This is a genomic window from Shewanella sp. Isolate8 (genome assembly GCF_022398495.1).
In the GTDB taxonomy this organism is placed as follows: Bacteria; Pseudomonadota; Gammaproteobacteria; order Enterobacterales; family Shewanellaceae; genus Shewanella; species Shewanella aquimarina.
Genome location: NZ_JAKEVI010000001.1, coordinates 57,672 through 173,014 on the forward strand (window position 1 = coordinate 57,672; position 115,343 = coordinate 173,014).

Consider the following 115,343-nt stretch of genomic DNA (forward strand, 5'->3'; position numbering starts at 1 on the left):
CCGATAACCCGCTTGTGTTGCAGGCTTAATAGCGGCTGATAGTGTAGGCTCAGCTCCTGATGTTTCAGGGCGTCCACCAGGTGTGACTCCAGCAGGCAGCGGCGTTCGATATTGGTCTGGGTCGACTTGTTAAAGAAGCTGTAGGGTGTGCATTCGGCCTTGCTGATGCTCATAGCGGCACCGGCTTTCTGCATCAGCTCCGAGGCCTCGTGGGCATCGGTTGGTGCGACCGCGACCCCAATGCAGCAGGGGATCTTGATGCTGAACTCTGCCAGGGCGAAGGGGATATTGGCGGTCTGTAATATGCTGTCGATCAGCGGGATCTCCAGGGGATTCTTGCCCCTGTGAGCGATGACAAATTCGGCGCCGGCAATGCGGGCAAACAGGGTCTCTTTATCCAGGATGCGTTTGATACGCTGACTAAAGAGTTGCAGTACCTTGTCGCCGACCACATAGCCATAGCTCTCGTTGATCGACTTGAAGTTACGCAGACCAAAATAGATCACATAGGTCGACAAGTCATCGGGTTGACTGAGCTGCTGCGATAGCTGGTTCACAAAGCCCAACCGATTGGCAAGGCCGGTTAATGGGTCGTGATCCTTATGAAATTGCAGCGAGTTTTCAATTGAGGTGCGCTGCTCTATCTCGCTTAATAACTTCTTGTTGAGCCTGGTGAGTTCCTGGGTGCGTTGCTGCACCTTGGTCTCTAAGATCTGGTTGAGATGAAAGAGCTTGGCACTCTGGTACAGACTGGCGAGATTGGCATTGATGGCATTTTGAAACCGCGCAAGCAGATGGCGAAAAGTGCGGCCATAATCTCTCTCTTTGTTGTCCAGCATACACAGGGTGCCGAAGGGCTGACCGTTGGGCCAGGTGAGCGGCAAGCCGCAGTAGGCGATCATCCCTAGTTTGATGTCGGGATTGCGATCCCACTCCTTATCTTTGAGGGCGTTGGGCACCACAAGCTCGGCTTGGCGCTGGATCACCGTCTCGCAGTAGAGACCGTGGCCCAGGCTTTCTGTGTCGTGGCGCTTGTAGGGATTGTCCGGGTGATGGCTGGTGGTGAAGACAGAGATATCTTTCTCCGTCACCCGCATGATCAGGATGGCCGGAGTGTCGACGATTTCCGATAGCAGATCTAAGGTTTGCTGCCAGCCGTTAAACATCTCATCCGGCACTGCAAGCTGGGCAGTGTTGACCTGAGTCTGGCTGAAGAGCGGGTCTTGCTCCAGCAATGAGAGAGCGTCTTGATAGGGGTTCATAGGGGATCCTGAAAAGCGTGTGTGCCATCCATTTAACTAACTATAACCTAAAGATTTCATCCCTGTCTTTCGCTGGTTTGTTGTTTTTTTAATCAGTGGCAGGTTTAGGGCTATTTTTTGCTTTTCTTTTCGGTTTGCTTTAACGCAAAAACTTACTTGGTTGGCGCGATGACATAGGCTGAAAAATAAAAAAAAGGCCCGATGATTGGTTATCTCATCGAGCCTTTTCGTTCTTGCCGTTAGCCGCTTGGGCTTAGAAACTCAGCGTTTGCTGTAACGCTCGGCGCCATTCAGTGCCGTTAGTCGTCATCCAGACTTGGTTGGCGTTGATTTGAAGGTCTGGATCCTGAGGATGGGGCATCAATCCACCTAAAATAATAAGCTGACTGCCGTGAACCATGGCGCGATAACCACGCTTAGCATCGAAGGGGAAGTTATCCATGGCCTTGGTCCAGCTGGAGCCATCTTGCGAATACCAGAGATCGGTCAAGGTTTGGTTAGCGCTATATCCGCCAAAGGCCCATAATTTACCATCAAATTCAACGAGATGATGAATATGTCTCGCGCCTAACCCTGTGGTATCAGTCTCTTTTGTCCAGGTGATGCCATCTGTGGTGGACCAGATGTCACTGAGTTGAGTCGTTCGTGATTGGGTTTCATGACCCGCAACAGCCCAGAGTTTGCCGCCAAAGCTGCTGATTTGGGTTACGGCGCGCGTGGGAAAGTTATTGTTGCCCACATCTGTCCAGTTGATGCCATCTTCCGAGCGATATACGACGCCGTTTTGTGTGTTGATAGCCCATAATTTATTGTCGAATGAATAGACTGAGTATTGACCGTTTTGCGTGCCAACATTTGGTCCGGTAAGTGCCTCTTGGGTCCAGGTTTTACCATCGAGTGATGAGTAGCTACCACTTGCGTGCAAGGCCCAAATCTTGCCTGAAAAAGTAAGTAGTTTGCTGTCCGTCGGAAAGGGAAGCGTCGTGGAATCATCTAATGTCCACCTGAAACCGTCAGTAGAGTGCCAACGAGTATTTACTTTCTCGAAATCTTCGTTGGTGCCAGAAAGCAGTTGTATCTCTCCCTGGTGACTGACTGCCTGAATGTCTGTCATGGCTGGTATCTGATTATTGAGCGGCAGCCAATGCTTTCCGTCTGTTGTTTGCCAGTTGTCGTTGAGTATGATGCCATTCTCACTTCTGCCGCCGATAACGACCAGGGCATCATTATGTACCGCAGTGGTGAAGTATTTACGTACCCTATCTACCATGTAGGATTTTAAGCCGAAGTTTGCGTCTGCAGTTGCTAACGTCCAAGAGGCACCGTCGGTGGAGATCCATACATCATTTGGAAAGGCTGAACGATTTGGATCGAGCTGATCGATATAACCGCCCAGCAAAATTAATTGATTACCGATTTGCCTTACTTCATGGCGTTCTCTGCCCGAGAATCCAGCGTCATTTGATATTTTCGTCCAGTGAATACCGTCGTCTGAGTTCCAGATATCGGCAGTCTTCTGGGTATCGTTTCTGCCACTAAATTGCCAAAGTTTATCTTTAAATTCGACAAAGGCTGCGCTTACTCTCTGGGTTGCTGTCGAGTCTGACGACTCCAGCTTCCAGGTGATGCCATCGGTAGAGGAGTAGATCTCTTTGACATAGTCTCCGGCCTGAAAGTCATAGCCGCCGTATATCCACATCTTGTCATTGAAAGTGGTCATCGAATAGCCGTTGCGCTCGCTAAAGCCAATATCGGCATTCACCTGCGTCCAATTGATGCCATCTGCTGAGCGCCATACATCGTTAAGCTTACTATTACTTCGTGTACCTACGAGCCAGATATGGTCTGCAAATGTATAAACTGCCATGGGGTGGCGTTCGCCGAAAGGAGCTTCATCAACCACTTTTTCCCAGATGTTGCCATCCTTTGAGCGCCAGATACTGGCATCATTACCTGCTTGCTCATAGCCGCCGATGAGCCAGAGATAGCCATCGAAGGAAACAGCCTTGGCCGAAGTGCGGCGAGTGAGGTTATTATTGGCGACATAGCTTGCCTGACCAGCATGTTGGCCGTGGAAGAGGTTAAAGTAGGCATCACTCGTCGTGGTTAAGCTGCTGTCTATTAGCGGCTGTGTGGATAGCTTGTCGACCAGCCCGTTATCGCAGTTGCTGAGATTGTTAAAGTCACAGTCAGCCTGAGTGGTTCTAGCTAGTTGTAGAGGAGTATCTACATCAGTAAACACTTCTGTGCCATCGGCACCTATCAGCAACTTGAGTGTTAGCGATGTAGGAGCGACAGAAGCAAAGAAGCTGCTGCTGGCTTTAAGGTAGTTAGCGGTTTCGGCTATCTCGGCAAAGATCTGCGTCTCGCCCGGCGTATGCGCCGTCACCTGTCCACTTGCATCCACCGAGGCCACGGCAGGATCTTGGCTGCTAAAGGTGACGTTAGCAACCTCGACATTGACGGGATTCAGATAAGTTTGATCGATAAAGAGCGCCACAGTGCCAGTGTTGTCGAAGGCGATAGCCCTCTCGGCCTTGGCGACATTGACTTGGTAGGCGGCGGAGGCTGCCAGGTACTTGGCATCTTCTGCTACCTGGGCTGTTATTGTGCTGGAACCTGAGCTTATTATGGTGACTAAGCCATCACTGGAGACGCTGACAACTTCTGGGTTAGAGCTGGTATAACTAATGGCTCCAGTTCCTAAAAACCCTTGAAGTGAGTTGCTAAAAGCCTCATCACCGAAGGTTTTATCTATGGGGCCGCCCTGACTAAAGCTCAGAGTTTGACCGAGTTTTACAGCAACCTTTTCTGTATCTGATGAGCCGCTTCCACCGCCACAGGCGCTGAGCTGCGTTGCGAGTATAAGCATGCAGCCTATACGCATTAATCCCTTAAGCATAGTGAATATCCCTATTTTTTTGTTTGTTGTTATTGTGGGCGAGGCTTAATCACATCACCCGTATCTTATCTCGTATTAGATTCGCTTTTACTTAACTAAGTCTTTGTACATCAATAATATTTGTTGTTGGTATGTTATTTACTTGTTGCGTCACGGTCAATAATAAAGAGGCAATAAAATAAGACTAAGGAATGAGAATATTCGAGTTTACTCGTCGGAATGCTCATTGGCCTTCATGGTGCGGGGCAGAACTAGATTTATCGCTTCTGGGTTTGTGATTCTCTTTGATGCGCCTGGTTGGAAGCCATTAAAAAGACTATCTTTTGATCATAAGCCGATACATTTTTCCAGGCGCGTTTGGGCCAGGTATTCTCTTTGCCTTGCTCGTCGCGGGCATACTAAGGATATTGTTATGCACAGGACATTGTTATGCAGATGACACTCTCTTTTCTCGGCGCGGCCCAGGAGGTGACGGGCTCCTGTCATCTTCTCGATATCTCGGGTCGTCAGGTGCTGCTCGACTGCGGCATGATCCAGGGAGGCAAGCTCGATGCACTGCGCAATCACGAGCCCTTCCTCTTCGAGCCCAAGGACATTCATGCCGTGGTGCTCAGCCATGCCCATATCGATCATTCGGGGCGGCTCCCTCTGCTGGTTAAGTCGGGCTTCACCGGCCCCATCTATACCCATAAGGCGACGGTTGAGCTGTGTGAGGTGATGCTGCAAGATGCGGCAATGCTGCAGGTGCGCGACGTGGAGCGGCTTAACAAGAAGCGGGTGAAAATGGATCTGCCACCGCTGGAGCCTTTGTTCGACGAGGAAGATGTGGCTCTAGTCATCAAGCAATTTGTCGCGCTAGAGTATGGCCAGTCTATACAGGTGGTGCCCCAGTTGACGGCGCGTCTGTGTGATGCCGGGCATATTCTAGGCTCAGCCGTGGTCGAGTTGTGGCTGGGCGAGGGAGAGGAGCGTAAGAAACTGGTGTTTAGTGGCGATCTGGGGCGGGCGGGCATGCCCATTCTCGATGATCCCACGCTTGTTGATGACGCCGACCTGGTGTTGATGGAGAGTACCTATGGCGATCGGTTGCACCGCAGTTGGGACGATACCCTTGAGGAGCTCAAGGCGATCTTCGCCAAGACCATCAAGGAGAGTCGCGGCAACATTCTGCTACCGGCATTTTCCGTCGGCCGGGCCCAGGAGCTGCTCTATCTGTTTCATCTCTATGCCAAGGAGTGGGCGCTGTCCAACTGGCGTATCTGTCTCGACAGCCCCATGGCGATCAAGGCGACCCAGATCTATGTGGCCAACTATCAGTTGATGGATGAGGATTTTAAGCGTTTCACCCGGCTGTCACCGGGTAAACATCCGCTGCTCTCGAATGTGGATTTTATCGACAGCACGCAGGAGTCGATGGAGCTCAACGAGATCCATCAGGGCTTGATCATCATAGCAGGGAGTGGCATGTGTAATGGTGGCCGGATCCGCAGCCACCTGGAACATAACCTGGCGAATCCTCAGTCGGATGTGATCATCTGTGGCTTTCAGGCCTTAGGCACGCCGGGGCGTTTATTGGTCGATGGTGCCGAGTCACTCACCATACATGGCCGCAACATTCCGGTGGCGGCCAAGATACATACGGTCGGCGGCCTGTCGGCGCACGCGGATCAGGCCGAGCTTATCCATTGGTATCGACACTTTAAACACACGCCGCCGCTGATACTGATCCATGGTGAGCGTGAGGCCCAGGAGCGGCTCAAGGCTGAGTTGGCGCCAGAGGGGAGTCGGTCTCCCCATGTGGTGATAGCCCAGCGGGGTGATACCTTAGATCTTACCGCCTTGCCCGAACTGCTTTGGTTGCCTGGCCAAGAATAGTCCGTTTCAGTTAGCGCCATGGAATATATTTTCTGTTAGCTTAGGTGCGAGAAGTCCACCAATAGTAAACCGCCAAGGAAAGCCTCAATGGATGAACATATCGTCATACTTATCATTGCCTTAGTCGTATTGCTCTATGGTTATATCTCTAAGTGGCTGGCACGTTTCGATATCTCAGGGCCCATGGTGTTTACCAGCTTTGGGCTGTTCTTGTCTCCCTTCGGTCTGGATGTGACTCAGGTGCAGGTCGACGCCGAGTTTGTCACCATCATGGTGGAGATAGCCCTGGTGTTGGTGCTGTTTAGCGACGCCGCCCTATTGGATCTCAGCTTGCTGAAGCAGTCATGGCAGTTACCGGCGCGCCTGCTGTTTGTTGGTTTGCCCATCACGGTCGCCGTGGGGACCCTGGTGGCCGGGCTCTTCTTTCCCGGCCTGCCCTTTCTCTATCTCTTGATGCTAGCGCTGCTGCTGACGCCTACAGATGCGGCCCTTGGCAAGGCAGTGGTCTCAGATCCTAAGGTGCCCAAGACGATACGCTCCACCATCAATGTGGAGAGCGGACTGAATGACGGCATTATTTTTCCTGTGTTAATTACCGTAGTGGCCTTGATCATGAGTGGCTTGGAGCATGCCCAGGATCAACACTGGATGGTTTATGTGATGGAGCAGATCCTGTTTGGCGCCCTGGTGGGAGGTGCCGTCGGTTATTTTGGCACCAAGCTGCAAACCTTCTGCTTTAAGCGTGATGGCATGGTGGAGACCTACCTCAACCTGATCCCCATCGCGTTGGCAATATTGGCCTTCTATCTGGCCGAGGCGTTCTCGGGTAATGGTTTCATCGCCGCCTTCTTCGCCGGTCTCTATGCCGGTAACACCAGCAAGATGGCCAGGGGGCATATTAAAGACTTTGCCGAGAGTGAGGGGGAGCTGCTGGTGTTGATCAGCTTCTTTATCTTCGGTCTGGCATTTGTGCCCATGACCCTGCCCTATGTCACAGTGGAGGTGATGCTCTATGCCCTGCTGAGTCTGACCTTGCTGCGCATGCTGCCAGTGATGATCTCGCTGATCGGCACCAAGTTAGACCTGTCGACCCGCGCCTTTATCGCCTGGTTTGGCCCTCGCGGGATCGCCTCTATTCTCTATGTGTTGATCGTCGCCCATGAGATGGGCAGCATCAAGGGGTTCGAGACCCTCTATGCCGTGGTGACAGTGACAGTGTTGATGAGCATACTGGCCCATGGCCTTTCGGCTCAGCCTCTGGCTAACTGGTATGCTAAACGCCATCGGCAGGGCGAGCCTGAGGCCGATGGTGAGGACAGTAAGGTCTAACTCTGCAGGCTATCGGTTTGGCCGTCGAGCCTCTGCACACTCTTGAGCAACATATAGAGACAGGTGCTCAGCAGGCAGATAGCCAGGTAGAGCATCATACCGTGGCGTTTGTCGCTCAGGGTCAACGCCAGCAGTGGCCCCGCCACAGAACCCAGGCTATAGCAGAGCAACATCACCTCGGTGGCCGAGACTATCTTGGTGCTCGGTAGTCTGTCGCAAGCCAGCGAGATGGCGATAGGGTAGAGCGCGAAACTGGCCGCCCCCAGGATGAAGTAGCTCACCGCTTTGAGCTGCAAGGCGCTGGTCTCGATAGCGCCGACCACACCTACCAGGCCCACCAGGGTACACATGGCCATCAACAGACGTTTATCCATTCTAGGCGAGAGATAGCTGATCAACGGCTGCACCGCCATGCCCCCCAGGATAATCGCCGCCATCAAGAGTCCCGTCTGGGTCGGTTCGTCGACCTGATTGTCGATATAGACAGGCATCAGTCCATAGATGGGGCCAAGCAGTAAGCCAGAGACCAGGCAGCCTATGATGGCCGGGCGACTCAGGCTGGCACTCTCGGCAAAAGAGAGCCTCAGCTGGGCCTGATGGGCCGGCTCACCGGAGCGGATCAGTACAGGTGCCAGTATGGCCATCATGAGAAGGATGATGACAAATAGATAGGGTAAGACCCCCTGGGTGCCCAGCTCGCCGATGGCCAGTTGGCCGAGGGCGCTGCCGCCATAGAGGGCTGCCATGTAGATCCCCAGTCGTCTGGCACGCGCCTTGACGCTGTTTGCCATCAGCAGCCAGGATTCGACCACCACAAAGACGCCCGCGACGGCAAAACCCGCCAACAGGCGCGCCCCAAGCCAGATGCCGGCATGGGGCAATAACAACATGGCCACTATGCTGGCAATGAGCAAGGTTAGAAAGAGGACGAAGGCGCGTCTGTGGCCCATCTTGGTGATAAGTCGCTCTACCCGTAACGCGCCCAGCAGCAGGCCCAGATAGAAGATGCTGGCGAGCCAGGGGGCGAGATCTGGCGAGAGGCCAAAGTTGCCCAATGATAGGGGGATCAGACTCATCAGAAAACCGGAGGCGACGGCAAAGAAAGAGAGGCCTATTACGGGTGCCGTAGGATTGTTCGATTTACAGTTATCGGCGACGTCTAACACCAATAATCTCCAAATTAAGTTGTGTAAATGGCAGCTTGGAGGGATATGCTTGTTGGGCCGTCATTTATTAAGTGTTTAGCGGGAAGCGAAATGTAGTGCGAGTGAGGCACCAAGTAAAGTGAATTTTGATTTTTGATGGTTTTTTGATAGAAAATTTGTGTTTACAGTAGGTTTTTTGCTCTCAGAATCGCTTTTTTGATTAAGGAATGTACGCTTTAACTTCGCGGTGAAATCAGTTTTAGGTTTGGTTTTTGATAGCTATTTTTAAATTTCTAGGGTTGTTTTGGCGGCTTTGTTACTCGTCTTTTGTTGCTTTATTGTTTCTGGTTGGAAATTTATTGGTTAAAGGTGTAAATTTTCAGGTTTGCGGTCAATTTTTTACCGTTTTTATGCCCGTTATAACGTCCCCATGCTCATCCAGGCTAAGTTTAACCAAGGATGAGCATGACAAATTTTAGGGCGAGCCGGTTAATCCTCGGCTAATGTGAGGGCGACTATCTTCAGCGGGTGATTACCGTCGAAGGAGGGGAAGTCTTTATGGCAGTGGATCCATTGGTGACTCGCGACACTTTGTCCCTGTTTCTCGACGCAGCGAATCAAGGCGTCAAGCCAGTCCTGGCGTTCCACCTTGGCGACGTTGTTGCAGCAGACTATGGTGCCGCCCGCCTTAGTGGCCAGCATGGCGGGTTTGAACAGGCTCTGGTAGTCGTTGATCAGATCTACCGTGCCGAAGGGGCTCTTGGCGAAACGCGGCGGGTCGAGAAACACCAGATCGAACTGACGCGGTGCCAGCTTAGGGTAGCTGGGGAGTTTCTGGTTACGGCGTCCACCAACCTTCATCCCGGCCAGTTGGCGCATGGCAGGAAAGGCATCGCTTTGAATAAACTCGCACTTGTCGCTCACCCCATTGAGTTCGGCGTTACGACGGCCTGCGGCCAGGGCAAAGGAGGAGAAGTCGACGTTAGTCACCGAATCGGCGCCGCCAACCGCTGCGGCCGTGCCTATGCCACAGGTGTAGGAAAACAGGTTCAGTACCGACTTGTCTTGGCTATGGGCCTTCACATATTCCCGGCCGACACGCATATCGAGAAACAGCAGGGGATCTTGTCCCTCGTGACGCAACTTGCTGATGAAACGGATGCCATTTTCGCTCATCTCTTGCTCGTCGCGGGCAAAGGCGTCGAGCTCGGGGGCTAGCGGGTTGAGAATACGTGAGTTCTTATTGGATCTATCATTGTAGATGACGGGAAGATCTTGGGTATGTCTTAACTCATCGCCTAGGCTATCCAGTTCTTCCTGGGTCAGACTCTGGTGAAACGATTGGATCAGCCAGGCGTCGCCATAGCGATCTATGGTGAGTCCGTCTATCCCCTCGACCGTGCCGTGAAACACGCGAAAACAGTTGGTGTTGGCGGCTTGTGCCGCGGCGAGTAGCTCGCTTCTTTGGCTGATCGCCTGGCGCAGCAGGTCGGCGTTCGACATGAGCTTATGATCCCTAATCGGTGGTATGCTGAGGTGAGCGCGGATCATAGCAAATATTTACCCCTTGGGGGTGATTAACTCAGATGTTGAGGATGAGGGCCTAGGGATGAAACTCGTGTTGGTGCATGGGATCTTTAATACAGGTCATGTGATGGGATGGATGCGTCGCCAATTTGAGCGCCAGGGCTATGAGTGTCTGACGCCGACCCTGAGTCCCTTAGATGGCCGGCGGGGTATCGCCTTTGCGGCTAAGCAGCTGCAAAGCTATATCGAGTCGGCCCTGGGCGAGGATGAGGCGATCTGCCTCATAGGTTTTAGTATGGGCGGCATAGTGGCCCGTTATTACCTACAGCATCTGGGGGGCGAGAAACGTACCAAGGCGCTGTTTTCCATCTCCTCTCCCCATCACGGCAGCTATCTCGCCTGGCTGCCCTATCCGTCGCGGGCGATGCGTGAGCTGAGGCCAAATAGTCAGTTGCTGTCACAGCTTGCCGGCAGCCAGGAGTCGCTTAACGGGATCGCCCTCTATTCGTTTCGCACACCCATCGACTTTACCATAGTGCCGAGTCGCAGCTCTCACTGGCCTGGCGCCGACAATAGAGTTATCTGGCGACCGCTTCATCTGTCGATGATCTTCAGTCGCCGGGTGGTGGCCGAGATCTTAGCGGGAGTGGTTCAGCTGGCGTCGGTTGGCGAGGCTACGCCACAGGCCGGGCAGGGCCTCCAGCGAGCAGAGGATTAGCCCCAGCCAGATGAGGGCGAAGCTTACCGCCTTGACGCTGTCAAATGCCTCGTTAAACAGGAAGATCGCCAGCAGGAAGTGCATGCTGGGTTCTATGTACTGCAACAGGCCGACCATGGAGAGGCTAGTGTGACGAATCGCCAGGGCGAAGAAGATCAGCGGCAGCAGGGTGACGGGCGCCGAGCCGATGTAGAGCAGCAGAGTGCCGGTCCCGCTCGAGAGCGCCTCACTCTGCCCCGTGGCGCTGAGCCAGAGCAGATAGCCGGCGGCGATGGGGGTCAGTAGGGCCGCCTCTATGGTGACTGAGGTGAGCGAATCGAAGTGGATATATTTCTTACACAGGCCATAGAGGGCGAAGAAGCTGCCCATGAGTAGTGCCAGCCAGGGAAGCTGACCATATGCCATCACCATGTAAGCTATGCCCAATCCGCCAAGCATGACAGCCCATTTCTGGGCGACAGATAGCCTGTCTTTTAGAAAGATCACGCCTAATCCTATGGCAAACAGCGGGTTGATGAAGAAGCCCAGGCTCGCCGCCAACACCTGACCATGGGTGAGTGCCCAGGTGAAGCTGTACCAGGAGACGCACATGATGACAGACGCCAGGGCGCACAAGGCTACCGAGGGGAGGTTGGCCTTGAGTATTGCCAGACTGGGCAGAGGCTTACCGAGTAGCAGAAAGACCAACAGCATGAAGGGCACAGAGCAGAGCAGGCGTATCGCCAGCATCTCGCTGATATCCGCACCGGGCAGAAACTGATAGTAGAGGGGCAGGAGTCCCCACAGTAGGAATGAGACGATCGCCAGGGCGTTGCCTTTGGCGCTAACTTGGGTGTGGCTGGGCATAGGGGCTCTAGGTGTTATCTTGCTTTTGGTTGCATTGGCTTGTGTGTCATGCACGACTTTGCCATCGCTTAACTCGGCTTCCCTTCGAGGTTTTGGGCCTTGGTGAGCGCGTGAAGGCGGTTTATACCAATCGTAATAAACAATTGATCATTCTAGCTTGTTAAAACGCTCGATAACTGTATTAGTATTTTTAATTGTAGAATAACTACTTATCTAAAAATCCTGCTTTGTTCTCAAGCGTTTTTCCTGCGCTATTTCTGATCACATGTTTACTGTGATTGGTATTAGTTAGCTGTGCATGGGGTTACCGGGAAAATCCCGACCGAAAGTGGCGCGGATTTTCCCATTACTGCGGCTACTTGGCTGTGAGATGGATCACTCTTGGCTGGTTTTGGTTTTGGTTTTGGTTTTGGTTTTGGTTTTGGCGCCAGTCTGGCTAGATCTCTTAAGGGGAAACACTTGCATGCGAAGCCTGGGTCTAAGGTACAATCGACGCCAGTAAACACTTTTTGACGAGCCGAGAATGAACAAGATCCATGTACAGATGACCAAAGATGGTTCCCACACCCTGATGAGCAGCCTGTTTGACGACAGTTACCATGCTCACAATGGTGCCATCAGCGAGTCTGAACACGTCTACATTCACTCGGGCCTTGCCGCGCTGGATCCCGCCTTCGAGCGGGTGAACATTCTCGAGCTGGGGTTCGGCTCGGGCATGAATGCCATGCTCACACTCAAGCAGGTGCTAGATGCAGACGGTAAGCCAGATAAACTGACCAGGCCGATCCGCTTCGTGACGGTCGAGGCCTATCCAGTCCCTAGTGATGTGATCGCCCAGCTGAACTATAAGGAGCATCTAGCGCCTGCGCTGCAAGATCTGTTCGATCGCCTGCACAGCGCGCCCTGGGGCGAGGATGTCACCCTGTTTCCCGGCTTCGTGCTGCATAAGATCCATGCCTCCTGGGATAGCCTGGCATTGCCGAGTGAATCGATAAACCTGGTGTTCTACGATGGCTTTGCGCCGAGCAAGCAGCCAGAGTTGTGGACCCAGGATAACTTCGATCGTCTCTATCCTATGATGATGCCGGGGGGCATGTTGGTCAGCTACTGCGCCAACGGCCAATTCAAGCGTAACCTGAAGGCCGCAGGTTTCAGGGTGAAGCCCCACCCGGGGGCCTTAGGGCGACGGGAGATGACCCGTGCATGGAAGCCCAAGCCAGAATAGTCAGGCAAATTCCGTTCTGACTCGCGGACTTTTTTTGTTTGTAACAAGTCATTAACTGAACTTTCTTTTTTGCCGGGAATCGATAGATTAGAACCCACTTGGCTTCACATAGGGAAATGATCTGTGAAAAAACTGGCAACTCGTGCACTCGCGCCTTGGCTCACCGCGAGCCTGACGCTTCTCTGCGCCATGCAGGCCTGGGCCGATAAGGCTGCGCCGCTGGCCTTCGTGTCCCAAACAATCGATACCGGTTTTAAGCTCACCCATCCGCTGGAGAGTCTGAACCTGCTTGGCGATGCCAACAAGGAGCTGCTGGCGATCGGCGTCGATGATCGCCAGACCAAGTGGCTCGCCGTCTATGGCCTAGACACTGATACTGGCCAGTATCGGCTGCTGCATAAGCTGCCGCTGCCTGGCGATCTCTATCGATACGATGTGAGTGCCAAGCCACAGCAGGGCAATTCACAGCAGGCTGATGCGCTGCAGTCGGTCTATTTCATGTCGCGCGCTCAGCTTTCGGTGCTCAGGGTTAAGGAGCAGGGGCTGGTACTAGAGCCCTTGTTTGATGTCGCCCCGCTGGTGCTGAAGCCTCGCATCGAGTTTATCGCCCGCGGTGAGTTTGTGCGGGATCTCAATGGCGATGGCCGTGACGACTTTATCCTGGGTCAGTTTGAGCAGACGCAGCTTTTCCTCAGCCAGGACGACGGCTGGCAGGCTCAGACCCTGGCGATTCAGCCTAAGGTGCTCCTGTATCGCGACGGTGCCCGCTACAGCGAGACCAAGCTCTATTTTGCCGACATGGATCGCGATGGTCGCGACGATATCATCAAGGTTGGCGAGGGAGAGCTGGAGATCTATGCCCAACACAGGGATGGCCGGTTCGAGACCTACCCTAGGTTTCAGCCCGTGAGCCAGGCGATCAGTGGCCTGGACTGGTGGGACAGACGCGATGCTTATGGCGAGGCGCTGGATCAGAGCGACCTGGTCTACCGTAAGGTGGAGGCCCTGCAAGACGTCGACGGTGACGAGATAGTGGATATGGTGGTGCGCTATACCAAGAGTTCGGGCGTGCTCGATAGGGTTAACGACTATGAGATCTATCTGGGAGTGAAGGGCGACAAGGGAGTGAGCTTTGGCAAGCAGCCCCAGAGCGTGATCCGCGGCGATGGTACCCTGACGGGGTTCGAGCTGGTGGATATCGACCTAGATGGTCGCAGCGAGGTGCTGGTGTCTGGCTTCGATATCGGCCTGTCGCAGATCATCGGCGCCCTGGTGTCGGGCAGTATCGATCAGGATGTGCACCTGTTTACCATGGACGATAAGCGGCGTTTCGCTGCCAAGCCAAACATGAACAAGTCGGTGGAGCTGAGTTTCAGCTTGACCTCGGGGCAGAGCGGCGCGCCCGTGGTAAAGCTTGCGGATATCGATGGCGATAGGCGTCAGGACCTGCTGCTCTCCGATGGTGAAGAGGAGCTGGATCTGTTTCTGGGCAATGCCAAGGGGTCGCTCTTTGCTCGCAGGGAGAGCCTGAAGATCGCCCTGCCTAAAGATGGCGAGATGCTGAGTAGCGAAGATCTAAATCTGGACGGTAAGGCAGATCTGCTGATCAAGTATGGCAGGCAGGATAAGCCGGCCTTGCAGAGTCAGTTCTTGGTGATCATGACCCAGTAGTCGCACCCTTGTGTAAATCGCGCAGAGATACACTTTGTCGCAATTTAGCTGCTTGCCATAACTCACATTACTTCAGTGAGTTAGCATCTACTAACCGGCGCAGCTCCTGGAGGGCGGGCTGGCTTAAGGCTTGTTTCATTTTTCATCGCTACCCTGAGCTCGAAGGTGACCTGTGGTCACCCAGAGACTATGTGAAGGGCTTGTGTATGATAGGTTTTGGCAGCGCCAGTAGTTCTGCAGGAGCAGATGTTGCCGTAAACATCATCACCTACCTGGGAGCCGGATGCTTGTTGGTAGTGGTCGTAGGGTTTGCAATAGCCCTGTATCAGGAGTGGCAGGTAGTGCGCCGCTTCGATGCCGAGAAGCAGAGACAGAGATTTTTCGACAGCCTCTCTAATATCACGCCGCGCTCCCGTTAGCGGTCTCTTGATTCTTTAAGGGGTTACCTCACTCCTTATCGCCTGGTTCGCGAGAACTGTTCCTCGAACCTGGCGACTCGAACCTAGTCGCTCGAACTTGGACGCTCTGATATGAGCCGCTCTGACATGACTCGCCCTGACATGTGTTGCTCTGACATGAGTCACATCAGGCGAGTAGGCCTAGTTAAGTTGTCTTAGTTGAGCGATAGCCTGGCCTGCTCCGCGACCAGGGCGACAATCTCACGATTGAGGCTGAGCTGCCGTTGTCGGCTCTGATCTATCGCTTCCCTGGCTAGCGCACTTAGGCTGTCATTGATAGTGCCCGACTGCGAATGACCGCCCAGATGGTGCGGGTAGTACTCATCTTGATGATTTGGCTCGCCGTCGAATTGCGGCTGCCAAAACGCGTCTGTGTCTTTGGTGTGTCTTTGTGTCTCGAGCCTGTACAAGGGAAAGCCTCCTGAGTGCGTGACCGCGTTAGGATAAGCGAAACTTATGCCAATTAGATGACAGACAGAAACTCAGGCCTGGGGCGTGCTATAACCTGGCTTAGCGCCTATGTTGCACCATTAGGGTGCAACATAGGCGCTGGGAAGTGCAACCTGGCGATGCAGCCCGTATCGCAATTGCTGAGGCTAAAACGCCATTGATAACGCTGACACAGGGCCTCGACGATCTCCAGCCCTAGGCCATGGCCCTGGGGGCGGGTGTCGCTGCTGCTCATGCCGCGGCCCTGATCTTTCACCGAGATCCCCTCGTCGTCGACGCTGATGCTGATGTGGCCGCTGTCGCTGGCGTTGATGGCGTTATTGAGCAAGTTGATTAGTAACATGCGCAGCACGGCCTCGCTGGGGGCTATCTGCGGCGTGGCATCTAGGGTGAGGCTTAATTGGATCTGTTTCTGGCTCGCCAGCGGTTCGACCTCGGTAAGGATCTGTTTCAGCTCTTTCTCATGTAGGGGTCTGAGGTCGGGAGAACTCAGCCCCTTCTCCTGTTTCACCAGGCTCAGCAATGCGTCGATGATGTGCTGCATATTGCTGGCGGCCTTGGCGATACGGCTTCGCTGTCGTTGCATAAACTCGGGTTTGCCTTCCTGCTCGAGCAGACGGCTGGCCCCCTGAATAATGGTCAGCGGGGTTCTCAGTTCATGGCTGGCATAGCGAGAGAAGGCCTGTTCGCGGCGGATCAGCTGGGCGATCTGCTGCTGATAGTGATTGAGGCTGGCGGTGAGGGCATGAAACTCCTGGGTGGCGTCCTTGGAAACTTGAAAGCTCTGGTTGCCCTTTGAGCCTTCGAGCTGCTCGCTGATGGCGCGAATTGGCGCGATAAGCCTGCGGGTGAGGATGGTGATGGCAAAGCCAAATAGGGCAAACAACATCAGGGTGACCGCCAGGATCACCAGGCTGATATTGTTCCATTCGTCGCGGCTCAGCTCTACCTGCTCGGCGTCCATCACCAGAATCAGGGGATGGGTTGCCTTGGTGTCGTCATATTGGCTGCGATAGATGAAGATATCTTCCTTAAAGGTGTCGTGTAGCTCATCGAGAAAGCCGATGGGGAGATCGGCAATGGTTTGATATTCCTTGGGTAGGGTGTCCGGGTCATTATAGGCGACGATCGTGGTGCTTAAGACCAGCGGCGACATGGCGCCCTGTTCGAACGCCGTCTGAGCACTGGGGGCGATCTGCTCCAGGGTGCGGCGGTTGAGCTCATCTTCGACCCAGTAGAGAATGATGATACTCAAGATATAGAGTATCGCGGCCACCAGAAGGGCGATACTCCCGAAGTAGAAACTGAGTTTACGAGTCATACTCTTGGCGGTTTTTCGCACCTGTTGGACCTCTATTGATTCACGTCTAACCGAAAGCCTATCTTAGGCACGGTCAGTATGATGGGGGTGTCGAAGGGTTTATCCACCTGGTTTCTCAGCTGGTACATGTGGCTACGCAGGATATCGCTGTTGGGGGGCTCTTCCCCCCACAGGTGCTGCACTATTTCCTCCCGCTTCACCACATTGGGGGCGCGGGAGAGCAGCAGATGCAGGATCTGGTAACCACTGGGAGTCAGCTGCAGTTTCTTGCCATCGCGGTAGGCGGTATGCTCGGCGATGTTGAGGGTGAGCGGCCCACACTGCTGGCAGCCTTGAGCGACCCGTCCCAGCTGGCGTTTGATCAATGCCAGCAGGCGCACATGTAATTCATCGAGATCGAAGGGCTTGGTCAGGTAATCGTCGGCGCCGCTGTGAAAGCCTTGCAGCAGATCCTGTTTGTCGTCCAGTGCCGTCAGCATCAGGATAGGGACACTGGAGCCTTGCTCTCTCAGGGCCTTGGCCACGGCATAGCCGTCCATCTTAGGCAGCATGAGATCCAGTACTATGGCGTCGAAGTGTCCCTCGGTCGCGAGGCGCAGGCCGAGTTCGCCGTTGCTGGCGTAATCCACCTGAGCCCCCTGGGCTTCCAGGTAGTCTCCCAGGACGCCGGCGACATCGGCATTATCTTCTATGATGAGTATTTGAGTATTTTGCATGGCTTTTCTCTCGCCGGGTGACTCTACCTATCCTAGCGTGAAAAAGATGTCGTTAACATTGAAATTCAAGCGCATCCTATTGGGCTTTGGGATGCACTCGAGAATCAATTCAGCAGGAACAGGGTGGCGAGGCCGAGGAAGGCGAACAGGCCAATCACATCTGTGACTGTAGTCAGCACCATGCCGCCAGCCAGCGCGGGATCGACATTAAACTTCTTCAGCAGCAGGGGAATGCAGGCGCCAGCCAGACCGGCCACCGTCATGTTGATCAGCATGGCACCGCCGATTAGTCCGCCCAGGGCGATATCGCCCTTCCATAACCAGACGGCCGCAAACACCAGCAAGGACCAGAGCAGGCCGTTGAGAAAGCCGATAGCCAGCTCCTTGCCGATCAGCCAGCGGGAGTTACTCTGACCTATCTGTCCCAGGGCGATACCGCGTATCACCAAGGCCAGGGTCTGGTTGCCCGCCACGCCGCCCATGCTGGGAACTATGGTCATCAAGATGGCGATGGTGGCAAATTGCTCCAGGGTGTTCTCGAACATGTTGCTGACCGAGGCGGCCAGCAGCGCGGCAAACAGGTTGATGGTCAGCCAGAGGGAGCGCCTCAGGGTACTCTTGACCACTGGGCCGAAGGTGTCGGTATCGTCATCCATACCCGCCATCCCCATCATGGAATGTTCGGCGTCCTCACGGATCACGTCGACGATATCGTCGATGGTGATACGGCCCAGCAGACGATTGGTCTCCTCTTCGACCACGGGCGCCGAGACCCAGTCATGGCGTTCGAACAGCTGGGCGACTTCGCCGTCGTCCATGGCCACGGGGATCCCCTCGAGATCGTCGTTCATGATCTCTCTCACCGAGGCGTTAGGGTCGCAGGTGAGCAGGTCGGTAATGCGTACGCCGCCCAGTAGGCTGTCGCGCTTGTCCACCACATACAGGGTATCTGTGGCGTCGGGTAGCTCGCCGCGGATCCTCAGGTAACGCAGAATCACATCTATGGTGACATCGGGCCGCACTGTCACGGTATCTGTGTTCATGATACTGCCGGCGGTATCTTCCGGATAGGAGAGTGCCTGCTCCACCCTGGCCCTGTCTTGCGCCGTCATCGACTGCAACACCTGATTGAAGACGCTGTCGGGCAGGCTACGCAGTATGTAGGCCAGATCGTCGGTGTCCATGCCTTCGGCCGCCTTGGCGACCCGCTCGGGACTCATCTGGGTGATCAGGGTATCTTTGAGCTCTTCACCCAGCTCGTCGAGGATCTCCCCCGTGTGCTGCTGGTCGATCAACTGCCAGAGCACCTGACGGGTGCGCGGCGGCGAAGATTCCAGGATGAAGGCGATATCTGAGGCGGCCATGTCGTGCAGCATGCTGCGCACATGGACAAACATGCCACTGCCTAAGGCTTGAGTCAGCTGATTAAGGCGTTGATCTGTGGTCTCACTATCTAACACTTCGATCGGCATAGCTCCTCCTTTGGCAGTTGGTTGAACGGCATGGGTGGTAGGCTTGTAAGTCTATGATAAGTATAGGACGGAATTAAGCTGGTACCGCAAAGCGAGCCGATTATACGGCCTCATCGAATTTGGCGTCAATAAGGGCGCTGATGGCATCTAGGGCCGCCTGGGCATCTTTGCCTTCGCTGGTGATGGTGATGGTTTTGCCCATGCCGGTCTCGAGCATCAGGAGGCCGAGTACGCTGGCGGCGGAAGCCTGTTTATCGCCTTGAATTAGGGTGACCTCGGCGTCGAACTTGGCGGCGAGTACCGCCAGCTTGGTCGCCGCCCTGGCGTGTAGCCCCAGTTTGTTACAGATGGTCAGCTGGCGAGCCAACTTAGTCATGCTTTAGCTCTCTGTGGCGGGCCTGAACCTTATGCTGGCCCTTGTTAAACAGCTTGGCGAGCTGGTCGGTCACATAGACAGACCTGTGCTGACCGCCGGTGCAGCCGATGGCGATGGTGAGGTAGCTGCGGTTGTTGCGCTCGAGATGAGGCAACCAGGTTTCCAGCAGGTTTTCGATCTGCCAGATGAACTTGTTGACCAGTGGCTGCTGGCTGAGAAACTGCTGCACGGGTTCGTCCAGGCCGGTTAATGGCCTCAGCTCTGGCTCCCAGTGGGGGTTGGGCAGGAAGCGTACGTCGAACATGAAGTCGGCTTCGCTTGGCATACCATATTTAAAGCCGAAAGATTCGAAGTTGATCACCAACTCTTTATCCACAGTACCAAGCAGGATCTCGCGAACCTTGTCGCTTAGCTCATAGATGTTGAGGTTGGAGGTATCTATGTAGTGATCCACCAGTTTAGCGATGGGATCCAGTAACTTACCTTCGAGCTGTATCGCCTCCTTGAGGGAGACCTTAGAGCGTGACAGCGGGTGTAGTCTGCGGGTCTCGCTATAGCGCTTGAGCAGTACGCTATCGCTGGAGTTCAGGAAGAAACTTAAGATTTCGGTATCTTTGGGAAGCTTGGCCAGCTGCTTTTCCAGCTGGATCTCTTCGCTGGGCATATTGCGCACGTCGACACTGATGGCCACGAGATCGTTGCGTCCTTTGAGCTGCTCCAGCAGGGATTCCATCATCTGTAGCGGCAGATTGTCGACACAGTAATAGCCCAGATCTTCTAAGACCCTAAGCGCGACGGATTTTCCCGATCCTGAGCGTCCTGATACCAAAACCAATTTCATTGGGTGATCACCTGATAGAGTTCGGATTCATCTTGGGTCTTTCTTAGCTGCTTAATGATCGCCTTATCATTGAGCTTCTCGGCCATGGCGGCCAGGGTGCTAAGATGTTGCTCGCATTGATCTGCGGGCACTAATAATGCAAAAAGAATATCGACGGGCTGATTGTCAATGGCATCGAATGCGATTGGTTCAGCACATTTCACCAGTACGGCCACGGGTTGATCTATGTTGGTCAGCCGCCCGTGAGGAATCGCGATACCATTGCCTATACCTGTGCTGCCCATTTTCTCTCGAGCCAGAAGGCTTTCAAAAATTTCTTGAGAGGAGAGGGTAGGGTACTGGACAGCGGCTAAGTCGCTGATAAGCTCCAGTACCTTTTTCTTACTGCCCGGAGTGGCGCAGGTGGTGCACTCCGGCCGCAGGATGGTACTCAGTTCCATCGTTAATGTTTAGTAAGCTTCTCTTTGTGTTTAATGACCTGACGATCGAGTTTGTCAATCAGGGAGTCTATCGCGGCATACATGTCCGCATGTTCGGATGTTGCGAACACTTCTCCGCCGCGGAGATGTAACTTTGCCTCAACCTTCTGTTGCAACTTTTCGACATTTAATACAACGTGCACATTATTGATCTGATCGAAATGACGTTCAAGCTTTGTGAATTTCTCTTCGATGTAGCTTCGTAGAGATTGGGTGATCTCGATATGGTGCCCAGTCAGGTTTATTTGCATAAAGATAGTCCTCCAGTTTCCAGGTTTGTTTTATAAGCTCTTGCGCTGATTCGACGGCGGTATCAGCATCGCTTCACGATACTTGGCAATGGTGCGTCTAGCTACCTTGATACCCTGTTCGGCCAAGAGTTGAGCCATCTTACTGTCGCTCAATGGCTTTTTCTGGTTTTCCGCAGCAACCAGCTTCTTGATGAAGGCGCGTATTGCTGTTGAAGAGCACTCTCCGCCATCGTCGGTACCGACGTGACTGGAGAAGAAGTATTTGAGTTCGAAGATCCCTCTCGGGGTATGCATATATTTTTGTGTGGTCACACGTGAGATGGTGGACTCGTGCATCTCCACCGCCTCGGCAATGTCGTTCAGTACCATGGGCTTCATCGCCTCTTCGCCAAATTCGAAGAAGCCTTGTTGGAAGTCGACGATACAGTTGGTCACCTTGAGAAGGGTCTCGTTGCGGCTCTCCAGGCTCTTGAGGAACCATTTGGCTTCCTGCAGGTGACCGCGAATAAACTGGCCATCCGCCTGGCTCTTGGTGCTGCGCGCCATGGCGGCATACTGCTGATTGACGTTGATCTTGGGCATGCTGTCGGGATTGAGCTCGACCACCCAGCGTCCCTTCTTCTTGGTGACGGTCACATCCGGGATTACATATTCGTCGCGGCTGGCGGTGATGGCGAGGCCGGGACGAGGGTTGAGAGTCTGGATCAGGGCGATGGCATCCCTTAGGTCATCTTCTTTGAGCTTGGTCTTGCGCATCAACAGACGGAAGTCGCGGCCGGCGATGAGATCCAGATGTTCCTTGATCAGCATGCGGGCGTTGGCGATGTGCGGCGTGTCGTCGCTGTATTGGGCGAGCTGAATCGTCAGGCATTCGCTGAGATCCCTTGCCGCCACGCCTATGGGATCGAAGTGTTGTACCCGCTTGAGTACCGCCTCGACCTCGTCGAGTTCGATCTCAGGATCGCCCATGGCTTCGAGAATATCTTCACAGGTCTGGGTCAGGTAACCACGCTCGTCGATGGCATCTATGATGGCGGTGGCGATGGCCAGGTCGTTATCGGAAAAGGGGGTCAGGTTCTTCTGCCACTCAAGGTGTTCGTAAAGACCTTCGCTGGTTTCTCCCTGAAAAGGCATGTCGTCGTCACGCATGGCGCCCGAGCTGGAGTTGGGCGAGGCGGTATAGACCTCGTCCCAGGTGGTATCGACCGGCAGCTCGTCTGGCATGGAGTCCTGGGTCAGGGCGTCAGAGGTCTCGACACCTGAATTATCCTGGCTCGAATCCAGCTCTATCTTGTCGTCGTACTTGGTGTCGAAGTTGTCGCTGACGGCATCGTCTTGCAGCTCGACGTTGGCGCTCTCCTGCTCTTCGTCCAACTCCAGTAGCGGGTTAGATTCTAATGCCTGCTGGATCTCCTGCTGCAACTCTAATGACGATAACTGCAACAGACGAATGGCCTGTTGTAGCTGGGGCGTCATGGTGAGATGCTGACCCATTTTGAGCTGAAGTGACGCTTTCATCGTACTGCTATTCCCTTGTTTCTAATTATAAAATGAGAAAGCTCTGGCTATATGTGCCGGACAAATATATCGAATAGTCGCTAAGGCCACAATCTAAGATAGGTTTTTCTGTGTGGCCCCGTTATAAGATTAACTATAGCTTGAATTGTTCACCTAAGTACACTGCTCGTACTTGCTGGTTGTCTAAGATTTCGGCGGGTGTGCCCTCGGCGATCAGATTACCATGGCTGACGATGTAGGCTTTCTCACAGACATCTAGTGTTTCGCGCACATTATGGTCGGTGATCAACACCCCCAGGCCACGATTCTTGAGCTGTTCGATGATCTTCTTGATGTCGATGACCGAGATGGGATCGACCCCGGCGAAAGGCTCGTCGAGAAGAATAAACTTAGGGTTGGCGGCCAGCGCCCTGGCGATCTCTACCCGGCGACGTTCACCACCAGAGAGTGCCATGCCGTGGCTGTCACGGATGTGGGTGATATGGAACTCTTCCAGCAGGTGTTCCAGCTCCTCTTCACGGCCGTCGTTGTTCAGGTCGCTGCGGGTCTGCAGTACGGCCATGATGTTGTCGCGTACCGAGAGCTTACGAAAGATGCTGGCTTCCTGAGGCAGATAACCTATGCCCTTGCGGGCGCGCAGATGCATGGGATCCAGCGTCAGGTCGTCATCGTCGATAAAGATGCGGCCCTTGTCGCTCTGCACCAATCCGACGACCATATAGAAGGTGGTGGTCTTGCCGGCGCCGTTTGGCCCCAGCAGGCCGACGATCTGCCCGGTCTTGACCGTGAGGCTCACGTCTTGGACAACGGCACGACTCTTATAGCTCTTGGCGAGGTTCTCCGCCTTCAAGGTTAGGTGTGTCATTGTTTTTCCTGTTTGGGCTGTTCGGGTTTCTGTTCTGGCTGGATCTGCTCCTGATAGTTCTCAGGCTGAATGATGGTGATCACTCTGTCTTTGCCGCTGCTCTCGGCGATCAGCTGTTGCTGCTCTATGTTGTAGCGGATCTGCGAACCTGTGACCTGGCTGCCTTCCTGTTCCAGGGTGGCGTCGCCGATCAGTGTTAGGGTGCGGCTGGAAAGCTCGTAGCGTATCTCCTTGGCACTGGCAGAAGCTAGGCGGCCATCTTCCATCACCTGAGAGTAGGTGGCTGGGTTGCCGGTGGCGATGAGGATCTTGCCGCTATTCTTCTCTTTGCTGAAGGCGCGCAGCTCACTGGCCAAAATCTTGATTGAGCCTTGTGTGACTTCTACCGGACCGTGGAAGATGATCTGGTTGTTCTTGATGTCGGCTTCCTGGCTGGCGGCAGAGATCTTAACCTCTTGCAGCAGGTCGTTTTCCTTGGCGTGGGCGCCAATACTGACCAGGGACAGCAGGCCCGCAAGAATAAGGCTATTTAGTTTCATATGTTCCTTCTACCTGACTCGTCAGTCGTATATTTTGTGCGTTGAGATCGGCATATAAGCCTTCCCCGGTAATGAGGAAATCTTGCCCTGTGACCCGAATGCTTCTGTCGGATGTCATAATCATAGTATTGAGATCCAGCTCCAGATAGGTGGTCTCTATGGTCTGAATCGGTTCTTCTGGGCTAATGGCATCAATGATAACATTATTTTCCAGGGTGACCCGTCCGCTATTTTTGTCTAGCGTGCCCTTGGTGGACCTCAGGCGCCACTGGGCATCGCCGTTGTCGGGATAGACCAGATAGATGGGCTGGGTAAAGTAGGTCAGGTTGCGCTCGGCATAGTGTTCCATGTGGCTGGCCGATACCCGGCTGTTGATGCCACCCTCATCATTGTATTGCACGCTCTTGAGATCCCGGACTATATAGTCGGGACGATCGACGTTTTTGAGGGCCAGATCTTCGTTGCCCTTTTTCGACTGTACCTGCCAATAGAGCAGCAGTGCGGTGCCGAAGAAGGCGATGATCGCCAGGGTGACTCTGTTCATATGCTCATTCCGTGGGCCGAGGCAAACTTATCCTGACTCAGCAGAATAAGATCCGTCAGTTCACGCAGGGCGCCATGACCGCCCTTGATATGGGTGACCATGTCGGCGTGTTGGCGCACATAGGGGTGACCGTCGGCCACGCAGACAGACAGGCCAACCTTCTCCATCACAGGCAGGTCCACCATGTCATCACCTATGTAGGCAACTTCCTCTGGCGTGACCTTGTAGAGGCTTAGCAGCTCCTGGTAGGGCTCTAGCTTGTTGTCGACACCCTGGTAGATGTGGGTGATGCCCAGTGCCGTCATGCGATCTTCTACTATCTGTGATTTGCGCCCCGTGATGATGGCCACGGGAATGTCGCTGGTCAGCAGAGAGCGGACGCCATAGCCGTCGCGGGTATGGAAGGTCTTGAGTTCATCGCCCGAGTTACTCATATAGACCAGGCCGTCGGAGAAGACGCCATCGACGTCGCAGATCAACAGCTTGATCTGTTTCGCCTTCAGCCAGACTTCGTCGCTGATGGGGCCGTAGAAACCTTGATGTGCCATGTTAGATCACCCCCGCCTTAACCATGTCCAGCATGTTGAGTGCGCCAATCGGTCTTTGTTGATCGTCGGTGACGATCAGGCCGTTGATCTCTTTCTCGTCCATCACCTTGAGCGCCTGGGCGGCTAAGATACCGTCGCTGACGGTGACGCAGCCATGGGTCATCACCTCTGAGATCGAGGTTTTGCGCAGGTTGATCTCAGCGTCGATCACCCGGCGCAGATCGCCATCGGTGAAGATGCCGACCAGCAGCCCCTGGTTATTGACCACAGCAGTCATGCCCAGCCCCTTCTTGGAGATCTCATACAGGGCCTCAGTGATACAGATATCTTCGCTAACCAATGGCAGCTCATCGCCCTTGTGCATCACATCGCTCACCTTGAGCAACAGCTTGCGGCCCAGGCTACCGCCTGGATGGGAGAGGGCGAAATCATCTTTGGTAAAGCCACGAGCCTGAAGCAGGGCCACCGCCAGGGCATCGCCCATAACCAGGGTGGCCGTGGTGCTGGATGTCGGCGCCAGCCCCAGCGGACAAGCTTCTTCCGGCACCTCGATACACAGGTGGACTATGGCGTGTTTGGCCATGTTGGATTCGGGTTTCCCCGTCACCGCGATGACCGGTAGTCCCATGCGCTTGATCACCGGCATCAGGGTTAAAATTTCGCTGGCCTCACCCGAGTTGGAGATGGCGAGCACGATATCGTTCTCGCTCAGTACGCCCAGGTCTCCGTGGCTGGCCTCGCCGGGGTGGACGAAGAAGGCGGGGGTACCAGTGCTGGCCAGGGTGGCTGAGATCTTGTTACCTATGTGGCCGGATTTGCCCATGCCCATCACAATTACCTTGCCGGTGCAGGCGAGGATCAGCTGGCAGGCCTTGGCAAATTCACTTGAGTCGACATATTGATACAGGTTGTCCAGCGCGTTGCGCTCGATATCGATAACCTTGCGTCCCCAATGACGTAATTGATCTGCATCTACCATCTTGTTCTCTCTATTTTGTCGGCCTAAACGTTATTAGGATAGGAAAAGCGTGACTTGGTACGCGATAAAAGTCGCTAATAACACGCCGCCATGCCAAGGGCGAAGTTGGCGGGCTTTGCCGGTTAATAAAATCAGTATGGCCAGGGCAACGCTGGTTGCCATCACCATGTAAAAGTCGCGACTGCTGGCGGCGGCATCTACCGCGCCTGGGGCGATAAGGGCGGGCAGCGCCAATACCGCGAGAATATTAAACAGGTTCGAGCCGACCACGTTACCTATGGCCAGATCGTCTTCCTTCTTCAGCACGCCTGCCACACAGGCCGCCAGCTCTGGCAGGCTGGTGCCGACGGCAATGATGGTCAGGCCTATGACTAAGTCTGACATATGGAAGGCCTTGGCGATACCCACGGCGCCTTGCACCATCCAGTCGGCAGACAGGGGCAGCAGCACTAGGCCGATGACGAGCCAGAGGATCGCCTTGGGCGTGGGGACATCTTTAGGCACCTCGCTCTCTGCCTCATCGATGAGTGGATCCTTTTCCTTATTGGCGATCGCATGCCAGATCAGGTATCCCATGAGGGCGAAGAAGAGTACCAACAGCACCAGCCCTTCGATGCGGGTCAGCTGACCATCATAGAGAAAGTATCCTGCCAGCGCCGTGGCGCCAAGCATCATAGGGATTTCCCGCTTGAGTGTCTGTGAGCTTACCGAGATTGCGCCTAACAGCGCGGTGATCCCTAAGATCAGTGTGATGTTGGCGACGTTGGAGCCCAGCACATTACCTATGGCCGTGTCTGTCATTCCCTCGAGGGAGGCGGTGGCTGCCACAAACATTTCCGGGGCCGAGCTGCCCATAGCGACGATAGTGAGGCCAATCAACATAGGCGGCAGGCCGAGATTACGGGCGAATGCCGCGGCGCCGAAGACAAATTTGTCGGCACTCCAAACCAGTGCACCCAAACCAGCAATCAGTAAGAAAATATTAAATAGCATTGAAAATCTTTTTATTTAAGAGTCTGCCGCGCATTTTCGCTGGATTTGAACAAAATTGAAAGTATTGCGCAAAGATAGTGTCGATTCAGTTGTGCACAATCCGTCAATTTCGTACAATTTGCCTCTTTTCCTGCCGCCTAACCATGGAACGCACTAGGTCCCGTTATGAGTCATCAATCGTTAAGTCATGACAACCAAGCAGAGGGTGAGACTAAGCCGATGGAACAAGCGCCGATGGAACAAGCGAAGCCATTGGTCGAGATCAGTCATCTGGGCTTCAGTCGTGGCACCCATGTTATCTATGATGATGTCAGCCTCACCATCCCCAGGGGGAAGGTGACCGCCATCATGGGACCCAGCGGCATAGGCAAGACCACACTGCTCAAGCTCATCGGTGGCCAGCTGCGCCCAGACAAAGGGGTCATCAAGGTCGATGGCATAGATGTGCATCAATGCAATCGGGGCGAGCTGTTTGCCCTGCGTAAGCGCATGAGCATGCTGTTTCAGAGCGGCGCCCTGTTTACCGACATGAATGTGTTCGACAACGTGGCCTTTGCCCTTAGGGAACACTCCGAGCTGCCCGAGGCGATCATTCGCCGCATCGTGTTGATGAAGCTCGAGGCGGTCGGTCTTCGCGGCGCGGCTCAGATGATGCCGAGCGAACTCTCTGGCGGCATGCAGAGACGTGCGGCCCTGGCCCGCGCCATCGCCTTGGAGCCCGAGTTGGTACTCTACGATGAGCCATTCGCCGGTCAGGACCCTATCTCCATGGGCGTCCTGGTTAAACTGATCCGCGAGCTGAGCGACGCGCTGAGCCTCACCTCTGTGGTGGTGTCTCACGACGTACAGGAGGTGCTGGGGATCGCCGACTACGTCTATGTGCTGGCCGATAAGAAAGTGATCGCCCACGGCACGCCTAGCGAATTAAGGGCCGCAGACAATCCGAAATTGAAACAGTTTATCGGCGGCGAGCCCGACGGGCCCGTGCCGTTTCATTTTCCCGCCCAGGATTACCAGAAGGAGATGTTAGGTGAGCGTGATTGATCAAATCGCCCGCTTAGGTCGTGGTGCGATCGACAGTGTCACCGGCCTGGGACGCGCCGGACTCATGTTGTGGGGCGCCATCGCCAAGGTGCCCAGGGTACGTAAGGGCACGCCGCTACTGATTAAGCAGCTGTATGTGATCGGCGTGCAGTCCATGGTGATCATCCTGGTCTCTGGCCTCTTTATCGGCATGGTGCTGGCGTTGCAGGGCTATAATATTTTGGTGGGTTTTGGTACCGAAGACAGCCTGGGGCCCATGGTGGCGCTCAGTCTGCTGCGTGAACTTGGCCCCGTGGTGACCGCGCTGCTGTTTGCAGGACGCGCAGGCTCGGCGCTCACCGCAGAGATAGGCCTGATGAAGAGTACCGAACAGCTCTCCAGCCTGGAGATGATGGCTATCGATCCTCTGCGTCAGGTGATCGCGCCGCGCTTCTGGGCCGGGGTGATCAGCCTGCCGCTGTTGGCGCTGATGTTTACCGCCGTGGGCATCTATGGCGGTCATCTGGTGGGGGTTGAGTGGAAGGGGATCGACAGCGGCAGCTTCTGGTCGATACTGCAGGCCTCGGTAGAGTGGCGTCAGGACATAGTGAACTGTTTGATCAAGAGCCTGGTGTTCGCCGTAGTGGTCACCTGGATAGCCCTGTATCGTGGCTATCATGTGATCCCCAATCCCGAGGGGATTAGCAGGGCGACCACACAGACCGTGGTGCAGTCCAGCCTGGCTGTGTTGGCGCTGGACTTCCTGTTGACGGCCATGATGTTTGGCCGCTGATGAATTTTTGTTTATGGATAAACCTATATACCTGCCTTCGTGGTATGTATAGAACTGAGTGGTAATTGGGTATGTTGACTCGCAAAATTGAACTTTTAGTTGGTTTGTTTATTCTGTCGGGCCTGATGGCCTTCCTGGTCTTGGTGTTCAATGTCGCCAACGTCGAGGTGAAGCCTGGGCAGAGCCACTACACCTTGTATGCCAAGTTTACCAATGTGGGTGGCCTCAAGGTGCGCTCGCCGGTCAAAGTGGGTGGCGTGGTGGTCGGTCGGGTGACCAAGATAGGCCTGGATCCCGATGAACTGGTGGCCGTGGTCGAGTTGGCGATGGACAAAGAGTACGATCAATTCCCCGAGACCAGTAGCCTGTCTATCTTGACCTCTGGCCTCTTGGGTGAGCAGTTCCTAGGCCTGACCCCGGGTTTCGTGATGGACGATATCGGCATGTTGAAAGATGGCGATCGTATCGACGATACCCATTCGGCCTTAGTGCTCGAAGATCTTATTGGCCAGTTCTTATACAGTATGAAGTCTAAAGAAAATTAATAGGGACGAATATGAAACAGTTGTTGCAAGTGCTCTTCTCTTCCTTGGTGTTGCTAGTTAGCAATCTGGTAAGCGCCGAGGAGATCTCGGTCAATACTAAAGACCCCTACGCCATGGTGGAATCGGTCGCCAACAAGACTTTCGCCCGATTTCATCAGGATATTGCCACAATTCAGGCCAATCCTGACCATCTTAAGGTGATAGTCTCTGACGAGCTGATGCCTTATATCGATTACAAGTATGCCTCTTACAAGGTGATGGGGCCTTACCTACGCCAGAGTACGCCGGATCAGCGTGAGCGTTTCGCCGAGGCGTTTAGGGCCTATCTGATTGCCACCTATGCTCAGGCCTTTACCGAGTATACGGATCAGCAGGTAGAGTTTGCGCCGGCCAAGCGTTTCGACGATGAGAAGATGGTGGATGTTAATGTGCAGATCATCGAGCAGGGACGTCCGCCTATCAAGCTGATCTTCAGGGTTCGCCGCCTCAAAGACGACACCTGGAAGGCGTTCGACTTGGTGGCCGAAGGGGTCAGCCTGCTCTCCTCAAAGAGCGCCGAGATCACTAACCTCATCCGCCAGAATGGCATAGATGCGGTGATCAAGGAGCTAGAGACGCACACGGCAGATCGTATCAGCTTGGCGAGTAAGGAGACTAAGCTATAATGCTGGCCTTTGAGCAGGACGCTGGCCAGTGCAAGGTGAGCGGCCAGCTGTCACAGGCGGCCGTGGTGCAGCTCTGGCCTAAACTGGAGACACTGCTGAGCGGGCCATGTGAGCGATTGGATCTCTCTGGGGTCGCCTATAGCGATAGCGCAGGTGTCGCCCTCTTGTTGCATCTGGTGGCAGAGCAGCAGGCGAAGGGAAAATCACTGGCGCTTTGCAACCCACCATTGCAACTGCAAAAGCTAATAGATTTATATGATTTACAAGACTTCTTCACCGAAGAAGCCAAATAAAAGGGTTATCCGTTTATGGAATGTAATGAGATTGAACAGCTGCTTACTCAAGCGCTGGCACTAGATGAAGTACACGTGAGCCAGGATGGGACACACTATAAGATTGTCGCCGTCGGCGAGTGTTTCGACGGTGTAAGCCGCGTCAAGCAGCAGCAGATGATCTATGCCCCCTTGATGGAACATGTGACCAGTGGGGCGCTACATGCCATCACTATCAATGCCTTTACCCCGACGCAGTGGAAGCGTGAAAAAATCTTCAACATGCCAGGTTAGAGACTCACAGTGGATAAATTAACAATTCAGGCCAGTGGTGCATTGGCCGGTGACGTGGTGATTTCAGGCGCCAAGAATGCCGCCCTGCCGATTCTGATGGCCGGTGTGCTCGCCGAGACCGACTTTGTGGTCAGCAATGTGCCGAACCTGCGCGATGTCAACACCAGCTGTGAGCTGTTGCGCTGCCTCGGTGCCGACGTGAGCCGTGGCGATGACGGCAAGATCACCATCTCGACGACTCACCTAAAGGAGTTTTGCGCGCCCTATGAACTGGTGAAGACCATGCGTGCCTCTATCCTGATCCTGGGCCCCTTGCTGGCCCGTTATGGCACCGCCGACGTATCCCTGCCTGGTGGCTGCGCCATCGGCGCCCGTCCGGTTAACCTGCACCTGCATGGCTTGGAGCAGATGGGGGCCAAGATTGAAGTGAAAGAGGGATATATCAAGGCACGTGTCGATGGTCGACTCAAGGGTGCCCATATCTTCATGGATATGATTAGCGTCGGTGCCACAGAGAACCTGCTGATGGCGGCGGCCCTGGCCGATGGCGAGACCGTCATCGAGAACGCGGCCCGCGAACCTGAGGTGATCGATCTGGCCAACTGCCTCAACGCCATGGGCGCTAAGATCAGCGGTGCAGGTAGTGATACCATTCGTATTCAGGGTGTCGAGTCGCTAAGTGGCTGTGAATATCGCGTGATGCCAGACCGTATCGAGACAGGTAGCTTCCTGGTGGCCGCTGCGGTAACCCGAGGCAAGATACGCTGTGTCGATGCCGATCCTAAGACCCTGGAGGCCGTACTCGCCAAGCTCGAAGACGCCGGCGCCAGCATCACAACCGGTGAAAATTGGATCGAACTGGATATGCAGGGCAAACGCCCTAAGGCGGTCAACATCAAGACCATGCCTTACCCGGGGTTCCCTACGGACATGCAGGCGCAGTTCTGTGTGCTAAACGTCCTGGCGGAAGGTACGGCGACCATTACCGAGACCATCTTCGAGAACCGTTTCATGCATGTGCCTGAGCTTATCCGTATGGGCGCCAACATGGAGCTGGAAGGCAATACCTGTATCATCAAGGGTTGTGAGCGGCTCAACGGCGCTCAGGTGATGGCGACGGATCTGCGTGCCTCGGCGAGCCTGGTGATTGCCGGTCTAGTGGCCGATGGTGTGACTACGGTGGATCGCATCTACCACCTCGACAGAGGCTATGAGCATATCGAAGAGAAGTTTAAGGGCCTAGGCGGCGAAGTCGTGCGGGTCAGCTAACCTTTTCTTTATCATGAAAAAGCCACCTTAGGGTGGCTTTTTTGTGGCCGAGATAAATTTGCATCGATATTGTCGAGACTGTCACGGCGGCCTATGTTGAGCCAGTGTTAATGTCTTCCTATGCTGACTTTTATCGTGTTTAACATCTACCTCTTCTATGGCCTAGTGTTTTTTTCCATTGGCTGCGTAGTCGTTTTTCGCAATTTTAAGTACAGTCAGCTCTCCATCTCGCCCACGCTCTGGGCCCTGGCCCTGTTTGGCTTTACCCACGCCTTCCACGAGTGGTCTGAGTTATACGTCATCCTGTTTGCCGACGACATCAGTCAACAATATCAGGTATTGGTGCAGTGGCTTAGGCTACTTAAATTGGCACTCTCGTTTGCCAGCCTAATGGTGTTTGCCTGGCTGCTCTTCGCTATCTTACAGCGGCGCATAGCCCGCATAGGTCATGGGGCGATCCTGCTGGTTCTGCTGGCCTACTGCATCTCAGTGGCGCGTCTATCTGGCTCCTTGGATCTCTCCGATGAGATGTTTTCACAGGCGGCCCACTGTACGCGTCTGTTGCTGGGGTTTGGCAGCGCGTTTCTAGCCGGCTCCGGCATGGCTATCTATGGTCATGGCTTGCTACAGGCGCGTCATGACTATGGCCAGTATTTTGTGGCAACCGGTGTGGGCCTGTGGATTTACGGCGTGCTTGCGGGTCTGGTGCCGACCGATCTGCATATGACCATTCCCGTGCTGCGTACCCTAGCCAGTGGCCTGGTGTTGATCACCCTGTTTAAGGCGCTCAAGATCTTCGACATCGAGCGGGAGCAGCAAACTGAGGTGAAGTTAAAGCGCGCGATCGAGGCCGATAAGTATAAGGCGATCGGTCAGCTGGCCATGGGGGTGGCCCATGAGATCAACAATCCGCTGGCATCCTCGACCCTGGCGCTGGATCTGTTAGAGCGAAAGCATCCGCCACAAGATGACACGTACAAAGAGTACATCAACCGCATTCGACTCGGGATCAGCCGCGCCGCCGAGATCAGCAAGGAGTTACTGGCCTATGCCAGACCGACCTCGGAGGAGGCGATGCCGGTGTGCCTGGCTGAGGTGATTCGCTCGTCGATTAAGCTGCTGTCACATAAGCAACGTAATTTCGAGATCCGGGTCAATTGTCCCGAATCGCTGTCGATGTTGGGGCAGAAGATTAAGCTTGAAGAGCTGCTGATCAATCTGCTCAACAATGCCATGGATGCCAGTGAACAGGGCGGCATTATCTGCGTCGATGTGGCAAGCGAAGCGGGTGGCATTTCTCTGTCGGTCACGGACCAGGGGCAGGGGATGGACGATGCGAGTCTTGCCAGGGCGCTAGAGCCTTTTTACTCCACCAAGGCGATAGGTAAGGGTACCGGACTTGGGCTGGCCATCTGCGAGTCGATAGTCAGGGCCCACAGGGGAAGCATGGATATTCACAGCCAGCTGGGGCAGGGAACCCAGGTGTCGATTTTATTTGAGGAGGCCTGATGGCCAGCATTTTAATTGCCGAAGATGACGCCGACTTACGCACCAATATGGTGGATATCTTAGAGTTGGAAGGCCATCAGGTTGTTGCGGTCGATTGCGCCGAGGCGGCGATCTCGGCCTGCCAGCAGCACACCTTCGACATCGCGCTGATGGATTTGCTCATGCCGGGTATGACAGGGGTCGAGGCGATCTCTAACCTACGCCAATTGAATCCTTTCATCGCCATTATCATAGTCACCGCCTACGCCACGGTCGATACCGCCGTCGATGCCATGAAGAAGGGCGCCGATAGCGTGATGACCAAACCCTTCAATGCCGGTGAGCTATTGATGGGGATTAAACGCAGTATCGCCGAGAAGCAGTTGTTGAAGTCGGCCGTCAATATCGACGCCGATAGCGTCTATGCCGCCCTGGCCAATCCGTTGCGGCGCTCGACCCTGAAACAGCTGGGGACTCATAAGCAACTTAAATTTATGGATCTTTGCCGCCTGGTGGGCGTCGAAGATCACACCAGGTTTAACTTTCATCTGCGCCAATTAAAGAAGGCCGGTCTGGTGCAACAAAATGAGAGTAAGGTCTATATTTTGACAACAACTGGGCAATTTGTTTTACAAAATCACAATCTCTCATGACGTCATAAAATCCTAATAATCAGTAGGTTAATCTTGTTCTGATAAGGAAACTTCACAATAGTCAGGCTATTGTGAAATCGCCTAATCTATCCCTTAAGTGGTAAGTCGCAAATACTGTGACCATGTCCGAAGAGACATATCAGTCACCCTTCCTGCAAGTTGGTGATTGTCATAAGCCACGAGAGGATGAATATATGAGCAGCCAAATTCCATGTAAAAAGCTATTGCTTGCTAGCATGATCTCTATGTTGGTGGCGTGTGGTAGTGATAATGACGACACCCCTCCACCAGTTGAAAGCAATACCCCGCCCGTTGCCGTTGCCGATAGCGCAACCGTTACCGTGTCAGAAATGGTCAGTATAGATGTGCTGGCAAACGATACCGACGCCGATGGCGATACCCTATCAATCGTCTCTGTCAGCTCCGATAGTGCGGTCATCAAGGAGGGTAAGGTTGAATATACCGCGGGTGACGCGGCGGGAGAGGTTAAGTTTAATTATACCATCACAGATGGCACAGATGAGGCGGTTGGTGAGGTTACCGTGACCGTCGAGGCGCTGCCAGAGCCTGAAGCCTTAGCCTATGTCGGCTCTGCCGCCTGTGCTGGCTGTCATGGGGATCAGCATGCCTCATTCGCCAAGACGGGCCATAACTTCAAGATTCAGAAGATCACCGCTGGCGAGCAGCCGAGTTTTCCTTATACGCCAGAGAGCACCATCACCGGAGCCATAGATCTGCTGGTCGACTCGACGCCAAACAATACCCTGGGGGCGCCGACTAGCTATGATGAGGTGAGCTATGTGGTGGGCGGTTATCACTGGAAGATGCGTTGGTTGGATAAAGACGGTTACATAGTGACGGGTAAGAATGTCCAGTACAACATACATAACAGTAAAGGCGAGTTGAACATTCCCGACAATCACCCCGCCGACCCGGACGTCATGGGTAACTACAAAGATACCGAATTTGATGTACAGTACAGCTGTGGTAACTGTCACACCACGGGCTGGAAGCGCACCACAGACGTGGCCGGTGGCGACAGCCGTAATCCGGATCGTCAAGGCGACCTACCCGGCATGAACGGAACCTTTGCCGAGCAGGGTATTCAGTGTGAATCGTGCCACGGTGCCGGTAGTCTTCACGTGAAGGCGCCTTCGAAAGACAACATCACCAAGATAGCGACGGCGCGCACCACGGATGATTTCCTCGCCGAGGATATGGCATATGGCAAGGCAGTTACCTGCGCCGAATGTCATACCCGTGACGGTGAGAAGGACTATCCAAGCTTCGTCAGCAAGTACAACGGTGCTTTCCCTGCGGGCAGTCAGGTAGGGGGACGTATCATTGCTAAGGGAGGCTTGGCTCAGCATCACCAAACCGCCGATGAACTCCTGGGTGTCGTACCGCAAGATCATGGTGCCTACAAAGCCGGCGATGAGATTGGTGCCAAGAAAGGCATGAGCTGTACCAGCTGTCATGATGCGCACAAGTCAACCAAGAATCAGGATAGCAGCGATGGTCTGCATGCGGGCGCGGTGAAGGCCTGTAGCGACTGTCATACCATGGCGTTTGCCGATGGTGGCGGATCTTACGGTCATAGCTCCATTGCCGAATGTACCGACTGTCATATGCCGAAACTTGCTAAGAGCGCGGTAACCACTGGACCTAAGTTAGGCAGTGCCGATGTGGTGTTTGGTGATATCAAGTCTCACCTATTCACCCTAGATCTGTCACCCGATGCAAAACAGTTTACCGACGATGGTAAGTATCAAATGCCTTGGGGTACGGCCAAGTTTACCTGTGGTAACTGTCATGGCGACTACACAGAGAAGGCGGCGGCCCTGACTAAGATCCATAAATAACAGCTTAGATAATAAGTGTGGGTTGTGCCCACGATAATGAAGTGAAAAAGTGATTCATTGCCCTTCCCCATAGGTGAAGACCATCTCAGCCACTGCGCTAAGGTGGTCTTTTTTTTGGGGAGGATGAGTGATCGCTATGCAGGTCAAGACTCGCCGCTGGTCTAGGCGGTGAAATTGGCGATAATCGCCATGCGAGGTTTAGTAAGGCTTAGGGAAGGTGCGAATAAGTCCCGTGCTTGCTCTGCGTGTGCTAAAAGTGGATAGATGCAAGGCACAGTTTGCAGCGAATGGCCCTAGTCCTTCGCAAGAACTGTAACGTACCAAATATCGCTGTAAGCCTCGCCCTGCGGGGCTTTGATAGCAACACCATTTCGGCGTTATTCAACTTCAGCAGGCCTCGGCATGCCTCAGTTGAATGCTTTGAACTGTCGCTGCTATCAAAGCCAGAGCTGTGTGACGACTTGTTTGCACCTTCCTTGGCAGGGATGAAACATATTTAATCTCATCTGGGCGGTACAGATCTGCTTATACTTGTAGTATAAAAAGGTCGGCCAATTTAATTATGCTAAGGAGAGTATATGGCACATAGCAAAAGGATGGCGTTGTTAGTCGCGCTGCTTATCGGCGCCCTTATCTGTTACGGCGTGGGGATGCACCTGGGGGCCTTGAGCCTGCTGGTCGTCGGCGCGCTGCTCGAGTGTGGTTTCTGGCTCCGGCTATTTAAGCGTCCGAGTAGATAGCAATTGGCCTGCCACAACTCTGGTTGGGCGGTTAGGCTTAGGTTAGGCCGTTACACTTAGGTTGGGCCGTTACACTTAGGTTGGGCCGTTACACTTAGGTTGAGCCGTTACACTTAGGTTGGGCTATCAGCCATAGAACAGATAAAAGAAAAGCCAGCGATTGCTGGCTTTTCTATGTGGGCTATTCACTGGCTTTTGCTCAGTGGCTCTTATTCACAGGCTTTTACTCACTGCCTAGGTTTTCCCCTATGGTGACGGGCACCTCATAGTATTTGCCGCTGCGTATGATGGTCATGGTGACCTGAGTGCCTGGTGGCGTCTCGGCAATTCTGTCCATCAGCATCTCGACACCGGGAACGGTTTCGTCGTTAAACTTAGTGATCACGTCTCTGGGTCTGAGCTTGGCCTGGGCGGCCGGCCCTTGATGGTCGACACCCGTCACCATGACACCGGTCAGATCCGGCAGGTTGAGGATCTGCGCCATCACAGGGTTGATCGCCTCGCCAGTTATGCCCAGTGCACCACGGATCACCCGGCCATCTTTAATCAGCTTGCCCATGATGCTGTGAGCCAGCTTGATGGGGATGGCGAAGTTAATGCCATGGCCACCACCCTCGCCGCCAATCTGGAAGGCGGCGGTGTTGATGCCGATCAGTCGGCCGCTGGTATCGATGAGCGCGCCGCCCGAGTTACCCGCATTGATGGCGGCGTCTGTCTGCAGGAAGTCCAGATAGCCCGAACTCAGGCCGTTACGACCCGTGGCGCTGATGATCCCCTGAGTGATGGTTTGCCCCAGGTTATAGGGGTTGCCTATGGCCAGTACCACGTCGCCGACCTGGGCCGGTACATCTAAGTTGATGGGGACGACGGGCAGGGCATCGCCCTCTATCTTGAGCACTGCCAAGTCGGTGACAGAATCAGAACCCACGACCTCAGAGGTAAACTTGCGACCATCTTGCAGGGCGACCACTATCTCGTCGGCCTTCTTGACCACGTGATAGTTGGTGAGTATATAGCCCTCTTTGCTCATGATCACGCCCGATCCCAGCCCCTGCAGCGAGCCCGAATTGAGCGGACGACTCTGATCTATGCTCAGGCTGTAGATGTTGACTACCGCCGGTGCGGCGCGGCGTACTGCCTGGGAGAAGGAGAGTTCTATTCCGTTCTGTCCGCGGCTCTGGAAGAAGTTGCCGTGGTTAGCCGTGCCTGTGATCCATGGGGTGATGACCAGAAAGACGGCGGCCATGATGAGGCCGAAAAAAACAGCTTTCGCGATGTAAATTACCGTGTCTTTAAGCGTCATGATTTAAGGTGTTATGGGGAAAGTAGCGTTAGATTAACATGTTTATTTATAGGGCACTATTGGCCTAAGTGCATAAAGCGAGAAATAAAAGAGGCCATGGCGCAGGCGGTTAAGCCTGGCCATGGCCCCCAAGGCGCCCTATCTGAGCACCAGATAGAGACTGTTGTTACCGCGCAGCAGTTTCAGGGCTACGGCGCCGTGTTGCTCCTTAAGTTCCGCCTTAAGCTCTTTAAGATCTTCGATACGGGTGCGGTTGACCCCGACTATGATATCGCCCTTGAGCAGACCGCTAGCCGCCGCCGGAGAACCCTGGGCGATCTCTGTGATCTCGACCCCTTTCTTATTGTTCTCTAGCGTTGCACCCGCCAGCATAGGATGTACGGCACCGGCCGCGGTTTCTGTCTGCTGGTTAGCCTCGCCTAACACAGCGGTGACTGTCTTCTCATCGCCGTCGCGGATCAGGCCGAGCTTCACCTTGGCACCGGCACCCATGGTACCTATCTTGGCTCTCAGCTCCTGGAAGGACTTGATCGGCTTGCCGTTGACGCTGACTATGATGTCACCGGCCTTGATGCCCGCCTTATCCGCCGCGCTGTCTGGCATTACCTCGTTGACGAAGCCGCCGTGCTGAGAATCCAGGCCAAAGCCCTGGGCCAGCTCGCTATCTAGGTCTCGACCGCTGACACCCAGCACGCCGCGGCGTACCTCGCCGTGTTCGATCAGCTGATCTACTAGGTTGTTGACCATGTTGGCGGGGATCGCGAAGCCGATGCCTACGTTACCGCCACCCGGGGCGACGATGGCGGTGTTGATGCCGATCAGCTCACCGTTGAGGTTTACCAGGGCGCCGCCCGAGTTACCGCTGTTGATGGCGGCGTCTGTCTGAATGAAGTTCTCCAGCATCTCGATACCTAGGCCGCTGCGGCCCATGGCGCTGACGATACCCGAGGTAACTGTCTGGCCAAGACCAAAGGGGTTACCAATGGCCACGGCGAAGTCACCTACCTTGAGTTCATCTGAGTCGGCGCGCTTGAGGGCGACCAGGTTCTTGGCTTCGATCTGTAACAGGGCCACGTCGGACTCGGCATCTGTGCCGATAAGCTTGGCCTCTATCTCACGGCCATCGTGCAGGCCAATCAAGATCTCGTCGGCGCCGTCGATCACATGGTTGTTGGTGACGATATAGCCTTTCTTCGCATCTATGATGACCCCAGAACCTAGCCCCTTGAAGGGACGTTCCTGCACCTGTTCTCTCGGGGCGTTAGGGCCGAAGAAGTAGCGGAAGGCGTCGGGTAGACGCTGCTTAGAGACATGGGTGCCAGATACGGCGACGGCCACCACGGCTGGGGTGGTTTTCTCCAGCATGGGGGCCAGGCTAGGTAGCTCCTGTCCGTCTACGGCCAGTGGAATGGCGGCTTGAGAAACGGCAGGCATAACCATCAGGCTCGCGCCGAGCAGTGCGGCGGAAAGTAGTGATAATTTCGTTTTCATCTATTCATGACTCCAATGTTGCAATTATGAACTTATGACTCTGTAGATATAAGGCTACTCGGACGTAAATCAAGTGATTAAAAGACTGTGTTATTCAATCCGACTCTCGCCTTCTCGATAAAGTTCAGGTGATTAACAAAGGTTAATTTTTCGTTAGTCTTCATCGACTAGCGAGCGATACAGCCCTGGTCGTCCCTTTTACGTTTGTCTGTGTCTGCTCAGGTTTAAGCTTGGTGCACATATACCCTGAGATTGCGTGTCGTGATACCATTTAGCGATTGGATTAAGGATAGAAGAGAATAATTTCAGTGTCGCATCTCACCCCCTGGCAGCATTATCAAGCCGATCTACAACGTGATGACTTTTCCTATGACCCCGCTCAGGAGCAGGCGGTTAAGGCCCTGCAGCGTGTCTATGATGAGTTGATTGCGGCGCAGCAAAAGCCGACGGGGATGGCGAAACTGCTGGGGTTCCTGGCTAAGCCAGCGCCTTCGGTGCAAGGCCTCTACCTCTGGGGAGGAGTCGGGCGCGGCAAGACCTATCTGATGGACACCTTCTATGATGCGCTGCCGGGCGAGCGTAAACTCAGGGCGCACTTTCATCGCTTCATGCATCAGATCCATCTGGATCTGGACAACCTCAAGGGGCAACGAGACCCCCTGTTGGTGATCGCCAAGCGGATGGCCGAGCGTTATCAGGTGATCTGTTTCGACGAGTTCTTCGTCTCCGACATCACAGACGCCATGTTGCTGGGTACTTTGTTTCAGGCGCTATTTGCCGAAGGGGTGGCCCTGGTCGCTACCTCGAACATCATTCCCGATGAGCTCTATCGTAACGGCCTGCAAAGGGCGCGTTTCCTGCCGGCGATTGCGCTGATTAACAAGCACTGTCAGGTGCTGAATGTCGACAGCGGCATCGACTATCGTCTGCGCACCCTGGAGCAGGCCGAGATCTATCATTATCCACTAGACCCTCAGGCCGATAAGAACCTGCTGGGGTATTTCCAGCAGCTGGCGCCGGAGTCGGAGGTCTCCCGCGAGGCGATTGATATCGATGGCCGTGAGATCGCCATCCGCCAGCAGGCACAGGGCGTGTTGTTGATCGATTTTCGTGACCTGTGCGACGGCCCCCGTAGTCAGCGCGACTATATGGAGCTGGCTTGTCTCTATCACACCGTACTACTTAGCGGCGTCGAGCAGATGGGAAGCCAGAGCTCGGGGGATGACATCGCCCGCCGTTTTCTGGCCATGGTGGATGAGTTCTATGAGCGTCATGTGAAGCTGATCATCTCGGCCGAGGTAGCACTGGAGGAGATCTATACCCAGGGGCTGCTGAGTTTCGAATTCAGACGCTGTCGTTCGCGCCTGACCGAGATGCAATCGCACGACTATCTCGCGCTGGAACACCTGCCATAGGGCGAGATTCAACCGATAAATGGCGCTTTTTACCGTTTCGGCGCCAAATCGATCCAAAGCTGAGTAAATCATTTAAATTAGCTGAAAAAATTAGGTGATTTTTAACTCAGCTTTGTCTATAATTCGCGACCTGCCCTCGTTACTCCGTCAAAAAGGCGGAAGTTGTAAAGCCTTATTCTTTGCTCGAAGGGGCGGAGAATGGCATTTTTTGTGTTGTTATTTATTAAAAATAATGGCATTTGAGACAGAATTTAAACATTGGGTTTTTGTAAATGAAGACTACATATACTGCTACACCAGAAACAGTGACGCGCGAATGGTTCGTTGTTGACGCTGAAGGTAAAACTTTAGGTCGTATCGCTACTGAGATCGCTCGTCGTCTACGTGGCAAGCATAAGGCAGAATACACTCCTCACGTTGATACTGGCGATTACATCATCGTTATCAATGCTGAGAAAGTAACTGTAACTGGTAACAAAGCAGCAGCTAAGACTTACTACTCTCATTCTGGTTTCCCAGGTGGTATCAAGCAGATTACTTTTGATAAGCTGCAAGATCATAAGCCAGAAATGATTATCGAGAAAGCAGTAAAAGGTATGTTGCCAAAAGGTCCTCTGGGACGTGCCATGTACCGTAAACTGAAAGTTTACGCTGGCGCAGAGCACAACCATGCTGCACAACAACCACAAGTTCTTGATATCTAATCCGGGAGTAAGCTAATGTCTGCAACTCAGTACTACGGCACTGGCCGTCGCAAAACATCTACTGCTCGCGTATTCGCTAAAGTAGGTAGTGGTAACATCGTCGTGAACCAACGTCCACTTGACGAATATTTTGGTCGTGAAACTGCTCGTATGGTTGTTCGTCAACCTCTAGAGCTAGTTGAAATGACTGAAAAGCTAGACATCTATGTAACTGTTAAGGGCGGTGGTATCACTGGCCAGGCAGGTGCAATCCGTCACGGTATCACTCGTGCCCTGATGGAGCTTGATGAAGCTCTACGTCCTTCTCTACGCGCCGCTGGTTTCGTTACCCGTGATGCTCGTAAAGTTGAGCGTAAGAAAGTCGGTCTACGTAAAGCACGTCGTAAGCCACAATTCTCAAAGCGTTAATATTACGCCGCGAAGATTGGAAAAACCCAGCCTTGTGCTGGGTTTTTTTATTGCCGTTTTCTGCTATTTTTAAGGCTCAATTGTTCGCTATAGGAAACACACCTAGATGACATTCCAACTCCTGATGCTGGTTTTGGCGATAGTGCTGATTATCGAGGGGATAGGTCCGCTTTTATTTCCGAATCGTTGGCGGGCATATTTGCAAGAAATTTCCAGCCAAAATCAACGAGTTTTGCAAAGGTTGGGTGGTGCTTTAGTGACCGCGGGCGTGGTCATATTGATTATTTTTTCATAAATTACTTGCCACTTCCCCCCCAAGATCTGCTAAAATCCCGTTTTAACCACTACCTTGCAGCAAATAATGGGCAAAAACGTTGTAGTTCTCGGCACCCAATGGGGTGACGAAGGAAAGGGTAAGATAGTCGATCTACTTACCGAACAGGCCAAATATGTCGTTCGTTATCAAGGTGGCCACAATGCTGGTCATACTCTTGTTATCGATGGTGACAAAACCGTTCTTCATCTTATTCCATCAGGAATTTTACGCGATAATGTAAAATGCATTATCGGTAATGGTGTTGTGCTTGCGCCCGACGCCCTGATGAAAGAGATCAACATGCTTAAAGAGCGTGGCGTCCCTGTAGAGGAGCGTCTGCTTATCTCCGAAGCGTGTCCGTTGATCCTTCCCTTCCACTGTGCCTTAGATATCGCACGTGAAAAAGCACGCGGTAATAAAGCTATTGGTACAACGGGTCGTGGTATCGGTCCTGCTTATGAAGATAAGATCTCTCGTCGCGGTCTTCGCGTTGGCGATCTGTTTAATGCAGAACTATTCGCCGAGAAGCTGAAGGAAGTGATGGCATATCACAATTTCATGCTGACCGAATACTATGATTGCGAAGCGGTTGATTACGAGACCACGCTAAAAGATGCGTTGGCCATCGCCGACTATCTGAAGAGCATGTGTACCGATGTGACTGAGCTGCTGGATCAAGCACGTAAGGCCGGTGAGCCTATCCTGTTTGAAGGCGCACAGGGTACCCTACTGGATATCGACCACGGTACTTATCCATTCGTAACCTCTTCAAACACTACTGCAGGTGGTGTGGCGACGGGGTCAGGTTTCGGTCCACGTCACCTGGATTATGTGCTTGGTATCATGAAGGCATACACCACACGTGTGGGGGCGGGTCCTTTCCCTACTGAGCTGCAAGACGAGATCGGCGATCACTTAGGTACTAAGGGTCACGAATTCGGTGCGACCACTGGTCGTAAGCGTCGTCCAGGTTGGTTAGATATCGTTGCCATGAAGCGCGCGGTACAGATCAACAGCATCAGCGGTTTCTGTCTGACTAAGCTTGATGTACTCGACGGCCTTGAAGAAGTTAAGATCTGTGTGGGTTACCAGTACCCAGATGGCAGCATCGCAACGGTTACGCCGTTGGCAGCCGAAGGCTACGAGCAGGTTACTCCTGTGCTCGAGACTATGCCTGGTTGGAGCGAGAACACCTTTGGTGCGACCTCTATCGATCAACTGCCACAGGCAGCGATCAACTACATCAAGCGTGTAGAAGAGCTACTGGAAACGCCAGTCGATATTATCTCAACGGGTCCCGACAGAAACGAGACCATGATTCTAGTGAATCCGTTCAGTTAATCATAAGGGCCGCGTTAAGCGGCCTTTTTATTGCAAGCGATTTTATTGCAAATGCTATTACCGCAAATGACTTTGTCGTAGATACTTTGAGCGCACCAGGCTCGAATATCCGTGGGTAAATTGAGATCTATTAGCGATAAGCATGCGATCACTTTTTAAGCTAATGCCGCAGCGGCCGATAAGATAAGGTATACTGCCTGAGTCTGTTTGAGAGATAAGGCGTGAGATCAACCAAGAGAGCTTTCTTATGGCAAGATTAGTGTGTGTTATGTTGCTGGCCTGGCTATCAACCCTGGCCCATGCCGAGCCCGAAACCGCTAAGGCGGTTGATAATAAGCCCACCGAAAACAGGTCGGAAGGGTTGAAGGCGGTCAATATCTACAGCCAAGAGCAGCTTATCGAGATGATCCGTGACAAGTCTTACCTGACCCGCGTCACGGGAGACGACTGTCAGCTGGTGCAAGATATCGAGGCGCGTGCCGAGGTATTGAAGCAGCCGCTGTACCAATATTTATGGGCGGAGATGCTTAACTATGGCATCTGCGTCAAGGCCAACCCGCCACGGGGGATCTCTATGCTGCGCGACGCCGCAGAGCAGGGGAGCGCCGAGGCTATGGTTAGGATTGCCGAGTATTACCATGACGGTAAGTTCGTGATCCAAGATAAGGAGCGTGCGGTGCAATACACACTGCCCGCTGCCGCCGGTGGCGATCTGCCAGCGCGTATGATGCTGGTCAGATTGTTTGGCGAAGGCTATGGTAGCCCCAGAGATTATGAGATGGGTTACCACTGGCTGTATAACGATGTATTTAGTGATGAGGCGACCAAACAGGAAGCCCTAAAATTATTGATGGTGCTGGAAGCGAAGATGCCCGCAAGTGCAGTTGAGAGGGCTAAGCAGGCGCACCTGAGATCCCGGTAATCGCCCTTAGCCCCTTAACAATAAAAGGAGAGCCTGGGCAAAATTTATGGATAATGAATGATCAAAGATCCGCATTTAAAGCGTGAACAAGAGAAGTACGACAACCCCATTCCTAGTCGTGAGTATATTTTAGATTACTTACGCTCACAGCAATCACCCCTCAATCGCGAGAAGATCGCTCAGGCGCTCAAGATAACCGACGAAGAGCAGCTCGAAGCCTTGCGCCGTCGCCTACGGGCCATGGAGCGTGACGGCGAGCTGGTCTTTACCCGTGGTCAGGCCTATGGCCTGCCTGAGCGTATGGATCTGCTTAGCGGTACAGTTCTGGGGCATAAGGATGGCTTCGGCTTCCTTAAACTCGATGAAGGCGGCGACGACCTCTTCATCAATAACCGTGACATGTTGATGTATTTCCACGGCGACAAGGTGCTGGCCCAGAAAGCCGGTGTCGACCGTAAGGGACGCCGTGAGGCGCGCATCGTCCGTCTCACCCATGAGCGCACCGCGCCACTGGTGGGGCGTTTCCACCTGGATTCCGGCATGGCATTCGTGATCGCCGATGACAAGCGTATCACCCAGGAGATCCTGATCCCCGATGGCGATCGCAACGGTGCCCGTCAGGGTGACGTGGTGGTGGTCGAGCTGACCCGCCGTCCCGGCCGCTACATGAAGGCGGCAGGCAAGGTCACCGAGGTGCTGGGCAAAGAGATGGCGCCGGGCATGGAGATAGAGATCGCCCTGCGTAACTATGATCTGCCCCATACCTGGTCGAGCCTGATCGAGAAGAAGCTGCGCAAGATCCCCGACGAAGTGACCGAAGAGGACAAGCTGGGCAGAGTCGATCTGCGTAAGCTACCGCTGGTCACCATAGACGGTGAAGATGCCCGCGACTTCGACGATGCCGTGTACGCCGAGACCAAGAAGAGTGGCGGCTGGCGCCTGTGGGTAGCCATCGCCGATGTGAGTCATTATGTGCGCACCGAATCGGCGCTGGATAAAGAGGCCCGTGCCCGCGGTAACTCAGTCTATTTCCCGTCTCAGGTGATCCCCATGTTGCCGGAGAAGCTGTCTAACGGCCTCTGCTCCCTCAACCCGGGTGTCGACCGCCTCTGTATGGTGGCCGAGATGACCATTTCGGCGGCGGGTAAGCTGTCGGGATACAAGTTTTATCCGGCGGTGATGCATTCTCATGCCCGCCTCACCTATACCCAGGTGGCGGATATGCTCGAGGGCGGCGAGGTGAGCGATGAGCTCAAGCCAATCTTCCCGCATTTGCAGACCCTGCAGTCGCTCTACCTGACCTTGGATGATACCCGCGCCCAGCGCGGTGCCATAGCCTTCGAGACTACGGAAACTCAGTTTATCTTCAACGCCGATCGTAAGATCGAGCGCATCGAGCCGCGCACCCGTAACCAGGCCCATAAGATCATCGAAGAGTGCATGATCCTGGCCAACGTGGCGGCGGCCAAGTTTGTGAAGAAGCATAAGGGCGAGGTGCTCTACCGGGTGCATGAGGCGCCGTCGGAGCAGAAGCTGACTAACTTCAAGGACTTCCTCAAGGAGCGCGGCCTGTCCATGGGCGGTGGCCTGGAGCCGGAGCCGGCCGACTATCAGGCCCTGATGGAGCAGGTGATCGACAGGCCCGATGCCGAGCTGATTCAGGTGATGTTGCTGCGCTCCATGCGTCAGGCAACCTATAACCCGGACAACGAAGGCCACTTCGGCCTGGCGCTGGAGGAGTACTCGCACTTTACCTCGCCGATTCGTCGCTATCCGGATTTGATCCTGCACAGGGTGATCCGTTACCTGTTGGCCAAGGAGCGTGGCGAGGCCAGTGACAAGTGGACGCCTGATGGTGGCTATCACTATCAGATCGAAGAGCTGGATCTGCTGGGCGAAGAGTGTTCTAACACAGAGCGGCGCGCCGACGAGGCGACCCGCGACGTCAGCGACTGGCTCAAGTGTGAGTTTATGCGTGATCATGTTGGTGACACCTTCGAGGCTGTGGTGGCCTCTGTGACCCACTTCGGCATGTTCGTCCGCCTGAGCGACCTCTTCATCGACGGCCTGGTGCATATCTCCACCCTGGGCGGTGACTATTATCACTATGATAATATGCGTCAGCGCCTGGTGGGCGAGGCCTCGGGTCAGGTGTATCAGATAGGCGATGCCGTTACCGTCAAGGTGGCCGCGGTTAACCTGGACGATCGCCAGATCGATCTCATGATGGTGGGCGACGATGGTAAGACATCACGTCCGCGCCGCGCCAAGAAGCCGCTGACCGCGCGCGAGCGGGTCAACCTGGAAGGGGCCAAGATGTCCCGCAAGGGTAAAGAGGATGACAAGCCCAGCGGTAAACGCCGCACCGCCCGACGCAGCGAAGGCAAATCTGGAGCTGGCAAGCCCGCAGCCGATAAGTCCGGTGCGGGTAAGGCTGGCGCGAGTAAGTCTAAGACTGGGGCCAAGAAGTCATCAGCCAAGCCGGGTGCCAAGAAACGTAAGAGCGTGAAGAAACGCAGCAGTAAGAAATAAGAGACTCAAACCAGATGAAGAAACAAGATTTCACCTTCGGCATCCATGCCGTCGAGGCCTTGCTAAAGAACAGCCCTGAGCGGGTGATCGAGATGTGGGTATTGCAGGGGCGCGACGATCAACGTCTGATGCCACTGCTGGCCATGGCCGCCGAGTATGGCGTCTCGGTGCAGCAGGCGTCACGCAAGGCGCTGGACGACAAGGCCGGCAGCAGTCAGCACCAGGGGGTGCTGGTACGCGCCAAGCCTGCTAAGCAGCTCAATGACAACGATCTGCTGGCGCTGCTAGATAAGACAGACACGCCGTTTCTGTTGATCCTCGATGGCGTCACCGATCCCCACAACCTGGGCGCCTGTCTGCGCAACGCCGACGCCGCCGGTGTGCACGGGGTGATTGTGCCGCGCGACAACTCGGTCGGCCTCACGCCTACCGTTAGCAAGGTTGCCTGTGGCGCCGCCGAAGTGGTGCCCCTGTTCCAGGTGACTAACCTGGCGCGCACCATGAAGAGCCTGCAAGATAAGGGGGTTTGGATCGTCGGCGCCGCCGGTGAGGCCGAGCACGACCTCTACAAGGCCGACCTCAAAGGCCCTATCGCCATCGCCATGGGCGCCGAAGATAAAGGACTACGCCGCCTGACCCGCGAGAGCTGTGATTCGCTAGCCTCTATCCCGATGGCGGGCAGTGTATCTAGCCTTAACGTCTCAGTAGCCACAGGGATCTGTTTGTTCGAGGCGGTTCGCCAAAGGTTGGGGTGATCGGGAATTCGATCGTTGAATTTTTGATTTAGCCTATTGGGTTTCCATAGGTGGTAGGAATGCCGATGAGGTTTAGGCTTCATCGGCATTTTTGTATCTGTCGTTTGACGACATGGTCGTTTAGCAAGGGGGTTGTAGCGTTAACCTTCATTGTTATCTAATGTCTGCCCGGCGGGGGATATGTACTTGGGGCGGGTTGTGCAGCGTTAACCCACATTGTTATCTATCGCTTGCCCGGTGGGGGAATGTGTACTTGGGTTGGGTTTTGTAGCGTTAACCTTCGCTGTTATCAATCGCCTGCCCGGCGGGGGATGTGCAAGCACTCTTTTGGCACGCTGTGAATATATCCTATACGCTTCACGGCGGCGTCCATGCCGCCGAGAGCCAAAAGCGTGCTTACACCCGTATCTAAACGTCTCTTCGATTTGACCGTGTTTGGTGTGAAGTGGGGGGGCAAAAGCTAACTTGATTTTGCCCCAACCCTCGTTAGGGAATTTGCTCTATTCTAATAGTTGCCCTTCAATTTCCCATTCTTTTAATAATGCCATCACGTTTGGTTGATTGATTTTTGCGATCTCCAGATACCGGACATCACTTGCTAATAACAGGGTAGCCTAATCTCAACCCATTGAATCGATTTATAATGCACTTTGAATGAGTATGGTATTATCGGCTCAGGATTTCAGTTAAATAGTTTGAGGCGGTAATGTATGGCTTCTTTTAGTTCATCTGATATGGATACAATTGAGAAGTACTTAGGTATGAAGCCAGGACACGTTCTGGGGTTTAGCAATAGAAATTTTGCTGACTTCATGAAGAATTACGATGTCGATATTTATGAAGAAAGATTCAATTTCGCTTCAGGCTCGAAGGCCAATCGTCTAAGGTCATTCATCAACCAATCTCCTGAAGTGTTGGTGGCGAATGTTCTGTACGCACTATCAAAAGAAAAGCAAAAAGAAACTAGTGGCGCAGCATGGTCTGAAGATGACCATCACCTTTCAATGGAATATATGTCGATCGTAGACAAATTGAGAAAGCGTTCAATTGAAGTTTATGAACCCTCATCAAGTTTTGTTCCATATTCAATACGAAATGGTCTTAATCCAAATTCAAACGGCTTTGGGATTATCGAGTTTCGTAATCTGTTTCTACACACATACAACATCATATTTTCGAATGGACTACTTGAGGAATATCTCGCTATAGAGTGCGAAGAGCACAACGTAGGAATCAAAGTAGATGTTGAGCATCATCTAATGGTGTCCTTACGTAAAGATGAGTTATGGCCTATCCAAGATAAGTACCATAAGTACAGTGAAGAGGATATCTTCGATTTGATCGAGTTCTTCTTTGCTAAAGTGAGTAGTCCACAGTATGGTCCATTTGAATCGTTCTACTGCGGTTATTGTCAGGAAGAACATAGTATGACGTTCCACAAGGAAGAGGGTATCCAAGAATACCTGAAAGAGATAAATGCGATTCTTGCTTTGTACGAGAAGCCTCATGAGCTGACTCAAGAAGGGATGGTTGTCGTCAAGCCTGAGTATGGTTTTGATAAGATTTTCAAAGCAAGGATACCAACAAAAGACGAACGTATTATCGATAAAGTAAATAGTGCTGTCTCAAGATTTCGGCGTCATGGGTCGAGTATCGATGATCGTAAACATGCTGTGAGAGACTTGGCTGATATTCTTGAGAGTGTAAGAAGCGACATAAAGAAACACCTATCCAAGAAAGACGAACTAGCTCTATTCGATATTGCCAATAACTTTGGCATCAGGCACATGAACAATAAGCAAAAAGACGACTATGATCCAGTGTGGTTGAGTTGGATGTTTTACTTTTATCTTTCAACCATTCACACTGTATTGAGAAGGAGCAAGGATCAAGGATCAAGGTTCAGAAAAGTAGTGGATGAGTGAATCTGGCCACTAGATTAGAGTGTATTGCAATACTCTGACAATTCGTCAAATGCTAAGTAAGCAAAGCTTCTATCAAGGTTTTGTTCAAAAAATAACTTAGCCTTTGATTGTTAGGGTCATGACAATAACGTCAAATCGAAGAGGCGTTGGATAACTAGTGTAGATATGCCGGTGAGCTTCCGAAACAGGGCCGCTCTTTGACATCCATGTCACCGCGGCATTTGTGAATCCATTCACTTCAGATGTTTCGGCAGAGCCTAAAGGGATATATTTAAACAACGTACGTGTTTGAAGGCCAGTTCGGCATCCATGCCTCTCGTTCGTGAGCACGAAGCTACGCTTCACTCACCGTCTCACAGGCGTATCTGCACATGAGCCCACCGCAGGTGACAAGTACACCATGAAGCTATAGTCTGAAGTCACCGAGCAAATATCAAAGTGGCTAGCGGCCACGACTGGCAAGGCAGATTAATTGCCCCATCATTTGGGGGCACTCAAACCTTTATTTGAAGGTATAGAGCAGATTAAAGGTGGTGACGGTATCCGTCTGCTTCGACCCTTCGGGCACCACTTCCGTGTACTTGACGTTCATGCCGATCTTAAATGCCCAGTCTTGGAACAGGGTATTCTTATAACTCATGTCCAGGGTGACCGTGCTGTTGGACTCGCCGGTTTCGGCGGTGAGGTCGGCGTTGAAGCTGGTGTATTCGTGGATCTTCTGTTCGAACTTGGCGGCGGTACGCAGAATCGCCTCGCGATCGGCCTCGGGGTCGGGCACCGACTCGCTCACCTGGGGCAGGTTGTAACGATAACCAGGACCGATTTCGAGACTCAGCTTAGTGCTGCTGTCGCTGATGGCGTCGAAACCATAACCGGTCGATACGATTGAGATGCGGGTATAACTACCGAATCTGTCTTCGGTGAAGTCGCCGCGGGCAAAGATATAACCCGAGTAGATCTTGTAGCTCGACTGGAGCTGGACGTCGTATTTCTCCGAGGTGGTCTTTTCCGAGTCGGAGGCGAAGTAGGCCTTGAATACCCCTTCCTGACGAAACTTGTCTGTGTCGTAGACGAGTTTGGTGCGACCGTTGAAGCTGCTGGACTCTGTGTTACCCGTGTTGATCTGCAGGCCGGCTTCTATCTCGGCAGAGAAGTCGCTGGGGGGTTCCTGATAGTCCGGAGGCACCAAGGCCCAGGCGCTGTGGCTGAGGCCGAGTGTGATAAATAAACTTGTTGCTCTTAACATTATTTTTATTTTTTGCACGCGTCTGGAACACAAAAATGACAGCGGACTATCATACCGTTTCACCGGGCGATGGGCAAAGTGATTAAGGAAAGATATTGCTTGAGTTTTGAGGTGTGACCATGTACTATTCCGCGGCTTAATTCAGTCACTTTATTTAGTTCCTTGCCTCCATTTGGTCTGACTGAGCCAACAACGAGGCTAGATAACCGTAAGGAGCAAAAAATGCGTCATTATGAAATCGTATTTTTAGTTCACCCTGATCAGAGTGAACAAGTGCCAGGTATGATCGAACGTTACACGGGTATCCTTACCCAAGCTGGCGGTCAAATCCACCGTTTAGAAGACTGGGGCCGTCGTCAACTGGCTTACCCAATCATCGAACTGCATAAGGCTCACTATGTTCTGATGAACGTAGAAGCGACTGCAGAATCGGTTGAAGAGCTAGAAACAGCTTTCCGTTTCAACGACGCTGTTCTTCGTAGCATGGTTATGCGTACCAAGGGTGCCATCACCGAAGCTTCTCCAATGGCTAAAGCGAAAGACGAGCGCGAAGCGCGTCGTTCTAGCGAAGAGCGCCCAGCTCCAGCTGCCGAAGCTGAAGCATCTGAAGAAGCCGCTGAAAACGCAGCAGAGTAAGTTTATTTGTGGCCACCAATCACTTGGTGTTATCTGGAACCATCACTCGGTCCAGAAGCTTTAGTAGCCCGGCAGGCATCCCACATTGTGTGATCATGCTGGAACACAAATCGCAGGTTTATGAAGCAGAGATGCTGAGAAACGTATACTGCCAGATGCAAGTGATATTCAGTGGCGAACGCTTTAACAGCATCACAGACAAACTGAAAACCGGTGTGGATATCGAGGTCAAAGGTTTCATCGCCCTCCAGAGAGGACGCAATGGTCAAAACCGCCTGGTATTACACGCTGAAAATGTCGAATTGAAAACTTAGGAGACTGTCAAAATGGCACGTTATTTCCGTCGTCGCAAGTTCTGCCGTTTCACTGCAGAAGGCGTTACTGAGATCGATTACAAAGATATCGCTACTCTAAAGAACTACATCACTGAAAGTGGTAAAATTGTTCCTAGCCGTATCACTGGTACAAACGCTAAATACCAACGTCAACTGGCTCGCGCTATCAAGCGTGCTCGTTATCTTTCTCTACTGCCTTACACTGATCTACATCAGTAATAGCGCATCAATTTAGAGGAATTAATAATGAACGTTATTCTACTTGATAAAATCGCTAACCTGGGCAACCTGGGTGACCAAGTGTCAGTTAAAGCTGGTTATGCTCGTAACTTCCTTTTACCTCAAGGTAAAGCGGTAGTTGCTAACGCTGCTAACACTGAAGTATTCGAAGCACGTCGTGCTGAACTAGAAGCTAAGCTAGCTGCTGAACTAGCAACTGCTACTGAGCGCGCTGAGAAGCTGGCTGCTCTTGAAGCTGTTGTTATCGCTTCTAAAGCGGGCGACGAAGGCAAGCTGTTCGGTTCAATCGGTAACCGTGACATCGCTGATGCAGTAACTGCTGCTGGCGTTGAACTGGCTAAGAGCGAAGTTCGTCTGCCACTAGGTGCTATCCGCACTACTGGTGAATTCGAAATCGACGTTCAGCTTCACGCTGAAGTTAAGGCTGTTGTTAAGCTTTCTGTTGTTGCAGAAGACTAATACACAGTTTTAAAAGATTAAAGAAACACCGCGCTAATCTGATTAGTGCGGTGTTTTTTTATGCCTGAAATAGACGAAGAAGCGGCGTACTCTTAATGTTATTTTGCCTAGCGCGATTCGCCGGGTTCTATCTGTGTCGCCAGTAAGGTGAGCCGATAGTGAGGGTTGCCTGCTACCAGGCTGGTCACGGCTTCATTCGGGCTAAGATAGAGTTCTTGCCTGCCTATGTGGCGAGGTTCAGTAGTAGCGCATAGATAGATGTCACTGACGACCTTGAGCAGACCTGCAGGGGTGAAGCTTGAGCAAAGCTTGATACTCACTGCTCGATTGGCAAGTTCACTCGTCCCAGGCTCGAGTGTGAGTAACTGCTCGATAAGCACTTGATGGTCGCAGGTGAGGCTGAAGTTGAGGCGGAACTTAGGTGTGTTGCGCTCGCGCTGTTCGGCATGCATTTTTCGTTGTTGGGCAGAGAGATAGAATCCGCCTAATGGGCTGCTCATCTTGTATCTCATTTCGGTTGGCATCTTACTAAGCTATGCCACTGACGAGTTAGCGACAAGTAAAAAAATACCCGGCATTGCCGGGTATTTGTCTATGGTGTAAACGGACTGCTGTAAGACTAGTTTCTGACTAGTTTCTGACTAGGTCCAGCTCGCCGATCAGGTTGTCGGCGTGATCCACCTCATCCATCATCCACAGAATGTAGCGGAAATCCACGTGCACGGCGCGGGTGATGGTTGGGTTGAAGAACCAGTCTTTGGTGATCGCCTCATAGGTAGAGTCGAAGTTCAGGCCAACCAGTTCGCCCTTGCCGTTAAACACGGGCGAGCCAGAGTTGCCGCCTGTGGTATCGACGCTGGAGAGGAAGTTCACCGGCACTGAGCCAAAGCTTTCAGGCTTGTCCAGGCAAGAGAAGAGACGGCATAACCAAGAGGCTGGGTCTTGATAGACAGACTCTACCTTGTGGCTGCCATAGCGCTTGGCCTTGATGGCATCCAGTACCTTCTTGGGCGCATCAAACGGCTCGACGCCAGTATGCTTGGCGACTATGCCCTCCAGGCGGGTGAAGGGCTGCTTGTAGAGGGCGTCTTTCGACTGATAACCATCCACCATGCCGTAGGTGATACGCAGGGTACCGTTGGCATCTGGGTACACGGGCCAGTTGTTGGCCTTGTAGTAGGCGATAACGGCTTCCATGTAGCCAGGACGTGCCTTAGACAGCTTTCCGGCCAGGGTCTTCTTGGCTTTTTCCTGGGCCAGGTTAGTGTCGTACAGGGCTACGGCGATGCGGATGAAAGGATCGGCGCTGGTTTCAAACGCCTTCACATCGGCGTCCATCCAGGCCAGACGCTCATCCTGGTTGGTGAGGCCGGTCAGCGAGTAGAGGCCGTCGAGCTTGTCACTCAGGCTCACCTGTGGATCGTCTGATTTGAGCATGGCGTCGAGCTCAGGTACGCGGTTGTCCTGGGCCAGGTAGGCGTTAAGATCTTGCATCCACAGCGTCTTGTCGACGCTGATGGCGAAGCTCGAGTCGATCCGCTTGAGGCGCGCCTTAAACATCTTCATGTCGCGTTCTTGATAGCCTTCCTCACGCTCGGCGTCCGGCTTGGTCTTCTCCTTGGCCAGACGATAGAGGCGGTTGGCTGCAGAGAGCAGGTCGCTCGATTGGGCGTTCTCGAAGTAGTAGCGGGTCTGCAGCGCCTGGCGCTGCTCCACTAATAGTGTCTCTAGCTGGTCGAACTTGGCCTGATAGCTCTGGTACTGGCTGTCTGTGGTTAGCCATTTGCGGAAATCGTCTTCGCGGCCCTGCTTGATACCGGCAATATCGGTGGCCTTGAAGCCGTCGAGCAGACCGTTATATTTCTTCATGCGGTTGGCCATCGAGGCCAGGGTGCCGGCGTACTTGATCTTAACCCCGGCGTCCTGGGCGCCCATGGCTTCTATGGTGTCGATACGCTGCTGATAGCGTGTCGCTAGAGTAGGGTAGAGCCAGTCGCTGGCAAATTTTAGCTCGCTGGTGAGGCGGTAGCGGCTGGTCGAGCCCGGGTAACCGGCTACGAATACGCCGTCGCCCGCCTTGACGCCATCGGCATTGATCTTCAGGTAGCTCTTAGGCTTGAAGGGGACGTTGTCTGGCGAGTAGGCCGCGGGCTTGCCATCCTTGCCCACGTAGGCACGCAGGAAGGTGAAGTCGCCCGAGTGGCGTGGGTATTCATAGTTGTCTATGTCACCGCCGAAGGAGCCGACGCTCTTAGGTGGCGCGTATACCAGACGCACGTCGCGAATGATAAGCTGCTTGATCAGGTAGTATTCCAGGCCGTTGTGGAAGCTGCGCACCGAGCAGCGATAGTTGTCGTCGCTCTCACACTCTTTGATCAGTGCCTTGCGGTTAGCCTGGATCTCTTCGTAGCGTTTCAGCGGGTCGTCGCTGAGGTCTTTGGTGACCTGGTCGCTCACGTTGGTGACCGCCTCTGTGATGTAGAGACGTTCGTTAGGGCCGGCAGAAGGTTCGTCCGCTTGTTTGCGCGCCAGGAAGCCATCGGCGATATAGTTGTGCTCTTTCTTGCTGTTGTATTGAATTGCACGGTAGGCACAGTGGTGATTCGTCACAACTAACCCTTGGGGGGATACGAAACTGGCGGTACAATACCCCAGTCCGACAACTGCATTCATCGGATATTGGGTCAGATCGGCGAGTTGTTTTGCTGGAATTTGGATACCGCGTTCGCTCAGCTTGTCGGCGATCGATGGCATTTGATACGGTTGCCATTGCCCTTCATCGGCAATGACAACGCCAGATGACAGCATTAAGGCTGCAACCAATGCTTTGCGCATGTTTATTCCTTAATTATTATGTGTAAGTTTGTAGGACGAACAGGTCAGAGGCCTGTTTCTGCTTGACCCGGGTTTTATATCATATTTTGCCTAATCGTTGGAAATTTGGAGAGTTAATGTCACAGCAAGGTGGATTTCAGGCTAAGAAAAAGCCTAGAGATATACAGATCGACGCATTGAAGATGCCGCCCCACTCGATTGAGGCCGAGCAGTCTGTGCTCGGTGGCTTGATGTTGGATTCAGATGCCTGGGATAAGGTGGCCGAGGCCGTGGTGAAGGATGACTTCTACTCCCGCTCCCACAAGATGATCTTTACCGCCATGGAGGCCCTGGTGGCCGCGGGTCAGCCTATCGATCTGATCACCGTCTCCGAACAGCTGGAGCTTGAAGATCACTTAGAAGATGCCGGTGGCTTCGCCTATTTGGGCGAGATCGCCAAGAACACCCCGAGCGCGGGCAACATTCTCTCCTACGCCGCCATCGTGCGTGAGCGCGCCGTGGTGCGCGAGATGATCAAGGTCGCTAACGAGATCGCCGACGCCGGTTTTAACCCCGAGGGGCGTAATTCAGGTGAGCTGCTGGATCTGGCCGAAAGCAAGGTATTTAAGATCGCCGAGCAGCGCGCCAACGCCAACGAGGGCCCTGAGGGGATCAAGACCATCCTCGAGAAGACGGTGGATAAGATCGAGGAGCTGTACAACAACCCGCACAACGGTGTGACCGGGGTGTCCAGTGGCTTCAACGATCTCGACCGTATGACGGCGGGCTTCCAGTCGGGCGACCTTATCATCGTCGCGGCGCGTCCCTCTATGGGTAAGACCACCTTCGCCATGAACCTGTGTGAACAGGCGGCGCTGCATGAAGACAAGCCAGTGCTCATCTTCAGTCTCGAGATGCCCTCGGAGCAGATCATGATGCGTATGCTGGCCTCACTGGGCCGGGTGGATCAGACCAAGATACGTACGGGTCAGCTCGACGATGACGATTGGGCGCGCGTCTCCTCGACTATGGGGATCATGCTCGAACAGGGCAAGATGTATATCGACGATGGCTCGGGCCTGACACCGACCGAGGTGCGCAGCCGCGCCAGACGTATCGCCCGCGAATATGGTGGCCTGTCGATGATCATGATCGATTACCTTCAGCTGATGCAGGTGCCCGCTCTGTCCGACAACCGTACGCTGGAGATCGCCGAGATCTCCCGCTCGCTCAAGGCGCTGGCTAAGGAACTGGAGATCCCGGTTATCGCCCTGTCGCAGCTTAACCGCTCATTGGAGCAACGCGCCGACAAGCGCCCGGTGAACTCGGACTTGCGTGAATCTGGCTCTATTGAGCAGGATGCGGATCTGATCATGTTTATTTATCGTGATGAGGTGTATAACGACGATTCCGAAGATAAGGGTACCGCGGAGATCATCATAGGTAAGCAGCGTAACGGCCCCATCGGCCGGGTACGTTTGACCTTCCAGGGCCAGTTCTCCCGTTTCGATAACTACGCCGGTCCGCAGTTCGAAGAAGATTAATCCGACTAAGCTCATAGGGTGAGATTAAACTTGATTTAATTAGCCCTATGGGTCGCTATTTTGCGTTACCCTCATCGAGTCTCGACGCCATTAACATTAAGGTTATTGTTTGAAACCCTTTCCCCGAGCAGAGATCAGCGGCGATGCGCTGAAAGCTAACCTAAAGCGATTACGCCAGCTGGCACCCCAGAGTAAGGTGATGGCCGTGGTGAAGGCCAACGGCTATGGTCACGGTTTATTAAATGTGGCCCACTGTCTGGCCAGTGCCGACGGCTTCGGCTTGGCGCGCCTCGAAGAGGCGCTGGAGCTCAGGGCCGGTGGCGTGAGTGCCAAGCTGCTTCTGCTGGAAGGCTTCTTTCGCCCAAGCGATCTGCCCACCCTGGTGGCGCACGACATCGATACCGTGGTGCACCATGAGTCCCAGCTCGAGATGCTGGAGGCCGCCAGCCTGGCCAAGCCGGTGACCGTGTGGATGAAGATAGATACCGGCATGCATCGTCTGGGCTTTAACCTGGATCAGTTTGAGGCTATCTATCAGCGTCTGCAGGCCTGTGCCAACGTGGCCAAGCCCATCAATCTGATGACCCATTTTGCCTGCGCCGACGAGCCGAATAATCCCGCGACCGCCGAGCAGGCGCGCCGCTTCGAGCAGATGACGGCAGACCTTCCTGGCGATCGCACCCTGGCCAACTCGGCCGCGACCCTCTACTGGCAGGCGACCCAGGCAGACTGGATCCGCCCGGGGATAGCCCTGTACGGCGTGTCACCGGTCGTTGGCGATCTTGGCCGCAACCATGGTCTTGAGCCCGCCATGGAGCTGGTGTCTCAGTTGATTGCGGTACGTGACCATAAGGCCGGCGACCCCGTCGGCTATGGCAGTTACTGGCGCGCCAAGCAAGACACCAAGCTAGGTGTGGTGGCCATCGGCTATGGCGACGGTTATCCCCGTAACGCCCCAGAAGGTACTCCTGTCTGGGTCAATGGCCGCCTGGTGCCCGTGGTGGGCCGTGTCTCCATGGATATGCTGACGGTGGATCTGGGCATAGATGCCACAGACAAGGTGGGTGATACCGCCGTGCTCTGGGGCAAGGCGCTGCCGGTCGAAGAGGTGGCCGAGCATATAGGAACCATCGCCTACGAGCTGGTGACTAAGTTGACCCCGCGCGTCGCCGTCTGTCTCGAGTAATCGATGCCGGATCTGTTCACCCCTAAAGCATCGCTCACGCGGCTAGCTTCTCAGGCTAGCCGTTTGTTTTTTGCCGCAACGCTCGCCCTACCTGCCGTTCAGGCGCTGGCCAGTGATGATCTGGCGCCTCAGGTACAGATCAATAGCGGTGATGGAGCGTGCGCCGAGTTTGTCGCCGTGCCCTTTATCTTCGCCACCGAGACCCTGAGCACCTCTATGGGCGCCGCCGGTGTGGTGAAACACGCGGGGCAGCGTCAGGCCTCCCTGTTTGCCCTGGGACTAGGCTCGGCCAACGATTCCTGGGTGAGCTATCTTGGCGCCTATGACTATCAGCTGCCGGGTGTCGATAGCTGGCTGTTTTCCGGCGAGTATTACCGTGCCCGCTACACCGAAGGGATCTTCTATGTGCCCGGGCAGGCGCCTGCGAGTATGGCTGGTCAGCCTACGCGGGTGGTGACCCAGGGGGATGAGTCCTTTGCCAGGCTGCATCTTAAATACGTGCTGCCCTGGGGGCGGGGCGCCAAGGGGGCGGTTGCCAGTCTGCGCAGCGCACCCTTAGGCAGCCACGAATGGAACCCACTCACCTCTGGGGTGAGCAGTATCGAGCTGACTCCCTTCTATACCGAGCAACGCCTGGAGGGATATGAGTCGCTGCCACAATCGGCGCGGGGGCTTGAGCTGGAGCTGGCCTGGGACAATCGTGATAACCGCGAGAACGGCCAGCAGGGTGGGCGCACCAGCCTGACCTTTACGCGAGACTGGGGTAGCAGTCAGCGTCAGAGCTGGACCACCTGGGAGTTTGAGCAGAGCCTCTACCTGTCCCTTGGACAGAGCGATTGGTTCGACAGTCGGGTGCTGGCATTCGATGTGTATCTGGCCGATACCCCCACCTGGAATAGCTATGATGAGGCCAGCCAAGCCTACCAGCGCCCGCCGAGCTTTGCCGGGGTGAGCCTGGGGGGCTTCAAGCGTCTTCGCGGCTACAGCGTCAATCAATTTACTGGCCGCAGCGCTGTGTTGTACGCCGCCGAATATCGTTTGACTCCCAAGTGGAATCCATTGCAGAGCCTACCCGTATTTCGCTGGTTTGACATTCCCTGGTGGCAGTGGACGGTATTTGCCGAGGCGGGCAAGGTCAGCGACGAGTTCAGTCTAGATAGCCTTCACAGCCAGATGAAAACCAGTTTCGGTGCCGGTATCCGCTTTGAGGTCGAGGGTGTGGTGGTGCGCACCGATCTCGCCATCGGCGAGGAGGAAGGCCAGTTCTGGATCATGGTGAACCAGCCTTTCTGATGAGCTAGGTATCGGTTAGCTCTCGAAGCAGATCTCTATGTAGGCGGTGCCGTAGATGCTGCTGAAAGGCATGATGATCTTCTGCCCGTCGGACTTGTGGGCTATGGTGTGATTCTTACCCGACACCACGATAGGGGTGGCCATGTCGAATTCGTAGCCCTTGTCACTGAGGAGATTCTTGGCGCCACCGGTCACCATGTTGGTGAGTTCGCCCACCAAGTCTGTCACCTCTTCATCTATACTCTCGGGCTTCTCCCCCAGCATCTTGTTCATGATCTCTAAGATCAGCGACTCTTCGAAGGTGATCGATAAAGATCCCTTGGTCTGCGGACCGACCATGCCGATGAGGCCCGACACATCGCCCTTGGCCAGATTATCTTTTTTCAGGTTGGGTTTGCCGGGTTTAAGCTCCAGGTTGGCCATGGTCTTGAGCACATTGAGCAGGGAGTCGAGAAAAGGATTGATAAAGTCAACATTCATCGCAGGTGCAGCCCCTTCTGGTGATAACAGATCGCAGCATATAGGTCTTTAAGCTTAGGTGATAATTGGGCTTAAAGCCTGCTTGCTCAGAAACACCATAACATAAAGCCTAAGCGGTGCGACAAATCTTTTATAGCTAACTTACTAATGGTAAAGATATTTGTGAGCTGTTGTTTGTTTTATCCATACTCTGAGCGCAAGGATTGTGGCTAAGGCTTGCCCCGCTAACCATTTTCGCGCTAGCCTCGGCATCAACAACTCCCTCTAAGCCAGGAGCCAATATGTCTTCGCTTCCCACAAGCTATACCCATGTGCAATTTAACGCCCCGGGCGGGCCAGAGGTGCTCGAGCTGACGCAGAGCACCTTGCCCGCCATCGCGCCGGATCAGCTGCTGATCAAGGTGGCGTACGCCGGGGTGAATGGCCCGGACGTTGCCCAGCGCCGTGGCGTCTATCCCCCGCCGGCCGGTGCCAGCGAGATCCTGGGACTGGAGGTGTCAGGCACTGTGGTCGCCCTGGGTGAGCAGGTGACAGGCTGGCAGCTGGGAGACAAGGTCTGCGCCCTGGTGCCCGGCGGTGGCTATGGCGAATATGTGGCGACCTGGGGCGTACACTGTTTGCCTATTCCACAAGGGCTCAGCATGGCTCAGGCGGCGGCGCTGCCCGAGACCTTCTTCACCGTTTGGGGCCATATGTTTATGCGCGGCGGCCTCAAGGCGGGGGAGACGGTATTGATCCATGGTGGCTCGGGGGGAATAGGCTCGGCGGCGGTCACCTTGGCGAAACAATTCGCTGTTAAGGTGCTGGTCACCTGCGGCAATCAGGAGAAGATAGATTACTGCCTCGCCCTGGGGGCCGATCACGGTTTTAACTATCATGACGAGGATCTGCTGGCTCAGATAAAGGCGGTGGCGCCTCAAGGGGTGGACTTGGTGCTGGATATGGCCTCGGGTGACCTTATCGATCTCAACCTCAAGGCGCTGGCGATCGAGGGCCGCCTGGTGACCATAGCGCTGCAGCGAGGCAGGCGCGCCGAGGTGGATGTGGCGCTGCTGATGGCTAAGCGTATCTGGTGGACTGGGGCGACATTGAGGCCGCAATCGGTTGAGGCCAAGCAGGCGATTGCCGATGGCCTGCGTGAGCAGGTGTGGCCAAGATTTGCGAGCCCTGAGGGGAGTCAGTTGGTGCCCCATCTGTTTGCCGAGTTTGCCCTGGGTGATGGGGCCAAGGCCCACGCCTTGATGGAGTCCGGCCAGCACAGGGGAAAGCTGGTGCTCAAGGTGGCCGGTAACTCGCCTAAAGCTGAGGGCTAAGTATGGCGTCAGCTACTGCTCTAAAGGGGTAGAGGGCTTTTTTAACTTTGGTATAAAGTCGGTTAGAAAAAACTTGAATAACTGATTTGATCGGCTAAATTCGTTACTAGTAACTACCGAGTGAGCATTTTGATAGCAATTAAATAAAATAGATCTATTTGGCTATTGATTTCTGGCGGTATTTATTAAAAATGTGTGGGCTATTGTCCAGAGGCGTTTCTGACGATGGCAGCGACTAAGCTAACTGTTGTCAGCTTTATAATTTTATATTGGTATGTGTTGATTTAAGGGTATTAGCATATATGTATGACACGTCTAAAGAACCTGTTTGGTATGGTGAACTTCGTACGGCTCGAGGCAATACTATCCTCATTCACGACAAAGATTTTCCCGAAGCCAGTGCGGGACGAGTTTATCTCTATAACACGGTAAGAGATGCCGTGATTGAATATGCCGAGGACATCGTTAAGGTGAACTTGCATGACCTTACGGAAGAGGAACTTAAGGCTGCCAAAGCCGAATATGACGCGAACTGGTTAGCTACCCGAACCGCCTTCATGCAGCAGCACGCAGGCTGGGTTGAAGCGATTCATGCTAAACCTGCCCCGGCCCCTAAGAAGGTGAAGGTGGAAGCCGAAGAAGTCGCCAGCGACGATGATGACGACGATGTCGAGCTCGAAGTCGATAGCCTGGACGACGGTTATGATGATTGGTCTGACGATGACGACCGCAACTAGAACCCCAGTTTAGTTAGCCGCCATCTTTAGGTATGAGGTTCCGGTTTATCTGGAACCCCTACCTAAACCCTTTCCCTACTCTATCTCTCTTCCCCGTTAAACCTGTTATTTAATCAGATCGAATTGATAGCGACTCATGTGGTGATACACCTCGCCCGGCATGAGCCATGGCGTGCCCGGTAAGTCTGGCTGATTGGGAGCGTCGGGGAGCTGCTGCGGCTCGATACAGACCGCCTGATAAGATTCCAGAGTCTGTCCCTGTTTGCCTATGGTGCCTTCGAGGAAGTTGCTGCCGTAAACCTGGACCCCAGGTTGATTGGTGTAAAGAGTCAGACAACGTCCCGAATTCGGCGCGCTGATGGCGCCGAAGCGGTTCAGGGCCTTACCATCATGGCCCGGCATCAGATAGCAGTGATCTATGCCTTTCGTCGGACTATCTGCCAGTGCCGTCTTGAGGCTGTCGAGTGACTTGCCTTGTCTAAGGTCCAGCGGCGTATCAGCTACCTTACTCACCTGGGTCGGGATCCCCTGCTCATCTGTTGTGAGGTAGTCTTGGCAGTCGCTCTGAATCAGGTGGCCCAGGCTGCTGGCCTCGTTGGCCCCGTCGAGATTGAAATAGCTGTGCTGGGTCAGGCTGATGGGGCAGGGGGCATCTGTGCTGGCGAGGATCTCTACATAGAGGTTATTGCCCACCAGACGGTAGTCGAGCTGGATATTGGCGTTACCGGGAAAGCCCATGTCACCATCCGGGCTGAACAGGCTGAGGCGCACGCCATCGCTGAGTTGGCCGATATGCCACTGCTTACGATTGAAGCCCTCGCGGCCACCGTGTAGGCAGTTGGCCTGATGATTATTGTCTAAGGTGAATTGCTGACCGTCCCGGATCAGGCGTGCACCGGCGATGCGGTTGGCGTAGCGCCCGGCGATGGCGCCAAGGTGGGCGTCTTGGGTCAGATAGTCCTGGGCGCTGTCGCAGCCCAGCACAACGTTACCTCGCTCGCCCTTGTTGTCCGGTACCCAGAGGGAGCGGATGATGCCACCCAGGCTGAGGACCTCCATGGCCAGTATGCCGTTGTCTATGATGATGCGTTCTATCTGGCCACCACGGGGATCGTCCCAGGCGTCGAGCGGGCGAAAACGTACCATGATAATCTTTTCCTTAAGCGGTTAATTTACATCGTATTAAATCGGTTGTTGCCTATTGTATAACCTTGCTCCCGGTCGAAGGCATGAATACGTATTCTAAACAGCGATTGCAGGCTTGTGGCTAGCATCTCTCTACTAATAACTCTCTACCAGTAATTGTCTATTAGTAGAGCTCCTCGTCCAACCTGGAGGCGCCTTGGCTTGCCGAGCAGAGGTAGACGCTGGCTTCCAGGCCTGTGGCGGTATGATATTGGCGCTCGACCGCCTCGACCACGGCGTCGGTAAGGTCGTGATCCACCAGTGCCACGACGCAGCCGCCGAAGCCGCCACCTGTCATGCGTACGCCGCCGCGATCGCCCACCACGGCGTCGATGATCTCGACCAGCTTGTCTATCTCGGGTACGGTGATCTCAAAGTCATCGCGCATCGACTGATGTGACTGAGCCATGAGTTCACTCAGCCTGGCGATGTTGCCTGCCTCCAGGGCATGGGCGGCGTTCTGAGTGCGGCGATTTTCGCTCAGCACGTGGCGCGCCCTGCGGTAACAGACTTCCGGCAGCTCATCCTTGGCCCCTTCCAGGGTGCGCAGCTCCAGATGACGCAGGCTCTCGACGCCGAAATGTTCGGCGACCTGCTCGCACTGCTCGCGGCGCAGGTTATATTCGCTGTCTACTAGGCCGCGGGGCACGTTGGAGTTGACTATGATCAGGCTTAGGCTTTCGGGAATCGGTACGGGTTCGCTGTCGAGATCTTCACAATCGATCAGCAGGGCATGTTCCTCCTCGCCCATGGCACTGATCATCTGATCCATGATGCCGCAGGCACAGCCGACATATTGGTTTTCACCTCGCTGGGCCATCTGGGCCACCGCCAGTGGAGAGAGTCTGAGCTGGCTAGCATCGTTAAGTGCCGTCCCGAAGGCGAGCTCCAGGGCCGCCGATGAGGAGAGGCCGGCCCCCAGAGGGACATTGCTCACCACGGCCAGATCCATCCCCTTGGCGGGTAGGCCGCTGGCGCAAACCGCAGCGGTAAAGCCCTTGAGGTACTTAACCCAGGTGTCATCGGGATCGGTTGTTCCCTCATGACCGAAATGCCAGGTGTGGATCTTGCCGGGAAAGGCGTCGGATACGGCGCGGAACTTGTCGTCATCGCGCTGTTTGACGGCGATGATAGTATGAAAGTTGATGGCAGCAGGCAGGACGAACCCATCGTTATAGTCGGTATGCTCGCCAATCAGGTTAACCCGGCCGGGCGCCCGATACAGGTCGTCGGCCGTGGTGCCAAAGGTCTGCACAAATAGTTTATTGGCGCGCTGTGCGGTATTCGACATTGGTGTTGAACTTCTCAAAAAATGTTAGCGTTCTCTGCCCCGGTGGGCAGTCTTGTTCATGGTGGCAACAACCATGAGTCATCCTTGTCATTTTTATATCACGTCTCAGTCATTGATGTAACTGGGATTTGTAAGCTGGGATCGGGAAAATATCGCCGACAGGCTCTAGTGTTAACCTGATGTTTTATCTTGGCCAGTTGCCGAGCCATCATGGGCTCGGCTGAGGTCTGTCTGGAACGGCTCTGTTTGGCCTAGCCAAATAGCTTAGTCTAGAGTCGGCTCGGCGATAGGGGTGACGACAGGCTGGGCAATCAGGCGACTCAAGACCAGGGTAACCAGAATCGTCGCCAGTAGGGTGATGGCCATCAGATGAATGAAGTGCAGTGGGCTCCAGACGAAGGTAAACAAGGCGTATAGCAATACTCCGAAGACCAGCCCCCATTTTATCGCCCTGGCGCTGACATTTTTGAAGGCGAGGGCACAAATAAAGGCCGCCAGCACCGGCATGGAGTAGAGACCGTTCAGCTGTTGCAGCAGGGCGATGATGCTCTCCGAGCGGGCAAACAGGGGCACCAGGGCGACTGAGACTAGGGTAAACAGCAGGGCGATGCGGGTGCCTATCTTGCGCACGTCGGCATCGGCATTGATATAGTTCTGGTGGATGTCGCAGGTGTAGAGGGCGGCGGCCGAATTGAGGCAAGAGTTGAATGAGCTGAGTACGGCACCGGCGATCACCGCGGCGAAGGCGCCGGATAACCAGCTGGGCAGCAGGTCGCCCACCAATTTGCCGTAGGCCACGTCGCCCACATCGCCATAGAGCTTAAAGGCGACGATACCGGGCAGCACCACGATCACAGGGATAATCAGCTTCATCACCACGGCGGCGTACAGGCCCTTCTGCGCCTCCTTCACCGACTTGGCGGCCAGGGCGCGCTGGGTGATCACCATGTTGGTGCCCCAGTAGAAGATTTGGATGAAGATCATCCCGGTGAGCAGGGTCGACCAGGGAATATCCGACTGGCTATCGCCGATCAGGGTAAGGCGCTCCAGCGGCACGCCGGAGAGATCCCAGTCCACGGCGTGCATCGCTAAATAGGAGACCGCCAGCCCCATGAGGATCAGCCCCAGGCCATTGAGGGTATCTGAGATGGCGATGGCTCTCAGGCCGCCGAAGATGGCATAGATGGCGCCCACCACGGCGAAGATGATCGCCAGTACGGTGACAGAGATGGAGAGGCCGAACATGGACTTCATGAACAGCGACCCCGTGTAAAGCACCACAGGTAGCAGGATGAAGGCGTAGCCCAGCATGAAGAGCACAGAAACCATGGCGCGGATCCCCTTGTCCTGGTACTTGCGCTCCAGCAGCTCGGTTGTGGTGGTGCAGTTGTAGCGGTAGTAGATGGGGATCAGCCATTTGGCGAGGATGATAAGCCCGATTGCGGCGGCAATTTCCCACCAGGCAACTAGCAGGGTCTGGGCGCCGTTCATGCCGACGATCTGCTCGGCGCTGATGTTGGTCATCATCAAGGAGCCTGCTACCACTATCCAGCTCAGGCCGCCACCGGCGAGAAAGTAGTCGCGGCTGTCGTTGGCGTCTCGCGTCACCTTGCGGCACTTTAAGTAGGTGATCAGGGCGACCAGGGTCGTCAGGGCAACAAAAATTGCCACCTGTATTGTCTGTTCCATCTGCATGCTTCCTTGTTGTTATTCTCTTGCCAGGGTACGGATATCGTCATCTGTGGTGATTGGCATCAGGCTGAAGCCGAAATGGATTGGCTCTGCCTTGATGCGATAGGCCTCGTGTACCGGACGTCCCCAGGAGGTATCGCCGCCGACGCCCATCTGGCGGTAGTCGATATTCCAGGTAACGAACTCACGTTGCGGGACTTCGGCGCCGTGGTTACGGGTGACCGCTACCAGACCCGAGGCCGAGTCCTGGGCATCGCCGCGTCGAAAATCGATGTCGGCCTGGGCGAACGGCCAGAGGCTGGTCTGTAGAGTGGCGAGCCTATTCGCCTGGTTTTCTGGCTTTGCCAGGTTGGCAATCGCCAACCAACCTCGGCTAGCACTATCTGTCACCGCGGCGTAACGCACCTGAGTGCGCTGGCCCGTCTCCTGAGGTCTTGGGTAGCTGTGATAGGTTTGTGCTATCGGCAGGGCATACCAACCCAGGGGATTGCCTGACTGGCGATCGGCGTAGGACTCCTCTGGCCCGCGGCCGAAATAACGCAGATACCTGTGCTGGAAACCGAGTTGTGTGCTGAAGCCGAAGCGGGGCAGATCGGCGAGCGGCTTATCGCCCGGGATAAACAGGCTGTCGATAGTCAGGCGCCCCGACTCATTCAGGCTGTAGCGGGTACGCAGGCTAAAATGCATCTCGGGATGGGTCTGGCTGATGGTTAGACCGAGTGCGGGGTCGCTCGCTATCTTACTGACCTTAAGTTGTTTTGCCGCGTCTTGCCAGGCGCCGGCCCACTCGGGCATCTGATTACCCAGATCGTTGTCGGTGGGGGCGCGCCAGAAGTTGGCCATCAACGGCGCCTTAAGCTGGGGCTCGCCGCCCAGGTTTATCTGGGTCAGCCAGCCGCTGCGTTTATCAAATTCATAGCTCAGCTCTCCTGCAGTGAGACGATAGCCCTTGTTATCTTCTGTGATGCTTGCTTGATTGACGCTCTGCTCGCTGCTCCCTGTTCGCTTGCTTCTCTCTACTGATTTGCTGTGTGGGCGCGGCAGGGCAAACTGCTCGAAGGCGATGCGGTGATCGCTCGGCAGCAGTGGCCTTGGGGTATCGACGAGCACCTCGAGTAGCAGATGATACTCGAAGGGCTCGACTAAGGTTTGTTCGTTTGGCAGGCTGAAGGTCACGCGGGCCTGCTCGCCTGGGGGGAGTAGCGGCATGGCTTGGCGGCGACTCATTATCGCCTGACCATCTTGCTGTAGCGTCCACTTGAGGCTCAGTCCTTGGGTTGAGACGAAGTCGAAGCCGTTGATGAGATTGACGGAGGCCTGCTTGCCCTCAATGTGGAACTCTTTCAGCTTGATGGGCTGATAGACCTTCTTCACCTCGCTTAGGTGCGGATGGGGATTGCGGTCGGGATCCACCAGGCCGTTGTTGAGGAAGTTGCCGTCGGTGGGCATGTCGGGGTGATAGTCTTTACCATAGGCCCAGTATCTCTGACCCAGCGGGTTAGTGAAGGCTAGCGCCTGATCCACCCAGTCCCAGATGAAGCCGCCCTGAAGATGAGGGTAGGCCTCTATGACATCCCAGTAGTCTTGCAGGTTGCCGACCGAATTACCCATGGCGTGGGCGTATTCGATCATGATCAGCGGCCTGTCGCTGGCGCGCTCGGCATATTCGCGTATCCGCTCGATGGAGGGGTACATGGGGGCGACGATATCCGTGTAGGCGGCCTCGCCCGCGGGCTCGTACTGCACGGGACGGCTGGGGTCGCGCCGTTTTATCCACTGATAGAGCCGCTCGAACAGCTTGCCTTCGCCCGCCTCGTTACCCAGGGACCAGATGATCACCGAGGCATGGTTCTTGTCGCGCTCGACCATGCGCTCGATACGTGCCTGATGGGCCGGCAGCCAGCTCATCTCGTTACCCAGCTGGGTCTTTTCGTCTATCGCCAGTGGGTGGGATTCTATGTTGGCCTCATCGATCACATACAGGCCATAACGGTCTGCTAGGCTGAGCCAGTAGGGATGGTTTGGATAGTGGCTGGAGCGCACCGCATTGATATTGTTCTGCTTCATCAGGCGGATATCCAGCGCCATGGTCTCGCGGCTGACCACATGGCCGGTTTGGGGATCTGTCTCGTGACGATCCACGCCGCGTATGATGATCGCCTTGTTGTTCACCTTAAGCTGGCCCTTCTCGATGGCGATCTTACGTACGCCTATCTGCTGACTGGTCACCTGGAGCGTCTCTCCCTCAGGCGTCTTGAGGTTTAATAGCAGCCGATACAGTTTCGGTATCTCGGCGCTCCACAGCAAAGGGCGTATTAGCTTGGCATCGAAGGAGACTCTGGCCTTATCGCCAAGGGAGACGGCCTGGTCACCCTGGGCCACAGTCATACCCTGTGGATCGAGCAGACGATAACTAAGGTTTAGTTTGTTCTTGTTAGTCGAGTGGCTGACAAGATCTACCTTTACACTCACCTCTGCGCGGCCGAGATCGGCACTTAACTCGCTGACCACCTCGATATCTTGCAGGTGCTGTTTCGGCGTGGCGTAGAGGTAGACCTCACGCTCTATGCCCGTCATGCGCAGCATATCCTGGCTTTCCAGATAACTGGCGTCGCTCCAACGGATCAGCTGCATGGCGATCAGGTTCTCGCCTGTCTGCAGATAGGGGGTGATGTCGAACTCCGCCGGGGTCTTGGCTCCCTGGCTGTAGCCGACCTCCTGACCGTTCACATATAGAGTCAGTGCCGAGCGCGCCGCGCCTATGTGGATGAACACCTGCTTGTCTTGCCACTGCAGGGGCAGGGTAAAGGTCTTGCGATAGAGGCCGGTGGGGTTGTGATCATCAGGCGCATCGGGCCACTCGGTGTCGAAGGGATAGCGCTCATCCAGGTAGATGGCGTGGCCATAGCCCTGAGTCTCGAAATTGCCCGGCACCTGTATGCTGCCCCAATGGCTGGCATCAAAATCGGCCGCGGCGAACTCTTTGGGTGTGGCGGCGGGATTCTTTGCCAGATGAAACACCCAGCGGCCGTTGAGATCTAAGTAGTTCTGGCTGCGAGACATCTCATCTAGCAGCGCCAGCGGCTCAGATTCATAGCCGAAGAAGCTGGCATGGGGCGCCAACTTGTTGACCTCAAATAGTGTGTGGTCCTGCCAGCGATCGCTGGCGAATGCCGGGTTAGCGGTTAACGTCAGGCATGAGACTAGACCTGAGGCTAGGCCGAGCGCCAGCGAGAAAAATGAACGCTTGATCATTGGTCTGTGTCCTTACGTTGCCAGGTGATGGCGATAAAATTCCCTTTGGGGCTGATGGCGATTCGCGAGGGCTGGTGGTGATGGGAGCTTGGCGGTGTGAGTGTGCTCACCCCTTGCCAGGACGCCAGGGGAGTGCCTTTGGTGATGGGGCCATAGGGCCAGGTGCGCAGGTTAAGACCGTCCAGGTTGAACAACCAGCCATCACTGCTCCAGGCGTAATCTTCGCTGCCTTGTCCGACGTCGATAAGGGGCGTGTGGCTGCCGGTATGGGGATCGAACAGGCTGATGACTCGTTCGCCATCGATGCGTTTATGAAGGTAGCTGAATTGCTTGAGGCTTGGCAGGGCGTGCAGGCTACGCCCGGCATTATTGATCACGAAGTGGCGTTCATCGGCCTGTTCGCCCTCGGGCTCATAGTAGAGGCTGTAGGCATATCTCGCCCAGATCAGGGTGCCGAGCCCCTCCAGTTTGGCGTAGTAACCGGCGGGGATCAGGCTAGCGACGGCACGCTGGGGGCTTGCCTGCTCGCTCGGTGACTGCTGCCAGATACTCTGATGGGGCACGCCTTGTTCGGCTACATAGGTGAGGGCATGGGCTGTCAGCTGAGGCGAATATTCGCTGATTTCCGGGGTGTGGGTCAGCGCATCGATGCGGCCCGTGGCGATGTCGAAGCGGTAGATGTCGTTGTGGCTGCCAGCGCGGTCGGAGGCGAATACCAGCTGTTTGCCATCAAAGCTGAAGGCCGCCTGATTGTCATAGCCCGCACGGTCGCTCACCTTGATAGGCTCGCCCAGTCGCCAATGAGGTGCCTTTTCCAGCTTTGCCAGGGGATAGAGCCAGATGTCGTAGCCAGCGGCACCGACCTGTGCGGCCATGCCAGCTAAGAGCCAGACACCTGCCCTGAGTATGTTTCCGAAGTAATGGTATTGATTAGATTTTAGTTTTTTTGTCGGCACAGTATTGTACTTCCCATCTTATCGCAGGATGGCAAGTACAATACAAGATATTTAGAATAATGTATACAATCTGTGGTCTAGAGATGACACAGGATTAGCCTGTGGCCTCCTGGGGCTCGACGGCGATATCGGCCTCGTGCTGCTTACCGGATTTCAGCTCGCAAATCACATGCTCGACAAAACCGGCACCGGCGGCCTCGTAGAGGTTAAAGACGCTGTGCACTCCGGATGCCTTGAGTGACTGGGCATCCTCACTGTATTGCACGATCGCGCTGAGCTTACCCTGGTAATCCAGGCGTTTTAGCTGCTCCACCGCAAACTGATTTCCCGCGTGGTGGGGCATGGCCAGCAGCACCAGCTCAAGATTTGGCGCCCTGTCCAGCTTCTCCCAGAAGTCGGTATCCGAGGCGTCGCCTTGTACCACGTTACGCCCTTGCTGTCGGTGAAAGTCCACCAACTCTTGCTTGTGTTCTATCCCCAGGATCTCACCGTCGAACTGATTGGCCAGCTCGTCGTAGGCGCCGCTACCGATGCGGCCCATCCCCAGGATGAGGAAGCGAGGATTGCCCACGGGGATCTGCCTGTCTTCGGGATGCAGCGGGTGTTTCTCCAGTTTCTGCAATTGGCTCTGAAATTTCTGATACAGACGGGCCGATGCGGCGTTAAGCGGCGCGGCAAACAGGAAGCTGAGGCTGAGGGCCACGGCCAGGATCACCATCCATTGCCCCGGTAGCCAGCCCTTGCTGGTGGCCACGGCGGCGACGATCAGGCCGAACTCGCTGTAGTTGCCCAGGTTGAGCGATGTCATCAGCGAGGTGCGCGAACGCAGCCTGAAGTGGGTCAGCAGGTAGAGGAAGAGGACTATCTTCACCGGTACGATAAGCACCAAGAGGGCCGCCAGACCGATGTCGCCGAAACTCGGTAGGCCGTTGAGACCAACCGTGAGGAAGAAGGCCACCAGGAACAGTTCTTTGAAGTAGAAGAGCGACTTGGCCAGCTCCGAAGACTTGGCGTGTCCCGCCAGTAGTATGCCGATGATCAAGGCGCCGAGATCCGGCTTGAGGCCGACCAGCTCGAACAGGCCGGCACCCACGACTAAGGCCATCACCAGGCCGAAGAGGACCAGGAGTTCACCGTGACCGACTTTATCAAAGGCCTTGTAGATAAGCGGCCTGGCGAAGGGCAGCAGCAGTAGTCCCAGGGCCCAGACAGAGGGAATGTCCCCCTTGGAGATGGTGAGGAATGCGACGGCGAAGATATCCTGCATGATCAGAATGCCTATGGCGACACGGCCATAGAGGGACTGCATGTCGCCCTTATCTTCGAGCACCTTAACGGCGAAGATGGTGCTGGAGAAGCTCAGCGCGAAGGCTAGCAGGGTCAGCTGGTTGAAGGCGAGGCCGCTCAGTTGTTCCAGCCCTAATAGGCCGAGGAGCTTGAGTAGGGGCACCAAGAAGATGATGGAGCCCAGCAGATGCAGGCTGGATCCCGCCCAGACTTCGGCCTTAAACAGGCTGCGAATATCCAGTTTGAGGCCGATGGCGAACAGCAGCAGGGTGACACCCAGCTCGGCCAGCTGCTCAAGCAACGGTAGGCTGCTCTCGTCTATGCCAAAGAGGAATAACACAAAGCCCGCGACCAGATAACCTATGAGTGGCGGTAGGCCGATACGACTGACAAGCATGCCACAGGCTAAGGTGATGATGAGAATGGCGGGTTCCATGTTGCTCCTTGTGTTCCGTGAGGTATACCCCTGATTGTATAGGAATTGGGTTAACTATAAATGAAAACTTTGATGAGCGAGCTATCTTTTCGCTCTTAATAAAAAACCTCCCGTAGGAGGTTTTTTATTAGTCGGTTCGGGATTACTTGGCTAGCAAGTGATCCAGATGGGCGGCGAAGGCCTCAGGCTTCATGAAGCCAGTGACTCTCAGGTCGTCGCGGATCTCGCCATTGGCATCGAACATCAAGAGTGTGGGCAAGCCCAGTACGTCGTAGTGTTCCAGCAGCTCTATGTCTAGGGTGTCGTTTCGGGTCACATCGGCCTGGAGGAACACCATCTGCGACAGACGAGACTGCACGGCCGGATCGACGAAGGTGATCTTCTCAAACTCCTTACAGGCGACACACCAGTCGGCGTAGAGATCCAGCATCACAGGCTTACCCTGGGCACTGGCGGCGGCCACCTCAGCCTGCAGATCTTCCAGGCTCTTGATGGTCTTATGGCTCACCTTGTGGCTTACCGCACCGGTTTGGGTCTCATAGCCCAGGCTGTTCATGACAGCCTGGAAGCCATAGGAGAAGCTAGCCAGCAGGGGAAGTAACAGTAGTACGGAGCGCACCGTCTGCTTCCAGTTAAATTCGGTGAGCTTGTTCTGATGCATCAGGTAGGCGGTCAGGCTGATACCCCACAACGCCCAGAGGAGGTCAGATACTAGACCTGTCCAGATACGGCCTATCATCAGGATAGAGACGGCTATCATCAGGAAGCCGAACACAGTCTTGATCACATCCATCCAGGCGCCGGCACGTGGCAGCAGTTTACCGCCCGACGAGCCTATGATGAGCAGCGGTAGCCCCATGCCCATGCTGAGCACATAGAGTGCCAGGAAGCCTTGCAGCAGATCGCCGGTTTGTGCCACATAGACCAGCGCGCCCGACAGCGGCGCCGTGGTGCAGGGAGATGCCACCAGACCCGAGATGATCCCCATGACAAACACACCGGCGACGTTGCCGCCTTTCTGGTTGTTAGAGAAACGGTTCATCTTCTCCTGCCAGCTCGATGGCAGCTTGAGATCGTACAGGCCGAACATGGAGAGGCTGAGCACGAAGAAGAGGATCGCTAGCACCACCAATACTGCCGGGTGTTGCAGCGCGGCCTGATACTTCATGCCCGCCGAGGCGACGATGAGCCCCAACAGCGAGTAGGTGATCGCCATCCCCTGTACATAGACCATGGAGAGACTAAACGCCTTACCGGTTGAGAGCTTCTCACCCTGGCCCACTATGATGCCAGATAGGATGGGGTACATGGGGAAGACGCAGGGGGTAAGCGCCAGGCCGATACCCAGGCCGAAGAAGATCACCAGGGTCCACAGCAGGTTGTCGCCCGAGAGCATCTGGCTCAGAGAGTCCTGCTGAGTAATGGGCGCCTGCTGGTCGGCGGTTTCACTGGCCGCTGAAGCCTCTTTCAAAACCTCGGGGAGTAGGCCTGCGTTGGCGCTCACCTGAGTGAGGGGCGCGCTGCGCGTGGTGGGCGGGAAGCAGAGTTTACCCTCGGCGCAACCCATGAAGGTCACCTCGATGCTGGAATCCTTGCCGGCCTCCTTGAGTGCCACAGGGATCTCGACATAGGAGTAGTAGACCTGCTGCTCGCCGAAATACTCGTCGCTATGGGCCTTGCCCTTGGGCAGTTGGATCTCACCCAAGGTGGCGCCGTCGGCGGCGAACTTGAGTTTGTCGCGATACAGGTAGTAGCCGTCGGCGATCACATAGCTGATCTTGACCAGATTGCCCTCTTGCTGGGCATCGAAGACGAAGGCCTGATCCACAGGCATCAGCTGAGGTTCGTCTTTCAGAAAATCAAACTTACTCTTGCTGAACAGGCTTTCACTTTGCGCCCCGGGGGCGATCAACAGCAGAGTCGAGAGGAAGAGGAACAGTATTTTCTTCATGATAGTGAGGTTTCTTTTATCCATGCTAAATAAGCCGCCGAACCTGTGTGGATCTCTGTGGCGATCAGCTCGGGAACTTGGTAGGGGTGCAGCGACAAGAGGAGTTGCTCCAACTTGTCGTAATGACGGGTGAGACATTTTATCTGCAGGCTCACCTCTGTCTCCTGGCACACTTCACCCTCCCAGGTGTAGAGTGAGGTGACAGGGGAAGAGATCTGAATACAGGCCGCCAGTTTGGCCTCCACTAGGGCGCGGGCCAGGGTGCTGGCCGTGTCATTGTCCGGGCAGCTGGTGGTGACGAGTAGACATTTTTCCTGCATCTGTTGCTTTTACCCTGTATGGTCATTAATTGGGCGTTAAGGTAACCGGGTTATACTGGCTCACAAGGGTATTGTGGGCGATAGCTACTTTACGTGTTTTGTCGGCGACTTGCATTAAGCTATTGCTAAAATAGTGAGCTTATCCCAAGTTTGTCACTGGGATAAATTCGCTAAAAAAGCCGTCCGACTTGAAAGTAGACCCGTTCGCCCCCATTTAGTTTTCAATCAATTAGAAATTTCGTCAGTTTGTGAGGTCAGCGTGTTTTTCATCCTATTGATTATCTTTGTTCTCATTCCCGTTATTGAGCTCAATGTGCTGATCCGCGTTGGCGAAACCTTAGGCAGCTGGACTACCGTGGGTCTGGTGATCTTCACCGCTGTGGTGGGGGTCTCTCTGGTGCGCAGCCAGGGGATACATACCCTGATGCAGGTGCAGCAGAAGCTGGCGCGCGGCGAGGCGCCCGGTCAGGAGATCGTCGAGGGGATGATGCTGGCCATGGCCGGTCTATTGCTGCTGATCCCGGGTTTCGTGACCGACTTTATCGGTTTATTGCTATTAACCCCGCTCACGCGCGCCCCTATCGCCGCATTCCTCTATAAGCGGATGCAGGTCAAGGTGAGTCAACAGGGAGGTTTTCACGGCCAGTTTGGGCAGGGGCCATTTGGGTCAAATGGTTCGGCCGGTGGCCGCTCACCCTTCGACCGCTCACCCTTCGATGAGCAGGGCAACACCTTCGATGGCGACTATGAGCGCAAGCCGGATCCTTCCGACAAGCTGGACGAAGAGCGTCAGCTGGGCGACAAGCCAGAGGATGATAAGGCGAGCGACGAGGACAAGCGCGAGCCGAAGTAATTCGGTTCAGTCATTCCTCTTTCAGCTGAGCCATTACTCTTCCAGTTGGGCCATGACTTCCTTGGGGTTTCTGGGGTAGAAGTGGTCCGCCTTCCTGTCGATATGTTGAAAGCGACGGGTATTTTTATAGGGAAGTTTCATGAAGCCCGAAACGCCTTTCCCCTGAATCTTATCCACATGGCTGAGGATCCTGTCGAGGCTTGCCCTGAAGGCCGCCTGCTTGCGGGGATTTAACAGTCTAAGATAGCTATGAATCTTCATATGGTTAGGTAGCACCTCGAAGATGATGCAGCCCGTGTGGTGGATCTGGTTGATCCAGCCCAGCTCGGTCATGATCTCCTTGGGCAGCTCCAGGTTTTCATCCGGGTCGCGACCATCCTCGAAGTAGGAGTGCAGTCTGGACTTATCTTCCAGCGAGGGCACATCGCCCACCTCGAAGGGCAGCTGCTGGTCTGGACTCGGCCTGAAGGGCTGACTGGTGTCGTCGCGCTCAAGGTGCAGTGTGTCGCGGGCGTTGAAGAAGCAGGCCTTAAACACCCCGATGCGGCGAATGCCCCGTGCCAGGGTCACCATGTTGTTCACTGCCAAGATGAGCGCCGCCTTCTCCTCGGCGTTATAGGTGGCCAGGTTGGAGTCGATAAACACGCCAGACTCCTGCCAGTGGATCGCCAGGCCGCCCACAAGAGAGTATTGTCCCACCCGGCTGACCGCGGCGATAAAGCCCTTCTCGGTATCCCCCATGCCTGCCATGAAGTTGCGGTAGTACTTCTCCAGCTGGAGATCGTCCATCTTCTCTATCGGCTCATCCTCGTTGTGTTCTCTCAGGAAGGATTTACGCGAGCTGTAGGTGACCGTCTCCACATCTTTGGCCTGCTTGAGCGTCCATACCGGGATCTCGGGTTGCAGCGGCGCCGCGGGCAGATCCGGCAGGTGCAGACGGTGGCTGTGGGCCATGCTCCTGAGGAAATAGTCTCCGGCGCGGTTGCGGGTGACTGGATCGTCGCTGAGCATACCATCTAAGGTGCGGGCCAACTCTATGGGCAGGCCTATGCTGCTGGCGGGGATCACCTTGCTGCCGAAACGGCTAGCCTGACCCGAGGCCAGGGCGTAGAGGGTGGCGGCCACCCCTTGCTCGTCAAACCTGGGGCTGGAGAGGGCGCCGTTGAGCTGCTCCTCGCCGATGAAGTAGACATCCCCCATGCGGGCATTGGTGTGCTGCTGATCGCTGGAGAGCAGATCCATCACATTGCCATTGACCGGATTGCCCTCGCCATCGCGCTGGGCAAATACCGCCGAGCCCCAGTCGATGAGCGACAGATGATCCCGCTCCATGTCGTACACCAGGTTAGAGGGCTTGATGTCGCCATGTACCAGGGGGCGGCCATTGTGCAGATAGTTGAGGATCTGCGCCAACTGGCGGGCGATGCTGACTATGATACGTACCGGCAGGGCGCCATGCCTGAGGCAGAGCTTGTCGAGATCTTCCCCTGGTGCCCTGGCCATCACCAGGATCCCCTGCTTACCCACATGCTCAAACTTGATCACAGGTGGCACATTGGGGTGGATCACCTGAGACAGCATATAGGCTTCCTCTTCCAGCCTGTCTTGGATCTGCTGGGGCAGGGTGATGCGGGAAAACTTGAACACATGGGCCTTGCCATGACGATTGATGCCGGCGAAGACGAAGCCGTAGGCCCCCTTGCCCACCAGTTCTATGTCTGAGTAGCCTAGCTTGCTGAGCTGCTGTTTACAGAGTCTTATCCAGGCCCTGTGTTTGCGGGCATCATCGGCCTTGAGCAGGTAGATAGACTGCTCTTCGGAGATGTAAAAATGTTGCAGTTCTGGGCTGGGGGCTTGGTTGTCGGGCATGGGGCACTTCACTGAATATCGATATGTTTTTATAGCAAGAAGCGACCGTAAGGCACAATAGCTAGATTTTTCAGCAGTGCGATACCTAACCGATATTTTCGGAAGAGATGTTGACCTACATCAAATCTGTTACATACACATACAGGTAACCTGAAGCTAATATAAAACTAAGCTTCATTTTTGAGCGACATTGAAGAGTGAGGAGGGCGAAATGACGGAACTAAACAAAGCCCTGTTGATAGAGTTATTAGAATATCCGAGGAAGCGCATCGTACAGTCGATGGAGCTAAAATTTTGTCCTCACGCGGGTTTTTTCAATAGTACTGACCCCCAGTGTATCCATTGCCATCAAGGCATGGAGTGTGTCTGGATGAACCATAACGACGAGCTGGTGGCCGTCGAGCGTAAGTCGGTGGCAGAGCTGAAACAACAACTGCTGATCGCCGTCGACTTTATCGACTCCAGTCTCACCCCCCATCACCTGTCGCGCCGTAACTGCCAATGTGAAAACTGTGTCTGGTTAAGGCGGGTTCAGAAGGTTCTGGATATCCAATAGGTTCTCGCCTGTACCCAGAGATAAACCGGCCGTCTAAATTGCCTGGTAAGCTGGCATCTTAGGCGGCGACAGATTAGAGTAGCCTGCATAATGAAACACTTGCTTATGTGGAGCTACCGATGCAACCCAGTTTTTGGCATGACAAATGGGCCTCTCAGCAGATAGGTTTTCATCTCGATGAGGTCAACTCCCTTCTTATCGACTATTGGCCGCAGCTCGAGTTAGCTGCCGGCAGCCAGGTCTTCGTTCCCCTATGTGGTAAAACCTTAGATCTCTGTTATCTGGCCGAGCAGGGGCTGGAGGTGATCGGCTGTGAACTCAATCAGAGCGCGGTGGAGCAGTTCTTCAGCGACAATGAGTTGCCCGTCGAGCGTCAGACGCAAGGCGAGCATGAGTGTTATCGCACCGAGCAGGTGAGCATCTACCAGGGAGATCTGTTTAGGCTGCCGAAAGAGTCTCTCGAGGCGGTGAGCGGGTTTTATGACAGGGCGGCACTGATCGCCTGGCCTCCCGAGATGCGCCAGCAATATGTGGAGTGTCTGGCCGAGTTATTGCCCCCTAAGAGCATAGGCTTGCTCATCACCCTAGATTATCCCCAGGAAGCCCTCAATGGTCCGCCATTTGCGGTATCCGATGCCTGGATTCAGGCGCACATGAGTCCTTATTTCGAGATAGAGCAGTTGAGCTGCCTTGATGTGTTGGCACAGAACCCTAGGTTTGTGAAGAAGCAGGTGCCTTGGTTGACCGAGTCCGTCTATCGTCTGGTAAGGCGTTAGGCTAAAGCGTTTAAATCGCGCGCGTTAGACAACAAAAAGGCGACCTATGGTCGCCTTTTTTCGTCAGAGCCTGAGGCTCATCGAATTAGAAGTTGTAACGAACACCAACGGTGAATACGTTGTCATCTTCCATGTCAGTCTTGATGCCGGCAGCTTTGAAGTCACCGTCGTACATAGCGTAGTGGCCGTAAACCATAGTTGATTTAGCTACCTTGTAGTCCGCACCAACAACGATAGAAGTGATGTTTACATCAGTAGTATCAGCAGTTTGGATGCCAGAACGCTTAGCGTATACACCTAGACCTGCTTCGTCTTTACCGTATTCGGCTTTCAGGTTAACGCCGTTCAGGTTGTAGGCAACGTTTACGAAGTAAGAGTTACCTTCAAGGTTTGGCATAGCAACGCTTTCAGAGTTTTGGAATAGACCGCCAACCTTGAAGTCGCCTAGCTTAACTTGAGCCACACCACGGTATGCGTCGATACCAGAGATGCCTTTGTTGTATGCACCAGCTACATAGTAGTTTTGTGCCTTGAACTTCTTGTCACCCAGAGTTGCGCTAACTGCGTACTGGCTGTCATCAGAAGCTTGGTTATCTTCCATCAGGTAAGTTGCATTGATGGTTAATAGGTCAGCAATCTTTGGAGAGTAGTACCAGATACCGTCTGCGCTACGAGTCTGTGCGCCTACTAGACGGTCGATATCGGCGTTTGAGTTACCGAATAGGTCGATGCCACCTTCAGATTGCTTGAATACAGTGTCGTTACGGCCAACAAGGATAGTACCTGCGGCGCTCTTAAGACCTAGGTAAGTGTTACGAGCCTTGAATACGTCACTGTTTGTTGAAGTGTTTTCAACTTGGAATTCCATTTGGTAGATCACTTCGATACCGTCAGCGATCTTTTCTGTACCCTTCACACCTAGGTGAGAGAAGTTGTTCTCAAGTACAGTACCTTCTTTAGCTTCACGAGTAGTTAGACCTGTGTCAGAGTTAGTCACAGTAAGGTCTAAACGACCGTAGAAGTTAGGGCCATCGGCTAGCGCGCCGAATGAGGTCAGTGCAATAACAGATGCGACTGATGCAGAGATTAGAGATTTTTTCATGTTTTGTGCTCCCAAGAACTGAGTTCTTTTCCATTTTTTAATGGTTATTAACATAGTTTCCATAATTTGCTCCGAGGGTCCGTTCTCGTAACAAAGTTGGCCAGAAGTTTACAGTTTTATGGCAGTAAGAGTGTGGTGCAGATCAAATTTCTGCTTATCTAGGTTAGCTTTACGAGGAATTTGTGACAGATCTGCCTCGGGCGTTTAAAAAACAGCCAATCCTTGTAAATTTAACGTATTGAGCATACTTCTAAAGGGGTATGCGCTCTGCTGTCGATGTAAACAAACTGTAACTTATTAAGAGGTTGCTAAAATTGTAGGTATTTTGCTTGGGAAAGCTCAAATATGTTTGGAAAGTGTGCGCTCGCGCACATAAGTTGGGATAAAAAATAGCCTGTGAGCTTGGTCTTTATGGCGGTTTGACATCTGCGTGTTAGGTGAACAAAAAGCATCGTTTCGTCGGGGAAGGCAAGACCCCCGCGGGCTGAAAGCAGAAAGCTGAAAACCTATAGGAACGGGTCTACACCTTATGCTTTGGTGAGCCGACCTTATTTGGCTGAGCTAGAAGTTGGCAGAGCTAGAAGTTGGCAGAGCTAGAAGTTGGTAGAGCTAGTTGTTGGCAGAAGCAGAGTGAAGCAGGTCTTGCCGTCATGGCTCTCGGCGGTGACGCTTCCGCCGTGAATATCCGCGATGGACTTGACGATGGCCAGCCCCAGGCCGTTACTGCTCCCCTCTCTTTGCCTCGCGGCTTCAACCTTATAGAAACGATCAAACAGGTGATTGACATGCTGCTTCGGGATAGGCGTGCCCTGGTTGTTCACCTTAATGCTGGTGGCCTGAGGCGTTTGTTCAATGGCAATGACGATTTCTGATCCTGGCTCGGCATGACGCACGGCATTGCCTATGAGGTTGCCCAGCGCCCTCTGCACCATTCCCTTATCGGCAATAAGCGCAGCGCTACCTTCTCTTATGATGGAGACATTTTTTTCATCGGCGAGCAGGCTCATATAATCGATGATCTTGTCTGCTTCCATATCTAGGGCAATTTCTTGTTTCTTGGGCTCAATCAGTCCATTGTCCGACTTGGCCAGCCACAACATATCATTGACCATGACGGTGAGGCGCTCTAATTCTTCCAGATTGGAATAGAGTAATTCCTGATATTCCTCTGTGCTTCGCCCCTGACCCAACAGGACTTCATTTTGCATCGCCAGCGCCGTGAGTGGCGTTCTAAGTTCATGGGCGATATCTGCCGAGAAGTGACTAAGGCGTTTGAAACCCAGTTCGACTTCACCAATCATGTGATTGAAGCTGGCGATCAATTCTGATAATTCAACGGGGGCTAATTCCGGCTTCAATCTCAGATGCAAACGTTCGGTTGTTATCTCGCTGATGTCTTTACTCAATCGTTGCAGTGGGCGCAGGCCGAACCTAATGGCCAGCCAGGCTGCCAGCATGGTTAACAGCCATACCAGGAGTAATGTCGACCAGAGGGTGCGGTGAAACTCGCTAAGAAACGCCAGGTGAAAGTCGATCTCGCTGGCCACCACTAACTTAGCGGTTGCCCCATTGGGAAGCGTCACCTTGAGTAAGGTGCCCCGTAGGTGCCGCTGCTGCGCCTCGATGACGACTAGCGCTGTCGCCTCGACTCGCTCTTCGGCACCTTGCTTGAGAAACTGAGAAAGATCGGATGTTTTATTACTGTAAATCAGCTGATTGTCATCGCTGTAGAGTGCATAGAAGATGCCGTGATGGCCGACGACCGCTTGTGATAGGGCGGTATCAAGCTGATGGCTATCTTGAGCCATTGATAGGGAAGTCAGGATGCCCTTCACCGAGTTAGCGACTACATTCAATTCTTCCTCATCCTGATGCAGGAAATGCGCTTTAACTTGGGCGTCGATCATGAGGCCAAGCAATAGGAAGCAGGCGATCAGTGTGCCCCCCACTAAACTGAGCGTACGGGCTTTTAATGAGATCTTCGGATGGCTGCTAAACATGTCAGGCTTCCGTGTCCAGTTTGTATCCCATGCCACGCACGGTATGGATAAGTTTCATCGAGAAGGGGTCGTCAACCTTGGCCCTTAAGCGCCTGATGGCGACGTCGATCACATTGGTGTCGCTGTCGAAATTCATGTCCCATACTTGCGACGCGATAAAGGCGCGAGTGAGTACCTCCCCCTGGTGACGGACCAATAACTCAAGCAGGGAAAATTCTTTATTGGTGAGATGCAGTTTCAGTTGCTCGCGGCTGGCCCGGCGTTTGGCGATATCCAGTTTCAGGGTATCAACGGCTAGGATGTCAGACTGCAGCTGTTTGGTGCCTCTGCGCAGCAGGGTTTTTACCCGCGCCAGTAATTCGGCAAAGGCGAAGGGCTTCACCAGGTAATCGTCGGCGCCGGACTCGAGCCCGTTGATCTTGTCTTCCAGGCTGTCCTTTGCCGTCAGGAACATGACAGGGATATTCGAATTGTTGAGGCGGATTTTTTCGAGGATTTGCCATCCGTTCATGTCGGGCAGCATCACATCTAAGATTATCAGGTCAAAGTACTCAGAGATGGCGCAGTGATAGCCGTCCAAGCCATTTCGACACAGGCTGATGGTATACCCGGCTTCTTCCAATCCCTTTTTGAGATAGTCGCCTATCTTGCTCTCGTCTTCGATCACTAATATTCGCATTTGCCCGCAAGCCTTTAACTAGGGTTAAGCTGATTTGCCTATTTAACCATGTATTTACTCACATAAGTTCAAGATTACAGCTTTGTAATCATCACGTCATTTCTTGGTCAGGTACTGGCCACTATCTTTAACTTATACACTTAAAATGTGAGTCGAGTATGGACATGAGAGATAGTGAGTCGTTTAGCCTCAGTCGCCGCCGTTTTGTGCAGGGGCTGATAGCTGGAACAAGCGTATTGGGCACCAGCATGCCCAGTTTTGCCATGGGGCAACCGACCGCCTATGGCACCAGAAGCCCAGATGTGTTGACGGGGACCGAGTTTGACCTGGTTATCGACCAAGGGCCGGTGAATTTTACCGGCCAGGCCAACACAGGGATCATGATAAATGGCTCGATTCCCGCGCCGACTCTGATCTGGCGGGAGGGCGATACCATTACGCTGCGGGTGACCAACCGATTATCGGTCCCCACGTCCGTGCACTGGCACGGCATAATCCTGCCCTATCAGATGGATGGCGTTCCCGGCCTGAGCTATGCGGGGATCGCCCCAGGCCAAACCTTTACCTATCGATTTCGGGTACAGCAGTCGGGCACCTATTGGTATCACTCACATACTGGCTTCCAGGAGATGTCGGGCATGTACGGCAGCCTGGTTATCCTGCCCCGTGATGGAGACGGCGTGAAGAGCGACAGGGACTTTGTGGTGCAGCTGTCGGACTGGACAGATGAAAACCCCATGGAAGTGTTTGCCAAGCTCAAGCAGCAGAGCGACTACTACAATTATGCCCAGCCGACAGTGGCTGACTTCTTCGAAGATGTATCGCGTTATGATCTGCGCACCGCAATGGTGAAGCGCGAGATGTGGAACGAGATGCGGATGAACCCGACTGACTTGGCCGACCTATCGGCGTCCACGCTCACCTATCTATTTAACGGACAGCCCCCCAATGGCAATTGGACCGGCATCTTTAAGCCGGGCGACACCATCCGTCTGCGCTTTGTGAACGGCGCGAGCAACTCGTTTTTCGATGTTCGTATTCCCGGACTCGTGATGACGGTTATTCAGGCCGATGGACAAAATATCGAGCCGGTATCTGTGGATGAATTTCGCTTCGGTCCTGGCGAAACCTATGATGTTCTGGTCTATCCCAAGGATGATGCCTATACCATTTTTGCCCAGTCGATGGACCGAAGCGGCTATGCCAAGGGGACGCTCGCGGTGCGCGACGGCCTGTCGGCAGCCGTACCCACACTCGATAAGATCCAGTGGTTGACCATGGCCGACATGATGGGGGCCATGGACCACCAATCTTCAATGCAACATGGTGGCATGCAACATCAAGGGCATAGCATGTCGATGGACCATGGCATGGCGATGGATCACAGCCAGCATCAAGGCATGCATGGGCTCGCGACCCCGTCACAGCAGGTGCGTCACGCCGCCAGCGAGTATGGCCCGTCGGTGGACATGCGCGTCGATATGCCAAGAACCAGCCTAGATGACCCGGGTGCAGGATTGAGAAACAATGGCCGTAGGGTGTTGACGCTTGACGATCTGTGCGCCGCCGAGGGTGTGCTGACCGACACCGGCATGCCCGTTCGGGAGCTGGAACTTCATCTTACCGGCAATATGGAGCGTTACACCTGGTCCTTCGACGGGCTGGAGTTTGGTAAGAGTACGCCGGTCGCCCTCAAGCATAACGAACGTATTCGTATCATCTTACAAAACGACACCATGATGACCCACCCCATGCACCTGCACGGCATGTGGAGCGATCTCGAAGATGCCCAAGGGCAGTTAAGGGTCAGGCGTCACACTATTCCAGTACAACCCGCTCAACGCCTTAGCTTCTTGGCGACGCCACAGGAGGTCGGGCGCTGGGCCTGGCATTGCCATCTGTTGTTCCATATGGATGCCGGCATGTTCAGGGAGGTACTAGTGTCATGAAAAATCATCACCTAATCCATTCAATCACAGCCGCCTTGTGCTTGCTATCGGCTCAGGCTGTGGCGGGGAGTGCCGCCATGCCGAGCACGGATGGCGAGGAGCAGCATGAAGCGATGAAAGTATCTTCCATGCATGCCATGCCAGAGATGAAGATGCAGGGCGGCGATGCACCGGCAGATAGTCGTGACCCCCACGCCTATTCAGGCGGGCACACCCTGAGTGAAGGTCCTTATGCATTGCCTGGCTCACAACGCCTCAGGTTGGCGGATGAGGATGCCTTTTGGGCCGTCATGGGCGATCGTCTTGAATATGATAACGATGACAATGTCGCCTTTGCTCTCTCGGCATGGTACGGCGGTACCTATGACCGAGTGTGGTTAAAGTTAGAGGGAGATTATAACCAGGATGGCCTCGAGGAGACCCAGGCAGAGTTGCTCTGGGGGCATGCCATCAGCAGCTACTTCGATTTTCAGCTGGGGACACGCTTTGACTACTATGCAGATGGTCAAAACCGTCAATGGCTGGCCCTTGGCGTGCAAGGGCTAGCACCCTATTGGTTCGAGTTGGATCTAACGGCTTACCTGGGAGAGCAGGGCCGCAGCGCCCTGAGTCTGGAGGCCGAGTATGAGTGGCTGCTGACCCCGCGGCTGATCTTACAACCCAGAGCCGAACTGACCCTATATGGCAAGGACGATCCGCAAAACGGCATAGGCAGTGGTCTATCTGATGTCAGCCTTGGCCTCAGATTACGCTATGAGTTTTCTCGTCAATTCGCACCTTATGTGGGTATCGAGCGCAGAGAGACATTCGGCGCGACGGCTGATTATCTCGAGGTGGCCGGTGAATCGGCGGGAGACACCCGTGTGCTGGCAGGGATCCGATTTTGGTTTTAACCCTATTGGTCAAACAACAGAAGGAGTCATTCATGAAAACGAGTATACAAACTTCCCTGGTCGCCGTGTCGGCGCTCTTGTTGTCATTGTCGGCGCAGGCCCATGATCCTAAGGAACATATGACAAAAGACGAGCAGCCAGACTGTAGCAGCATAATGCAAATGGACCAGAGCCAGATGCATATGAACCAGGACCAGATGCATAAGGATCAGAGTCAGATGCATAAGGATCAAAGCCAGATGCACATGAATAAGGAAGATATGCATAAAGATCAGCATCAGATGGATATGGACGACCCCGTGATGCAGGCGTTAAGGAAAAAGTGCATGAAGGAGCAGCAGGAAAAAGACGATCACCACAAGATGGAGCAGCATGACAAGGGTCATTCACACGGGTAATCGGATATCAGGTTTAGCGTCGAGGCAAACCGAATAGGCAGAGGAGAACAATAGCAGTGAGATTAATGGTTTATGTAAAGACGCTAGTGGTGATAGTGCTGTTGGGCGTGGTGATTCTGGGCGGGTATCTGTACTCAGGTCTTTATCCTATAGGTGCCGATACGCCACATAACAAGTTGACCTACTGGGCCTTGGAAACCCTGAGGGAAAACTCGGTGGCGCGTGCCGCCAAGGCGATCACTGTGCCCGCCGATATAGCAACACCGTCTCGATTGTTGGCGGGTGGTCCCGATTACAACGAGATGTGTTCTGGGTGTCACCTCAGGCCGGGACGTGCACAGAGTGATTTCACTCAGGGACTCTATCCTGCGCCGCCCAATCTGACCCGTTCAGCATCCGAGAGGGAGGCGGATATTGCGCAGAGGCGGCGAGAGCACTTTTGGATCATCAAACATGGCATCAAAGCCTCTGGGATGCCGGCCTGGGGACCCACACATGATGATGAAAGGATCTGGAATATGGTGGCCTTCCTCGAGCGTTTGCCCGAGCTGACGCCAGAGCAATATCAGATCCTGACGGCCAGAGATGAGGAAGATGACGGTGGTCATCACTGACGTGCTATAGCAAGGTCGAGCCTTTAAGCCTGATGTTTTATGGACTGAATGCGCCAAGCAGGGTTCGACCGACGCCTCGATCATCGAAGAGGCGATAGGAGGGTAAAATGAAATTAAATGAAGCGGCATTTGCCTTTGCCTGCGCACTTGCCTTCGCCCTAGCCTGGATAGTCTGCTCCCTCTTGGTTGTGGCCATGCCCATGATGATGTCTGACATGACGGGGCATATGCTGCATACCGACTGGCAGACTATGGGGTGGCAGCTAACCTTCAGTGGATTTGTGCTTGGCGGCATCGTCTGGGCGCTGGTCGCCGGTCTTATAGGATGGTTAATCGCCATATTCTATAATCGGTTTTCCACGAGCGATTGACGCGCCAGCAGGTCATTCGAATCTTTTGTGCGGCAACTGAGATTGAGTGGCGATTATCACTAAAAAAGGCGGCCAGTGGCCGCCTCTTAATCAGCAGATAACGATTTATCTAAAAATCCAGCTGTGTTCTCAAGCGTTTTTCCTGCGCTTTATCTGAGCGCATACTTGCCTATGATTGGTATTAGAAGTCGAAACGCATGCCGATAGTGACAATATCGTCACCCAGATCCTGCTTGGTGCCGGCCAGTTTCAGGTCGCCATCATATTTAGTGTAGTGACCATAAAACATTGTGCTCTTGCTGATGCGGTAATCGGCGCCAATGCTGAACTGTTGTAAGTCAACGTCTGATACGGTTTCCATGCCAGCGCCATCGGCATTACCCACGAAACGGCTGACATATTTACCCAGGCCTGAGTCGTCACTACCATACATGGCCTTGATCTTTACATTGCCCAGCACATATGCGGCGTTAACGAAGTAGGTATCACCCTCTAGGTTGGCATATTTGGCGTCAATATGTTCACTGTTCTGATAGAGGCCGCCAACGATGAAGTTACCGAATTTGACTTGAGCAACACCACGATAGGCCTTAACGTCATCGATATTTTCGTTATAGGCAGCGGCAACATAATAGTTCTGCGCCTTGAGTGCCTTATCGCCGATGGTTGCGCTTAGGGCATACATGCTATCTGGAGAGACGCGCTCGTCACCATCATAGGTGACATAGTTGTCTTCCATCAGATAGGTGGCATTTAATGTGATGAGATCGGCGATCTTAGGCGAGTAGTAAGTGATACCATCAGCCTTACGCGACTGGCCGGCAGCCAGTAGATCTATGTCTGAGTTGGTGTTGCCAAACAGGTCGAAACCGCCTTCAGCAGACTTGAACACAGTGTCGTTACGACCTATGAGTGCGGTACCGGCAACACTTTTTAAACCAAGGTAGGTATTACGGGCGTTGAAGGTGTCGCCGGAGTTGTCGTAGTTGCTGACGCCAAATTCCATCTGGTAGATCACTTCCAGACCATCGCTGACTTTCTCGCTGCCCTTCACCCCTAACCAGGAGAAGTTGTTCTCTATGATGGTGCCATCTTTCTGATTCTGGGTCGCGATGCCGTTATCTGAGTGAGTCAAGGCAAGATCGGCATGGCCGTAGAACTGAGGACCGTCGGCGAGTGCCGTGAATGAGGTGGCTGCGAACGTGGCGAAAATGCTTGCCGATAGAACAGATTTTTTCATTGTCATCTTCCTGTAGCGATTATGCCCATCTCGAAGAGGGCCTTTGAATTTTTGGCTAACGAGAGTCACGGGCCCAGAGGGAGCTTTCTTGGCCGCATTACTGTGTTGCGGCGTCAGTGTGCCCAGAAGTGCAAGCTTGAGATGTGATCTATGTCGCAAACCATTGGTTTTATGTGAGTTTTATCATGTTGTTTTACATTTAAAAACAGTGGGTTAATTTGGTCTTTACGCTGCGTCACCCTCTACTTGCCAAGTTGCTGCAATCGCCCCATAGGTGTAACACTTGTCGCATTTTTTCTTTTTAGGATTTTGCCTGGGATTGCGGTAAAATCGGCGGGTTTTTAGTTATCTTACTCGGAGCCCACCTTGAGCCAAATTGAACTCTCAGATGCCTATCTCAATCGCTTTGCCGGTATTGGCCGCCTTTATGGCGCCAAGGCGCTGACCCGATTTGCGCAGTCCCACGTGGCTGTAGTCGGCATTGGCGGAGTAGGTACCTGGGTGGCCGAGGCGCTGGCCCGTAGCGGCATCGGTGAGATCACCCTGATCGATCTCGACGATATCTGTGTGACCAACACCAATCGCCAGCTGCACGCCCTCAAGGAGACAATTGGCGAGTCTAAGGTGGCGGTGATGGCCGAGCGTATCATGCAGATCAACCCTGAGTGCCGGGTGAATCAGGTGGAAGATTTCATCACCACAGACAACCTGCATGACTATTTTACTGGTCGTAAGCAGGGCGGTAGCCTGGACTATGTTGTGGACTGTATCGATGCGGTCAAGCCTAAGGCGGCGCTGATCGCCCACTGTAAACGCCAGAAGCTTCCTATCGTGACGGTAGGGGGCGCCGGCGGCCAGACAGATCCGACCCAGATCCAGGTAGCGGATCTGGCTAAGACCTATCAAGATCCACTGCTGGCCAAGGTACGTAACCTGCTGCGCCGCGAATACAACTTCTCTAAGAATGTACAGCGCCGCTTTAGCATAGAGGCGGTGTTCTCCACCGAGCAGCTGGTCTACCCTCAGGCCGATGGCAGCGTCTGTAATGTCAAGGCCACGGCAGAGGGCAGTATGCGCATGGATTGTGCCTCGGGCTTTGGCGCCGTGACCGTGGTCACCGGCAGCTTCGGCTTTACCGCCGTGAGTCGTGTGCTCACTAAGCTTGCCGCCAAGACGTGAACCCAATCGCCTGCTGACCTGAGGCGTAAATCACCAAAAACTTGATTTAAGTCTAAAGTCACCTTGGGGTCACTTGTTAGACTCAGTCGACTTTTTTTGCTGGTGATTGATTATGAAACAGGCCCTGTTAAATCGATTCTTACGCTATGTGCAATTTGATACTCAGTCTGATGCGAGTCAGACAGGTTGCCCCAGTACGCCGGGACAGCTGGCGCTGGCGGATCAACTCAGAGAGGAGCTGATCAAGTTAGGCTTCAGTCAGGTGGCGCTATCTTCTACGGGTTATCTGACCGCACTGGTGCCCGCGACAGTTGAAGGGGTTCCCCCCATCGGCTTTATCGCCCATCTGGACACGGCGCCAGACTTTAGCGGCGCCAATGTGCACCCTCAACTGATTGAGAACTATGATGGCGGCGATATTCCCCTTGGTGAGCTGAACCGGCTCTCCCCCAAGGAGTTTCCCGAGTTAGATCAGTATCTGGGACAGACGCTGATCACCACGGATGGCACAAGCCTGCTGGGCGCCGACGATAAGGCGGGGATCGCCGAGATAGTCACCGCACTATCGACCCTGATGCAAGAGCCGGGTAGCCTTCATGGCGATATTTATCTCTGTTTCACCCCCGATGAGGAGATAGGCCGCGGCGCCGACAAGTTTGACTTCGAGACCTTCAAGGCCGAGTGGGCCTATACTGTGGATGGTGGCGAGCTAGGGGGCCTGGAGTTTGAGAACTTTAATGCCGCCACGGCCGTGGTGACGGCCAAGGGAAACAACTGCCATCCAGGCTCCGCCTATGGTGTCATGGTGAACGCCCAGACCATGGCGGCGCGATTTCATGCCAAGATGCCCCTTGGTGATACCCCAGAGAATAGTCAGGACTACGCCGGTTTCTTCCACCTGGCTGAGATGAAAGGGGTTACCGAAGAGGCGCAGCTTATCTATATCATTCGCGACTTCGATCTGGATCAGTTCGAGCAGCGTAAGCGCTGGCTCACCGAGCGGGTCGAGGCCTGTAACGCCCAGCTGCACCAGGGCTCATTAACGGTCAGCATCACAGACAGCTATTACAATATGCGCGATCAATTGATCCCGCACCCTCATATTGTCGATATCGCCAAGCAGGCGATGGGAGAACTGGGGATCACACCGAAGATCAAGCCTATTCGCGGCGGCACAGATGGCAGTCGTCTCTCTTATATGGGCCTGCCTTGTCCTAATCTGTTTACCGGTGGTCACAACTTCCATGGCAAGCATGAGTTCATCTGTCTGGAGTCTATGGTGAAGGCGACCGAGGTGATCATGGCGATCTGCCGTTTAACGGCTAAGCAGTTAAAGGGCTAAGCAGCTAAAGGGCTAAGTAGCTAAAGGACCCAGAGTTAAGCGGTTAAATGCCTGATTGATTGGAGAGGTTGAGCTCGATGGCTGGGCTGTCGAGGACCTCAACCGGAAAGCTCACCTCGAAACAGGCGCCGCCTAATTCGCCGTCGTCGCGATAGCGAATGTTGCCCTTGAGCAGGGTAACGGCGTTGAAGGCGGCCGAGAGTCCCAGGCCTGTGCCGCCCTCCGAGCGAGTGGTGGTATAGAAGGGCTCGAAGATATGACTGCTGGCCTCGCTGCCGATCCCCGGCCCATCATCCTGAATACGGATATTGAGCATGCCATCGTCCACCTCGGCGTCTATCCTGATCTTCCCCTGCTTGCGATCCTTAAAGCCGTGGGCATAGGCGTTGGACACCAGGTTGGTGACGATCTGCTTAAACAGGCTGAGATTGGTGAGTATGTTGAGGTCGGGATCGACCCGGTATTCCACCTCGGCCCGCTTGTCGCCGTAGATGAAATGCATCGACTCATGGTGCTCTTCTAGCCCCTGTTTGAGGTTGATGCTGCGTTTGTCTTCCAGGCTCTGCTCTGCGGCGATAGTCTTGAACTTCTGGATCAGGGTGCTGGCGCGGGTGATGTTGCTGATGATCAACTCACAGCTTTGCTGATACTCCTCCAGGATGGCATTGATCTCCTCCAGGGTCGCGTTTTCGCTGTGGATCAACTTGATCAACTCCTCGATATGGATCAGCTGGGTGCTGGCGGCGGTGAGGCAGATGCCGATAGGGGTGTTGATTTCGTGGGCCACGCCAGATACCAGGCCGCCGAGCGCCGCCATCTTCTCCTGTTCGACCAATACCTGTTGGGCGCGTTTAAGTACCAGCAGGGATTGCTCCAGTTCCTGGGTGCGTTCCTTCACCTGGCGCGCCAGTTCATCCTTGTAGCTGCGTTCCAGTTCCAGCAGTCGCTCGCGATCCGCCAGGGCCTCTTGCAGTTCCAGCTTGGAGGCCTTGATGTCATCGAAGGAGCGCCTGAGTTGCTGTTGCATCTCATTGATTGCCTTGGCAACCAGCCAGAATTCGTCATTCTTATGGCTGTTCTTGACGAACACCAGGGGCTCGAACTCGCCGTCCAGGTTGATGTTCTGGCTGTAGTCGCTGAGCTTATGCAGGTGGCGGGTGACCAGAAACCACACCAGGAAGAGGATGAAGCCGGCGACGATGAAGGTCTTGATGGCGTTGGAGAGGAGTATGATGATGGCGCGATCGAGCAGTTTCTCATATACCACTCTCAGATCCGCCTGCACTAACAGGGTACCAACGTCTATGTTTTCGTTGCCTGAGCCATAGACCAGTTTAAAGCTGCGCTCTATGGTGTTTTCCGGGGTTGCCGTGCCCGCCTGCCAGTGTTGGCCGCTGTCGTCGTTTATCTCTATGTAGGTGATGTCAGGCAGCTGGATCAGGCCGTCGATCTGGGTGTTGATCAGGCGCTCGTCGATCACCCAGATGCTGGCCGCCAGCACGTCCAGATTGACCTTCTCGATGCTGTCGAATTGGCGGGTGATGCGATTGACGTCGCTGCGATAGTCGTTGACCAGCTGGAAGCCCGTGGTGAGCAGGGTGATTAAGGAGCTGAAGAGGATGATCGACAGGGTGAGTTTTCTGCCGATGGGACTCTTGAGTAGCTGAGCTGTGTGGTTTGCCATTTATGGTATCGCTTATCCCAAGCACCATAAGCACGGCCGACAATTGACGTTAGGTGCGCTGTCCAGATCACATAGCTTTAAGCATAGCCTGATTCTTATGTTCTGCTCGTGCAAAGGAATAAAAATGTCGCCAAGATGATGTTTGTAAAGTCTTTATGTGGCTCTGCGGGTTGGCATTTTACTTGCAGTTATTCTGCTTACTGCAGGTTTTTTGACACTAGGTATCAAGATGGAAAAATTAAATCTGATGCTGTTTAAACAGACGAGTCCCAAGCAAGTGATCTTCAATTTGATGTTGTGGCTGACCCTGATCAGCGCCGCCTTACTCTTTGCGCCCACCTCCCTGATGCAGGCTCTGAGGCTAGAGCAGCTGGTGAGTCAATATGCTCACTTTATCGGCCTGGGATTGATTATCGGCGCGGCCTATCTCCTGACCCAGGTGGCCAACTATTTTCTCGATGAGACGATCAAGCATCTCAAGGGCAAGCGCACCACTGAGACCATAGAGAAGAAGGTGCGGCTGCTGGATCCGACCGAGCGCGCCCTGTTAAGAGAGTTCTTCCTGCAAGGGGAGACAGTGCTGACCCTGCCAGAGAATGAGGCGGCGGTGCAGAGCCTGCTGGAGGCCAATATCTTGCAGTATCTGGGTAACAAGCAACAGTACGCTATTCATGGCCCGACCGCAGATTTTAAGATTGCCATGGAGGCAAGATCCCATCTCAATCGCCAGGTCTTGCGTCTGCCTCAGGGCGAACCCAATCCCGAGCAGCTACAGCTGCTGATTAAGGCCAGACCCCACTTCATTCACAGTGTGGTGCCCAGTCGTAAACACGCCGCCTGATCTCCTTTGGGGAATTGGTGGGATATGCAGATCGATAGATAAAAAAGTGGGGGCATAAGCCCCCATTTGCATTAGAAATATGATTTTGTGGACTTCAAGGTCCTATCTATTCTGGTTTCGACTTCGAGATAAACAACCACATGATGTATGACATTATGCCAATGGTTGTGAAGATAACTATCATAGATAGCAGACCAATGGGGTTACCAAACATTAAATCTAACCAAAATGCCATGTGAGAAGTCCTCTTTCGCAGCTGTTTATATCGTTGTCCAAGCTAAATTAGCGCGAATGGATATGAGAAATGCTGATCTCGATCAATTAATGCTGTCAATTTGATAACGCCTTGTCATCGTTTTGAGAATTTTGTGAGCCTGGTGGCAAAATTTCCCCGTGTGAATAGCCCGATTGTGCCGAGTTTTAGGCGCTTAGGATGAAAAATCGGCAGTCGGTAATAAAGCTGTCGCAAAAGGCTTGCCATTAGTAAAAGCAAAGGTATAATTCCGTTCACTTACTCGAGACAGAGAGTAAGGTCTGATTGATGAGCCGGAGTGGTGGAATTGGTAGACACGACGGATTCAAAATCCGTTTCCTTCGGGAGTGACGGTTCAAGTCCGTCCTTCGGTACCATTATCAGTTGCTCTCCTTGAGAGAATAGCGGTAAGATCAGACAGACAAGATGCAGATGTGGTGGAATTGGTAGACACGCTAGCTTCAGGTGCTAGTGGCTTAACGGCCGTGCGAGTTCAAGTCTCGCCATCTGTACCAACTTGTTGATGCAATCCTCTCTTGAAGAGATAAGAACCTGCTTAATAGCAGGTTTTTTTATGCCTGAAATTTGTCGCTGCTCGGCAATTCCCCACCTTGGACTTTGGAGCGCCATCGGCGCTCCATTTTGGCTTATTTTTATCTGATTAATTGCTGGTAATTAGAAGTTGTAGGCAAGGCCAACCATATAGTGATCATGTTCGAATTCCTGATAACTGACTTCTAACATCAGATCGAGTTGAGATAGCAGAGGATAGCGATAGCGCAATCCTATATCATAGATGCTGTCTGCCACCTTGCCCTTGTCGAGATATTCATAACTTTCTGCATCGGTAAACAGGCCTAGATGGGCGGTTAACTGGCTCTCGTTAAAAAGGTCGAGGCCATAGTTAACTTCTGTGTACCAAGCTTCTACATCTTGGTCATAGTTTACCATCAGATTAAGTGCCTTATAGTCGAGACTGACTGAATACTCGACGCTGTAGCCGCCAGCCCCATAAGTGTATTTCATGGCGTTGAAGCCTAGGCCTAGATCCTCGGTGAGCATCTGGTAGTAACCGCCGTAGTAATCAATTTCATAATCATTGTAGACGCTACCTTCATCCTCATAGCGATAGGTCTCGAATGAGGTGCCTAGATAGAAGCCACTTTCATGTTCCACCATCAAGTCGCCCTGCAGGGTAGGCTTGTTGTCGCTGATAGTCTGACCACGCCACAGGTAGTTGCTTAGTCCCATGAGTACGCCTGAGGTAGCGAACTGGCTTTCTTCGGCCAATAGAGGTTGGCTCATGGTGCAGGCGATAGCTAAGGCGCAAGAGGAGAGTATTACTTTATTCATTATCAACCCTTAAAATATTTTTGTCTTTAATCAATGCCAACATAATTTGGCGCTTGTTTTTTGCCACGTCTTTGTGGCTTTTAGATTGTAATAAATAGATTTAAATAAAATAATTGCCAGCTGTTGAAATATCTTTTGTTTGTGATGTGATTTGTTTTTTTTGATTTTTTAAAAATACAAATTGCATTTTTTAGGAGTGAGTATCGTATGGCGGTAAAGGTTTTTCATTTTCATCTATATGATTTTAAATTGATTTTATTGTTGTTTTTTGTTGGTGGAGTTTTTTGTTTCTTAGTAAATATTTTTTTTATAAAGTAAAAATAACCACTTTATTCAAACTCTTGGTATTCAGCTGGTACGTTTGATAACTAGTGTGATCTGGCTCCTTATTTATTCCGTTTTGGTTTGTATGATTTAACCAAGGTGAAAAACAATTTCGCCCGTTTGGTCTGTTATATATCGTTTTGAATTTCTTTATTTCTATGCCAATGAATTAATCGGCTGGAATAAAGAGGTATATAGAATAATAAGGAATGTCTATGAGCGAAGTGCATTGGGGGCTGTTGGTGGCAGCCTATCTGTTCTTGGCCGGTGCGGGAGCGGGGGCCTTGTTTATCAGTGGCGCCCTGGTTCTGTCCGAAAAGGTGGTTCACGCCCACCACTGGTCGACGGCGAAGTTTAGCGCCATCGCGGGCCTGTTACTCTTGATGCTGGGCACAGGGATGATCGTCTTCGATCTGACCTCGTTCCAGTACGGCATCTTCAATGGCGACATGAGTAAGCTGCTGCGCTTCTATCGCCTGTTTATGACCTTCGAGCCCAGCTCAATGATGAGTATAGGTACCTGGCTGCTGACGCTGGCGATCATCTTCGCGCTGCTGTTTTGCTTCTCCTTCAAGCGGCATGATCAGGAGACCTTTACCAGCCGTGGCTATGCGCTAATCAATCTTATCCTCGCTGTATGCGTCGCCTCCTATACAGCCCTGTTGATTGGCGACATCAAGCACAACATCGTCTGGTCTAACAGCATCTTGGTGGTGATCTTCCTGGTGTCTGCCATCTCCTCCGGCGCCGCAGTGGTGCTGATCGTCAAGACTTGGCTAAAGCAGAGCGACCCACATCATCACTTCGCCAAGGCAGATTCCATGGTGATGCTCATCGAGCTGTTTGTACTGGGCATCTTCGTTTACGTCATCGCCAATGTGAGCAAGTTTTATGGCCTGGATAACCTGCTGGGGATGGCGACATCGGCCGGTAAGATCTGGTGGCTTGGCGCCGTAGTGGTTGGCCTGTTGCTGCCGCTGCTGCTCAACCTTACCTCCATCATGGGCAGAGTCGGCGTGTCTCACGCTAAGGAATATGGCATCGCCGCACTAACCTTGGTTGGCGCCTTCTGTTTACGTTATTCGGTCTTACTGGCTGGTCAGTCTTATTAGGAGCTAAAGATGTTAGATAGAAGAAGAACACTCAAACTCCTGGCTGGCGGCGCCATCGCAACCACAGGCATGATGTTTATCCCCGCCGATCCTGTGATCGCCGATATTCGTCGTCAGGGTAAGAAGCGTCTGGCCATGGTGATCGATCTCGGTCGCTGCAACGGTTGTAAGGCCTGCGTGGTCTCCTGTGGTATAGAGAACGGCAACCTGCCTGACGAGCACAGAACCCAAGTGCCGCAACACAGCGTGGATCTAAATGGTAAGCAGTATGTGTTTAATTTGCCGCTCCTCTGCAACAACTGCGACAAGCCCTCCTGCGTGTCTGTCTGCCCGACAGGCGCTACCTTCAAGCGCGAGCAGGATGGCATAGTGGTGGTGGACTCACAGTTGTGTATCGGTTGTAACTACTGCATCCAGGCCTGCCCCTACGATGGGGTGCGTTTCACCCATTCGGCCACGGGCACTGTGGATAAATGTAACTTCTGTATTCAGCGAACCAGCCGCGGCTTGCTGCCTGCCTGTGTCGAGACCTGTACCGGTGGCGCCCGTGTCTTTGGTGACATTAACGATCCCGAGAGCGAGGTCTCCAGGCTGATACGTCAGCACAGGCCGCTAGTGTTGCAGGCCGGTAAGCAAACCTCCCCAAATGTGTTCTATATCGGCTTGACCCAAGACGAGAGCAACAGGGCAAACAGTATCAATTCTCCTCAAACCTGGCAGAGGTAGCAGCATGGATCGTAGAGATTTTTTAAAGGCGGGTTCGGTTGCCGCCGTGATGACAACAGGCACTTTAGGTGCCAAGGCCGCAACAAAGGCGAGCACCAGCGACGCCGAGATCAGCCGTTATGCCCCGACCTCGCTGACTCCTGAGTACTATTTTGATCAGGACAAGCAATTGGTGGAAAACCCTGAGCAGCGTTTCGCCTTCTCCAAGTGTTTCGGTTGCTTTAACGTCTGCGGCGCTCGGGTCAGCATAGATAATAAGACGGACAAGGTGCTACGCGCCGTGGGTAATCCCTATACCCTGACCAACAACGCAGGTCAGCCCTTTACCATGGAGACGCCGCCTAAGGAGGCGATGTTACAACTCTCCGCCGTCAGCGGCCTGAGCCAGAGCAATCGCGCTACTCTGTGTGGCCGCGGCAATGCGGTGCCCGATGCGTTCGAGGATAAGCACCGTATCACCCGGTGCCTCAAGCGGGTGGGTAAGCGAGGTGAGAATCGCTGGCAGAGCATCTCCTATGAGCAGCTGCTCAAGGAGGTCATTGAGGGCGGCGATCTGTTCGGCGAGGGCAAGGTCGAGGGGCTGAGGACGATCCACGACAACCCTGCGCTGGCCAATCCGCGTTATCCAGATTTTGGTCCGGTGAAGAATCAACTGCTGGTCTCTACCTCTTCTGAGCAGGGGGCGCGGGCCGATTTTTTACATCGCTTCGTCAAGGAGTCCTGGGGTACGCCCAACATAGGCAATAAAGATTCTTACTGTGGTCACCAACAGGTGGCGGGTTGCGCCCTGGGCTGTTTCGATGCCGTCGACGAGATGGCCTTGCCCCAGGTGGATTATGAAGAGACCAAGTTTGCCATCTTCATAGGCACCAACCCGGGGCTCAGTGGTAACGGCCTCAACGTGGGCTCGCGTCGTCTGGCCAAGGCCCGCAGCGATCGTCCTGACTTTAAGTATGTGGTGATCGATCCTATCTTACGTTCCTTGACCTCAGAGGTGGATAACAGCCAGGGTGAGTGGCTGCCAATTGTCTCGGGCGGCGATACCGCGCTGATGTTCGCTATGATGCAATACATCATCAATCATGATCGCTATCGCCGAGCCTATCTTGAGGCGCCGAGTCAGGCCTGCGCCGATGCCATAGGCGAGATCAACTACACCAATGCCACCTATCTGGTGGTGAAAGAGCCTGGTCATCCCCTGTTTAACCAGTTCCTGACCGCCGAAGCTTGCGGTGTGGGCGAGGCCGAGATCAAGATGGTGATCGACAAGGCTACGGGTCTGCTGGTGACAGGCGAGAGCGAACAACCGGCGGAGCTCTTCTACAAGGGTAAGCTGGCGATCGGTAATGGCGTCGAGCTGCAAGTGGAAACAGCCTTTTCACTGCTTAAACACCGGGTCAACGAAACTTCGATGCGCCAGCTTTCTGAGCGTTGTGGCATCTCTGTGGCCAAGATAGAGGAGTTAGCTAAAGAGTTCACCTCCCATGGCCGCAGCGTGGCTATCGAGACTAATACCGGCTGTAATGCCTCAGACGGCGGACAATTCGCCTTTGCCATGATTATGTTGGCGACCCTGGTGGGCGCCCATAATGCTAAGGGCGGCATGATGCACATGGGCGGTGTGGGCTACGCCGCCATGTATGATATCTATGACGGTCCTCTGTATAACCTGATGGATTTTGAACACACCTCGCTGACCGGTTTTAATGCCGAGCGCTCTGGCGACTATGAACTGAGCCATGAGTATCAGCAGAAGCTGGCTAAGGGTCTAGATCCTTACCCTGCAGATCAGCCCTGGAATAATACCTTTGTGCAGGACAACAGTGGCGAGTTACTGGTGGCCCATGCCAACAAGAACCCGTTTCAGTTCAAAGCCTGGATCACCTGGGCGACCAACCCGATTTATGGTTGCTCAGGTCTGCAGGATCAGGTGGAGGACTCAATCAAAGATCCTAAGCAGCTTGGGTTGATCATCGCCCTAGATCCCTACATCAACGAGACCAATGTGTTCGCCGATTACATAGTGCCCGATTCTTTGCAGTATGAGCAGTGGGCCAACTCACGCATGTGGGGCAGCGAGTTTGTCGGCGATGTGGCCTGTGTACCCGTGGTGACTTCACGTAACGTCAAGACTGCTCAGGGCCAAGAGGTCAACATGGAGCAATTCTTGATCGATATTAGCAAGGCGATAGGTTTGCCAGGCTTTGGTGAGAAGGCGTTCAAGGACGTCGAGGGACGAGACTTGCCGATTCATGAGCCGGCCGACTTCTATGTGCCGCTGTTTGCCAATATCGCTCACACAGGATCTGTGTTGCCATCGCCCACGGAGGAAGATATCGCCTTTACCAGCGTGGATCGTGTGCTGCCGCTGTTCAAGGCCAGACTCAAGCCCGAGGAAGTGGGGCCGACCGCCTATATGCTGACCCGTGGGGGTCGTTACGAGCGGGTGGATGAGCGTTACGAAGGGGAGTTTTTCAACCCCATGATGCGCATGGACACTCAGTTCCAGGTGTACAACGAGTCCCTGGCCCGGGTGAAAGACTCCTACAGTGGCGAGTATAACGACGGCCAACCTGTCTATGATGTGGATCGGTTCTGGGACGGCTCGGCGGTGCGTGAGCTGTGGAAGGTGAATGAGTATCCTTTTAATCTCTCCACCTTCAAGCTGCATCTTCGTAGCCCTTATTCTGTGGCGCTGCCGCGCATCACTGCCCTGGGTGAGACCAACTATATCCATCTGCATGAGGATGATGCCGCCAAGTTTGATATCAAGGATGGCGATAGGGCGCAGGTGTTGTCTCCTAAGGGGAAGTATATCGAGGGAATAGTGCAGGCAGACAAAACTGTGGCCCGCAACACCATAGTGGTGGGAATGGGTTATGGCCACTGGTGCTTTGGCGCGAGCGACCTGGAGGTCGATGGTCAGGTGATCCCTGGCATTCCATTGAGAGGAACGGGTGTCTGCCCTAACCCTTTCAACATAGTGGATCCTAGTCGTAAGGGCGCCAGTCTCTACCGTGATAAAACTTTTGGTTCGACTGCGAGACACGGAGTGCCGGTAGCTATTCGCAAGGTGTAATTGCAATATGAGCGTCGTCTTAAGTGAGACGACGCTCATAATTGCTTGGCTCAGATTAGATGTGCTCTGTTATTAGGCTTATCTTTGTTGCCAATCACTCGGATAGGATACTTTCCCCCATCTCCTGTCTTAGCGACAAAGACTTTACCTAGATACTCTATTTATCCGGATCTTTGATAAATAGAGTTTTTCTTTTTAACGACCCATGGCCAGTTGCCACTCTTCGCTTAAGTGCGTAAATAATTGTTGTTTCAGCCAGTGGTGGGTAGGTGACTGGTTAATCTCCGAGTAGATGAGGTAATTGCCAACTGTCCGTCCGACATTGATTTGTGCGAGTAATTGCTCGGTGAGCTCTCTCGGAAGGGGGGCGGTTTGTATTCCCTTGACCAGCGAATAAAACTCACGGGTAAAAACGTTGCAGCTCATGGAAATAGCGCGCCCATCGAGAATATGGCGACTCAGGGCGGCGATATTGTCGGTGGCACCGACCACATTCACAGCTATTCCCTGCTGTTTAGCGAGTTGTTCTATTAGGGGCTGATTTAGGTCATTATAATTATCCAATGTGAAATAATCATATTGGCATAAGTTGGCCAAGGTAAACTCCTCTGAAAATACTGCATGTCCTTCCTTGGCTATTAAAAAAAGCTCCTCCGTCGGTGATAACATTTCGTGAATTATTTTGTGATCTTTAAAGTTTTCATATACCACTGCGAAATCTATTTCACCATGCTCGATAGCGCGGCTACAATCGCTGGAAAGGGTGCGTACTTCGAAGGTTAAGTTAGGCGCCTGAGGTAATATTTGTTGGTTGATTACCTTGTTTATCACATAGGTAAACTCATTATAGGCGTAGATCTTAAAGTGACCCTTTGCTGTAAGTGGGTTGAAATGAATATGGTTATGTTTAATTACCTGATAATCATGTAGCAACTGTTTGATATAAGGAAGGAGTTGAACAGCCTTATCAGATAAAACAAATCCTTGTGCTCGACGAATGAAAAGCACATCTTTGAAAATGTCACGCAGGATGCCCAGATGGCGACTAACGGAGGAGATGCTTATGCCTAGTTCGTTAGCGACCAAACCGGCATTCAGGTGACGGCTTATGGATTCGAAAATGATCAGTGACTGATAATCGAGTTTGTCTATGTTCATAAAGAGAAGGCAATTCGAGATATTTATTCATTTTTATCATGGTATAGAGACGACAACAAATTTAATGGATAAATTTGTGTATTGGATTGGCATCTACCCTAATAAAGATTAAAAAGTGCTACTTAATTTAGTTGTGTGTACTGTTTTTTTATATGATTTTTGCCTTGAAAAACAATATTGATTACCTGGAAAAGTTTTTAGTATCTTGGGGTAAAGCGATAATCGCTGTCGTAAAAAGTTAACTATAAAAAGGTATAAAAAAAGAGGGACAGGATGGTGAGGATGTTTTTTGAGCGTTTTTCGGGTTAGAAAGAAGGCTTTTGGCATGTTGTCTCAGAGCTATTCCCTATTGTCTGATTCGACAGATTAATGGATTGGAGGGCCTTACAAATGGGAGACGCATGTGGATGTTGTATTGTCTCGTTGATCTGGTTGCCTGCCTCGGCTCTCATCTAAAAGAGCGAGGCAGTATTTTAAATGATGATGCAAAGATCAGAGGACTAGCTTTGCAAGATCTTGAGCGGTAGGCCAAGCATGTCGTCGCCGCTGCCGGCCAGGTACCAGATGATGGCGATCAATGCGCCGACGGTCAGCAGGTACCAGATGGCTGAAAACACCTGGCCGTATCTGTCCAGCGGCAGCAGGTGACTCTGATGGCGTGTCTTCCATTCGAAGACGATCTCCAGGCTGCCGATGAGGAGCAGGAAGCCCAGTAGCGCCAGTCCCAGGCTGTAGCTGATAAAGACGCCGATGGCGGCGCCCGCCACGCAGGCAATCAGCCCCATCAGACTGTTCATGGAGAAGCTGATGCTCTTGAGAATATGCCCCCCGTCCAGGGGCAATATGGGCAGCAGGTTGAACAGGTTCAGGAGGGCGTTGAAGGCGGCGAGCCCGGCAAACAGTGGGTTGTCTGTGATCCAATAGGCGATCAGGGAGGCTATCGACATCAGGAGGCCGAAGGTAGGCCCCATGATAGAGATCACCACATCCTGCCAGCGGGTGTTGATCTTCTCGTCGCTCAGCGCCAGCCCGCCCATGAAGGGGATGAGGTAGATCCCCTTGGTCTTCATGCCGAAATACTTCATGGCGCGAATATGGCCGTACTCATGGAACATGAGACAGGCGATCAATGCCAGGGCAAATTCGAAGGAGAAGAGCCAGGAGTAGGCGGCCACGCTGGCACCGGCCAGCACAACCTTAATCACCTTGGCGCTCTTGAGCAGCTTAAAGCCCAGGGAGGCCAGGCCCACCAGGCTCAGTTTCTGCGAAGCCTTAACCGGGGTGACGGGCGTCTGACGCTCTATGTCTTTGGCGTCACGGCTACCTTGGCTCAGTACGGCATCTTCGCTCAGCAGGCGATAGTTGAGGCTAAAGGGTTGCCAGATGAGATCCACTTCCAGGGTGAGGGGGATCTTCTGTACCGATTGATCTTGAGGGTTATGGCGGCTTAACTCGAACTCATGGTTTCTCAGTCCCTGATTATCGGCACTGGCCTCTTTGACCGACACCAGTTGATTGTCCCAGAAGAGTTGTTGCCAGCCCGCCAGCGAGCCTTCGAGGCGCAACTCTTTGCCTAAACAGTCTATTCTCAGTAGTTCCACTTGTTTTCCGTTATCCGTTACCGCTATCTGGCGGGGATTATGCCTGTAAAGTCATGGCAAAGAAAAGAGGCCCGACAATTTTGCCGGGCCTCGTTGATCTGCTAATAGATTGCGATCACTTGCGATTGCTGTAGTCGAAGCTGATCTCCTGGCCTTCGTTGACCACTATGCAGGGGCCGTGCTCACGCTGGGTGCGATTAAAGGCGGGGCCGATATGTAGCTCGACGTTGGCGAAGATATGTTTGCAGGCCTCGATGCGGTACTCCTGATAGTAGCGTTCCACTTCCTGCTCAATGGCGTTGAACTCCTGCTCCTCGCGGGACCACTCCTGGGTGATGCGGCGCTTCTCTTCCAGCATCCCCTTGACCTGCTCGACCATGAGAGCGTCGTCCTGCCACTCTGCCTTAGGGGGCAGCTTGTTGAGGCTGGCCTCTATGTTGAGTTTGGCCACCACCATCTGTTTGATCCCCTGATCCAGCTGCTTGAGTTCCTCTTTGAGCTCGCCAAGCTTCATGGCGCAGAAGACCTCGGTGCGGGTACCGGCCGTGGCACCAATGATCACCGCCTTGACACCCTTGTCGGCCTGGGCCACACCACCCACAAGATCGCCCCGGCGGCCATTGGCGTCGCTGACGATGAGGTGCCCCGCGGTCTGGGTATGACTGTGCAGTAGCTGCTTGGTGACCAGAATATCGCCTTCGGCCTTTAGCTCTGAGTATTGGACGAACTGGGCCGAGATCTGCCCTTTGGCAGAGAGCTTGGTGGAGAGTTGATCTTCCTTGAGCTGGCGGCCAATAACCCCCTTGCTAACTGTGATATCACCATCGGCGATCAACTGAGCCGAGTCGACAAATCCCATCACGGTAATATCGCCGGTGGATTTGACCACCATGCCTTCATGTACGTCGCCGGTAACTAGGACACTGCCCTTGAAGTCGACATTGCCGTAGCCGATATCCACATCTTTTATCTGCAGCACATCATCGACCTGCATGCCACTCTTGGTCTCTACCGGCTGGCCGGCGACGGTGGCGACCAATACATTGGGGTCGGATTCCAGTTGCTCTGTGCCTGTGCCTGCGGTGAGTTGGAGATCTTTACCGGCGATCGGTAGCAAAGGCTCACCCTGAACGTTGTAGCCCTTGGTGCCTTCGGTCGCGGGGATCTTAATCATCAACTTGTCGTTGGGTTTGACCATGATGATCTCACCCAGGTTGCGCATGTCGACCGTGCCGTCGGCGCGCTCCTGAGGCTGAAGTAGACGCTCCCTCGCCAGTGGCACCTTGCGCTCGACGATGGCGTTGGTGCCATTGATGGCGGGCTTGCCGTGGGCGAACACCTCGCTGCAGCTCTCTCCCGGTGCCAGGGTCGGTAGCTTGGCGAGCAGGGCTTCAATCTTGACCTTGCTCAGCCCCATGCTGATCTGCTCTGTCTTGAGGGCTCTTAAGATATCTTGCAACGTCAGAGACTTGCCACCCCAGGGGGCGGTGAGCGTCATCTCGGCGCTCATCTTGTCGTCGCTGAGGCTGATGGCGATCTCGGCGTCGCGGCGCTCGGCGATCTCGAAGAAGAGTTCATACTGGCCATCGTCCTGGCCGATCACCTTGTTGACCTGAGCGACGGCCTTTTCGATAACATTCTTACGGGGATAAAGCTGGCAAAATTCGGGCAGGGTGAGCAGTTCGAGAATGGCGTCCACCGTCAATGGGCCATGGGTATTGGGAATGACTTTAAATTCGGCTAAGTTTCCGTCACTACTCAGTTCAATCAGTCCAGGATCCAGCATAGAAGTTTCCGCAGGTTAATTATTATTTTAGTTAGTATTCTCCCGAGTATAACAGCATAAAGTTTGACCTATGAAGCCCTATTTTATGATGCAGATGAAGCGCATGATTGAAATGAGATCTTGTACGACAAAAGCCGGGTGATCCCGGCGATAACTAAGGAAGGTGCGAATAAGTCCCGTGCTTGCTCTGCGTGTGCATAAAGTGGATAGATGCAAGGCACAGTTGCAGCGAATGGCCCTAGTTCTTCGCAAGAACTGTAACGCAGAAAATACCGCTGTAAGCCTCGCCCTGCGGGGCTTTGATAGCAACACCATTTCGGCGTTATTCAACTTCAGCAGGCCTCGGCATGCCCTCAGTTGAATGCCTTGAACTGTCGCTGCTATCAAAGCCAGAGCTGTGCGACGACTTGTTCGCACCTTCCCTAACAGATTAAACAGTGCTTTTTAAAGTAGTTACGCCTTTTGGTTGGCGTAGATCTTGTATTTGTTGTTCTCGGCCGTCACATTCACCGTCTTGAAGAACTGGGCTATGGTGTCACTGTAGGGCAGGTGGCGGTTGGCTACTATCTGCCATATCCCACCAGACTTGAGCTGGGCCTCGCTCTGCTGCACGAAGCGGGTCGCGATCTCTGTGGTGCTGTCCAGTCCATCGTGAAACGGCGGGTTGGAGATGATGGCGTCAAACATTCCTTGGGTTTGCGTTAAGCCATCGGAGGCATAGACCTTGGCCTGCATGCCGTTGGCCGCCAGGGTTAGCTCGCAGGAGGCGAGAGCCATGGCATTGATGTCGACACATTCGAGTTCGAGGGCGGGATTGGCCTTGAGCAGGGCGGCGGTGATCACCCCGGCGCCGCAGCCAAAGTCGAGTACTCGTCCCTTGAGCGTGGGCAGGTGCTCAAGCAGCAGCTCTGTGCCCTCGTCGAGTCGCTTCTCGCTAAAGACGCCCACCAGGTTGCAGATGGTCAGCTCGCCCTGTGGTGTACTCAGCGAATACGCTTTGACCCAATCACTCAGGTTTATCTCGGGGGCCTCGCTCTGCAAGGTGCTGGTATAGAGCATACAGTGACGGGCGTTGTCACGCTTAATGGCCGCGTCGAAATAGTCCGGCATTTGCTTGGCTATCGAGCGGATGCCGCCCTTCTTCTCGCCGACGATCACCAGATCGCCTCCGGGGAGAAGATGGCGCCCGGCCAGGTTGAGCAGGTAGGGGCTAAGGCTCTTGGACTTAGGATAGAAGAGCAGCACGACATCGAAAGTTTGCGCCGATGGCAGCTTATGGCCGAAATGGCATTGCAGGCGGGCGTTTTCATGGCCTTGCACATGCTGATAGTGGTTGAAATCCAGGGCCAAAGTGGTGACTTTTGTGGCATGTTCCAACAGGGTCGTCGCCAGAAGATCGCACTCATGATTGATGAGTAAAACATTTTTTGATTCAAACAGTTCGATATTTCTTAGGACGACTTGAGAAGGATTAGATAACACGCGCAACCACAGGCCAAAGGGGAATTTGCGGCAATTATAGCCCAAGCCTCTATATTATCAGTAACATTTATTATGCCAGTTCGCCGATTCTTGCCTAAGCTATATCTCATCAGACGATAAATTTCCTTTGTTATGTGAGATTTGGCGCATGACATGGGTAGGTAGGAGATAGAGGAGCGGGGATGCGGCGATTGTCGACATGGATGTGCCTTCTGGGCCTTTGTTGCGCGAATGTATTTGCCGCTCAGGTGATCGTCAATGCCTCGGTGGAGAGCATAGATATTACCCCGAAAGATCTTAAATTAATCTTCGCCATGCAGAAGCTCTATTGGCCTGACGGCCAGAAGATCCAGGTTTTCATCCTCCCCAGCGATTCCCCCATACATCAAGAGTTTTGTTATCAGCAATTGGAGCTTATGCCCTATGTGCTGCGGCATCGCTGGGATCGTCTGGTGTTTTCCGGAGTAGGCGAGCGGCCGATCACCTTAGACTCGGAGGTGGAGATGCGAGAGAGGGTGGCAAATACGCCCGGTGCCATAGGTTATGTGTCCGGAGGCGGTGAGGTCGCCGTCGAGATAGGTGTCGAGCGTCAAGGAGGACAAGATGAAGTCGAGCATTAGTCACTTAAGTCTGAGACGCCTAAGCCCGCTGGCCTTTGCGATTGGGATGTCACTGGCCCTGTGCATCTCTTTCACTGCGTTGGCGCAGGTCGGTCAGTGGCAGGTCAATGGTTTTGTCGGTCAGGGTTATATTGCCGCCGATGGCAGTGAATTTATCGTCGGCGAGTCGGGAGATGCATTTGATGTCACCGAGGCGGCGCTGCATCTCTCCTGGGTGCCCGATGAACATTTTCGGGTGGCGGGCGCCGCACGTTACCGTCAGTGGGGCAACCTGGATGAGTCGGGACTGAGTGCCGACTACCTGTTTGCCGAGTATAAGTTCATCTTAGATCAGGGCTATGTGGGGGCCAGAGGTGGCCTGTTTAAGAGTGAGGCAGGTTTCTATACCAGTACCCGGGACGTCTCCTTCACCCGGCCGGGGATCTTGTTGCCACAGTCGGTATACAGTGATTATCTTCGCGATGCCCTGTTGCATATTACCGGCGGCGAGCTATTTGGTGGCCATCCCGTGCTGGACGGCTCGATCGAGTGGCATCTGACACTTGGGGATGCGCAAACCTCAGACGACCTAACCCGCAACGTGGTAGGCTCCGAGGAGTTCGGTCACTTCGATGCCGACGGCTATTGGGGGGCGGATCTCGAGTATCAGGACGATAGCCTGCGACTAGGGCTCACCTATTTCGATGCCGAGAGTCGCTATCAATCCCATCTTGGCGGTCCCTTCGGCGATGGCAGCCTGCGTTCCAAGCACTGGATAGTGTCGGCACAGTACCGGGTAAACTTCCTCGAATTTACCGGCGAGTATCTGCACTGGGACCGATATGTGGGCGGGGTGTTTGTCCCCCCTGAGCTGGGGATTTATGAGGTGAGGGGCTATGGCTATTACCTGGATGTCCGTGGCTATCTGCCGAGTGATGTCGAGGTGTTTGTTCGCTACGATCATCAGGTGCTTGATGAGAGCGATCCCGACGGCGATAAGCTAGTTGAGCGCGGGGTGCCCGGTTACTTTGGTTATGCCCACGACTGGACGCTCGGCATGCGCTGGTTACCGGCGAAAGATTGGATGGTGGCGGCGGAATATCACAAGGTACGCGGCGCCGCCTGGGTGACCCCTATCTTGATGCCTAATCCGGCGGTGCAGGACAAGGATTGGTCGCTGTTTGCCATCGAAATATCCTACAAGTTCCAGTGGTGATGCCATGATAGTGAATCACCCCGATCGCTTCTTGAGTATTAAGTGGAAATTACTTATCGCGGTGATTCTTATTTTGACGCTGGTGGGGGGAGTGATATGTACCTTGGCCTATCAGCAACTACTCAATCAACAGAAGATGCTACTCGAGGCCCAGCGGGATAAGCTGGCCCAGTCTCTCTCCTTCTCCATGAACACAGCGGTAGAGCATTCGCTGCAGGCGGCGATGCAGCTAGGCTTTGTGGCCAATGCCAAGGGTGATGATGGCGCCGAGGGCTATCAACTCTTGCTGGCGGAGAACTGGCCCGACGTACAGCTCTACTGGGATCTCAAGGGGTTTGGTCTGTATCAGCTCGATGGTGAGCGACTGGCCCATGCGGGCGAGCCCCATTCTCAGGACGACCTCAGGTGGCTGTTGCAGAGTGAGGCCTCATTTGAGCTGACTTCCAGGGTAGTCTGCGTCGAGGATTGCGTTATCCAGGTGCTGGTACCGACGCTGGTGAACAGTAGGCCCCATCTATTCTTCTTCGAGTCGGCACTCACAGAGGTGATCAGCCACTTTCGCACCGACAAGTCGATAGAGCTGGCGGTATTGGGCGCTCAGTCCGGCGATGCCGAGCCTGGCCCGCTGTGGGGGCGTCACCTCTACAGTATCAGCAATCGCCCCAGCAGCTTCGCCCTGCTGCGTCACATGGCCGATAGCTACTCCTGGCAGCAGATCTCTATGGGCGACGGCGTCTATAACTATCAGGATAACCACTGGGCTGTGTGGTCCTTCCCCCTGGATAAGGTGGAAAATGCCCCCGCCATAGTGGTGCTGATGAGCCTGGGGCAGTGGCAACAGATGCTATCGACCTTTCAGCTGGGGATGGTCGTTACCCTGTTGGTGGGGCTGATCCTGGCGGCGGGGTTGGTGATGCTGGTGGCCTGGTCACCTGTGATCAGCCTGGCGCGCCATGCCAACCTCTTGCCGCTGCTGGCCGACCACGACTTTGCGAGCGTGCGCGCCAGTTTACCTAGCAAGCCTTCGCTGTTTCCCGACGAGGTGGATCTGATCCATCTGGCGACGCGACAGCTGGCCGATAACATGCAGGGCATGGAAAATGAGGTGGATGAGTACACCCATGAGCTGGAGCGCCTGGCCATGCTAGATACCCTTACGGGCCTACCCAACAAGGCGATGCTTCACCATGAGCTACAGACCGCCATCGCCTGTATCGCCAGTAAGGAAGATTGCGTGGTGCTCATGTTTCTGGATCTCGATGAGTTCAAACGGATCAACGATACCCTGGGCCATATTCAGGGGGATGAGCTACTCAAGATAGTGGCGGCCAGGCTGACAAACAGCGTGCGTGAGATGGATACCGTATTTCGCCAGGGGGGCGATGAATTTCTGATCTTGCTCAGGCAGGTACACGACGAGCAGGAGGTCAGCAATGTGATCCACAGGATCTTCTCTGCCCTGCAACATCCAGTGGTGCTGGGCAGCCACAAGTTGATTGTTACCACTAGTATCGGCCTGGCCTACTGTAACTCCTCTCGCCTCAGTGCGGAGGAGCTGATCCAGCATGCGGATCTGGCCATGTATCAGGCCAAGAGCGCCGGGCGCAGTAACTACCGGGTGTTTAGCGAGGAGATGCTACATCAGGCCAATAACCGCCTCATGATAGAACAGAGCATAGGGACCGCCATCAACGAGGAGCAGCTGGTGCTCTTCCTCCAGCCCATAGTCGAACTCCCGTCTGGGCGTCTGCGGGGATTTGAGGCGCTGATCCGCTGGTTTCATCCCGAACGCGGGCTCATCATGCCGGGGGAGTTTATTCCCGATATCGAAAACAGTGAGGCGATCATCGAGGTGGGTAACTATGTGATCCGCAAGGCGTCCGAGTTAATTGCCCGGCTGAATTCCGCCGGATGGGACGACCTCTATATCGCGGTCAACCTGTCGGCCAAGCACTTCCTGGCCGCCGACCTGCTTACCGTGGTACGCCAGGAAGTAGAGGCGCAGCAGATCTCGGCGGGCTCACTAGTGTTAGAGGTGACGGAGGAGAGCGTGATCGAGCAGGTGGAGCAGGCAATGGCGGCCATGGCATCCCTCAAGGCGCTGGGGGTAAGGATCGCCATCGACGACTTTGGCACGGGTTACTCCTCGCTGAGCTATCTTAAGCAGTTGCCCTTCGACCTGTTGAAGATAGATCGCTGTTTCACCGCCAACGTGCTCGACGGTGAGGCCGATACCCATATCATCACTACGGTTATCGAGCTGGCTCATAACCTCGGACGTGAGGTGGTGGCCGAGGGGATAGAGACACAGCAGCAGGCCGAATGTTTGAGTTGTCAGCGCTGTGAACTGGGTCAGGGATATTACTTCTCTCGCCCGCTGGATGTGGCATCTGTGTTTGTGGTGTTGCAGGAGATAGAGGAGACTCGCCTCTGGCCCATCAGCCAGGCTCCCCAACCTAAGCTGGTCAGGCAGGGGGGCTAGCCTGGCGCCTGAGGTTAATCAGGGGACTGGGGCTAATCAGGGGGCTGGGGCTAATCTGGTGGCAGAGACAAGTCTGGTGGTAGAGACAAGCCTGGAGGATGGCATTAGTCTTGGTTATCCACCTCAGAGACGGGGGCGGCAGACTGACTCTCGGCGCCCTCGCTAAGCAGCTCGCTTGCCTGTTGAAATGCCTCCTTGGCATCGGGCTCACTGGCCGTCGATTGCACCTTTGCAGACAGTTCAGCCGCTTGCGCCTCCACATCAGCTTGGGCAGAGGTGTTCATGGCAGCGATGTCCTGGGCTGTGGTTTCAGCCTTTTCCTCGGCCTCTAGCGGCGCCGTTTCGGGCGCCTCTGTTTTAGGTGATTCGATTGTTTCAGGCTCTGCTGGCAGAACACTCGCTGGCTTAGCCTTAGCGGGCTTAGGCAGCAGGCTGATCAGCTTATGGGCGATATCGGTATTGTCCTGGTGGCCGGCGAACAGTGACGAGGCCGGGCCGGCGGCGAACACCTGCACGTCGACACCCGTGTGTCCTCCCGTGGTCCAGCCGGTATTCGAGCGCTGGTCGATAAGCTTCTTAAGCTGGCTGGTCAACACCTTCTCGCCCTGCATCCGGGCACTATCCAGTGCACTAAATTCTTCACCGCTTGGGGTAAAGCCCAGGGCGCCGCTTACGCCGCTCTGCCATTCATCCTCGGCCAGCGCCTGGCTGGCGATGCGTGCTGGGCTGGCACTAACCTGGCGCAGCACCTGACTGTCCCAGCGATAGTCGCCATGGGTACCGATAGAGAGGCCGCCGGTGTTATGGTCGGCGGTAACTACCAAGAGGGTGTCTTGATGCTGGCGTACGTATTGCTCGACCACCTCGATGGCGCCGGCAAACTCATGCATCTCGGCCATGGCGGTGGCGATATCGTTGTTGTGGCCAGCCCAGTCGATCAGGCTGCCTTCCACCAGAAGCACGAAGCCTTGGTCATTCTGTGACAAGAGATCTAACGCCTTGGCCGTCAAGGTACTCAGGCGTCTGGCCTCTGGCTCATCGATTGCCCAGGGCAGCTGCACGTCGGCGAACAGGCCCATCACCTTAGGCTGGGTCACGCTATCGAGCAGGGCGGCGTCCTTGAGTACCTGGTAACCCTTAGCCTCGAACTGCTTGATCAGCTTGTCGGAGAAGTAGCGTTGACCGCCGCCAAGCATCACATCTGCCTCGGTATTGAGGTAGCTCTCGGCCAGTGCCTCATAGTTGCGGCGACTCTCGTTGTTGCTTAGGAAGGCGGCCGGGGTGGCGTGGTTGATCTGGCTGGTGACTGTGACGCCCGTGCTCATGCCGCGCTTTTTCGCCAGCTCAAGCAGGGTAGGTACCGGGCGCTTATTGGTATCGACCGATACGGCACCATTATAGGTTTTTACCCCCGTCGCCAGGGCGGTCGCGGCGGCGGCCGAGTCGGTGACATAGCCGCTGACGGGCGCCGGATAGGTGCTGGCGTTACCTACTAACAGTCGGTCAAACACCGTCTGCTCTATCTCCTGGGTGCTTGGGTTGTCCTGATAGTAGCGATAGGCACTAGTGTAGGCAGGGCCCATGCCATCGCCCACCATGATGACGATGTTCTTGGGACGACTCGGCGCCGTCTGCGGGCCAAGTAGGTTTTCGGCCCAGAGGCTGCCCGATACCAGGGCGGCACTCAGGCAGAGCAGGTTACATAAACGGGTGAACTTCATCTTGGCTCCAGTTTAACGGGCGACACGCGCCTCGATGGCATCCATCAGCATGCCAGTGATATCCACGTCGAAGGCGGCCTCGATCTCTCTGATACAGGTAGGGCTGGTCACATTGATCTCGGTGAGCTTATCGCCGATCACATCCAGGCCGACGAAGATCAGGCCACGCTTCTTCAGCTCAGGGCCTATGGCGTTGGCGATGGCCCAGTCGCTCTCGGACAGGGGCTGAGCCACTCCGCGACCACCGGCGGCCAGGTTACCTCGGGTTTCGCCCTTCTGTGGGATGCGTGCCAGGCTGTAGGGTACGGGTACGCCATCGACCACCAGAATACGCTTGTCGCCGGCGGTGATATCGGGAATGAAGGCCTGGGCCATGGCATATTGCTGACCATGATTGGTGAGGGTCTCGATGATCACCCCAAGGTTAGGATCCTGCGCCTTGACCCTAAAGATTGAGCTGCCGCCCATGCCGTCGAGCGGCTTAAGAATGATATCGGCCTTCTCCTGATAGAAGGCGCGGATGCGCTGAGCATCACGGGTCACCAGGGTGTCTGGGGTAAACTCGCTGAACCAGGCGGTAAACAGCTTCTCGTTGGCGTCGCGCAGGCTCTGGGGCTTGTTGACGATCAGTGTGCCTTGCTCCTCGGCGCGCTCCAGCATATAGGTGGCGTAGACAAACTCGGTATCGAATGGCGGGTCCTTGCGCATCAGGATAACGTCCAGATCCGCCAGCGGCGTATCGACGGCGTCGTCCAATTCATACCAGGAGGCAGGGTCTTGCTTCACCCTCAGGCGACGCATGTTACCCATGGCTACGCCGTTTATCATGGCCAGATCTTGCATCTCCATATAATAGAGCTGATAGCCTCGCGACTGGGCCGCCAACAGCATGGCGAAGCTGGAGTCTTTCTTGATGTTAATGTCGCTGATGGGATCCATCACTATGCCAAGCTTAATCATCTCATCTTTCCTTATATTAATGCGAAGGGAGCCGGGCCTTTAGCCCAGATCGCCGAATTTCAGTTGTAGTGCGCTAATAGCCGTCAGGGCGGCGGTCTCGGTGCGCAGCACACGCGGGCCGAGCAGCACGTCGGTGAAGGTCTGGGTTTCCGTCATGGCGATCTCTTGGGGCGACAAGCCGCCCTCCGGGCCGATCAACAGACGCACCCTGTCGGTCGCCATCGTCAACCCCTGAATGCCGTGGGCGGCCCTTGGGTGAAGATTAAGCTTTAGCGCCTGGGTTGGCTCCGCGCACCAATCGGCCAAATGCATCGCCGGTCTCACCTGGGGCACAGTGCTGCGACCGGACTGCTCGCACGCGCTGATCACTATCTTCTGCCACTGCTGTATCTTCTTCTCCAGACGCTCGCCGGTCAGTTTGACACCGCAACGTTCGGAAAACAGTGGCGTAATAGTATTGACCCCCAGCTCGACCGATTTCTGCAGGGTGAAGTCCATGCGATCGCCGCGGGAGATCACCTGACCCAGGTGCAGGTTAAGCGGGGACTCGTTGTCGTTGGCTTCCTTAGATAGGACCCGCACTTCGACATTTTTCTTGCTGGCGGCGACGATCTCGGTCAGATAGTTGTGGCCGTCGCCATTAAACAGCTCGAGCTGCTCGCCTGCGCCCATGCGCAAGACGCGCCCGACATGGCCGGCGGCCTCTTCATCCAGCATCAGCTGCTGTTGAGGGGCATAGTCGCCGGGCTGATAGATCCTTGGAATTCTCATGCATTACTCCGCGATACGCTGGGTTTCGGTCAGTTTTTGGCACTGTGCCTGAACAAAGGGGTTGTGGTTGCCCTGTCTGGCGGCGATGGCCTGGTCTCGTTGGCACTCAATAGTATCAACTGGATAGCTTTTATCCCATGCCTGAAACAGTTTTAGCTGACTTTTGGCGATCTTGAGGCCATAGGCCTGTTGCATGTAGAGATAGGTGCGGGCTATCTGACCACGCGTCTGGCTCGGCGGTTCCACCTTTCTGCCCTTGAAGTCGACTACCATGGCGCACTGACCATATTGTTCAGCCTTGGCGTTCCACTGGCTGAAACGGTAATTACTGCGATCGCCGTTGACCTCGCCGATGGCGGGTACCAGGTTATGCAGGTCGCTCTCCATCTTCTTAAACTGCTTGTCTGTCTTGCCGCAGTTTTTACGGCCGCCTTCTTGCCAGCACTGACGCTGATGGCCAAACTCCCAGGCGGGGACTATGTGTTCCCACTCGATGCGCTTGGCGCGCTTCTCCTGTTTACGCACCTGGTACCCGCAGCGCTCGAAGTCGGGCTGCCATAGCTTGCCTGAGATGCTGATGTCGCAGCCACAGTAGAAGCTCTTGGCCGGAAGCGTGTCGCTGTAAATACTACGTGCGACCTTCTTGGCCTGGTTGAAACTGGTGGGATGGGAGGCGAGGGCGCCTGTCGAGAGGCCGAGCGCAAGCAGCGCCAAGGCGCCACGCAGCAGTGGCCTCAGACCGTATGAGGTTGTTAGCACATTTATTCCCTAAAAAACAAAAGTCCCTTGCCTATCTCTGCCTGGCTCTTGGGTTGGCTGGCTTGGTGACAAGGTGAGTGTTCGGCCCCATGGTGAGGACGCCGATAGCTATGTCGATATCTAACCCGAAAGTTAACTCGATATCTAAGCAGATAGTTAAGCCGATTCTACGGGAATCGACTCAGTTCAGGCAAGTTAAGCCGGGTTCATCATGGTTGGTCATGGACTCGGCTCAGGGTCTTCTTACAGCGCCGACAGCGATACTGGGTCTGCTGGCGCTGTACCTTGTTATGCCTGCGAATGCTCAGTGGGACCACGCCGCAGCGGCAAGCATAATCGAAGGTCTGACCGGCGACAGAAGCGGTATTCAGGCTGTGTGTTGTTCTGGGTGTCAGGCCATAGAGGTTTATCATCAGCGCCTGCCACTCCTTGCCGTGGGGCTTGACCCGGCCAAAGAGGCGATAGGCGAGCAGATGGCAGATCTCATGGGGCACCACCTGGTCGACAAACTCCTCTGGATTCTCCTCGAGCAATACTGGATTAAACCTGAGCTTGTTGAGCTGCAGATGGGCGGTACCGGCGCTCTTGCCCCTGAGCTTGAAGTTGACCTCGGGGCGGGGAAAGCTGCGTCCAAGCTTCTGCTCGGCAGTCTGATAGCAAGACTCGACGGCGGCGACGATGCGCTGCTGATGGGCATTGAGATCGGATTTAGCTACTTTTGACTTGGGCGCCTGTGTGTCTTGCGCCTTTGAGCGAAACAGGGATTGCAGTGGTCGAAACATATTAGGGCTTAGGGTCATTGACGCCCACCGTCTTGGCGGGCGTCTTAGGGGGAGGATTATAGCCGGGTTGCCGCAGCTTTGACCATCTCCTTGACCTGATCCACTATCGCCATCTCTGTCTCGGCCTCATAGGCGGCTACCCTTGGCGTATGGATATGACCTACCTTGATGCCACTGTTGAAACGCTGGCCCAGTAATACGGCGCGGTAGGAGATCTCGTTGGAGAGATAACCCCCGCCAGATCCATTGACCGAGGTGGCGTTTTGCAGTTCAGCCAATGAGCTGGCGTCGAACTCGCCCCGTGAAAGGGTAGTGACGGTATGGTTGTCGTTGACCTTCCATCTCCCCTTGACCGACTGCATGGCGCCGACCGGTAGCGAGAACTCGACGAACTCAGGCCCATAGAGGGGCTTGCCATCGAACATAGGCGCCTGTGGCGACTGGGCCGTGGCGCCAGTCAGCACATTGAGGTTATCGGGCGCGGCGGCGCTGCGGTTGCGGCCGGGGAAGCGCTCTAGGTCGAAGTCGTCGCGCCCCATGCTGACGGTGAAGATGGCGTTGACGCTGTTTTCACGATAGACAGGGGTCAGTAAGGATTCGATGATCCCCTG

The 115,343-nt window shown here is 54.1% G+C and carries 103 protein-coding genes, 2 tRNA genes and 1 pseudogene (2 of these 106 cut by a window edge); 54 read left to right on the forward strand and 52 right to left on the reverse strand.

The window, feature by feature from the left end:
- Both L1D43_RS00260 and L1D43_RS00265 read right to left on the reverse strand, forming a co-directional pair.
- Positions 1-1,262: the 5' portion of a GGDEF domain-containing protein gene (locus tag L1D43_RS00260; RefSeq protein WP_239849483.1), read on the reverse strand. The gene continues 670 nt to the left of window position 1, outside the view; 1,262 of the gene's 1,932 nt are visible here — the first part of the coding sequence; its start codon is at positions 1,260-1,262; the stop codon falls past the left edge of the window.
- A 253-nt stretch (positions 1,263-1,515) separates the two neighbouring features.
- Positions 1,516-4,164 (reverse strand): Ig-like domain-containing protein, encoded by a 2,649-nt coding sequence (locus L1D43_RS00265; RefSeq protein WP_239849484.1) that lies wholly within the window; start codon positions 4,162-4,164, stop codon positions 1,516-1,518.
- 429 nt (positions 4,165-4,593) lie between these two features.
- On the opposite strand from L1D43_RS00265, the gene L1D43_RS00270 reads away from it, so the two are divergent.
- Positions 4,594-6,039, forward strand: coding sequence for an MBL fold metallo-hydrolase (locus tag L1D43_RS00270; protein ID WP_239849485.1), 1,446 nt, complete (start codon positions 4,594-4,596; stop codon positions 6,037-6,039).
- Positions 6,040-6,126: 87 nt separating this feature from the next.
- Positions 6,127-7,368 carry a cation:proton antiporter gene (locus L1D43_RS00275; protein ID WP_239849486.1) on the forward strand — a complete coding sequence of 414 codons (1,242 nt, stop codon included), beginning with the start codon at positions 6,127-6,129 and terminating at the stop codon, positions 7,366-7,368.
- On the opposite strand, the gene L1D43_RS00280 is transcribed toward L1D43_RS00275, so the two are convergent.
- A complete protein-coding gene (locus L1D43_RS00280) occupies positions 7,365-8,534 on the reverse strand; it encodes an MFS transporter (RefSeq protein ID WP_239849487.1) in 1,170 nt (389 codons plus the stop codon). The genes L1D43_RS00275 and L1D43_RS00280 overlap by 4 nt on opposite strands.
- A 468-nt stretch (positions 8,535-9,002) precedes the next feature.
- On the reverse strand, positions 9,003-10,016 hold the full coding sequence (locus L1D43_RS00285; protein ID WP_239849488.1) for a class I SAM-dependent methyltransferase: 1,014 nt from the start codon (positions 10,014-10,016) through the stop codon (positions 9,003-9,005).
- Positions 10,017-10,122: 106 nt separating this feature from the next.
- On the opposite strand from L1D43_RS00285, the gene L1D43_RS00290 reads away from it, so the two are divergent.
- Positions 10,123-10,758 (forward strand): alpha/beta fold hydrolase, encoded by a 636-nt coding sequence (locus L1D43_RS00290; protein ID WP_239849489.1) that lies wholly within the window; start codon positions 10,123-10,125, stop codon positions 10,756-10,758.
- Here L1D43_RS00290 and rarD read toward each other — a convergent pair.
- Complete coding sequence (gene rarD, locus L1D43_RS00295; protein WP_239849490.1) at positions 10,678-11,604, reverse strand: EamA family transporter RarD; 927 nt, start codon at positions 11,602-11,604, stop codon at positions 10,678-10,680. The two genes, L1D43_RS00290 and rarD, sit on opposite strands and share 81 nt — an antisense overlap.
- 523 nt (positions 11,605-12,127) lie before the next feature.
- Here rarD and mnmD point away from each other — a divergent pair.
- From mnmD to L1D43_RS00310, 3 genes are all read left to right on the forward strand, one after another.
- Entirely contained in the window at positions 12,128-12,829 is a 702-nt protein-coding gene (mnmD, locus tag L1D43_RS00300; protein ID WP_239849491.1) for a tRNA (5-methylaminomethyl-2-thiouridine)(34)-methyltransferase MnmD, read from the forward strand.
- Positions 12,830-12,952: 123 nt separating this feature from the next.
- A complete protein-coding gene (locus L1D43_RS00305) occupies positions 12,953-14,500 on the forward strand; it encodes a VCBS repeat-containing protein (protein WP_239849492.1) in 1,548 nt (515 codons plus the stop codon).
- Positions 14,501-14,706: 206 nt separating this feature from the next.
- On the forward strand, positions 14,707-14,919 hold the full coding sequence (locus L1D43_RS00310; protein WP_239849493.1) for an intracellular growth attenuator family protein: 213 nt from the start codon (positions 14,707-14,709) through the stop codon (positions 14,917-14,919).
- Between the two features lie 194 nt (positions 14,920-15,113).
- Here the strand turns inward: L1D43_RS00310 and L1D43_RS00315 are convergent, their stop codons facing one another.
- From L1D43_RS00315 to L1D43_RS00385, 15 genes are all read right to left on the reverse strand, one after another.
- Complete coding sequence (locus tag L1D43_RS00315; RefSeq protein WP_239849494.1) at positions 15,114-15,368, reverse strand: hypothetical protein; 255 nt, start codon at positions 15,366-15,368, stop codon at positions 15,114-15,116.
- Between the two features lie 107 nt (positions 15,369-15,475).
- Entirely contained in the window at positions 15,476-16,729 is a 1,254-nt protein-coding gene (locus tag L1D43_RS00320; RefSeq protein ID WP_239849495.1) for a HAMP domain-containing sensor histidine kinase, read from the reverse strand.
- Positions 16,730-16,761: 32 nt separating this feature from the next.
- Positions 16,762-17,445: a response regulator transcription factor gene (locus tag L1D43_RS00325; RefSeq protein ID WP_239849496.1), complete on the reverse strand. Its 684-nt coding sequence runs from the start codon at positions 17,443-17,445 to the stop codon at positions 16,762-16,764.
- A gap of 104 nt (positions 17,446-17,549) precedes the next feature.
- On the reverse strand, positions 17,550-18,917 hold the full coding sequence (mgtE, locus tag L1D43_RS00330; RefSeq protein ID WP_239849497.1) for a magnesium transporter: 1,368 nt from the start codon (positions 18,915-18,917) through the stop codon (positions 17,550-17,552).
- Positions 18,918-19,017: 100 nt separating this feature from the next.
- Complete coding sequence (locus tag L1D43_RS00335) at positions 19,018-19,293, reverse strand: HPr family phosphocarrier protein (protein ID WP_041509935.1); 276 nt, start codon at positions 19,291-19,293, stop codon at positions 19,018-19,020.
- Positions 19,286-20,134 carry an RNase adapter RapZ gene (gene rapZ, locus L1D43_RS00340; protein ID WP_041509936.1) on the reverse strand — a complete coding sequence of 283 codons (849 nt, stop codon included), beginning with the start codon at positions 20,132-20,134 and terminating at the stop codon, positions 19,286-19,288. The genes L1D43_RS00335 and rapZ overlap by 8 nt, the downstream gene beginning before the upstream one ends.
- Positions 20,131-20,574 (reverse strand): PTS IIA-like nitrogen regulatory protein PtsN, encoded by a 444-nt coding sequence (gene ptsN / locus L1D43_RS00345; protein ID WP_041509937.1) that lies wholly within the window; start codon positions 20,572-20,574, stop codon positions 20,131-20,133. The genes rapZ and ptsN overlap by 4 nt, the downstream gene beginning before the upstream one ends.
- A 2-nt stretch (positions 20,575-20,576) precedes the next feature.
- Complete coding sequence (gene hpf / locus L1D43_RS00350; RefSeq protein ID WP_011867108.1) at positions 20,577-20,864, reverse strand: ribosome hibernation promoting factor; 288 nt, start codon at positions 20,862-20,864, stop codon at positions 20,577-20,579.
- A gap of 30 nt (positions 20,865-20,894) precedes the next feature.
- The gene (locus L1D43_RS00355) at positions 20,895-22,382 is read right to left on the reverse strand and encodes an RNA polymerase factor sigma-54 (protein ID WP_041509938.1); all 1,488 of its coding nucleotides are present in this window, start codon (positions 22,380-22,382) and stop codon (positions 20,895-20,897) included.
- Positions 22,383-22,515: 133 nt separating this feature from the next.
- Positions 22,516-23,247 (reverse strand): LPS export ABC transporter ATP-binding protein, encoded by a 732-nt coding sequence (lptB, locus tag L1D43_RS00360; RefSeq protein WP_041509939.1) that lies wholly within the window; start codon positions 23,245-23,247, stop codon positions 22,516-22,518.
- Entirely contained in the window at positions 23,244-23,786 is a 543-nt protein-coding gene (gene lptA, locus L1D43_RS00365; protein WP_239849498.1) for a lipopolysaccharide transport periplasmic protein LptA, read from the reverse strand. The genes lptB and lptA overlap by 4 nt, the downstream gene beginning before the upstream one ends.
- Positions 23,773-24,330: an LPS export ABC transporter periplasmic protein LptC gene (lptC, locus tag L1D43_RS00370; RefSeq protein ID WP_239849499.1), complete on the reverse strand. Its 558-nt coding sequence runs from the start codon at positions 24,328-24,330 to the stop codon at positions 23,773-23,775. The genes lptA and lptC overlap by 14 nt, the downstream gene beginning before the upstream one ends.
- The gene (gene kdsC, locus L1D43_RS00375) at positions 24,327-24,878 is read right to left on the reverse strand and encodes a 3-deoxy-manno-octulosonate-8-phosphatase KdsC (protein ID WP_041509942.1); all 552 of its coding nucleotides are present in this window, start codon (positions 24,876-24,878) and stop codon (positions 24,327-24,329) included. Before kdsC ends, lptC begins: the two co-directional genes overlap by 4 nt.
- Position 24,879: 1 nt before the next feature.
- Positions 24,880-25,857, reverse strand: a complete 978-nt coding sequence (locus L1D43_RS00380) for a KpsF/GutQ family sugar-phosphate isomerase (protein WP_041509943.1) — start codon at positions 25,855-25,857, stop codon at positions 24,880-24,882.
- A gap of 33 nt (positions 25,858-25,890) precedes the next feature.
- Positions 25,891-26,850 (reverse strand): calcium/sodium antiporter, encoded by a 960-nt coding sequence (locus tag L1D43_RS00385; RefSeq protein ID WP_239849500.1) that lies wholly within the window; start codon positions 26,848-26,850, stop codon positions 25,891-25,893.
- A gap of 219 nt (positions 26,851-27,069) precedes the next feature.
- On the opposite strand from L1D43_RS00385, the gene L1D43_RS00390 reads away from it, so the two are divergent.
- From L1D43_RS00390 to L1D43_RS00440, 11 genes are all read left to right on the forward strand, one after another.
- Positions 27,070-27,894: an ATP-binding cassette domain-containing protein gene (locus tag L1D43_RS00390; protein WP_239851004.1), complete on the forward strand. Its 825-nt coding sequence runs from the start codon at positions 27,070-27,072 to the stop codon at positions 27,892-27,894.
- Positions 27,881-28,666, forward strand: coding sequence for a lipid asymmetry maintenance ABC transporter permease subunit MlaE (mlaE, locus tag L1D43_RS00395; RefSeq protein WP_041509945.1), 786 nt, complete (start codon positions 27,881-27,883; stop codon positions 28,664-28,666). Before L1D43_RS00390 ends, mlaE begins: the two co-directional genes overlap by 14 nt.
- Positions 28,667-28,737: 71 nt before the next feature.
- Positions 28,738-29,211, forward strand: coding sequence for an outer membrane lipid asymmetry maintenance protein MlaD (mlaD, locus tag L1D43_RS00400; protein ID WP_041509946.1), 474 nt, complete (start codon positions 28,738-28,740; stop codon positions 29,209-29,211).
- Between the two features lie 11 nt (positions 29,212-29,222).
- Positions 29,223-29,876: an ABC transporter substrate-binding protein gene (locus tag L1D43_RS00405; RefSeq protein ID WP_041509947.1), complete on the forward strand. Its 654-nt coding sequence runs from the start codon at positions 29,223-29,225 to the stop codon at positions 29,874-29,876.
- On the forward strand, positions 29,876-30,169 hold the full coding sequence (locus tag L1D43_RS00410; RefSeq protein WP_239849501.1) for an STAS domain-containing protein: 294 nt from the start codon (positions 29,876-29,878) through the stop codon (positions 30,167-30,169). Before L1D43_RS00405 ends, L1D43_RS00410 begins: the two co-directional genes overlap by 1 nt.
- Before the next feature lie 15 nt (positions 30,170-30,184).
- Complete coding sequence (locus L1D43_RS00415; RefSeq protein WP_041509949.1) at positions 30,185-30,442, forward strand: BolA family protein; 258 nt, start codon at positions 30,185-30,187, stop codon at positions 30,440-30,442.
- Between the two features lie 9 nt (positions 30,443-30,451).
- Positions 30,452-31,711 (forward strand): UDP-N-acetylglucosamine 1-carboxyvinyltransferase, encoded by a 1,260-nt coding sequence (gene murA, locus L1D43_RS00420; RefSeq protein ID WP_239849502.1) that lies wholly within the window; start codon positions 30,452-30,454, stop codon positions 31,709-31,711.
- Between the two features lie 120 nt (positions 31,712-31,831).
- On the forward strand, positions 31,832-33,220 hold the full coding sequence (locus L1D43_RS00425; protein ID WP_239849503.1) for a HAMP domain-containing sensor histidine kinase: 1,389 nt from the start codon (positions 31,832-31,834) through the stop codon (positions 33,218-33,220).
- Positions 33,220-33,852 (forward strand): response regulator, encoded by a 633-nt coding sequence (locus tag L1D43_RS00430; protein WP_041509952.1) that lies wholly within the window; start codon positions 33,220-33,222, stop codon positions 33,850-33,852. The genes L1D43_RS00425 and L1D43_RS00430 overlap by 1 nt, the downstream gene beginning before the upstream one ends.
- A gap of 194 nt (positions 33,853-34,046) precedes the next feature.
- Entirely contained in the window at positions 34,047-35,714 is a 1,668-nt protein-coding gene (locus tag L1D43_RS00435) for an Ig-like domain-containing protein (protein WP_239849504.1), read from the forward strand.
- Between the two features lie 578 nt (positions 35,715-36,292).
- Complete coding sequence (locus L1D43_RS00440) at positions 36,293-36,454, forward strand: hypothetical protein (RefSeq protein ID WP_160290146.1); 162 nt, start codon at positions 36,293-36,295, stop codon at positions 36,452-36,454.
- A 223-nt stretch (positions 36,455-36,677) separates the two neighbouring features.
- Here L1D43_RS00440 and degS read toward each other — a convergent pair whose 3' ends face one another.
- A complete protein-coding gene (degS, locus tag L1D43_RS00445; protein ID WP_041509954.1) occupies positions 36,678-37,757 on the reverse strand; it encodes an outer membrane-stress sensor serine endopeptidase DegS in 1,080 nt (359 codons plus the stop codon).
- A 138-nt stretch (positions 37,758-37,895) separates the two neighbouring features.
- Entirely contained in the window at positions 37,896-39,248 is a 1,353-nt protein-coding gene (degQ, locus tag L1D43_RS00450) for a Do family serine endopeptidase DegQ (protein ID WP_239849505.1), read from the reverse strand.
- 308 nt (positions 39,249-39,556) lie between these two features.
- On the opposite strand from degQ, the gene zapE reads away from it, so the two are divergent.
- From zapE to L1D43_RS00495, 9 genes are all read left to right on the forward strand, one after another.
- The gene (gene zapE, locus L1D43_RS00455; RefSeq protein WP_239849506.1) at positions 39,557-40,663 is read left to right on the forward strand and encodes a cell division protein ZapE; all 1,107 of its coding nucleotides are present in this window, start codon (positions 39,557-39,559) and stop codon (positions 40,661-40,663) included.
- A 272-nt stretch (positions 40,664-40,935) separates the two neighbouring features.
- Positions 40,936-41,367 carry a 50S ribosomal protein L13 gene (gene rplM / locus L1D43_RS00460; RefSeq protein WP_011867090.1) on the forward strand — a complete coding sequence of 144 codons (432 nt, stop codon included), beginning with the start codon at positions 40,936-40,938 and terminating at the stop codon, positions 41,365-41,367.
- Positions 41,368-41,382: 15 nt separating this feature from the next.
- Positions 41,383-41,775, forward strand: a complete 393-nt coding sequence (gene rpsI / locus L1D43_RS00465; protein WP_011867089.1) for a 30S ribosomal protein S9 — start codon at positions 41,383-41,385, stop codon at positions 41,773-41,775.
- Between the two features lie 106 nt (positions 41,776-41,881).
- Positions 41,882-42,070, forward strand: a complete 189-nt coding sequence (locus tag L1D43_RS00470; RefSeq protein WP_011867088.1) for a DUF2065 domain-containing protein — start codon at positions 41,882-41,884, stop codon at positions 42,068-42,070.
- Positions 42,071-42,136: 66 nt separating this feature from the next.
- Complete coding sequence (locus L1D43_RS00475; RefSeq protein WP_041509957.1) at positions 42,137-43,432, forward strand: adenylosuccinate synthase; 1,296 nt, start codon at positions 42,137-42,139, stop codon at positions 43,430-43,432.
- Between the two features lie 247 nt (positions 43,433-43,679).
- Positions 43,680-44,354 carry a flagellar protein MotX gene (locus tag L1D43_RS00480; protein WP_239849507.1) on the forward strand — a complete coding sequence of 225 codons (675 nt, stop codon included), beginning with the start codon at positions 43,680-43,682 and terminating at the stop codon, positions 44,352-44,354.
- Positions 44,355-44,411: 57 nt separating this feature from the next.
- Complete coding sequence (gene rnr / locus L1D43_RS00485) at positions 44,412-46,886, forward strand: ribonuclease R (RefSeq protein WP_239849508.1); 2,475 nt, start codon at positions 44,412-44,414, stop codon at positions 46,884-46,886.
- Between the two features lie 14 nt (positions 46,887-46,900).
- Positions 46,901-47,641 (forward strand): 23S rRNA (guanosine(2251)-2'-O)-methyltransferase RlmB, encoded by a 741-nt coding sequence (rlmB, locus tag L1D43_RS00490; RefSeq protein WP_239849509.1) that lies wholly within the window; start codon positions 46,901-46,903, stop codon positions 47,639-47,641.
- 710 nt (positions 47,642-48,351) lie between these two features.
- Positions 48,352-49,566: a hypothetical protein gene (locus L1D43_RS00495; protein WP_239849510.1), complete on the forward strand. Its 1,215-nt coding sequence runs from the start codon at positions 48,352-48,354 to the stop codon at positions 49,564-49,566.
- A gap of 502 nt (positions 49,567-50,068) precedes the next feature.
- Here the strand turns inward: L1D43_RS00495 and L1D43_RS00500 are convergent.
- Positions 50,069-50,812 carry a DUF481 domain-containing protein gene (locus tag L1D43_RS00500; protein ID WP_239849511.1) on the reverse strand — a complete coding sequence of 248 codons (744 nt, stop codon included), beginning with the start codon at positions 50,810-50,812 and terminating at the stop codon, positions 50,069-50,071.
- A 222-nt stretch (positions 50,813-51,034) separates the two neighbouring features.
- Here L1D43_RS00500 and rpsF point away from each other — a divergent pair, with 222 nt between their 5' ends.
- Genes rpsF through rplI form a run of 4 tightly spaced genes read left to right on the forward strand, consistent with a single transcriptional unit; the run spans position 51,035 to position 52,482 of the window.
- Positions 51,035-51,448 carry a 30S ribosomal protein S6 gene (gene rpsF / locus L1D43_RS00505; protein ID WP_239849512.1) on the forward strand — a complete coding sequence of 138 codons (414 nt, stop codon included), beginning with the start codon at positions 51,035-51,037 and terminating at the stop codon, positions 51,446-51,448.
- An 8-nt stretch (positions 51,449-51,456) separates the two neighbouring features.
- Positions 51,457-51,762: a primosomal replication protein N gene (priB, locus tag L1D43_RS00510; protein ID WP_041509965.1), complete on the forward strand. Its 306-nt coding sequence runs from the start codon at positions 51,457-51,459 to the stop codon at positions 51,760-51,762.
- A 12-nt stretch (positions 51,763-51,774) separates the two neighbouring features.
- A complete protein-coding gene (rpsR, locus tag L1D43_RS00515) occupies positions 51,775-52,002 on the forward strand; it encodes a 30S ribosomal protein S18 (protein WP_011867078.1) in 228 nt (75 codons plus the stop codon).
- A 27-nt stretch (positions 52,003-52,029) separates the two neighbouring features.
- On the forward strand, positions 52,030-52,482 hold the full coding sequence (gene rplI, locus L1D43_RS00520) for a 50S ribosomal protein L9 (RefSeq protein WP_041509966.1): 453 nt from the start codon (positions 52,030-52,032) through the stop codon (positions 52,480-52,482).
- A gap of 107 nt (positions 52,483-52,589) precedes the next feature.
- On the opposite strand, the gene L1D43_RS00525 is transcribed toward rplI, so the two are convergent.
- Both L1D43_RS00525 and L1D43_RS00530 read right to left on the reverse strand, forming a co-directional pair.
- The gene (locus L1D43_RS00525) at positions 52,590-52,982 is read right to left on the reverse strand and encodes a hypothetical protein (RefSeq protein WP_239849513.1); all 393 of its coding nucleotides are present in this window, start codon (positions 52,980-52,982) and stop codon (positions 52,590-52,592) included.
- A 130-nt stretch (positions 52,983-53,112) separates the two neighbouring features.
- Positions 53,113-55,317, reverse strand: coding sequence for a S46 family peptidase (locus tag L1D43_RS00530; protein ID WP_239849514.1), 2,205 nt, complete (start codon positions 55,315-55,317; stop codon positions 53,113-53,115).
- A 116-nt stretch (positions 55,318-55,433) separates the two neighbouring features.
- On the opposite strand from L1D43_RS00530, the gene dnaB reads away from it, so the two are divergent.
- The 3 genes from dnaB to L1D43_RS00545 all read left to right on the forward strand — a co-directional run bounded on the left by dnaB (position 55,434) and on the right by L1D43_RS00545 (position 59,319).
- Positions 55,434-56,840, forward strand: coding sequence for a replicative DNA helicase (gene dnaB / locus L1D43_RS00535; RefSeq protein WP_239849515.1), 1,407 nt, complete (start codon positions 55,434-55,436; stop codon positions 56,838-56,840).
- A 109-nt stretch (positions 56,841-56,949) separates the two neighbouring features.
- Positions 56,950-58,026, forward strand: a complete 1,077-nt coding sequence (alr, locus tag L1D43_RS00540; RefSeq protein ID WP_239849516.1) for an alanine racemase — start codon at positions 56,950-56,952, stop codon at positions 58,024-58,026.
- 3 nt (positions 58,027-58,029) lie between these two features.
- Positions 58,030-59,319 carry a hypothetical protein gene (locus L1D43_RS00545; RefSeq protein ID WP_239849517.1) on the forward strand — a complete coding sequence of 430 codons (1,290 nt, stop codon included), beginning with the start codon at positions 58,030-58,032 and terminating at the stop codon, positions 59,317-59,319.
- Positions 59,320-59,334: 15 nt separating this feature from the next.
- Here the strand turns inward: L1D43_RS00545 and L1D43_RS00550 are convergent, their stop codons facing one another.
- Complete coding sequence (locus L1D43_RS00550) at positions 59,335-59,799, reverse strand: chemotaxis protein CheX (protein WP_239849518.1); 465 nt, start codon at positions 59,797-59,799, stop codon at positions 59,335-59,337.
- Positions 59,800-60,080: 281 nt separating this feature from the next.
- On the opposite strand from L1D43_RS00550, the gene L1D43_RS00555 reads away from it, so the two are divergent.
- Positions 60,081-61,112 carry an NAD(P)H-quinone oxidoreductase gene (locus L1D43_RS00555; protein ID WP_239849519.1) on the forward strand — a complete coding sequence of 344 codons (1,032 nt, stop codon included), beginning with the start codon at positions 60,081-60,083 and terminating at the stop codon, positions 61,110-61,112.
- A gap of 302 nt (positions 61,113-61,414) precedes the next feature.
- Entirely contained in the window at positions 61,415-61,849 is a 435-nt protein-coding gene (locus L1D43_RS00560; RefSeq protein WP_239849520.1) for a hypothetical protein, read from the forward strand.
- A gap of 105 nt (positions 61,850-61,954) precedes the next feature.
- On the opposite strand, the gene L1D43_RS00565 is transcribed toward L1D43_RS00560, so the two are convergent.
- The 8 genes from L1D43_RS00565 to cutA form a co-directional block, all read right to left on the reverse strand.
- Entirely contained in the window at positions 61,955-62,995 is a 1,041-nt protein-coding gene (locus L1D43_RS00565; RefSeq protein WP_239849521.1) for an aldose epimerase family protein, read from the reverse strand.
- 163 nt (positions 62,996-63,158) lie between these two features.
- Positions 63,159-64,325, reverse strand: coding sequence for a galactokinase (galK, locus tag L1D43_RS00570; RefSeq protein ID WP_239849522.1), 1,167 nt, complete (start codon positions 64,323-64,325; stop codon positions 63,159-63,161).
- Positions 64,326-64,589: 264 nt separating this feature from the next.
- Positions 64,590-66,014 carry a solute:sodium symporter family transporter gene (locus L1D43_RS00575; RefSeq protein ID WP_239849523.1) on the reverse strand — a complete coding sequence of 475 codons (1,425 nt, stop codon included), beginning with the start codon at positions 66,012-66,014 and terminating at the stop codon, positions 64,590-64,592.
- 18 nt (positions 66,015-66,032) lie between these two features.
- Positions 66,033-69,272 (reverse strand): glycoside hydrolase family 2 TIM barrel-domain containing protein, encoded by a 3,240-nt coding sequence (locus L1D43_RS00580; protein ID WP_239849524.1) that lies wholly within the window; start codon positions 69,270-69,272, stop codon positions 66,033-66,035.
- Positions 69,269-70,228 (reverse strand): hypothetical protein, encoded by a 960-nt coding sequence (locus L1D43_RS00585; RefSeq protein ID WP_239849525.1) that lies wholly within the window; start codon positions 70,226-70,228, stop codon positions 69,269-69,271. Before L1D43_RS00585 ends, L1D43_RS00580 begins: the two co-directional genes overlap by 4 nt.
- Before the next feature lie 94 nt (positions 70,229-70,322).
- Positions 70,323-71,951 carry a cation:proton antiporter family protein gene (locus tag L1D43_RS00590; protein ID WP_239849526.1) on the reverse strand — a complete coding sequence of 543 codons (1,629 nt, stop codon included), beginning with the start codon at positions 71,949-71,951 and terminating at the stop codon, positions 70,323-70,325.
- A 142-nt stretch (positions 71,952-72,093) separates the two neighbouring features.
- Positions 72,094-73,902 (reverse strand): protein-disulfide reductase DsbD, encoded by a 1,809-nt coding sequence (locus tag L1D43_RS00595; protein ID WP_239849527.1) that lies wholly within the window; start codon positions 73,900-73,902, stop codon positions 72,094-72,096.
- Positions 73,899-74,222, reverse strand: coding sequence for a divalent-cation tolerance protein CutA (gene cutA, locus L1D43_RS00600; protein WP_239849528.1), 324 nt, complete (start codon positions 74,220-74,222; stop codon positions 73,899-73,901). Before cutA ends, L1D43_RS00595 begins: the two co-directional genes overlap by 4 nt.
- A 259-nt stretch (positions 74,223-74,481) precedes the next feature.
- Here cutA and L1D43_RS00605 point away from each other — a divergent pair, with 259 nt between their 5' ends.
- The gene (locus L1D43_RS00605) at positions 74,482-75,075 is read left to right on the forward strand and encodes an FxsA family protein (protein ID WP_239849529.1); all 594 of its coding nucleotides are present in this window, start codon (positions 74,482-74,484) and stop codon (positions 75,073-75,075) included.
- A 33-nt stretch (positions 75,076-75,108) separates the two neighbouring features.
- Here L1D43_RS00605 and L1D43_RS00610 read toward each other — a convergent pair whose 3' ends face one another.
- Positions 75,109-76,944: a protein kinase gene (locus tag L1D43_RS00610; protein ID WP_239849530.1), complete on the reverse strand. Its 1,836-nt coding sequence runs from the start codon at positions 76,942-76,944 to the stop codon at positions 75,109-75,111.
- A gap of 211 nt (positions 76,945-77,155) precedes the next feature.
- On the opposite strand from L1D43_RS00610, the gene L1D43_RS00615 reads away from it, so the two are divergent.
- Both L1D43_RS00615 and L1D43_RS00620 read left to right on the forward strand, forming a co-directional pair.
- Positions 77,156-77,500, forward strand: a complete 345-nt coding sequence (locus L1D43_RS00615; protein WP_239849531.1) for a hypothetical protein — start codon at positions 77,156-77,158, stop codon at positions 77,498-77,500.
- A 119-nt stretch (positions 77,501-77,619) separates the two neighbouring features.
- Complete coding sequence (locus L1D43_RS00620; protein WP_239849532.1) at positions 77,620-78,276, forward strand: thiopurine S-methyltransferase; 657 nt, start codon at positions 77,620-77,622, stop codon at positions 78,274-78,276.
- A gap of 85 nt (positions 78,277-78,361) precedes the next feature.
- Here the strand turns inward: L1D43_RS00620 and L1D43_RS00625 are convergent, their stop codons facing one another.
- The 3 genes from L1D43_RS00625 to L1D43_RS00635 form a co-directional block, all read right to left on the reverse strand.
- Positions 78,362-79,378, reverse strand: a complete 1,017-nt coding sequence (locus L1D43_RS00625) for a porin (protein ID WP_041510065.1) — start codon at positions 79,376-79,378, stop codon at positions 78,362-78,364.
- Positions 79,379-79,971: 593 nt separating this feature from the next.
- The gene (locus L1D43_RS00630; protein ID WP_239849533.1) at positions 79,972-81,378 is read right to left on the reverse strand and encodes a heavy metal sensor histidine kinase; all 1,407 of its coding nucleotides are present in this window, start codon (positions 81,376-81,378) and stop codon (positions 79,972-79,974) included.
- A 1-nt stretch (position 81,379) separates the two neighbouring features.
- Complete coding sequence (locus tag L1D43_RS00635) at positions 81,380-82,057, reverse strand: heavy metal response regulator transcription factor (RefSeq protein ID WP_239849534.1); 678 nt, start codon at positions 82,055-82,057, stop codon at positions 81,380-81,382.
- Positions 82,058-82,215: 158 nt separating this feature from the next.
- Between L1D43_RS00635 and L1D43_RS00640 the strand changes: the two genes are divergently transcribed.
- From L1D43_RS00640 to L1D43_RS00660, 5 genes are all read left to right on the forward strand, one after another.
- Positions 82,216-84,006, forward strand: coding sequence for a copper resistance system multicopper oxidase (locus L1D43_RS00640; RefSeq protein ID WP_239849535.1), 1,791 nt, complete (start codon positions 82,216-82,218; stop codon positions 84,004-84,006).
- Positions 84,003-84,899, forward strand: coding sequence for a copper resistance protein B (locus L1D43_RS00645; protein WP_239849536.1), 897 nt, complete (start codon positions 84,003-84,005; stop codon positions 84,897-84,899). The genes L1D43_RS00640 and L1D43_RS00645 overlap by 4 nt, the downstream gene beginning before the upstream one ends.
- A gap of 32 nt (positions 84,900-84,931) precedes the next feature.
- A complete protein-coding gene (locus L1D43_RS00650) occupies positions 84,932-85,297 on the forward strand; it encodes a hypothetical protein (RefSeq protein WP_239849537.1) in 366 nt (121 codons plus the stop codon).
- Between the two features lie 65 nt (positions 85,298-85,362).
- The gene (locus L1D43_RS00655; RefSeq protein WP_239851005.1) at positions 85,363-85,911 is read left to right on the forward strand and encodes a cytochrome c; all 549 of its coding nucleotides are present in this window, start codon (positions 85,363-85,365) and stop codon (positions 85,909-85,911) included.
- Positions 85,912-86,018: 107 nt separating this feature from the next.
- Entirely contained in the window at positions 86,019-86,282 is a 264-nt protein-coding gene (locus L1D43_RS00660; RefSeq protein ID WP_160793719.1) for a DUF5676 family membrane protein, read from the forward strand.
- Between the two features lie 181 nt (positions 86,283-86,463).
- Here the strand turns inward: L1D43_RS00660 and L1D43_RS00665 are convergent, their stop codons facing one another.
- Entirely contained in the window at positions 86,464-87,522 is a 1,059-nt protein-coding gene (locus L1D43_RS00665) for a porin (RefSeq protein ID WP_239849538.1), read from the reverse strand.
- 366 nt (positions 87,523-87,888) lie between these two features.
- Between L1D43_RS00665 and tcdA the strand changes: the two genes are divergently transcribed.
- On the forward strand, positions 87,889-88,701 hold the full coding sequence (gene tcdA, locus L1D43_RS00670) for a tRNA cyclic N6-threonylcarbamoyladenosine(37) synthase TcdA (protein ID WP_239849539.1): 813 nt from the start codon (positions 87,889-87,891) through the stop codon (positions 88,699-88,701).
- A gap of 112 nt (positions 88,702-88,813) precedes the next feature.
- Positions 88,814-90,043: a peptidase T gene (gene pepT, locus L1D43_RS00675; protein WP_239849540.1), complete on the forward strand. Its 1,230-nt coding sequence runs from the start codon at positions 88,814-88,816 to the stop codon at positions 90,041-90,043.
- A gap of 43 nt (positions 90,044-90,086) precedes the next feature.
- On the opposite strand, the gene L1D43_RS00680 is transcribed toward pepT, so the two are convergent.
- The gene (locus L1D43_RS00680; RefSeq protein ID WP_239849541.1) at positions 90,087-91,727 is read right to left on the reverse strand and encodes an ATP-binding protein; all 1,641 of its coding nucleotides are present in this window, start codon (positions 91,725-91,727) and stop codon (positions 90,087-90,089) included.
- A 229-nt stretch (positions 91,728-91,956) separates the two neighbouring features.
- Here L1D43_RS00680 and L1D43_RS00685 point away from each other — a divergent pair, with 229 nt between their 5' ends.
- Positions 91,957-92,568 (forward strand): superinfection exclusion B family protein, encoded by a 612-nt coding sequence (locus L1D43_RS00685; protein WP_239849542.1) that lies wholly within the window; start codon positions 91,957-91,959, stop codon positions 92,566-92,568.
- Positions 92,569-92,674: 106 nt separating this feature from the next.
- On the opposite strand, the gene L1D43_RS00690 is transcribed toward L1D43_RS00685, so the two are convergent.
- Positions 92,675-92,803, reverse strand: coding sequence for a DUF3149 domain-containing protein (locus L1D43_RS00690; RefSeq protein ID WP_011867043.1), 129 nt, complete (start codon positions 92,801-92,803; stop codon positions 92,675-92,677).
- Positions 92,804-93,113: 310 nt separating this feature from the next.
- On the opposite strand from L1D43_RS00690, the gene L1D43_RS00695 reads away from it, so the two are divergent.
- Together L1D43_RS00695 and L1D43_RS00700 are read left to right on the forward strand one after the other, a co-directional pair.
- A tRNA-Leu gene (locus tag L1D43_RS00695) sits at positions 93,114-93,198 on the forward strand.
- Between the two features lie 51 nt (positions 93,199-93,249).
- A tRNA-Leu gene (locus L1D43_RS00700) sits at positions 93,250-93,336 on the forward strand.
- Between the two features lie 160 nt (positions 93,337-93,496).
- Here the strand turns inward: L1D43_RS00700 and L1D43_RS00705 are convergent.
- Positions 93,497-94,174: a TorF family putative porin gene (locus L1D43_RS00705; protein WP_239849543.1), complete on the reverse strand. Its 678-nt coding sequence runs from the start codon at positions 94,172-94,174 to the stop codon at positions 93,497-93,499.
- Positions 94,175-94,713: 539 nt separating this feature from the next.
- Between L1D43_RS00705 and nrfD the strand changes: the two genes are divergently transcribed.
- The 3 genes from nrfD to L1D43_RS00720 are packed head-to-tail and all read left to right on the forward strand — an operon-like array spanning position 94,714 to position 99,415.
- Positions 94,714-95,610: an NrfD/PsrC family molybdoenzyme membrane anchor subunit gene (gene nrfD, locus L1D43_RS00710; protein ID WP_239849544.1), complete on the forward strand. Its 897-nt coding sequence runs from the start codon at positions 94,714-94,716 to the stop codon at positions 95,608-95,610.
- A gap of 9 nt (positions 95,611-95,619) precedes the next feature.
- The gene (dsrO, locus tag L1D43_RS00715) at positions 95,620-96,336 is read left to right on the forward strand and encodes a sulfate reduction electron transfer complex DsrMKJOP subunit DsrO (protein ID WP_239849545.1); all 717 of its coding nucleotides are present in this window, start codon (positions 95,620-95,622) and stop codon (positions 96,334-96,336) included.
- Positions 96,337-96,340: 4 nt separating this feature from the next.
- Positions 96,341-99,415 carry a molybdopterin-dependent oxidoreductase gene (locus tag L1D43_RS00720; protein WP_239849546.1) on the forward strand — a complete coding sequence of 1,025 codons (3,075 nt, stop codon included), beginning with the start codon at positions 96,341-96,343 and terminating at the stop codon, positions 99,413-99,415.
- Positions 99,416-99,610: 195 nt separating this feature from the next.
- Here the strand turns inward: L1D43_RS00720 and L1D43_RS00725 are convergent, their stop codons facing one another.
- From L1D43_RS00725 to L1D43_RS00740, 4 genes are all read right to left on the reverse strand, one after another.
- The gene (locus L1D43_RS00725) at positions 99,611-100,573 is read right to left on the reverse strand and encodes a LysR family transcriptional regulator (RefSeq protein WP_239849547.1); all 963 of its coding nucleotides are present in this window, start codon (positions 100,571-100,573) and stop codon (positions 99,611-99,613) included.
- Positions 100,574-101,073: 500 nt separating this feature from the next.
- Positions 101,074-102,174 (reverse strand): site-2 protease family protein, encoded by a 1,101-nt coding sequence (locus tag L1D43_RS00730; RefSeq protein WP_239849548.1) that lies wholly within the window; start codon positions 102,172-102,174, stop codon positions 101,074-101,076.
- A 115-nt stretch (positions 102,175-102,289) separates the two neighbouring features.
- Positions 102,290-103,960: a FapA family protein gene (locus L1D43_RS00735; RefSeq protein WP_239849549.1), complete on the reverse strand. Its 1,671-nt coding sequence runs from the start codon at positions 103,958-103,960 to the stop codon at positions 102,290-102,292.
- Between the two features lie 453 nt (positions 103,961-104,413).
- Positions 104,414-105,442 carry a class I SAM-dependent methyltransferase gene (locus L1D43_RS00740; RefSeq protein WP_239849550.1) on the reverse strand — a complete coding sequence of 343 codons (1,029 nt, stop codon included), beginning with the start codon at positions 105,440-105,442 and terminating at the stop codon, positions 104,414-104,416.
- A gap of 182 nt (positions 105,443-105,624) precedes the next feature.
- Here L1D43_RS00740 and L1D43_RS00745 point away from each other — a divergent pair, with 182 nt between their 5' ends.
- Genes L1D43_RS00745 through L1D43_RS00755 form a run of 3 tightly spaced genes read left to right on the forward strand, consistent with a single transcriptional unit; the run spans position 105,625 to position 109,739 of the window.
- A complete protein-coding gene (locus L1D43_RS00745) occupies positions 105,625-106,062 on the forward strand; it encodes a hypothetical protein (protein ID WP_239849551.1) in 438 nt (145 codons plus the stop codon).
- Positions 106,046-107,257 carry a hypothetical protein gene (locus L1D43_RS00750; protein WP_239849552.1) on the forward strand — a complete coding sequence of 404 codons (1,212 nt, stop codon included), beginning with the start codon at positions 106,046-106,048 and terminating at the stop codon, positions 107,255-107,257. Before L1D43_RS00745 ends, L1D43_RS00750 begins: the two co-directional genes overlap by 17 nt.
- A 4-nt stretch (positions 107,258-107,261) precedes the next feature.
- A complete protein-coding gene (locus L1D43_RS00755) occupies positions 107,262-109,739 on the forward strand; it encodes a GGDEF domain-containing phosphodiesterase (RefSeq protein WP_239849553.1) in 2,478 nt (825 codons plus the stop codon).
- A 416-nt stretch (positions 109,740-110,155) separates the two neighbouring features.
- Here the strand turns inward: L1D43_RS00755 and L1D43_RS00760 are convergent.
- The 6 genes and pseudogenes from L1D43_RS00760 to L1D43_RS00785 all read right to left on the reverse strand — a co-directional run.
- Positions 110,156-111,460 (reverse strand): annotated as a pseudogene (locus L1D43_RS00760) (alkaline phosphatase); the annotation flags it as partial.
- A 12-nt stretch (positions 111,461-111,472) separates the two neighbouring features.
- Positions 111,473-112,420, reverse strand: coding sequence for a glutathione synthase (gshB, locus tag L1D43_RS00765; RefSeq protein ID WP_239849554.1), 948 nt, complete (start codon positions 112,418-112,420; stop codon positions 111,473-111,475).
- A gap of 39 nt (positions 112,421-112,459) precedes the next feature.
- A complete protein-coding gene (rsmE, locus tag L1D43_RS00770; RefSeq protein WP_041510001.1) occupies positions 112,460-113,191 on the reverse strand; it encodes a 16S rRNA (uracil(1498)-N(3))-methyltransferase in 732 nt (243 codons plus the stop codon).
- A gap of 3 nt (positions 113,192-113,194) precedes the next feature.
- Positions 113,195-113,920, reverse strand: a complete 726-nt coding sequence (locus tag L1D43_RS00775; protein ID WP_239851006.1) for an endonuclease — start codon at positions 113,918-113,920, stop codon at positions 113,195-113,197.
- Between the two features lie 239 nt (positions 113,921-114,159).
- On the reverse strand, positions 114,160-114,750 hold the full coding sequence (locus tag L1D43_RS00780; protein WP_239849555.1) for a SprT family zinc-dependent metalloprotease: 591 nt from the start codon (positions 114,748-114,750) through the stop codon (positions 114,160-114,162).
- 38 nt (positions 114,751-114,788) lie between these two features.
- Positions 114,789-115,343 carry the 3' end of a hypothetical protein gene (locus L1D43_RS00785; protein ID WP_239849556.1) on the reverse strand. 594 nt of this gene lie beyond the right edge of the window, so 555 of the gene's 1,149 nt are visible here — the last part of the coding sequence; the start codon falls outside the window, past its right edge — the gene reads right to left on this strand; its stop codon occupies positions 114,789-114,791.

Bases quoted from the DNA above. Each gene is read 5' to 3' on its own strand.
- L1D43_RS00265 (WP_239849484.1), bottom strand. From the start codon at position 4,164: ATGCTTAAGGGATTAATGCGTATAGGCTGCATGCTTATACTCGCAACG.
- L1D43_RS00270 (WP_239849485.1), top strand. From the start codon at position 4,594: ATGCAGATGACACTCTCTTTTCTCGGCGCGGCCCAGGAGGTGACGGGC.
- L1D43_RS00275 (WP_239849486.1), top strand. From the start codon at position 6,127: ATGGATGAACATATCGTCATACTTATCATTGCCTTAGTCGTATTGCTC.
- L1D43_RS00285 (WP_239849488.1), bottom strand. From the start codon at position 10,016: ATGTCGAACGCCGACCTGCTGCGCCAGGCGATCAGCCAAAGAAGCGAG.
- L1D43_RS00290 (WP_239849489.1), top strand. From the start codon at position 10,123: ATGAAACTCGTGTTGGTGCATGGGATCTTTAATACAGGTCATGTGATG.
- rarD (WP_239849490.1), bottom strand. From the start codon at position 11,604: ATGCCCAGCCACACCCAAGTTAGCGCCAAAGGCAACGCCCTGGCGATC.
- mnmD (WP_239849491.1), top strand. From the start codon at position 12,128: ATGAACAAGATCCATGTACAGATGACCAAAGATGGTTCCCACACCCTG.
- L1D43_RS00310 (WP_239849493.1), top strand. From the start codon at position 14,707: ATGATAGGTTTTGGCAGCGCCAGTAGTTCTGCAGGAGCAGATGTTGCC.
- L1D43_RS00320 (WP_239849495.1), bottom strand. From the start codon at position 16,729: ATGACTCGTAAACTCAGTTTCTACTTCGGGAGTATCGCCCTTCTGGTG.
- L1D43_RS00325 (WP_239849496.1), bottom strand. From the start codon at position 17,445: ATGCAAAATACTCAAATACTCATCATAGAAGATAATGCCGATGTCGCC.
- mgtE (WP_239849497.1), bottom strand. From the start codon at position 18,917: ATGCCGATCGAAGTGTTAGATAGTGAGACCACAGATCAACGCCTTAAT.
- L1D43_RS00335 (WP_041509935.1), bottom strand. From the start codon at position 19,293: ATGACTAAGTTGGCTCGCCAGCTGACCATCTGTAACAAACTGGGGCTA.
- rapZ (WP_041509936.1), bottom strand. From the start codon at position 20,134: ATGAAATTGGTTTTGGTATCAGGACGCTCAGGATCGGGAAAATCCGTC.
- ptsN (WP_041509937.1), bottom strand. From the start codon at position 20,574: ATGGAACTGAGTACCATCCTGCGGCCGGAGTGCACCACCTGCGCCACT.
- hpf (WP_011867108.1), bottom strand. From the start codon at position 20,864: ATGCAAATAAACCTGACTGGGCACCATATCGAGATCACCCAATCTCTA.
- L1D43_RS00355 (WP_041509938.1), bottom strand. From the start codon at position 22,382: ATGAAAGCGTCACTTCAGCTCAAAATGGGTCAGCATCTCACCATGACG.
- lptB (WP_041509939.1), bottom strand. From the start codon at position 23,247: ATGACACACCTAACCTTGAAGGCGGAGAACCTCGCCAAGAGCTATAAG.
- lptA (WP_239849498.1), bottom strand. From the start codon at position 23,786: ATGAAACTAAATAGCCTTATTCTTGCGGGCCTGCTGTCCCTGGTCAGT.
- lptC (WP_239849499.1), bottom strand. From the start codon at position 24,330: ATGAACAGAGTCACCCTGGCGATCATCGCCTTCTTCGGCACCGCACTG.
- kdsC (WP_041509942.1), bottom strand. From the start codon at position 24,878: ATGGCACATCAAGGTTTCTACGGCCCCATCAGCGACGAAGTCTGGCTG.
- L1D43_RS00380 (WP_041509943.1), bottom strand. From the start codon at position 25,857: ATGGTAGATGCAGATCAATTACGTCATTGGGGACGCAAGGTTATCGAT.
- L1D43_RS00385 (WP_239849500.1), bottom strand. From the start codon at position 26,850: ATGCTATTTAATATTTTCTTACTGATTGCTGGTTTGGGTGCACTGGTT.
- L1D43_RS00390 (WP_239851004.1), top strand. From the start codon at position 27,070: ATGGAACAAGCGCCGATGGAACAAGCGAAGCCATTGGTCGAGATCAGT.
- mlaD (WP_041509946.1), top strand. From the start codon at position 28,738: ATGTTGACTCGCAAAATTGAACTTTTAGTTGGTTTGTTTATTCTGTCG.
- L1D43_RS00405 (WP_041509947.1), top strand. From the start codon at position 29,223: ATGAAACAGTTGTTGCAAGTGCTCTTCTCTTCCTTGGTGTTGCTAGTT.
- L1D43_RS00410 (WP_239849501.1), top strand. From the start codon at position 29,876: ATGCTGGCCTTTGAGCAGGACGCTGGCCAGTGCAAGGTGAGCGGCCAG.
- L1D43_RS00415 (WP_041509949.1), top strand. From the start codon at position 30,185: ATGGAATGTAATGAGATTGAACAGCTGCTTACTCAAGCGCTGGCACTA.
- L1D43_RS00425 (WP_239849503.1), top strand. From the start codon at position 31,832: ATGCTGACTTTTATCGTGTTTAACATCTACCTCTTCTATGGCCTAGTG.
- L1D43_RS00430 (WP_041509952.1), top strand. From the start codon at position 33,220: ATGGCCAGCATTTTAATTGCCGAAGATGACGCCGACTTACGCACCAAT.
- L1D43_RS00435 (WP_239849504.1), top strand. From the start codon at position 34,047: ATGAGCAGCCAAATTCCATGTAAAAAGCTATTGCTTGCTAGCATGATC.
- L1D43_RS00440 (WP_160290146.1), top strand. From the start codon at position 36,293: ATGGCACATAGCAAAAGGATGGCGTTGTTAGTCGCGCTGCTTATCGGC.
- degS (WP_041509954.1), bottom strand. From the start codon at position 37,757: ATGACGCTTAAAGACACGGTAATTTACATCGCGAAAGCTGTTTTTTTC.
- degQ (WP_239849505.1), bottom strand. From the start codon at position 39,248: ATGAAAACGAAATTATCACTACTTTCCGCCGCACTGCTCGGCGCGAGC.
- rplM (WP_011867090.1), top strand. From the start codon at position 40,936: ATGAAGACTACATATACTGCTACACCAGAAACAGTGACGCGCGAATGG.
- rpsI (WP_011867089.1), top strand. From the start codon at position 41,383: ATGTCTGCAACTCAGTACTACGGCACTGGCCGTCGCAAAACATCTACT.
- L1D43_RS00470 (WP_011867088.1), top strand. From the start codon at position 41,882: ATGACATTCCAACTCCTGATGCTGGTTTTGGCGATAGTGCTGATTATC.
- L1D43_RS00475 (WP_041509957.1), top strand. From the start codon at position 42,137: ATGGGCAAAAACGTTGTAGTTCTCGGCACCCAATGGGGTGACGAAGGA.
- L1D43_RS00480 (WP_239849507.1), top strand. From the start codon at position 43,680: ATGGCAAGATTAGTGTGTGTTATGTTGCTGGCCTGGCTATCAACCCTG.
- rnr (WP_239849508.1), top strand. From the start codon at position 44,412: ATGATCAAAGATCCGCATTTAAAGCGTGAACAAGAGAAGTACGACAAC.
- rlmB (WP_239849509.1), top strand. From the start codon at position 46,901: ATGAAGAAACAAGATTTCACCTTCGGCATCCATGCCGTCGAGGCCTTG.
- L1D43_RS00495 (WP_239849510.1), top strand. From the start codon at position 48,352: ATGGCTTCTTTTAGTTCATCTGATATGGATACAATTGAGAAGTACTTA.
- L1D43_RS00500 (WP_239849511.1), bottom strand. From the start codon at position 50,812: ATGTTAAGAGCAACAAGTTTATTTATCACACTCGGCCTCAGCCACAGC.
- rpsF (WP_239849512.1), top strand. From the start codon at position 51,035: ATGCGTCATTATGAAATCGTATTTTTAGTTCACCCTGATCAGAGTGAA.
- rpsR (WP_011867078.1), top strand. From the start codon at position 51,775: ATGGCACGTTATTTCCGTCGTCGCAAGTTCTGCCGTTTCACTGCAGAA.
- rplI (WP_041509966.1), top strand. From the start codon at position 52,030: ATGAACGTTATTCTACTTGATAAAATCGCTAACCTGGGCAACCTGGGT.
- L1D43_RS00525 (WP_239849513.1), bottom strand. From the start codon at position 52,982: ATGAGCAGCCCATTAGGCGGATTCTATCTCTCTGCCCAACAACGAAAA.
- L1D43_RS00530 (WP_239849514.1), bottom strand. From the start codon at position 55,317: ATGCGCAAAGCATTGGTTGCAGCCTTAATGCTGTCATCTGGCGTTGTC.
- dnaB (WP_239849515.1), top strand. From the start codon at position 55,434: ATGTCACAGCAAGGTGGATTTCAGGCTAAGAAAAAGCCTAGAGATATA.
- L1D43_RS00545 (WP_239849517.1), top strand. From the start codon at position 58,030: ATGCCGGATCTGTTCACCCCTAAAGCATCGCTCACGCGGCTAGCTTCT.
- L1D43_RS00550 (WP_239849518.1), bottom strand. From the start codon at position 59,799: ATGAATGTTGACTTTATCAATCCTTTTCTCGACTCCCTGCTCAATGTG.
- L1D43_RS00555 (WP_239849519.1), top strand. From the start codon at position 60,081: ATGTCTTCGCTTCCCACAAGCTATACCCATGTGCAATTTAACGCCCCG.
- L1D43_RS00560 (WP_239849520.1), top strand. From the start codon at position 61,415: ATGTATGACACGTCTAAAGAACCTGTTTGGTATGGTGAACTTCGTACG.
- L1D43_RS00565 (WP_239849521.1), bottom strand. From the start codon at position 62,995: ATGGTACGTTTTCGCCCGCTCGACGCCTGGGACGATCCCCGTGGTGGC.
- galK (WP_239849522.1), bottom strand. From the start codon at position 64,325: ATGTCGAATACCGCACAGCGCGCCAATAAACTATTTGTGCAGACCTTT.
- L1D43_RS00575 (WP_239849523.1), bottom strand. From the start codon at position 66,014: ATGGAACAGACAATACAGGTGGCAATTTTTGTTGCCCTGACGACCCTG.
- L1D43_RS00580 (WP_239849524.1), bottom strand. From the start codon at position 69,272: ATGATCAAGCGTTCATTTTTCTCGCTGGCGCTCGGCCTAGCCTCAGGT.
- L1D43_RS00590 (WP_239849526.1), bottom strand. From the start codon at position 71,951: ATGGAACCCGCCATTCTCATCATCACCTTAGCCTGTGGCATGCTTGTC.
- L1D43_RS00595 (WP_239849527.1), bottom strand. From the start codon at position 73,902: ATGAAGAAAATACTGTTCCTCTTCCTCTCGACTCTGCTGTTGATCGCC.
- cutA (WP_239849528.1), bottom strand. From the start codon at position 74,222: ATGCAGGAAAAATGTCTACTCGTCACCACCAGCTGCCCGGACAATGAC.
- L1D43_RS00610 (WP_239849530.1), bottom strand. From the start codon at position 76,944: ATGCCCGACAACCAAGCCCCCAGCCCAGAACTGCAACATTTTTACATC.
- L1D43_RS00615 (WP_239849531.1), top strand. From the start codon at position 77,156: ATGACGGAACTAAACAAAGCCCTGTTGATAGAGTTATTAGAATATCCG.
- L1D43_RS00620 (WP_239849532.1), top strand. From the start codon at position 77,620: ATGCAACCCAGTTTTTGGCATGACAAATGGGCCTCTCAGCAGATAGGT.
- L1D43_RS00625 (WP_041510065.1), bottom strand. From the start codon at position 79,378: ATGAAAAAATCTCTAATCTCTGCATCAGTCGCATCTGTTATTGCACTG.
- L1D43_RS00630 (WP_239849533.1), bottom strand. From the start codon at position 81,378: ATGTTTAGCAGCCATCCGAAGATCTCATTAAAAGCCCGTACGCTCAGT.
- L1D43_RS00635 (WP_239849534.1), bottom strand. From the start codon at position 82,057: ATGCGAATATTAGTGATCGAAGACGAGAGCAAGATAGGCGACTATCTC.
- L1D43_RS00640 (WP_239849535.1), top strand. From the start codon at position 82,216: ATGGACATGAGAGATAGTGAGTCGTTTAGCCTCAGTCGCCGCCGTTTT.
- L1D43_RS00645 (WP_239849536.1), top strand. From the start codon at position 84,003: ATGAAAAATCATCACCTAATCCATTCAATCACAGCCGCCTTGTGCTTG.
- L1D43_RS00650 (WP_239849537.1), top strand. From the start codon at position 84,932: ATGAAAACGAGTATACAAACTTCCCTGGTCGCCGTGTCGGCGCTCTTG.
- L1D43_RS00655 (WP_239851005.1), top strand. From the start codon at position 85,363: ATGGTTTATGTAAAGACGCTAGTGGTGATAGTGCTGTTGGGCGTGGTG.
- L1D43_RS00660 (WP_160793719.1), top strand. From the start codon at position 86,019: ATGAAATTAAATGAAGCGGCATTTGCCTTTGCCTGCGCACTTGCCTTC.
- L1D43_RS00665 (WP_239849538.1), bottom strand. From the start codon at position 87,522: ATGAAAAAATCTGTTCTATCGGCAAGCATTTTCGCCACGTTCGCAGCC.
- pepT (WP_239849540.1), top strand. From the start codon at position 88,814: ATGAAACAGGCCCTGTTAAATCGATTCTTACGCTATGTGCAATTTGAT.
- L1D43_RS00680 (WP_239849541.1), bottom strand. From the start codon at position 91,727: ATGGCAAACCACACAGCTCAGCTACTCAAGAGTCCCATCGGCAGAAAA.
- L1D43_RS00685 (WP_239849542.1), top strand. From the start codon at position 91,957: ATGGAAAAATTAAATCTGATGCTGTTTAAACAGACGAGTCCCAAGCAA.
- L1D43_RS00690 (WP_011867043.1), bottom strand. From the start codon at position 92,803: ATGGCATTTTGGTTAGATTTAATGTTTGGTAACCCCATTGGTCTGCTA.
- L1D43_RS00705 (WP_239849543.1), bottom strand. From the start codon at position 94,174: ATGAATAAAGTAATACTCTCCTCTTGCGCCTTAGCTATCGCCTGCACC.
- nrfD (WP_239849544.1), top strand. From the start codon at position 94,714: ATGAGCGAAGTGCATTGGGGGCTGTTGGTGGCAGCCTATCTGTTCTTG.
- dsrO (WP_239849545.1), top strand. From the start codon at position 95,620: ATGTTAGATAGAAGAAGAACACTCAAACTCCTGGCTGGCGGCGCCATC.
- L1D43_RS00720 (WP_239849546.1), top strand. From the start codon at position 96,341: ATGGATCGTAGAGATTTTTTAAAGGCGGGTTCGGTTGCCGCCGTGATG.
- L1D43_RS00725 (WP_239849547.1), bottom strand. From the start codon at position 100,573: ATGAACATAGACAAACTCGATTATCAGTCACTGATCATTTTCGAATCC.
- L1D43_RS00735 (WP_239849549.1), bottom strand. From the start codon at position 103,960: ATGCTGGATCCTGGACTGATTGAACTGAGTAGTGACGGAAACTTAGCC.
- L1D43_RS00745 (WP_239849551.1), top strand. From the start codon at position 105,625: ATGCGGCGATTGTCGACATGGATGTGCCTTCTGGGCCTTTGTTGCGCG.
- L1D43_RS00750 (WP_239849552.1), top strand. From the start codon at position 106,046: ATGAAGTCGAGCATTAGTCACTTAAGTCTGAGACGCCTAAGCCCGCTG.
- L1D43_RS00755 (WP_239849553.1), top strand. From the start codon at position 107,262: ATGATAGTGAATCACCCCGATCGCTTCTTGAGTATTAAGTGGAAATTA.
- gshB (WP_239849554.1), bottom strand. From the start codon at position 112,420: ATGATTAAGCTTGGCATAGTGATGGATCCCATCAGCGACATTAACATC.
- rsmE (WP_041510001.1), bottom strand. From the start codon at position 113,191: ATGAGAATTCCAAGGATCTATCAGCCCGGCGACTATGCCCCTCAACAG.
- L1D43_RS00780 (WP_239849555.1), bottom strand. From the start codon at position 114,750: ATGACCCTAAGCCCTAATATGTTTCGACCACTGCAATCCCTGTTTCGC.